The sequence below is a fragment of the Sandaracinus amylolyticus genome, assembly GCF_000737325.1.
In the GTDB taxonomy this organism is placed as follows: Bacteria; Myxococcota_A; Polyangia; order Polyangiales; family Sandaracinaceae; genus Sandaracinus; species Sandaracinus amylolyticus.
Genome location: NZ_CP011125.1, coordinates 3,505,210 through 3,620,552, shown reverse-complemented (window position 1 = coordinate 3,620,552; position 115,343 = coordinate 3,505,210). Strand labels below are relative to the sequence as shown.

The window sequence follows — 115,343 nt, the reverse complement described above, 5'->3', positions numbered from 1 at the left end:
CGGAGTCGACGTACATCTTCTCGACGAAGTACCCGCTCGCCGCGCGTCGCGCGCGCACGAAGCACGGCATCCACACGAGCTCGCGGTACGTGAGCGGCGAAGGTGCGACGTACTCCACGATCCCGAGCAGCCCGATCGCGCGCCCGCCCACGAGCCGCGGCACGAACCCCTCGGGAAGCCGCAGCGACTCCGCGCGCACCAGGAACGGCTGGAAGATCGCCCGTCCGTGGGTGTGCCACGGCGCCTCCGGATAGTGCGGCTCCATGCCCGTCATGTGTACCGATTGCGCGCGCGCCCGGGAACCTCCTGCCCGCGCCCGTTGTCGACGACGGCGTGAGCCGTCCTCGACCCACCCCACCCCGCGCGTTCGATCCCCACCGCATCCTCGGCGTCCGCGACGACGCGACCCCCGACGAGATCCGTCGTGCGTTCCGCGCGGCCGCGCTCCGCCACCACCCCGATCGCAACCCCGGCGATCCGAGCGCAGCGCGCCGCTTCCGCGACGCACGTGCCGCGTACGAGGCGCTGATGCGCACGCACGAGCGCGCGCCGCGCGAGCGCGTCCGCGTCGATCGTCCTCTGCGCGTCCGCTGCGTCCTCGTCGGCGTCGATCTCGTCGGCGTGATCCCCGAAGCGCTGCGCGAGCCCGGCCGCTGGATCGCGCTCGAGCTGCTCGCGGCGCGCACCTGCCCCGCGTGCCTCGGCGAAGGCGGCGAGCACGTCGCGCGCGGCTTCTTCCGCAGCGAGCACGTCGAGTGCGGCGCGTGCGACGGAGTCGGCCTCGTGCGCGTCGAGCGCAAGCTGCGCGTGCGCGTGCCGGTCGTCCCCGCGAAAGCGCTGCGCCTGCGCGGCCGCGGCGTCGCGATCGGCGCCCAGCGCGGCGATGCGATCCTCGAGATCGCCTGAGCCGACGCGTCCAGATCCCGGACGCAGAGCGTGCAGAAGAGCCCGATCACGCTCTCTCTGCACCGCGCAACACCATAGAACCATTGATCAATTCGCCGCCACACCGCGCCACGCGGGTGGCCGCCGGCTTGCTCGTCGCGGCGGCATGCGTCGTCTCGTCGTGCTCTCGCTCCTGCTCGCCGCCTGCGGTCGCGCCCCCGACGCACCGCCCGCGACCCCGGCCGCGCTCGACGAGACCGCCGACCCGCTCGTTCCCGGCCCGACCGTGCCCGATGCGCCGTCCGCGCTGCTCTCGCCGGAGTCGCGCGCCGCGCTCGATCAGGCGCCCTTCCCGATGCTGCTCCTGCCCGCCGAGTACGCGCGCGGCACGATCGTCACGAGCGGCGAGAGCTGGGTCGCGCTCTCGTACCGCGACGACGCGCTCACCATCTCGCTCCACGCCACGAACGTCGCGCACCCGGTCGTCTCCGACGACGAGGTCGTCACCGCGCCGCCGCCCGACGAGAGCGTGCGCGGCGAGCCCGCGCGCGTGACCGTCAACGAGCTGATCCGCAGCGTCGCGTGGACCGAGGGCGACGTCGCGTTCGCGCTCGAGGTCGAGTGCGCGCGTCCCGAGGACGACGCGCGCTGCACCGAGCGCGGCTTCGTGCTCTCGCTCGCCGATCGCCTCGTGCCCGCGGGAGGTGCGCGATGAGGATGCTCGCAGCGCTCGCGTTCGTGCTCGCGCTCGCTCCGTCGATCGCGCGCGCGCAGTTCACGTACCGCCCAGCGGGCGAGCTCGTGTCGGGCAGCGGCCGAGGCCGCGTCGACTCGCGCGTCTACGCGCCGGGGATCCGCTTCCCCGTGCGCGACGCGCCCGCGTACCTGAACTCGCAGGTGTGGGGCGTGGGCGGCAACGAGGGCCCGAGCGGCTCGCAGTGCGACGCGCGGAACTTCTCGTACCCGTGGCGCGACAACTACTGCGAGTCGCGCTCGTGGGACATGCCGCTCTGCCCCGCGGGACAGGGCCACCAGGGCCAGGACATCCGCGGATCGAGCTGCATGAACAACGTGCATCCCGTCGTCGCGGTCGTGGACGGAACGATCACGAACATCGGCTCGTACTCGGTCTACCTCACGGCCGCGGACGGCACGCGCTTCGACTATCTGCACATGGGCTCGGTGCGCGTGAGCGTCGGCCAGCGCGTCACGCGCGGCACCGTCGTCGGCAACGTGTCGAACGCGTTCGGCGGCACGCCGACCACGGTTCATCTGCACTTCAACATCCGCCAGAACGTGAGCGGTGTCGGCAGCGTCTACGTGCCGACGTACATGTCGCTCGTGCGCTCGTACGAGGCGCTGATCGGCCCGAGCACGCCGCGCTTCCGGGCCGAGTACGTGAGCCAGTCGTTCCCGCTCGCGCGCGATCCGTTCCAGCTCGCGCCGGGCGAGGAGCGCGCCGGGCACATCGAGCTGCGCAACACCGGCACCGAGACGTGGCGCCCCGGGCAGACGTTCCTCGGCACGACCGAGCCGCGTGATCGCGCGAGCCCGCTCGCAGGCCCCGACTGGGTCGCGCCGAACCGCGCGGCGACCGTCGATCGCGACGTCGCGCCGGGCGCGACCGGGCGCTTCGCGTTCACCGTGCGCGCGCCGGCGAGCGCCGGCGACTACCCGCAGTTCTTCAACCTCGTGCAGGAGAGCGTCGCGTGGTTCTCCGACTCGGGCGGGCCCGTCGACGGCCAGCTGCAGGTGCGCGTCACCGTGGTGCCGCCGGCCGACGCCGACGGCGACGGCTCGACCCGCGACGTCGACTGCGACGACGCGAACGCGGGCGTGCATCCGGGCGCCGAGGAGACGTGCGGCGACGCGATCGATCAGGACTGCGACGGATCCGATCTCGCGTGCGCGCCCGACCCCGACGGCGGCAGCCTGCCGATCGCCGACGGCGGCAGCATCCCGACCGGCGACGCGGGCACGACGATCCCGGGCGACCGCGACGCCGGGACGTCGCCGCCGACGGCGAGCCCGCGCATCTCGGGCGGATGCGGCTGCGTGGTCGGCGGGCGCGCGCCTTCGCACGCCGGTGCTCTGGTGATCGCCGCGCTCGCGTCGATGATGCTCGTACGTCGTCGGCGTCGCTGACGCGCCGGCTCGCGGCGCGCGCGCCGGTCTGGTACGAGGGCTTGCCGCGCGGCGCCTGCGTGCTCAGGACGCCCGACGCGCCCCTCGCATGGAGCTCTGGCAAGCACTCCTCCTCGGCATCGTCGAAGGCCTCACCGAGTACCTCCCGGTGAGCTCGACGGGGCATCTCCTCGTCACGCAACGCATCCTCGGGATCCCAGAGAGCGACGCGTCGAACGCGTACGCGATCGCGATCCAGGCGGGCGCGATCGTCGCGGTGCTCGCGCTCTATCGGAAGCGCGTCGGGCAGATGGCGCTCGGCGCGATCGGGCGCGATCCGATCGGCGCGAAGCTCGCGATGTGCGTGATCGTCGCGTTCCTGCCCGCCGCGATCGTCGGCTTCGCGCTCGACGATCTGATCGAGAGCGTGCTCTTCGGGCCGTGGCCGATCGTCGTCGCGTGGGTCGTCGGCGGCGTCGTGATCCTCTGGTTCGCGCGCACGAAGCGCAGCCAGGAGGGACGCTCGCTGGAGGAGCTCGGCTGGCGCGCCGCGCTCGCGATCGGCGCGGTGCAGTGCATCGCGATGTGGCCCGGCGTGAGCCGCAGCCTCGCGACGATCCTCGGCGGCGTCGCGGTCGGCCTCTCGCTGTCGGCGGCGGTGGAGTTCTCGTTCCTCCTCGGCCTCGTCACGCTCGGCGCAGCGACCGCGTACAAGTCGCTGCAGCACGGCGCGACGATGCTCGAGGCCTACGGGCCGCTCCCGGTCGCGATCGGCTTCGTCGCCGCGTGGATCGCGGCCGTGGTGTCGGTGCGCTTCATGGTCGGCTGGCTCAACGAGCGCGGCCTCGGGATCTTCGCGTGGTGGCGCTTCGGCGCGGCCGCGATCGTCGTCGCGATGATCGCGGCCGGGATGCTCTGATCACGACGATCGATCAGAGCGATCGCGCGCGAGGTGCTCGACCCGGACGAGCGCGCGCTCGAGGTCGTTGCCGCGCAGGAAGAGACCGAGCGCCTTGCGCAGCGACGGAATCGCGCGGGCGAGCTCGGGCCGCGTCAGCGCCACCGGATCGACGCCGCCGCGCACCAGCGCGCGCCGCACGACGTCCTCCGCGATCACGTGCGAGAGCCCGGTGGCCGCGACCACTTCGTCGACGAGGGCCACGGCTCACTTCCTCGCCGCGCGGAACGCGCTGTTCGCGATGTCGCGCACGTAGCCCGCGAAGAACGCCGCGAGCCAGTCGAGCTCCACGGTGTCGTCGGGATGCGGGAGCCCGCGCGTCGCGAGCACCATCACGCGCGCACACCACGCGACGGTGCCGTGCACGATCGACTCGGGCGACGAGCCCTGCGCGACCAGCCCCGGGATCACGGTGTCGATGTAGAACTCGTACGCGTCGTCGCTGCGCGCGTCGGCGCGCTCGCGGAGGACGTGCAAGAAGCCGTCGACCATCTGCGCGAGATCGTCGCGCGAGTACGATGGCGCGCCTTGCAGCGGCTCACGATCCACGGCGCGCGTCGCCGTCGCGACCAGCGCATCGCGTGATGCCTCGAGCATCTCGACCACTCGGTTCGTCACGTTCCGGCTCCCCCCCGCGCGGAGACGAACGTGATCGCACCGCGCGGGCGGTACGTGGGAGCCCGACGCGACGTCACAAGCTCCGCGATCGCGGCGTCCGCGCGCGTCGAGCCCGCGAACGAGGTGCGTCGTGTCGCTACGGCGACGCGGCGAGCTGCTCCGGCTGCTGCGCGAGGAACGCGCGGTTCGGCCGGGGCTCGAACTTGTGATCCGGGCAGATCTCGAAGAGGCGATCCGCGAGGATGATCCCCCGCACCGTTCCGCGGCTCGGCTGCCATCGGAACGGCTTGTCGCCGCGCACCTCTCGGATCTCCGCGTCGAAGAGCCCGTTGAGCTCGCGCCATCGCTCGGCGTCGGCGCGCGTCGCGAAGACGTACTCCTCGCAGGGCAGTGTGCGCTCTCGCCGCAGCACCACGAAGCCACGGAAGTCGAACGAGTCGACCAACCCGTCGCAGTGATCGCACGCGAACGAGAAGAAGAGCGCTCGCATCGCTCGCTGGCAGTTGGGACACCGCATCGCAGTCACACCTCGCGGCGTCGCCGAGCTCGACGTTCAGCGGAGCTCCACACGCCTGCGCCGCACCCACTCATCTGAGCGCAACGCACGCGAAACCAAGAGATCAGAACGCGGTCAATCAGGCCAGCGTCGCTCGTGCTGGAGCCGCGCGCAGAGGCGCTCGAGCGCGGGTGCATCGAGCGTCGCGATCGCTCGCTCGCGCGCCTCGTTCCACTCGATCCCGAACGCTTCGCAGAGCATCCGCACCGCAGCGCGCAGCCCTTCGGCGCGCCCCTGCGCGACGTAGTGACGCGCGAACTCGCTCCGGTACTCGTACCCTTCCAACTTCATGCTGGCCTCCAGCGCCGCCCGCGCGACATCCGCGAGCGCATCGAGCACGACGTCGAAGTAGAGCTTGCCACGGTCCTCGTCCCGCAGCCCCACCTCGCCCGCGGCGACGAGCGCCGCCACCCCGATCTCGACGGCGTGCCGTGCGTCCTTCCCGTGCGCCATCGCCGACAGCACCGCGAGCTCGGGCGCGGACTTCGCCGCGTCGACGTCGAGCACCCGCGGGATCTCCGGCGGGCCGATCACCAGCGGGGTGAGCGCCCCGCCCTGGAACGTCTCGATGGGTCGCTTCGCCCATGCGCTCACCGCTTCGTCGAGCGCGATCACCACGAGCCACGCCGCGCGCGCGTGCTTCGCGTGCGCGCTCGCGAGATAGAGCGGCCACCGCGCGCGCTTCAGATCGTTGCGCGCGCGCTGCACCTCGACGACGACCACGACCTCGTCGCCCACGACCACGAGATCCGCGACGTACGCCGCAGGCTCGAGCTCGTGGAACGCGGCGCTCGACTCGACGAGGTCATCGCCGAGCTCGACTCCGAACGCGTCGCGCACCAAGCGCGCGAGCACGCCCGGCGCGTCGCGCAACAAGAGCAGCGGCAGCTCGTGGTCCGTCGACGGCACGCGCGTGCTCCATCGCACCGCGCGTGCCGCGCTCGGGAACCGACGTAATAGTGGTGATTCGCGCGCGGCGATGACGGAACCGCCAGCCAGGTGCTGGCGGCCGCCACCCTCGAATCAGTCGCTGAACAGCTCGTCGATGTCGGCCTTCGTCAGGCCCTTGAGCGGCGTGCTCTCGGTCGTCAGCACGTTGCTCATCAGCTCGCGCTTCTTGTCGCTGAGCTGGAGGATCTTCTCCTCGACCGTGCCCTTCGCGATCAAGCGATACACGGTCACGACCTTCGTCTGACCGATGCGGTGCGCGCGGTCCGTCGCCTGATCTTCGACCGCGGGGTTCCACCACGGATCGAAGTGCACGACCGTGTCCGCGCCCGTCAGGTTCAGACCCGTGCCGCCCGCCTTCAGCGAGATGAGGAACGCGTCGACGTTCTCGTCCTTGTTGAAGTGATCGACGCGGTCCTGACGATCCTTCGTCGAGCCGTCGAGGTACTCGTAGCGGATGCCGTCCTGATCCGCCGCGCTCTTGATCAGCTGCAGCATCTCGACGAACTGCGAGAACACGAGCACGCGGTGCCCGCCCGCCTTCGCCTCCTGCAGGATCTCGCGGAGCGCCGAGAGCTTACCGCTCGTCTCGTCGTTCCACTCGCCTTCGCGCGCGTTCATCTTCGTGAGGCGCGGATCGCACGCCGCCTGACGAAGGCGCGTGAGCGCCGCGAGGATCTGGATCTGCGCCTTGCCGACGCCCTGCTTCTCGACCTCGCTCATCACGCTCGCGCGGACCTGCGAGAGCATCTGCTTGTAGAGCTTGGCCTGATCGTCGGCGAGCGGGACGATCATCTCCTGCTCGATCTTCGCCGGCAGCTCCGGCGCGACCTCGCCCTTCGTGCGGCGCAGCACGAACGGATGGATGATCGCGCGCAGCTTCGCGACGGTCTCCTGATCACCGCGCTCGACCGGACGCGCGTACTTCTCCTCGAACGTCTTCAGCGAGCCGAGCAGGCCCGGCGAGACGAAGTCGATGATCGACCAGATCTCGCTGAGGCGGTTCTCGATCGGCGTGCCGGTCAGCGCGAGGCGGCGCTCGCTCTTGAGCTTCTTCGCCGCGCGCGCCGTCGCGCTCAGCGGGTTCTTGATGTGCTGCGCCTCGTCGAGGATGACGTAGCGGAAGTCGATCTCGTTGAGCAGCTCCTCGTCGCGACGGAGGAGCGCGTACGACGTGATCATCACGTCGGTGTCCTCGATCTCGTCGCGCTGCTCGTGGCGGTCGGGGCCCTGCCAGATCAGCGTCGAGAGCGACGGCGCGAACTTCTCGATCTCGCGCGCCCAGTTGGGCACCACGCTCGTCGGCGCGACCACCAGCGTCGGCTTCTGCTGCTTGGTCTTGTTCTTGAGCCAGAGCAGCATCGTGATCGTCTGCAGGGTCTTACCGAGACCCATGTCGTCCGCGAGGATGCCGCCCGTGCCGAGGTTGTGATGGAACACGAGCCAGCTGAAGCCGCGCTTCTGGTAGTCGCGGAACTGCTGGACCTTGAGGTTCCTCGGCTTCGCGATCTGCTCGATCTCGCCGATCTCCTCGAGCTTCCCGAGGATCTCCTTCGCCTGCGGCGAGACGCTGCTGTTGCCGACGATGCGCAGCAGATCCTGGATGCGGCCCGCCTGCGAGAGCGGGACCTTCGCGCCTCCGCTCGTGCCCGCGACGATCTCCGCCATGCGGTCGAGCACCTCGCGCACTTCCTCGGCCTTCACCGGCGCGAACGTGCCGTCGCTCAGCTTGACGAGGCGACGCCCCTTCTCGAGCGCGTTGCGCAGCTCGTCCTCGTCGACCGCCACGCCGCCGGCGTTGAACGTCATGTCGAGCGAGAGCCAGTCGACGCCGCTCGCGACGCGCACCTGCGCCGTGACGCTCGCGTCGCGCACCTTCACCGCGCGCAGATCGTGCGGGATGAGCTTCTCCCAGCTCTCCGGCAGCGACGTGATGCCGTTCGTCCAGAACGACACCGCGCCGTCGCCCTTCGCGACGAGCCCTTCGCGCGTCTCGTCGACCGCGAAGCCGAGGTTCATCAGCTGCTGCACCGAGCTCATCTCGGCGCCGACGTCGCGACGCACCACGCGCGGCCGGCCACCGGCCTCGCGCGGCGGGAGGAACGCGAGCGGCGACGGGAACTCCGCGGGCGGGATCGGGAAGAGCTGCTCGCCGTAGTAGACGCTCAGCTTCGCGCGCGCCTCGATGATGTCGCCGTCCAGCTGCAGCTTGAAGCGCGGCGCGGCGTCGACGAGATCCGCGACCTGCGAGAGATCGGGCAGCTCCGCGCCGAGCGACGCGGCCACGCGCGGGATGCCCTCGCCGAGCAGGCGCGGCAGCTCGCCCATCGGATAGATGAGCGCGGGCGAGCGATAGAGACGCTGCAGCCACGCGGGCGTGACGCTCTCCGCGACCGGGCGCGCGATGCCTTCCGTCGTGTCGACGTGCCAGCCCGGCGTGCCCTCGAACCACGCGCCGCTCGAGAGCGGGAACCGGCGCAGGCCGCCCTTGCTCTCGAACACCACGCGCACGCGACACGTGCGGCCGTTCGCCTGATCGAGCTCGATGCGCGGCTTGAGCGTGTCGTCGGCGAAGCGCAGCTCCATCGACGCGGGCTCGAGCAGCACGCGGCGATCCTTGAGCATGCTCAGGACCTCCGCCGCGTCCTCGGCGCGCAGCTCCGCGGTGGCGGGCGTGTTGCGCGGCGTGTGGCGCGCGAGCGCGCGCATGATCTCGCGCGTCTGACCGGCGACCGCGTGGAACGCCGCGAGCGCGTCGGTGATCGGCACCGCGGTGCGCGTGCCCGCGATCACCGGCGTGATCGTGATCGACGCCGATCGCACCTGCATGCGGAACTCGAGGTCGAACGGCTTCGTCTGCTCGTCGGGCCCGGGGAGCCACGCGTCGAGCACGCCGCGCGCCTCGTTCGCCGCGGCGACCGAGAGCGGCGCCGATCCCGGGCGCTCCGTGTACGCGAGGTTCCCGGTCAGCACCGCGCCCGGAGGCGGCAGGACCGCGGGTCCGGGCTCGCGCGTCGTGAGCACCTCGAGGTGCGAGACGCCGTTGGTCTCCGCGCCGCGACGACGACGGCGCGAGCGACGACGCTTGCCGCCGACGCTCACGGTGTGGCTCGTGCCCGGCGGGATCTCGGTCGTCGTCTTCGGGTGCGCGGGCGGGCTCGACGCGGGGCGATCCTGCTGCGGCGCCTTCGGGCGCGGCGGGCGCTCGCGATCGCGGAGCGCGACGAGCAGCGCCGCGACGTGCTTGCAGTGCTGCGTCGGACCGCGGAACCCGGCGCACGTGCACGACGACGTGAACGCGTTGTCCTCGCCGAGGACCAGGCGCGGCTCGTAGGTGTCCTGCTTGACGTGGATGCGGGCGTGCGCCTCGCCGTCCTGCGTCTCGAGCTCCTTCACGTCACCGCGGCGCGCGTACTGTCTGCCTCGCAGGAACGCGTTGCCGCCGACGACTCGCTGGATCGCGCGATCGGAGAAGCGCGAGACGTGCTGCGCGACGCGGCTCGGATCGGGGACGCGCGCAGGCGCTTCGTCGTCGTCGTCCTCTCCGTCGTCGTCGTCGTCCCCGTCGTCGGCATCGCCGTCGCTGTCGGCATCGGCGTGCTGCCGAGCTCGGTGGGGACGATCGTCGGCGCCTTCGTCGAGCGCGCCTTCGGGACCATCGTCGTAGCCCTCGTCGCCGTCACCTTCGGAGGCGTCGAGAGCCAGATCGTCGAGCTCGGGATGCGTGTCCGTCATGGACCTCTGGAGACCGTGCAGCTGTTTGCAGGGGGCCCCGGCCCTGCATGTCGGCGCGCCCTCGAGCGGGCTCGAAGGCGCTGCCTCGGCGCGCCGTGCTCCGAGGCGAGTGGGCCCCGAGGCGTGAGCCTCGGGTCGGCGCGTTCCCTCCGCAGGACGAGAGCCCCGCAGCGGGAAGGGAAGAAGAGGCCCTCGGGGCGCGAGGGCTCGTGGAAGGTCCGGGCCGCGGCCGATCAGGTCGGCCGAGCACGGGAGCAGCACCCGCTACGAACGGCGTCGAGGGCGCGCCAGAGGCTCGATGACTTCTGCGAGAAACTCCAGCGCCCCGCCCGATTCCGCTGTCTCGTGTGCGCCGTCCTGCCTCGGAAGGCAGCCGCTTCACCCGCCACCACGGCTCCTTCTCACGACCACGTGCTGCGTGGGAGCAACCTCCCTGGAAGCACGCGCTCGGTCGACGAAGGCGAGGCCCCGGGCTCCGCGCGGAGCGAACGGAACGGATCGGTGGGGCTTATGGCATGGGCCCACCTCGGGCGCAAGAGGGCGCAGAGGGGCCGCCCACACCCGCCAGTCGACCGCCCTCGCTCCTCCGTTACAATCGGCGACTCGCCGAATCCGGAGGTTCCCAGAGGTCATGCCCGTTACTTTCCAGGACGTTCTGCGCGCGTGGCCCGTGGTGCACCGCTGGCTGCCGCGGACGCCGCTCTATCGCTACCCCCTGCTCTCCGCGCGATGGGGCGTCGACGCCTGGGTGAAGCACGAGAACCACATGCCGATCGGCGCGTTCAAGGTGCGCGGCGGCGTGAACCTCTTCGCGAACCTGAGCGACTCGCAGCGCGCCCGCGGCGTCATCACCGCGACGCGCGGCAACCACGGCCTGTCGCTGGCGTGGGCGGCGCGCGCGTTCGGATCGCGCGCCGTGATCTACGTGCCGAAGGGGAACAACCCGGAGAAGAACGCGATCATGAGCGCGCTCGGCGCGGAGGTCGTGGAGTTCGGGCGGGACTTCGACGAGGCGCGCATGGAGGCCGAGGCGCGCGCGCGAAACGAGCTTCTGCGCTACGTGCACCCGGCGAACGAGCCGCTGCTCATCGCGGGGATCGGCACGATGGCGATGGAGATCGCCGAGGAGCTGCCCGACGCCGACGCGGTGATCGTGCCGATCGGCGGCGGCAGCCTGCTCGCGGGGACGATCGTCGCGCTGCGGACGCTGCGCCCGGACATGCAGATCATCGGCGTGCAGGCGGAGCGCGCCGACGCGATGGCGCGCTCGCTCGAGGCCGGGAAGCTGACGAGCATCGAGAACGCCGACACGTTCGCCGACGGCCTGGCGACGCGGTTCGCGTTCGAGCTGCCGTTCGAGATCGCGAACGGCAAGGTCGATCGTGTGGTGCGCGTGAGCGAGGACGAGATGAAGGAAGCCGTCCGCACCGCGCTCGAGGGCACGCACAACGCGGCCGAGGGCGCGGCGGCGGCATCGTACGCGGCGGCGTTCAAGCTGCGCGGCGAGCTTGCGCGGAAGAAGGTCGTGATCCTCCACACCGGGCACAACATCGACCGCAACACCCTGCGGTGGGCGCTCGGTCTGTTCGACGCCTGAGGTCCGAGCCGGTGAATCTCGGAGATTCGGCGATCGATTTCAGAATCGACCGGTGAATCTCCGAGATTCGGCGATCGATTTCAGAACCGCCGGGTGAATCTCCGAGATTCGGCGATCGATTCCAGAATCGCCCGGTGAATCTCCGAGATTCGGCGATCGATTTCAGAACCGGCGGGCGAATCTCCGAGATTCGGCGATCGATTCCAGAATCGCCCGGTGAATCTCCGAGATTCGGCGATCGATTTCAGAATCGCCCGGTGAATCTCCGAGATTCGGCGACGGGCGTCAGTCCATCACGTCTTCGGTCGCGGCGACCGGATGCGCCTCCGGCGCCTCTCGGACCGCGACCTCGGGGATCTCGATCGCGTCGAGCTCTCTCCGCAGGCTCGCGAGCTGCGCGCGGAAGCGGCCCATCTGCGCCGCCGGGAGCATGCGCCCCGGGCCGTTCAGCTCGCGCCCCGGATCGACGAACCCGCCGTGCCTCTTCAGGCCGAAGTGCAGGTGCGGGCCGGTGCTGCGCCCCGTCGATCCGACGTAGCCGATCACCTGGCGCTGCGTGACCGTATCGCCCCGCGAGAGGCCCGGCGCGAAGCGCGAGAGGTGCGCGTAGAACGTCTCGTAGCCGCCTTCGTGGCGCAGCGCGACGAGGTTCCCGTTCGCGCCGCGCGCCCCGATGAACGTGATCACGCCGTCCGCCGCGGCCCACACCGGCGTGCCGGTGCCCGCCGCGTAGTCGATCCCGTTGTGCGGCATCACCCGGCGCAGCACCGGGTGCATGCGGCGCGGGTTGAACGGCGAGCTGATGTGATCGTAGCGGAGCGGCGTGCGCAGCCATCCGCCGTGCACCGCGCGGCCGGTCTCGTCGTGGAAGTCGCCCTCGGCCGGGCGTCCGCCCGCCGCCGCGCGCGTCTCGAACCAGAACGCGCGCAGCACGCCGCGGCGCTGGCTGCGGTACTCGATCGCCCACACCGTGCCGTAGCCGAGGAACTGTCCGTCGATGCGCTCCTCGTCGAGCAGGATGCGGAACGCGTCGCCGGCGCGCGTCTCGGTGTTGAAGTCGATGCGACCATCGAAGGTCTCGACGAACGTGCCGACCATCGCGCGGCCGAGCCCCGCGCCGTCGAGCGCGGCCCCGAGCGACGTCGCGACCGTGCCGCCGCGCGCGAGGCGCGTGCGCTGCACCGGCACGTCGACCTGACGGCCGAGCCAGCGGCTCCCGTCGCGCACCGCTTCGTAGATCTGCGTGATCGACGCGCGGTACTCGAAGCGCACCAGCGATCCGTCGGCGTCGCGCTCGACCACGATCTGGTGCTCGGGGCGACAGCGGCGGAAGTCCATCACGCCGGTGAGCGCAGTGGTCAGCGCGTCGGCGTCCGCGCCGCTGAGCCCGGCGTTGGTGAGCGCGGGGCGGAACCCGACCGCGCGACCGAACGCGTGCGTCGTGCGCGTCCCGCCGGGCACGCCGGTCGACTCGATCGCGAGGGGCTCGGGCGGCGGAGCGGGCGGACCGGCGTCGATCGCGAGCGGGCCCGCGTCGTGCGGCGGCGAGAACCCGACAGCGAGCGGCACCGCGGGACCTTCGGCCGCCGCGGGCACCTCTCCGCCCTCGCCTTCCGGCGGCGGGCCGGGCACCAGCGCGACGACCGCGGCCGCGATCCCCGCGATCGCGAGGAGCGCCACGACGACGAGCAGCTGCTTCTGCCGCGTCGAGCGGACGTCGTCACGGAGAAGAGGCATGCCCACCGACGGGAGCGGGCGGTGCGTCGGAATCCCGCTCGGGGTCTCGTCGGCCATCGGCGGCCGGAAGGGTTATCAGCCGAGCACCGGGAGATCAAACGCACTCCGCCCTTCCTCGCGCGCGACGTCTTGGCGTGGCTGGTGTCGTGCGGCTACGCTCCGCCGCCGACGAACAAGGCCGCTGCGATCGGCGCCGCCGCTTCGCCTTCGATCTCACCGCGCCTCAATCGACTTCGCCGCATGGAGCTTCCGATCCGTACGGCCCGCATCGCGGCGGGCGTGACCTTCGTCGTCGCCGCGGTGCTGGTGCTCGCGGGCATCTGGAGCTTCGGCATCTGGGATCCCTGGGAGCTCGCGAGCGCCGACGTCGCGCGCCGGCTCGCCGCCGGAGAGCCGCCGACCGATCGCGGGACGCTCGACGTGCCGCCCCTCGGGCCATGGCTCGTCGCGCAGGGCTTCTCGATCTTCGGGATCCACGAGTGGTCGGGGCGCGTGCCGATCGCGATCTCGGCGCTCGCGGCGGTCGCGATCGGCTACTGGCTCGTCGCGCGGTTCGCCGGACGCCGCGCCGGCATCTACGCCGCGCTGATCGCGTGCACGAGCCCGCTCTTCCTCTTCAACGCGCGGCAGATGATCGGCGCCGGGCCCGCGTTCGCGGCGCAGGCGGCGGTGTTCCTCTGCGCGGCGTCGCTGCTCTTCCAGCCGGAGCGCGCGGAGTCGGCGACGCTCCGCGCGCCGGTCGCGCGCGCGCTGTGGGGCGTCGGGCTGCTCGCGTCGATCGCGCTCTCGACGCTCGCGAGCGGCGTGCTGCTCGGCGTGCTGCCTGCGCTCGGCGCGATCGCGGCGACGGCGATCGCGCGCGGAGAGCTCGCGCCCGAGCGGCTTCGCGCATCGGGGGAGGCGCGCGTGCGCGCGGGGATCGCGTGGGCGGTCGTCGTGGGGAGCGCGCTCGTCGCGATCCACGTGGCGCGGCTCGTCGCGATCGACGCGGACGTCTACAGCGCGTGGATCGGTGGCATCCCGCGCGGCGGCAACCCGCCGACGTTCGAGCGCGTGCTCGAGCTCGTCTTCCACTCGTTCGCGCCGTGGAGCGCGCTCCTGCCGATCGCGATCGGTCGCGCGATGGCGGGACGCGCCGAGGGCGAGGCGCTCGTGCCCGCGACGTTCGCGGAGGAGCCCTCGCTGCGCATCGGGCTGGTGCTCTGGGCGGCGTTCGGGTTCTGCGCGCAGACGATCTACGTGTCGCGCTTCGGCAGCGCGACGTTCCTGCCGGTGATCGCGCTCGCGGGATCGGTCGCGCTGCTGCTGCGCGACGTGGAGCGCGCGGGGCGCGGATCGTGGGCGGCGGGGCTCGTGACGTTGCTGCTGTCGGCGCTCTTGCTGCGCGACTTCCGTGGATACCCGGTGAGCCCGGCCTCGGGCCTCGGCATCGACGGGCTCGCGCTGCCCGAGGACTTCCCGCGCTCGAGCGGATGGGTCGCGCTCCTCGCGCTCTTCGGCGTGACGGCGATGCTCGGGCTCGGGGTGGATCGAGAGGAGGCGGTGCGCTTCCGCGATCCGCGGCCCCTGTTCCGCACGCAGTGGCAGCGCGGCCCGGGCTTCCGCGCGTGGATGATCTTCTTCCTCCTGGTCCTCGCCGCGTGCACCGTGTTCGGGCTCGAGTGCTTCCTCGTCGGCGACGATCGGCCCTACGAGGCGCTCCTCACGGTCGCGGCCGTGACTGGCGGCCTCGGCGGCGCCGCGTGGCTCGGCGTGATCGGCGTCGCCGTCGCGTACGGGCTCGCGACGAGCGACGACAAGCGCGCGGGCCTCGGGCGCATCGTGCTGGGGCTCGCGATCGCCGCGGTGCTCCTCACGTCGATCGCGATCGCGAACGTGATCCTCGGTCAGCCGCAGGTCTCGAGCCTCGCGGTGCGCATCGGCCGCGTGCTCGCGTTCATCGCCCCGGCCATCGCGCTGCTCGTGGCGATCGTGCTCGGTGGGCGTGCCGCGTTCCACTTGATGGGCGAGTGGTCGCTCGCGCCGATGCTGCTCGTCGGCGTGGTGATCGGCGGGTACACGAGCTTCATCTTCCAGCCGAAGATGAGCTCGCACTTCTCGCCGCGAGAGGTCTACGACGCGTACAACGATCTCGCGTCGCAGGGCGAGCCGCTCGGCGAGTATCGCGTCGGTGGGCGCGCTGCCGCGTACTACGCGCACGGCGAGGTCGAGGAGCTGACCGAGCAGAACGCGGTGCTCGAATTCCTCGGGCGCCCGGAGCGCGTGTGGCTCGCGTTCCGCGCGGACGATCTCGCGCAGCTCGATCGCGCGTACCGCCAGCGCACGAACCGCCACCTCTTCGTCGCGGACGCGTCGAGCACGCGCGTGCTCCTCGCGACGAACCAGCCGCCGGAAGGGCTCGCGAGCGAGAACTATCTCGCCGACGCGATCCTCGACGAGGTGCCGCAGGTGCAGCATCGCGTCGGCGCGAACTTCGATCGGCGCGTCGAGCTCGTCGGCTACGACCTCGATCTGCCGGGCGGACACAGCGTGGGCCCGGGCCAGCAGTTCACGGTGACGTGGTACTGGCGCGTGATGGCGCCGGTGCCTGGCAGCTACCAGATCTTCCTCCACGTCGACGGCGCGGGGCAGCGCTTGAACGGCGATCACGAGCCGGTCGACGGGCACTACCCGGTGCGGCTCTGGGACGAGGGCGACATCGTGGTCGATCGCCAGACGCTGCGCGTGCCGGCGAATTTCCCGCCCGGTCAGTACACGTTCTTCATCGGCTTCTACGCGGGTGAGTCGCGGCTCGACGTGGTCGAGGGTCCGACCGACGAGGTCGACCGCGCGCGCGCGGGTACGCTCCTGGTGCGTTGATCTCGCGACACGACTCGGCTATGCAGCGCGCGTGAACGACGGGGGCAAGAAGACCGACGAGGTCGCGTCGCAGGAGCGCGACGTCTCGACGGCCTCGGCGCCCTCGGAGGACTCCGGCGAGACGAGCGGCAGCGAGCGTCGTTCGTACGAGCGCTTCGACACGCGCATCCACGTGGACGTGACGAGCGGCGAGACGTTCCTCTTCGCCTACATCACGAACATCAGCGAGATGGGCATCTTCGTGCGCTCGGAGTCGCCGCTGCCGATCGGCACGGAGCTGCGGATGCGCTTCGCGCACGACGAAGGTGGCGAGCTCGAGCTGAGCGGCATGGTCGTGTGGATCAACCCGCTGCGTGCGAATGGCGACAATCCGAACCCGGGCATGGGCGTGCGGTTCGAGTCGCTGACCGCGGAGCAGCGCGAGCAGGTGGTCGCACTGGTTCGGACCGTCGCTTATCTGCAGGACGATACGCAGGGGAACTGATCTCGATCTGATCTCGATCTCGAGATCTCGAGCGCAGGTGGTTCGGCCCGGGCGCGTGGCAGGGGCTCCTCGCTAGTCCTCGCGACCAGCCGATCAGAAGCGGCGCGAGGTTCGGGAGGCGGGGTGTTCGCGTCTCGCGATGCGAGACGCGAACCGTGCACGATGTGATTGCCGTCGTGTGGCCGTCGCTGCGGGATCGCTCGGAGCCCCTGCCACGCGCCCTGCTGCACGGCTTCGGCTCGCATGGCGGGAACGGACGCACGCCGGTGTTTTTGGAGGCGGGAGCGGCTCGCGCGAGTCCCGCGCGCTTCGCGCGGGATTCGCACGAGCCGCGTTCAGCAGCGCGCGCTTCGCGCGCGACTGGAGCCAATTGGCCGTCGGCTCGAATGCGAGCGAATGCTCGGATTCATGCGGTGGACGTTCCGGGCTCCGACGCGGACACGGACTCCGACGCGGACACGGACGCCGACGCGGACACGGACGCCGACGCGGACGCGAATTTCGACGCGGACGCGGACACGGACGCGGACTCCGACGCGGACACGGACGCCGACGCGGACACGGACGCCGACGCGGACACGGACGCCGACGCCGACGCGGACGCTGACGCCGCCGCCGACGCGGACGCCGACTCCGACGCTGACGCGGACGCCGACTCCGACGCGGACACGGACTCGGACGTGGCCTACGCCGCGACTTCGCGGATTCGGCGCGCGAGGTCGCGCATCGAGAACGGCTTCGCCAGCAGCGGGCGTCCGGTCTCGAGCAGGGCGCGCTGCAGTGTCTCGGACCGCAGTCCGCCCGACACGAACAGCGTGCGCGCCGCGAGCCTCGGGTCGATCTCGACGATCTCCTCGTAGAGACGCAGGCCGTCCATGCCCGGCATCACGATGTCGCTCAGCAGCGCGTCGAAGCGCTCCTCGCTGCGCACGAGCTGCAGCGCGATCGGGCCGCTCGGCGCCGGCGTGCACTCGAAGTCGTCGGCGAGCGAGCTCGTCATCGCGCGCAGCAGCAGCTCGTCGTCCTCGACGATCAACAAGCGCAGTCGGCTCGCCCGCGGCGGCGGCTGCGACACCGCGCGCGGCATCGCGTGCGTCCTTCGTCCGCGCGGCAGGATCACGCGGAAGCGCGCGCCGAAGCCGGGCTCGCTCTCGACGAAGATCTCGCCTCCACAGCGCCGCACCAGCTCGCGCGTGATCGAGAGGCCGAGCCCGGTGCCCGCGCCGATCTCCTTCGTCGTGAAGAACGGATCGAAGATGCGCTCCAGCGTCTCCGGCGCGATCCCCGGGCCGTTGTCGGCGACCTCGAGGCACACCGCCTCGTCGTCGTGGCTCGTCGTGACGCGAAGCCGGCGCGTCTCGAGCGCGATCGACTCGAGCGCCTGCAGCGCGTTCACGACCAGGTTCGTCACCACCTGCGTGAGCGCGTGCGGCGGCGCCATCACGTACGGGAGGTCCGCGGCGAGATCGAGATCGACCTTCGCTTGATAACGAACCTCGCGCCCGACGAGGCGCATCACCGTCTGCACGTCGTCGTTGATCGACGTGGGCTCGGGGCGCGAGTCGTCCTCGTTCTTCCGCGAGAACACGTGCAGCGCGCGCACGATCGACGTGATGCGGCGCGACGCCGCGAGCACGTCGCCGAGCGCCTCGAGCCAGTCGCTCGCGCGTTGGTGCAGCACCTCCGCCTGCTGGAAGCGCGGGCGCGAGAGCACGGCCTCGATCTCCTGCCGCACGCGCTCGGTGTTCGCGAGGATCGCGGTGCTCGGGTTGTTGATCTCGTGACCGACGCCCGCCGCGAGCAGGCCGATCGCGGTGAGCCGCTCGCTGTGCGCGAGCCCCGCCGTCAGCCGCGCGCGCTCTTCGCGCATCCCGATCACGCGCCGCGCGAGCGCGACGACGCGCATCATCCCGCGCTCGAGATCCGCGGTGTCGACCACGTCCGCCGCGCCGCCCTCGCGCAGCGCGCGCTCGATGTCGAGATCGACCGCGTCGTGCACCACCGGCACGACGAGCAGCTCCGGGAACGCGGCGCTCAAGCTGTTCGCGCGCGCGATCGAGGCGGCGCCGTGGTCACCGAGCTCCACCAGGAGCACGGTGCCGCCGCGTAGCTCTGGGAGCGGCTCGCCCGCGGCCCACGCGAGCGCGATCTCGAGCTCGTCGCGCGACGCCTCGACCAGATGGTCGGCGAGCTCGGGCCGCGACCATGCGAGGAACGCGACGACGGGACCGCTACTGCTCACGCCCTGCACCGGCGCACATCGTACCAGCGCACCACGACCGCGGTGCGCGTGAAGCCCGCCGCGGGCGAGTAGAGCAGCGCGACGCGACCGTGCTCGAGGCGCCCTTTCTGACGCGCTTCCTGCAGGTTGAACACGATCGCGGCATCACCGACGTTCGCGATGCGCGCGAACGTGTCGACGGTGCGCTCGCGCGGCAGACCGAGCGAACGACGACACGCATCGAGGAACCATCCCAGGCTCTGGTTGCCCGTGTAGAGGTCCACGTCGTCGAGCGTCAGGCCCGCATCACGCAGCGCGCCGCTGCACGCCTCGCGACAGAACTCGCCCGCGCGCAGCCCCGCGGTCTTGCCGGCGTCCGCGTCGAACGACGCGAGCTGCATGCGGCCCTGCCCGTCCCACCACGTGCGTCGAGGCGCGCCGTCCACCACCGGCGCGAGCACGATGCCGTCGCGCAGCGAGCCGTCGGTGCGCGCGTAGTGCCCGAGCACGCCGAAGCCGTCGGGCACACGCTCGATCACCGCGGCGGCTGCTCCGTCGCCGAAGCTCACCGACGCGACGCTCGTCGGGTCCACGGAGCGCGTTCCCGCATGCGACTGCACGATCAGCGCGCGTCGGAACGTGCCCGCGCGGATCAGCGCCGCGGCCGTGACGAGCTGCGCCTGGAAGCTCGCGCACCCCACGTCGAGGCTCCACGCGGCCGCGCGCGTGAGCCCGAGCCGGTGCTGCACCGCGGGTGCGTTCGACGGGATCAAACGATCGGGCATCAGCGAGTGCACGAGCACGAGATCGATCGACTCGGGATCGATCCCCGCATCGCGCAGCGCCGCGCGTCCTGCGGCGGCCTCGAGCTCCGAGACGTCGGCGCCGTCGTCGAGCACGTGGCGCAGCTTCGCGCCGCGGAAGAGATCGTCGCCCGTCGCTGCGATCGCGTCGGCGATCTCGCGCGGCATCTCGGTGCGCGCGCCCGACGACGTGCGCTCGACCGCGAGCACGTCGCCGCGCCGCTGCATCTCGTCGCGCGGCGCGAGCACACCGCTCCAGAACGAATTGTCGCGCACCTTCGGCGGCAGCGCGGTCCCGATCCCGACGATCCCGATCCCGCGCAGCCCGCGCGCGCCTTCGTCACCCATCGTGCTCCGAGCTCCCGAACTGCTTCAGCGCGGCGACGCGCTGGTTGCCCGCGAGGCGCACGTCGGCGTCGAAGCGCACGTCGAGCACCACCGGCCCGTCCGCTTCGTCCGAGAGCAGCCGCACGAGATCGAGCCGCGTGCGCACCACGTGGCCCTCGGCGCCCATGCTGCGCGCCATCATCGCGAAGTCGACGGGCGAGGTCGTGAAGTCCGGCGAGCGCCCGAAGAGGTCGTGCATGCCGTGGTGCACCATGTTCAGGCGGCTGTCGTTCATCACGACGAACGTGACGCGCAGCCCGTGCTGCACCGCGGTCGCGAGCTCGTTGCCGTACATGAGGAAGCCGCCGTCGCCGCAGATCGCGAACGTGCGTCGCTGCGGCGCGCCGAGCTGGTGCCCGATCGCGGTCGCGATCCCCGAGCCCATCGAGCCGAACCCGAGGCACGTGATGAAGTCGCCGTGCTCCGAGACGCGCAGGTAGTGCAGCGCCACCGAGAGGTGCTCGCCCATGTCCGCGGTGAACACCGCGTCGCGCGGGCACGCCTCGTTCATCGCGAGCACGACCTCCATCGTCGTCAGCGCGCCGCTCGGCGAGGGCACGAGCGGCTGCGTCTCGACGAGGCTCGGACCGCGGCCGAGCGGCTTCGACACGCGCTCGTCCGATCGATGCTCGAGCATGCGCCCGATCACCTGATCCGCAGGCCCGACGAGCCCGAGGTCGATCGGGTAGTTCTTGCCGAGCTGCGCCGAGTCGATGTCGATCTGCAGGAACGCGCGCGTCGCGCGGAGCAGCGGCGACCACGCGTTCGTCGTGAAGTCGTTGAGCCCGCTCCCGACCGCGAGCAGCACGTCGACGCCGCGCTCGAGGTACGAGATCACGGAGTCGTGCCCGCCGAACCCGAGCACGCCCAGGAAGAGCGGGTGGTCTTCCGGGAACACGCCCTTGCCCTTCGTGGTCACGCACACCGGCGCGCCCACGTGCTCGGCGAGACGACGCAGCGCGCGGCGCCCCGAGAGATCGCGCGTGCCCGCACCCGCGAGGATCAGCGGCCGCTGCGCGCGCTCCAGCATGTCGAGCGCGCGTCGCGTCGCGTCCGAGTCGATCTCGAACGTGGTGCGCACGCTTCCCGAGAGCGGCTGCGCGTCGACGCTCGCGCACGCGACGTCGAGCGGCAGCGACACGAACACCGGCCCGCGACGCCCGCTGTACGCGGTCGAGAGCGCCTTGCGCAGCACCGACGTCGCCGGGCCTGGGTGCGAGAGCATCACGCTCATCTTGGTCACGCGCCGCATGATCGCGACGGCGTCGAAGCCCGCCGGTGAGCCTTCCTGCAGCGCGCCGCGCCCGAACGCCGAGCGCGCGACCTCGCCCGCGATGTGCACGACCGGAACGCCCTCGTAGAACGCGCTCGCGACACCGGTCACCGCGTTCGTGATCCCGGGCCCCGCGGTCGTGAGCACCACGCCCGGACGTCCGGTCGCGATCGCGTAGCCGATCGCGAGGAACGCCGCGGTCGACTCGTGCTTCGTCGTGATGATCCGGACGTCGGGGCGCTCGAGCAGCGCAGCATAGAGCGCGCTGATCGCACCACCCGGGATCCCGAACACCACATCCACACCAAAATCGCGCAGCACGTCAACCAGCTGCAGCGCGACCGTGCCCTTCATGCGGTGTCCTCTTCCGAGCCGAGCCTCCGGATCCGCACGACACCGTCGAAGGGGCCATCGAGCTCGGCCCGGACCTCGACGCGCTCGCGGCAGGTGCGCGCCACGCCCTCGAGCGCACCGACCATCGCGGACTCGATGTACACGTGCTCCTGCTTGAAGCGCGTGATGATCGTGCGCGCGTCCGCCGACTCGACGGAGAAGCGCGCGTGCGACACCACCGTCTGGCTCGCGTACGCACGCTCGAGCACGCGCAGCACGCTCAGGAGATCGGGCGAGACCACCGCGAGCGCGGCGCGCCCGAGCAGCGTGCCCGCCCACGCATCGAACGCGCCCGACTGCAGCTCGCGCAGCCCCGCGTGGATCTGGTGCTCGCCGTAGTGGATCTGCGAGAGCAGCACGATGCGCGTGAGATAGTCGCGCAGCGAGTACATGCGAAACGCCGAGAGCCGGTGCACCGGGAAGAAGCGCCGGTACTCGCGCTGTGTCTCCTCGGAGAGCGTGGCGGCGCGGTCGTCGAGCATGTTGAAGAACGCGCCTCGACACGTCGCGCCGTGCGGGATCTGCTTGAGGCGCCACGCGAGATCGGTCGCGCGATAACACGCCTCGATGTCGGCGCTCTCGGGCGCGACGCGAGACGCGAGACCACCACGCGCTGCGGCGCTCACGCGCGCGCCTCACGAGATCGTCCGGCCATCTCACGGGACGACTTCACCCGGGCCTTCCTCCTCGCCATCGCCGGCGAGGGCGAAAGCGAGGCCGAGCATAGTCGGAAGGTCCGGTGTCGTCGCCCCGCGAGCGGGGTCCCGCGCGCGGCGCTCACGCGCGATCCGTATCGACGATTCAGCCGACCGGATGCACGGTCCAGAGCGTGATCAGCAGACCCAACGATACGCGGGCGCGCTGCCGGTGAGCACGGGCGCGAGCGTCTCGATCGCGATGTCGTCGTCGTCGATCGCGGCGAGCGCGTCGCTCACCTCGAAGACGTTCACGCGATCGCCGAGGTCCTCTTCCCACGTGACGAGCGCGTCGATCCACACGAGCTCCCGCCGCGCGCGGCGACGCGGGAGCGGCGGAGGCACGTGGCGCAGGCGCAGCGCGAGCGCGTCGCCGACGTCGCCGTCCAGCGCGACGAACTCGACGCCGATCGACGGCTTCTCGATCGCGACATGCGCGGTGTGCGCGACGCGCGCGAGGGTCTCGATGCGTGTCCCGAGCCGCTCGTCGGCGAACCCGAGGAGCACGTGCTCGCCGGGCGCGAGCGTCGCGTCGGTCATCACGCGCGCGCCGCGCGGCGAGAGGTCGACGAGCAGCTCGCGACGCGCGCCGTGTGCATCCGTCGTCAGCTCGCATCCGATGCGCACGTCGCGGCGCAGCGTCGCGCGGTGGGCAGGGAGCACCTCGACCGACTGCAGCATGGCGTCCGACCTCCGGGTGAGATCGTCCCGGATGCGGTGCGCGCGAGGCAAGAAAGCGAGCGGCCGTGAGGTCTCGGCGCGTGCTACGAACACCGTAGCGCTACGGATCTCGTAGCACGTTCTCGTGCTCGCCCGACGGTGGTTCGCGACGCCTCAGGAGATCGACACCGTCTCCGCGGTGTCGAGCCGGTATCCCTTCCCGTCGAACCAACCGGGCGTCGCCGAGCCGCCGTCGCCGTCGAGCTCGAGCATCCAGAAGCCCTCTTCGCCCTCGTGCGTCGCGCTGCCCGCGCCGAGGATCGTCGGGCGCACCCCGGGAAGACGCAGCCGGAAGCGCTCGTGGATGTGGCCGTGCAGCACGCAGCCGCGCGGCAGCTCGGCGAGCGCGGTGAGCATCGCCTCCGCATTCTCGAGACCGTGGTTGCGCCCGTCGGGACGCCCGTCGGGGCGGCGCAGCGCGTAGTGCGTCGCGACGATCACGAAGCGATCGCGCACCCGCGGATCGCGCACGATGCGCTGCATCGCCGCGAGCTCGCCGGGCTCGATCATCCCGCTCGAGCGCCAGACCTGCGGGTTCGGGCGCGCGCTGCGCACCGCGACGACCGCGAGATGATCCCCGAAGAGGCGCACCAGCGGCCATCCGTCGGCGCTCGCGAGATCCGGCAGATCGTTCCGCAGGAACTCACCGAAGTACTTATCGAAGCGCCGCTCGCGGATCGTGTCGTGGAGGTACACGTCGTGGTTGCCCGGCACCGTGACGTAGCCGAGCGGACGCTTCGTGATCGGCTCGACCGCCTCGCGCGCCGCGGCGAGCTCGACCTCGGTGCCGAGGATCGTGTAGTCGCCCGTGCAGATCGCGAGGTCGATCTCGTGCTCGTCGGCGAACGCGCCGAGCGCCGCGAGCTTCTCGCGTGTGCGCCGGAAGTGCTTCCCGCGCCGGAGGATGTGGTTCGCGCCGCCGACCAGGCGCTTGCCGATCCAATCGCGGAACGGCACGAGGTGCGGCGAGACGTCGACGTGGATGTCGCTGAAATGGAGGATGCGCACGGGCCTCCCGATCACTTACGGCCAAGCGGCCGGCATCGCGAGGCCCGTCCCCTCGGGCAGGCCGAAGCGCACGTTCATGCACTGCAGCGCCTGCCCGGACGCGCCCTTCACGAGGTTGTCGATCGCGCCCTGTGCGATCACGAAGCCGGTGCGCGCGTCGAGCGCGTACGAGACGTGCGCGCGGTTCGAGCCGCGCACCCAGAGCGTGTCGGGGCACGCGCCCGCGTCGTGCACGAACACGCTCGGCGAGCCCTCGAAGAACGCGCGCGCTTCCGCGGTGCAGCGCGCGGCGTCGACGCCCGGCTTCACGCGCAGGTACGACGTCGAGAGGATGCCGCGCGTCATCGGCACGAGGTGCGGCGTGAACACGATGCGCACGTCGCGCGCGCCCACGCGCGAGATCTCCTGCTCGATCTCGGGCGTGTGGCGGTGCGCGCCCGCGATCTTGTAGGCGCGGAAGCCCTCGGTGGTCTCGCTGAAGTGCGTGCGCTCCGAGGGCGCGCGGCCCGCGCCGGACACCCCGCTCTTCGCGTCGACGATCACCGGCCCTTCCTCGACGAGCCCCTTCGCGAAGAGCGGCGCGAGCGGGAGGATCGTCGCGGTCGGATAGCAGCCCGGCACCGCGACGAGATCGGCGGTGCGCAGCGCGTCGCGATGCAGCTCCGGCATCCCGTAGACCGCGCTCTTCGCGAGCTCGGGCGCGTGATCGTCGCCGTACCACTCGCGGTGCACCGCGCGATCGACGAGGCGGAAGTCGGCGCTGAGATCGAAGACGATCACGCCGCGCGCGCGCAGCTCCTTCACGATCGGCGCGCTCGCGCCGTGCGGAAGGCCGCAGAACGCGACGTCGGCGCGAGACGCGATGCGATCCGCGTCGAACGCCTCGACCTCGCCGCGCACGATCCCGGCGAGCGACGGCAGCACGCGCTCGACCGGCTGCCCCGCCTTGCTCGCGCCGACGAGCACCGTGAGCTCGACGTTCGGGTGACCGAGGAGCAGTCGCGCGAGCTCGGCGCCGGTGTAGCCCGTCGCGCCGACGATCGCGGCCCGGATGCGCTTCGTCATGGCGCGGACGTATACCCCCGCGCGCGCCGCGCAGCACGCAACCTTTGCGCGTGCGCGCCGCCGGAGATCTGCGGCGACCGCGAGATCATTCGAAGATCTCGGGGAACGCTCGTTGCTGCGCCCGCGGCGCATGCTCATCCACCCGCAGTACGAGGCCTTCTACGGCTCGATCGCGCGCGTCGGCAAAGGCTCGGTGCAGACGCTCTTCTATCAATTCCTCGGCTTCCCGCTGCTCCCGCAGGGGACGTACTGGGTCGAGGGCTCGGCGCTCACGTCGTGGAGCGATCTCCGCGTGACCGAGCTGCGTCGCGACTGGCGATCGATCGGCGTCGGCTATCTGCGCGGCTGGTCGACGAGCCTCGCGGTGTGGCTGCTCGGGATCGGGATCCTCTTCGCGTTCTTGCCGGGTCAGGCGATGTTCGCGGGCGATCCGATGCCGTTCGGGCGCAGCGTCGCGGTGCCGATCGCGATCGTGCTCGGCGTGCTCGCGCTCTTCGCCGCGATCGTGATCTGGATCGCGACCCGCTTCCCGGTGTCGGGCGACGAGCTCGCGCGGCGCGCGATCTACCAGCGCTTCCTCGGGACCGCGATCGATCCCGCGCTGCTCGACAACCCGTGGTCGCCGCGCGACGACCTCAAGCGCGCGATGGCGAACGTCGCCGAGCAGCTCGGGATCGGACGGAGCACCCAGACGTTCGATCGCTGGTCGGAGATCGCGCTGCGCCCCGATCTCGCGCTGCCGGACTTCCTGCGCATGGCGCTCACGACCGCGCGCCTCTGCGAGGCCTCGCCCGAAGAGGGCCGCGACGCGGCGTCGTATCGCATGGTGCAGGACGCGATCTGGTCGCGTCTGGTCGCGATCGATCCGAGCGCGCGCAGCGCGCGCCCCAGCTGAGCTCCGAACGCGACGAAGCCCGCGCGCTCTCTCGAGCACCGCGGGCTTCTTCGTCGGTTCGGAGTCCGGAGCTCAGCGCTTGCTGAACTGGAACTTCTTGCGCGCGCCCGGCTGACCGGGCTTCTTGCGCTCCTTCTCACGCGCGTCGCGGGTGAGGAGGCCGGCCTTCTTGAGCGGCGAGCGGAGCTCACCGTCGACGTGGAGCAGCGCGCGCGAGATGCCGTGGCGCACCGCTTCCGCCTGGGCCGCCACGCCGCCGCCGCAGACCGTCGCGGTGACGTCGTAGTCGCTCATCTTCTCGATGATCTCGAACGCCTGGCGAGCGATCATCTGCGAGGTCTCGCGCGGGAAGTACTCCGCGAGGGTGCGGCCATTGACCGTGATGTCGCCGCTGCCGGGCTTGAGGAACACGCGCGCGATGGCGCGCTTGCGCTTGCCGGTGCCGTAGTGCCGACCGTGGATGAGCGCCTGGGGCATGGTCTCTGTCTCGTCCTTCTCAGAGCTTCAGCAGCGGGATCAGAACTTGAGCACTTCGGGCTTCTGCGCCGCGTGCGGATGCGTCGGGCCTGCGTAGACCTTCAGCTTCGTGTGCATCTTGCGGCCGAGCGGCGTCTTCGGGAGCATGCCCTTGACGGCCTTCTCGAGCGCGAACTCCGGCTTGCGATCGAGCAGCTTGCGGTACGGCTCGGCGCGGAAGCCACCCGGGATGCCCGAGTGCTTGTAGTAGAACTTGTCGTCGAGCTTCGCGCCGGTGAGCTTCACCTTCTCGGCGTTGATCACCACGACGAAGTCGCCCGTGTCGACGTGGGGCGTGTACAGCGGCGTGTGCTTGCCGCGAAGGACCGCCGCGATGCGCGAGGCGACTCGGCCGAGGGGCTGTCCTTCGGCGTCGACGACGAACCAGCGGCGATTGACTTCCGCCGGATTGGCGCTGTGCGTCTGCTGGGCACGGAGAAGGCGCATGATCGAGAACCTGCGAAAAAAAGCGCCCCGGGTCGGGGCGCGAAGGGGCGCGTGATGTAGATGGAGCGGCTCGCCGTGTCAAGCGAAGCCGCCCGTGCTGCCCAGCCGCCAGGGCCGGAGCCGCCGTCCGGCCGTGCGCGCGGCGCGACCGAAGGCCTTCCTTCTAGCGCGCTTCCCGCCTCATGCGCCAGGTCGTCTGCGTCGCGCCGCCGAGATCGCTCACCGTCGCCCGCAAGATCTCGGGCCCTTCGAGCTGGTACGTGATGCGCTGCGGGAAGTCGTGCTGCGGATTCTCGAACACCGCGCGATCGGCCTCGAGCTCCACCGCCGCGAACGAGGTCTCTCCGTCCGCGCCGACCGGCAGTGCCACGTAGAAGATCGCGTCACCCCGCTGCTCGATCCGGAGGCTCTCCCAGCTGCGCGTCCGGCCGTCGGCGGCCTCGGTGTGGGACGAGCCCGGCATCACGCTCCCGCGCGGCACCGTCCACGTCTCCTCCGTGCGCGCACCGTCGTCGTGGTCCGCCACCCAGGTCCCCGCGAGGAACCCGTAGCCCGCGAGCGGGCCCGTTCCGCCGGCCGTCGCCGTCGTGGTCCGTGCCTCCGGGCACGATCCACCACACGCCCCGATCGCGAGCGCGATCGCCGCGACGAGGCCCTTCGTCTTCGTTGTCGTGGTCGCCATCACACCTCCGGGCGCGCGGGGCTTCCGACGGCGGACTGCGTGCTAACGTCGGACGCTGGACCATGAGCCAGCTGCCTCCGTCCGCCGCCGTCGGCCCGTCGAACGTGCCCCCGCGCGGTCCCGTCGAGGAGCCCGCCGGGAGCCCTCCGGCGCGCACCAGCGAGGATAGGTACCGACCCGTCGTCTACCAGCCGAGCAGCGCGTGGCGCTCGCTGTACGAGCGCTTCTTCGCGCACATCAAGCTCGACGAGCGCTGGGAGCCCACGGTGCGGCAGCAGGCCGAGCGCGGCCTGGTCGTGTACGTCGCGCGCTCGCTCTCGTTCCTCGACTTCCTCGCGCTCGACTTCCTCACGAAGAAGCACGGGCTGCCGCTCGTGCGCTTCACGAACGACGTCGGGATGTTCGTCGCCGAGCCCTTCGGTCGCGGGTCGCGGCGGATGCGCCTGCAGAAGCAGATCCCCGACGATCGGGCGCTGATCGACACGCTCCAGGGGGAGCACAGCGCGCTGCTCTTCCTGCGTCGCCCGCCGCGCCTCCAGGGAAACGGTCGCCTCTTCGCCCGCTCGACGAAGGGCGACGACATGGAGGTCGATCTGATCCGCACGCTCGTCGAGCTGCAGCGCAAGACGAGCAAGCCGATCGTGCTCGTGCCCCAGACGTTCGTGTGGACGAAGCGCCCCGCGAGCACGCAGCGTCGCTCCGCGATCGATCTGATCTTCGGGCCCGCGGAGTGGCCGGGGCGCATCCGCGTGTTCCTGCAGTTCCTCGCGAACTACAAGAACTCGCTGCTGCGCAGCGGCGAGCCCTTCGACGTCCGTGCGTTCCTGGACGAGCACCAGGACATGACCGACGCGCAGGCCGCGGACGCGATCCGCTACGCGCTGCTGCGTCGGATGGAGCGCGAGCGCTCGCTGGTGCTCGGGCCCGCGAAGAAGACGTCGACGCGCATCGTCGACGAGCTCATGCGCAGCCCGCGCGTGCGCAAGCACCTCGATCACGCGGCGAAGGAAGCGAAGCGCGAGGTCGTGGAGATCGAGCGCGAAGCGCGGCGCGATCTCGACAAGCTGTGCGCGGCGCCGGACACCAACGTCGTCCACTTCTTCCATCGGTTCCTCGACACCGTCGTGTGGAACCGGATCTACGACGGCATGGTCGTCGATCGCGAAGGGCTCGAGCGAGTGCGCGAGGCCGCGCGCAAGGGGCCGCTCGTGCTGCTGCCCTCGCACAAGAGCCACGTCGACTACCTCGTCGTGAGCGATCTGCTCTATCGCGAGGGGCTCGCGCCGCCGCTGATCGCCGCGGGCGACAACCTCTCGTTCTTCCCGCTCGGGCCCTTCCTGCGGCGCTCCGGAGCGTTCTTCATCAAGCGCAGCTTCAAGGGCAAGAAGCTCTATCCGCAGCTCGTCGACGCGTACGTCCGCAAGATCCTCGTCGAGGGCTGGAACGTCGAGCTCTTCGTCGAGGGCGGCCGATCGCGCACCGGCAAGCTGCTGCCGCCGAAGCTCGGGATCCTCTCGATGATCGTCGATGCCGCGCTGCAGCTGCGCGATCGCGAGATCACGTTCGTGCCGATCTCGATCGGCTACGAGCGGATCATCGAGGAGAAGTCGTACGTGCACGAGCAGTCGGGCGGCGAGAAGCAGCCCGAGAGCATCGGCGGGCTGCTCGCGACGGGACGCGTGCTGCGCAGCAAGTACGGGCGGCTCTACCTGCAGTTCGGCGAAACGATGTCGTTCCGCGGCCTGGTCGACGAAGCGGTCGCGCTCGCGGGCAAGAACGATCGCGCGCGCGGCGCGCCCTCGGTGCAGAACGGCGAGAGCGGGCTCTCGCCGCCGCAGCGACGCGCGCTGGTGCAGCGCATCGCGCACCGCGTGACCTACGAGATCAACCGCGCGACGGTGGTCACGCCCGCCGCGCTCTGCGCGACCGCGCTGATGGCGCATCGTCGTCGCGGCATCACCCACGATCAGCTGGTGCGTCAGGCGCGCACGATGGTCGCGACGCTCGAGCGGCTCGCCGCGCGCATCGCGAAGCCTGTCATCGACGACGAGGGTCGCTTCCGCCCCGAGACGCTGAGCGAGGCGCTGCGGCTCTTCGAGGACGCGAAGCTCGTCGTGACGGTCGACGACGGCAAGGGCGACCCGAAGCGCGGTGAGCCGCCCGACGAGCCGATCTACCAGATCCCCGAGGAGCGCCGGATCGCGCTCGAGTACCACAAGAACACGATCCTCCACTTCTTCGTGCCGAGCGCGCTCATCTCCAGCGCACTGCTCGCGATGAACGGAGAGGCCGAGCTCGAGACGCTGCGCGATCGCGTCCGCCGTGTCTCGCGCCTCTTCAAGCTCGAGTTCATGTACCGCGCGGACGCGGAGTTCGACGAGATCTTCGACGACGCGCTGGGCTCGATGCGCGCAGCGGGCGAGGTCGAGATCGTCGGCTCGATGGTGCGTCGCGGCGGCGGCGCGAGCGGCGCGCAGGTCGCGCGCTACGCGGAGATGCTGCGCTCGTACTTCGAGAGCTATCGCCTCGCGCTGCTCAGCGTGCGCGCGCTGCGCAACGGCGAGGTCGCGTCGCTCGGCAAGAAGGAGTGGCTGAAGAACGCGCTCGCGCTCGGGCAGCGTCGCTACCTCTCGGGGCAGATCACGCTGCGCGAGAGCGTCGCGCGTCCGAAGCTCGAGAACGCGCTCGCGGCGCTGCACGATCATCAGCTCGTGCGTGTCGAGGGCGATCACATCAAGCCCGGCGCGCTCATCGACGACGGGACCACGTACGTCGACCTCGATCGCGTGCTGATCGAGCACCTCGTCATCGACTGAGCCCTCGCCGGAGCGAATCCCGGACGGAAGCGCGCGGATGGGGGCGGGTGGTATCCCGGCGGCCGGATCGGCCGTCTCTCTCCCATGACGACGAAGAACGACGATCCGGTGCTCGATCTGTCCGATGCCGTGAAGGGCTCGTGGCATCGATTCCTCGATCTCTACGAGCCGCTCCGGCCCGAGCTCTATCGCTACTGTCGCCACCTCACGCGCTCGCCGTGGGACGCGGACGACCTCGTGCAGGACACGCTCGCGCGCGCGTTCGTGACGCTCGGGACGCTCGAAGGGAATGCGCCCGCGAGGCCGCGCGCGTGGCTCTTCCGCGTCGCGTCGAACCTCTGGATCGATCGCGTGCGAAGGCAGCGCGAGCTCGCGAGCGAGATCGACGCGGCGAGCACCACGAGCGACCCGCGGGCGCAGCGCGAGGCCGCGGGCACGCTGCTCTCGCAGCTCTCGCCGCAGGAGCGCGCGTCCGTGGTGCTGAAGGACGTGTTCGACCTCACGCTCGAGGAGATCGCGGAGACGCTCTCGACGACCATCGGCGCGGTGAAGGCAGCGCTGCACGGAGGGCGCAGCAAGCTCGTCGATCCCGCGATGCACGAGCGGGCGCGTCCCCTCCCCTCGCGCGAGGTGATCGATGCGTTCGTCGACGCGTTCAACGCGCACGATCTCGATCGCGTGGCGGCGCTGCTGATGGAGCGCAGCACGGTCGAGGTGGTGCGCGTGTGCACGCAGTACGGCCGCGAGGCCGCGCGGAGCGGCGCGCTCACCGGGATGATGTTCGGGAGCCGTCGGCTCGCCGCGGCGGACGTCGAGGGCGGGATCGATCCGCGCTTCATCCAGGGCGCGCGCCCCACGCCGCCGCGCATCGAGGTGCGTTCGCATCGCGGCGAGTGGCTCCTCGTGCACTGGTACGACCACGAGGACGGCGAGGCCGTGCGCGCGTTCACGCGCGTGGAGATCGACGGCGATCACATCGCGCGCGTGCGCAACTACTTCTACACGCCCGACGTGATCGAAGAGATCAGCCGCGAGCTCGACGTGCCGTTCAAGCTGAACGGCCACCGTTACTGGTGATCAGACCGTCCTGCGCCGGAACGGGCTCCGGCGCAGGACCGGACCGTGGCGATGCAGGTGCGCGCGGCGCGTCGCGATCACGTGCTCCGCGCTCGGCAGCGAGAGGCCGAGCACCAGGCCGAACACGAGGTGCACGATGAAGTATCGGCCCACGTGATAGCTCGAGAAGAACCACGGGCTGGCCCACGGCGCGACGCCGTACGTCATCACCATGAAGACGAACGCGGCGAACAGGATCCCGAGCATCGCGAGGTTGCTGCGGCCGTGCACGCGTCGGGTCAGCGCCGTGAACACGACGCCCCACGCCACACCGACCCCGAGGTGCAGCACCACGCCCGCGAGGCCGGCGAGCATCGGGAGCTCGCTCCAGCGATCGCGCAGCACGGTCGCGCCGATCAGCTGCATCGGCGTCCAGAACCCGCGCCCGAGCAGGGCCGCGCCGCTCATCAGGATCAGGCCCATCACGGTCGCCGCGAAGAGGCCCGCGAGCACACCGGGGCCCACGATCGCGCGCTCACGATCCGCTCTCGCTCTCTCGTCTCGCGTCGCCACGTCCGCCTCGCTCTCGTTGATTCCCTCCTTCGTGACGAGCATCGACCGTTCCACGAGCGAACGTGCAACGCTCGACTGCGCTACGCTCGAACGACGTGGCGGAGACCGTCATCCTCGCACCGCGCAGCCCGGTGCCGCCCAACTCGCATCTGCGAGGCACGGTGCTGGCGAACTCGATGCGTCAGGTCGAGGAGCGAGGGGTCGCCGACGCGTACTGGGCGACGCTCGCGGCCGAGCACGTGAAAGCGATGCGCGAGCTCGTCGCGACGTCGTGGGTGCCGGTCGAGGTCGCGCTCGCGCACTACCAGGCGATGAGCGTGCTGATCCCCGACGCGGCGGAGCAGGTCGCGATCGGGCGCGAGTCCGCGGCGCGCGTCCAGAACGCGTACATCGAGACGCTGCTGCGCGCGATGCGCGCGTCGGGCGCGGGCGTATCGATGGAGCTCGTGCTCGCGCAGGCGCAGAAGGTGTTCGACCGCGTGATGATCGGGGGCTCGGCCGCGGTCTACAAGACGGGCATGAAGGACGCGCGCATCGAGTGCCTCGGCACGCGCATGGTCCAGGCGCCGTACTTCCGGAACGGCTGGCAGGGCTGGTTCGAGAGCAGCCTCGGGCTCGTCACGCGGCGCGTGTTCCTGAAGCAGATCCCGGAGATGCTGAACGCCGAGCACATGGCCTTCGCGGTCTCGTGGGTCTGATGATCGTTGGAGCTCCAACCAACCTCGTTGGAGGTCCAACGATCACCGCGCGCGCTCACGGCATCTTCAGGATCATCAGCCGCACCTCGGTCATGTCGTCGATCGCGCTGCGGATGCCCTCGCGACCGAGCCCGCTCTCCTTCACCCCGCCGTACGGCATGTTGTCGACGCGGAAGCTCGGGACGTCGTTGATGATCACGCCGCCCACCTCGAGCTCGTCCCACGCGCGCTGCGCCTTGAACACGTCGCGCGTGAACACGCCCGCCTGCAGGCCGAACTTGCTGTCGTTCACCTCGGCGATCGCGTCCTCGAAGCGCTCGAAGCGCGAGAGCAGCGCGACGGGGCCGAACGCTTCCTCCGCGTAGAGCGCGCAGTCGCGCGGCGTGTCCTCGACGAGCGTCGCGTCGAGCATCGTGCCCTCGCGCTTGCCGCCGACGAGCACCTTCGCGCCCTTCTTCGCCGCGTCCTGGATCCAGCCGTCGAGGCGCTTCGCTTCGCTCTCCGAGATCATCGGGCCGATGAACGTGCTCTCGTCCTTCGGGTCGCCCGAGCGCAGCGCCCGCACCGCGGTCACGAGGCGCTCGCGCAGCGCGTCGTAGAGCGACGCGTGCACGAGGATGCGCTGCACGCTGATGCAGCTCTGGCCCGACTGGTAGTAGGCGCCGAACACGATGCGCTCGACCACGCGATCGAGCTGGTCGCGCTGATCCTCGTCGACGATGCACGCGGCGTTTCCGCCGAGCTCGAGCACGACCTTCTTCTTGCCCGCGCGCGCCTTGAGATCCCATCCGACCGCGGGCGAGCCGGTGAACGAGAGCAGCTTGAAGCGCTCGTCGGTCGTGAAGAGATCGGCGCCATCGCGGTGCACCGGGAGGATCGAGAACGCGCCCGGCGGCAGCTCGGTCTCCGCGAGCACCTCGCCGATGATCAGCGCGCCGAGCGGGGTGCGCGACGCGGGCTTGAGCACGAAGGGACAGCCCACCGCGATCGCCGGCGCGACCTTGTGCGCCGCGAGGTTGAGCGGGAAGTTGAACGGCGAGATGAACGAGCACGCGCCGATCGGCACGCGCTTCGTGAACCCGCGGTAGCCCTTCGCGCGCGCCGAGATCTCGAGGTTCAGCACCTCTCCGTCGATGCGCACCGACTCCTCGGCCGCGACGCGGAACGTGTCGATCAGGCGCGTCACCTCGCCGCGCGAGTCCTTGATCGGCTTGCCCGCTTCGACGCAGAGCGCGTGCGCGAGCTCCTCGAAGCGCTCGCGGAAGCGCTTCACGCAGTGCTCGAGCACCGCCTGTCGCGCGTAGGGCGGCATCTGCGCGAACGGCTTCTCGGCGGCGACCGCGGCGGCGATCGCGCGATCGATGTCGGGCGTGCGCGCGAGCGCGACGCGCGTGACGACCTCGCCGGAGAACTTGTCGGTGACCTCGAGCTCCTCGTTGGGCTGCTCGGGGCGGTTGGCGACGAAGAAGGGATAACGCTCGCGGAGCTTCGTCATGATGGTCCTCAGATCGCCGCGGAGAGCTCGCGGATCTCGCGGTTCAGGATCTCGTCGTTCTCGGAATAGTCGACCGGCACGTCGACGAGATGGACGCCCTTGCTCTCGAACGCGCGCTCGACCATGCGCGCGAGATCGGCGGCGCTCGAAGGACGATGACCACGCGCGCCGTACGACTCCGCGTACTTCACGAAGTCGGGGTTGCCGAGCGCCATGCCGTAGTCGGGCAGGCCCATGTGCGCCTGCTTCCAGCGGATCATGCCGTACGCGTCGTCGCGCAGGACGAGCACGACGAGATCGAGGCCGAGGCGCACCGCGGTCTCGAGCTCCTGCGAGTTCATCATGAACCCGCCGTCGCCGCAGACCGCGAGCACGCGCCGGCTCGGCTGCACGATCTTCGCGGCGATCGCCGAGGGCAGCCCCGCGCCCATCGTCGCCAGCGCGTTGTCGAGCAGCAGCGTGTTCGGCATGCGGCAGCGATATGCGCGCGCGAACCACAGCTTGTAGATGCCGTTGTCGAGGCAGACGACTCCGTCGTGGGGCATCACGCGGCGAACGTCCGCGACGACGCGCGCGGGGTGCATCGGGAAGCGCTCGTCGTCGGCGCGACGGAGCAGGTGCGCGTCGAGGTGCTCGCGCACCGTCTGGAAGAACGAGAAGTCCCAGTGCGGCTGCGGCTCGAGCGCTTCCTTGAGGCGCCAGATGGTGTTCGCGATGTCGCCGACGACCTCGAGCTGCGGGAAGTAGACCGAGTCGACCTGCGCCGCGCTGAAGTTCACGTGGATGACGGTGCGCGCGCCGCGCATGAAGAACGGCGGCTTCTCCACGACGTCGTGGCCGCAGTTGACGATGCAGTCGGCGCGCTCGATCGCGCGGTGCACGAAGTCGCCGTCGGAGAGCGCGGCGTTGCCGAGCCAGAGCGGGTGCGTCTCGTCGAGCACGCCCTTGCCCATCTGCGTCGTGAAGAACGGGATGCCGGTGTGATCGACGAACTGCCGGAGCATCTTGCTCGTGAGCTTCCGGTTCGCGCCCGCGCCGATCATCAGGAGCGGCCGCTTCGCGTCCTTCAGCGCGGCGAGCGCGCGGTGGATCGCCTTGTCGTCGGCGATCGGACGGCGGGTCGCCGCGGGCTCGAGCAGCGGGGCCCCGCCAGGATCGCGCGCGATGTCCTCGGGGAGCTCGAGGTGCACCGCGCCCGGGCGCTCTTCTTCGGCGCACCGGAACGCCTCGCGCACGCGCGCCGGGATCGTGTCGGCCGAGACGATCTGCCGCGTGTACTTGGTGAGCGGCCGCATCATGTCGACCACGTCGACGATCTGGAAGTGGCCCTGCTTCGAGGATTTGATCGGCTTCTGGCCGGTGATCATCAGCATCGGCATCGCGCCGAGCTGCGCGTACGCGGCGGCGGTCACGAAGTTCGTCGCGCCGGGGCCGAGCGTCGAGAGCGCGACACCCGCGCGCCCGGTGAGCCGCCCGTGGGTCGCGGCCATGAAGCCCGCGGCCTGCTCGTGTCGCGTGAGGATCAGACGGATGCGCGAGGTGCGCAGCGCTTCGAGGAGATCGAGGTTCTCCTCGCCTGGAATGCCGAAGACGTAGGTGACGCCCTCGGCCTCGAGCGCACGGACGAAGGTCTCGGATGCGTTCAACGTTCGGCCCTCCCGCTGGTCGTGCGCGACGCTACTCGATCGCGCGCGGCTTCGTCGCGAGCCTCGATCTCGGGCATCGCGGGCGGAACGACAACCCCGGGTTACTCGCTCTCGCGCACGAAGCGGTTGATCGACGCCTCCGCGCCGGCGATGAGCAGCGTGTCGCCCGCCGCGATCGTGTAGTCGGCGCCGGGCACCTCGAGCTTCTTCCCGCCCGCGCCCTGCGGGCGAACGCCGAGCACGTGGATCTCCCAGCGCTTGCGGAGCTCGGCCTGCGCGAGCGTCTTGCCCACCATCTTGCCCTCGGCGATCCAGGGCACGACCCGCACGCCGTGGGCGAAGTCGAGCAGATCGCTCGCGACGGGCATGACCAGATCGGCCGCCACGCGATGACCCATCTCGTGCTCGAGCTGCACGACGCGCGAGGCGCCGACCATGCGGAGCACCTCGGCCTGGCGCATCGTCGCGGCGCGCGCGACGACGTCCTTCACGCCCATCTTCCTGAGCGTGGTGACGCAGAGCACGGTCGCCTCGAAGTCCTCGCCGAACGTGACCACCGCGGTGTCGACGAGATCGGCGCCGATCGCGGAGAGCACACGCGGATCGGTCGCGTCGCCCACGAACGCCGCGCTCGTCTTGTCCTTCACCTGCTCGACCTGCTCGGGGTCCGCGTCGACCGCGATGATCTCGGCGCGCGCCTGCCAGAGCGTCTCGATCAGCGAGTCTCCGAAGCGGCCCACGCCGATCACGAGCACCTTCTTCGCCTTCATACCTTCGCCCTCTGGGATGAGCGGACGCTCATGGGTCGATCAGCCGATCATCACGCGCTCGGATGCGAGCTGGACCGGCGTGCGCTTCGTCTCGGTCGCCATCGCGAGCGCGAGCGTGAGCGGGCCCGTGCGGCCCGCGAACATCATCACGATGAGCACGAGCTTGCCGGCCGGGCTGAGCGACGACGTGATGCCGGTCGACAGACCGGCCGTGGAGAACGCGCTGCACACCTCGAAGAGAATGCGCAGCGGCTCGTGATCCTCGGTCATCAGCATCGCGAACGTGCCGAGCATCACGATCGCGAGCGAGAGGAACGTGACGCCCATCGCGCGGCGCACCACGCCGGGCTCGAGGCGCCGATCGAGCAGGCGCGCCGAGGCGTGGCCGCGCAGCTCGGCCCAGACCTCGGCGCAGATCGCCGCGAACGACGTGGTCTTGATGCCGCCGCCGGTCGAGCCGGGCGATGCGCCGATGACCATCACCACGCACGCGAGCGCGATGCTCACCGCGCGCATCGCGCCGAGGTCGATCGTGTTGAAGCCCGCCGTGCGCATGCTGACCGACTGGAAGAGCGACGCGAGCACGCGCGCGTGCCACGGAAGATGCGCGAGCGACTGGCTCCACTCGAGCACCAGCAGGATCGCGGCGACGCCCAGCGTGAGCATGGCGCTCGTCCCCAGCACGATGCGCGCGTGGAGCGAGAGGCGGTCCGGACGGCGGCGTCGAACGCGCTCCCACGCGTGCCTGCGCAGCTCGTCGATCACCGGGAATCCGATGCCACCGACGGTGATCAGGGCCGCGACGGTGAGGCAGATCGGCCAGCTCGCCGCGAAGCCCGCGAGGTTCGCGTGGCTGAGGCAGAAGCCGGCGTTGCAGAACGCGCTGACCGCGGTGAACACCGACCACCACGCGCGATCCCCCGCGCCCGCGATCGGATGGGGATCGTCGGGGCCGCGCATCACCTCGGGGTGGAACCCGGTGAACGCGTACAGCAGCAGCGCGCCGATCGCCTCGAAGAGCAGCGTGTAGCCGACGATCGCGATCAGCGTGCGGCGGAGCGCGGCGAGCGAGCCCGCGTCGATCATCTCGACGAGCACCGCGCTCTGCTTCACGCGGAGCTTGCGGCCGGCGAGCACCACGAACGACGCGGAGAGCACCATGATCCCGAGCCCGCCGATCTGCGCGAGGACGACGATCACGGCCTCGCCGAAGAACGTGTACGTCGCGCCGACGTCGTTCACCGCGAGGCCGGTCACGCACACCGCGCTGGTCGCGGTGAAGAGCCCGTCGAGGAACGACGCGTCCTCCACGCGGACGACGGCCTCGGGGAGCGTGAGGAGGAAGCCGCCGAGGAAGGCGGTGATGCCGAACGAGAGGACCATCAGGCGCGCCGGGTGATCGGCGGCGTCGGCGAGGAAGCGCTGCGCGCGATGGCCGCGGCCGAGGATCCCGAGCGTCGCCATCACGAGCGCGACGACGGAGAACGATCGGTAGCTCGAGACGAAGGGCGTGACGTCGCTCGCGTGCAGCGCGCCGACGAGCGCGATCCACTTCTCGACGAGCGCGAACGCGAGGAGCCCGATGTTGACGAAGTGCGCGAGCAGCATGCGCGCCTTCGGGAGCCATCCGCGCGGCCGCCGCTCGCCGGTCTCGGCGCGCAGCACGAGCTCCATCCACGGGAACGCGAGCGCGGTCTGCAGGACGGTGAGCGGGATGGAGGCCCACAGGTGGATCGCGAGACCGAAGTCGACGACGACGATCACGAGCGCGGCCACGAGCACCCCGGTGAGGCCGAGGCTCTGCGCGGCGGCGCGTCCCTTCGCGACGGGTGCGTGCGCGACGTCGAGCAGCGAGGCGCGCGACGCGCGCTCCTCGGGCGGCAGGCTGCCGCGCGGCGGCGGCGTGCTCGGTCGCGGCTCGCTCACACCGCGATGGCAATGGAAAGCGCGCGAGAGGTCAAGGAATTCCGATGTGCGCTCGCGCGCGATGTCGAGCGACGCAGCGGTCTCGTTCGACACGAGCGCGCCGCTCGCCGAGCGCGCGATGCCGAGGACGGAGCGCGAGCGCTGGGGCTGACGTTCAGCGACGCTTCCGCGCGTCGCGCTGCCAGTGGCGGCACGCTTCCTTCAGCACGCACGTCTCGCAGCGCGCGACGTCGCGCCGGCTCGGGCACTCGCGGCTGACGCCGAGATGGCAGATCGCGAAGTCGTATCGCACCGGATCGTTCGCATCGAAGGTGCGCAGCTTCGACGTGATCTCCGCGGCGGTGCGCAGCGAGGCGTCGTTGCGGCGCGTGAGGTCGAGGTTCTGCGCGATGCGGTGCACGTGCGTATCGACGGGAATCACCAAGCGCGAGGGCGAGACCGGCCAGAGACCGAGATCGACTCCGTCCGCCGGACGGATCATCCAGCGCAGCCACAGCAAGAGGCGCTTGCACGCGCTCCCCGCGCGCGGATCGGGGACGAGGTGGCGCAAGCCGCGCGAGGCGTCCTCGCCTCGGAGCGCGTCGGCGAGCCGCGCGAGCGCTTCGACGAACGCGTCGTCACGATCGTCGATCGTCTCGTCGCAGGCGCGCAGCCACGTCGCGAACGCCGCGCCGAGCGAGCCGTGCGCCCGCCGGATCGCGCCGGCGTGGGCGAGCATCGCGGCGACGTCGGGGCCGCGCCACACCCGGTGCACGAAGCCTCGCAGTCGCTCGTCGAGCTGCGCGCGCGGCTCGCGATCGATCGTCGCGGCGGGCGACGGGCCGAGCGCCTCGAGCACCCGCGCGACCTTCGCGCGGATCGCGACGACGTTGCCGAACGCGAGCGAGGCCGCGATCAATGCGACGACCTCGCGATCGTCGGCGCGCGCATACCGGTGCACGAACGAGACGGGATCGGCGTCGCGACGCGACGCTGCGTCGGTCGACTGCAGGAGGGCGTCGAGGCGCTCGCGGACGAGCTCGAGGCGGGGGGAAGATCGCACGGGCCTCGAACAGTCTAGAGCCGTGATAGAAGGCCTGTCAGTGCTGCGCTCGATCGTTCGTTCGTCGGCGTTCGTCCTCCTCGCTGCGTGCGGCGGCGCGAGCGCGTCGTCGTCGTCCGAGACGATCGGATCGAGCCACGCGCCGCGCGAGGCGCGCGCGATGGAGCTCTCGCTGCGCACCCACGACGGGCAGGCGATCGAGCTCTCGGATCAGCGCGGCAGCCCGGTGCTGCTGTTCCTGTTCGCGACGTACGACGGCGCGTCGCTCGCGACGTCGCGCGGCGTGTCGCGCTTCACCCGCGAGGCGCTCGACACCGTGGTGATCGCGGTCGCGGTGCAGCCCGATGCCGAGACGTTCACGGCCGCATACGTCGAGTCGCAGTCACCGCCCTACACGGTCGCGTACGAGCCCGCGGGCCGCATCCTGCTCGGGACGACCGATCTCGGCGCGATCGACTCGATCCCGACGCTCGTGATGATCGACGCGCACGGGCGCGAGGTCGCGCGGCACACGGGATACGTGAGCGAGCGCGTGATCGGGCAGTGGCACCAGGAGGCGATCGCGCGGGGCGGGATCGTCGCGCCGCCGGAGCGAACCGCGGACGAGGCCGCGCGTCGCCCTGCCCCGCTGCCGGTCCGGACCGAGACGCCGCCGGAGCCCGGGCGCGACGACGACGCGCCGCCGGACGACGCGCTGATCATCGAGCCGGACTGAGCTCGATCCCCTGCTCGTCCCAGACCTCGCCCAGCACCGGCGCGAGCGCCTCGACGACGAGGCGCTCGACCTCGCTCCCGGTGGCGCACGCGAGGCTCGCGCGCGCGACCTCTTCGCACGTGACGAGGTCGACGCGATCGAGGATCTCGCGCACGAGCGGGATCTCGGACGCGCTCATCGAGAGGCATCGATAGCCGAGCCCGAGCAGCACCGGGACGGCGATCGGGTGCGACGCGAGATCGCCGCAGATCGAGATCGGGATGCTCGCGTCGCGCGATGCGCGGAACGTGAGATCGAGCAAGCGCAGCACCGCGGGCTCGAGCGGACGCGCGATGTGCGAGAGCCGTGGGTTCTGACGGTCGACCGCCAGCGTGTACTGCGCGAGATCGTTCGTGCCGACGCTGAAGAAGTCGCACTCGCGCGCGAGCGCGTCCGCGAGCACGACCGCGGAGGGCACCTCGATCATCGCGCCGAGCGGCACGGCGCGGTACGGGATGCCGTCGCGCTCGAGCTCGGCACGCGCCTCCGCGACCATCGCGCGCGCGGCGCGCAGATCCTCGAGCGTGCAGACCATCGGGAACATCACGCGCAGCGGCGCGATCGCGGCGGCGCGCATCATCGCGCGGAGCTGCACGCGGAACAGGTCGGGGCACGCGAGCGAGAGACGCAGCCCGCGCAAGCCGAGCGCGGGGTTCGGTGAGCGTCCCGCGCCGAGCGCCGACGTGCCGAGCAGCGGCATCTTGTCCGCGCCGAGATCGAACGTGCGCAGCGTGACCGGGCGCGGCCCGAAGCGCGACGCGACGCGGGCGTAGAGCTCGGTCTGGATCTCTTCGCTCGGCAGCTCGTCCTCGAGATAGAGGAACTCGGTGCGATAGAGCCCGATGCCCTCCGCGCGCTGCGCGTGCGCCTCGTCGACCTCGACCTCGAGCTCGACGTTCGCGAGCACCTCGACGCGCACTCCGTCGCGCGTCTGCCCCGACGCGCCCTCGCGATCACGCAGCCGCCCGGTGAAGTGGCGATAGCGACGCGCGCGCTCTTCGGCGCGGTGCTGGGTGTCCTCGTCGGGCTCGACGACGATCTCGCCGCGCAGCGCGTCGACGACCACCACGCACCCCGGCGTGAGCGTGCGCGTGACGCCGTCGACGCCGACCACCGCGGGGATGCCCAGCGCGCGCGCGAGGATCGCGGTGTGGCTCGTCGCGGTGCCGAGATCGGTCACGAGCGCGAGCACACGATCGCGCGGCAGGCGCGCGGTCTCCGCGGGGCTCAGATCGGACGCGACGAGGATCGTCGGACGGTCGATCACGGGGAGCTGGAAGCCGACGCCGGTGAGCACGCGCAGGACGTGCTCGCCGACCTGCTCGACGTCGCGCGCACGGTCCGAGAGGTACGCCTCGCGCGCGGTCATGAGGCGCCGGACGATCGCCTCGATCGCGCGGCGCACCGCCCACTCCGCGTTGATCCCGCTGCGGATCCCCTCGACCGCCGCGCCGACGAAGAGCTCGTCGCGGTGCATCAGGAGGTGCGCCTCGAGCACGAGGCGATGCTCGGCGCCGGCGCTGGGATCGATCGCGTCGCGCGCCTCTTCGAGCTCGCGGCGCGAGGTCGCGAGCGCGCTCATCAGGCGCTGCACCTCTCCGTCGACCTCGACGGTGCCGATGGCGCGGCGCGGGATCGGCACGCTGCGCCGATCGAAGATCGTGACGTTGCCGACCGCGACACCGGGCGACGCGCAGATGCCGCGCAGCGTGGTGCGGCCTGGGGGCAGGCTGAGCCGCCGGTACGAGCTGCGCCGAACGCGCGCCGGACGAGGCGGCTCGTCGCTCACGAGGCCCCCCGGCTCAACGTTCCTCTCCGAAGCGCGCGGAGATCAGCGCGCCGATCGCGTCCACCGCGGCGCGCGCGTCGGGCCCGCGGCCGCGCACCGTGAGCCGCGCGCCCGGGCTCCCGCAGAGCAAGAGCACGCCCATGATGCTCTTGGCGTTCGCGAGCTGGCCGTCCTTCTCGAGCTCGATCTCGGCGCGGTAACGCGACGCGAGCTGCACGAGCTTCGTCGCCGCGCGCGCATGCAGGCCGAGCTCGTTCACGATCGTGAACGTCCCCTCGGCCCGCGCCAGCTCGCGCTCGCTCTCGTTCATCGCGACACGTCCCGGTGCGCGACCGTCACCTCGCGCGCTTCGCCTTCGGTCCCGGCGCGCAGCGTGCGCGCGAGCTCTTCGGCGATCGCGACCGAGCGATGGCGACCGCCGGTGCACCCGACCGCGATCGTGAGGTACGCCTTGCCCTCGGCCTCGTAGCGCGGGAGCCAGTCGGTCAGCACGCGCTTCAGATCGACGAGTAGCGACTGCGTCTCGGGCGCGCGCAGCACGTACTCCGCGACCGGCGGGTCGCGCCCGGTGAGCGGCTTCAGCTCGGGCACGTGGTGCGGGTTCGGCAGGAAGCGCAGATCGAAGACGAGATCCGCGTCGACCGGCAGGCCGTACTTGAAGCCGAACGAGACGATGCGGACCTGCATCGTCGGGCGCGCACCGCTGCGTCCGATCGCCTCGACGAGGGTGCGACGCAGCTCGTGCACGCTGAGCCGCGAGGTGTCGATCACCCGCCGCGCGCGGACCCGGAGGCTCGCGAGGCGCTCTCGCTCGCGCGCGATCGCCTCGATGACGTCGCCGCCTTGCGCGAGCGGATGCGGGCGTCGCGACTCGCTGTAGCGACGGACCAGCACGTCGTCCGCGCAGTCGAGGAAGAGCACCTCGACCTCGTGCCCGCCCGCCGAGAGCCGATCGAGCAGATCGCCCGCGCCCACCAGGAACCCGCGGGTGCGCACGTCGACGCCGAGGCCCACGCGCGTGAGCTGGCCCTCGGCGGCGAGGAGCTCGACGAGCCCCGGCGCGAGCTTCGGCGGGAGGTTGTCGACGCAGAAGAACCCGACGTCCTCGAGCACGTGGAGCGCGCTCGTGCGCCCTGCGCCCGACATGCCGGTGACCACCACGATGTGAAGCGGCGTGCCCACGGTCGGAGGGAGAGCATACGGCATCGCGGCCGCGCTTCGCAGCGTCTCCGTTCAGCGTGACGCGCCGCGGGCCGGAACCCCGAGCCCGCGTGCGAGCTGCTCCGCGAAGTCGCGCGCCGAGTGATGGCCCGCGCGCTTCAGCAATTGATTGCGCGTCGCGACCTCGAGCAGCACGCCCATGTCGCGGCCGGGATAGACCGGCACGCGCAGGATCGGCACCGGAACGCCGAGCACACTGCGCGTCGCGTCGTCGAGACCGAGGCGATCGAAGCCCTCGTCGCTGCGCTCGTCGTCGAGGTGGCAGAGCTCGATGATCACGTCGAGGTTCGCCTCGTCCTGCACCGCCGTCGCGCCGAAGAGATCGCGGATGTTGAGGATGCCGAGGCCGCGGATCTCGAGGTGATGGCGGAGGAGCGCGGGAGCGGCGCCGAGCACGCGATGGCCCATGCGCACGAGGTCCACGCGATCGTCCGCGACGAGGCGCGCGCCGCGCTCGATCATCACGAGCGCGCTCTCGCTCTTGCCGATCCCGCTCGGGCCGACGAGCAGCAGGCCGAGGCCGTGCACCTCGATCATCACGCCGTGCGTCGACTCGCGCGGCGCGAGCAGGCGATCGAGCGCGCCGTGCAGCGCGGCGATCGTGGTGCTCGAGCGCGGCGTCGCGACGAGCAGCGGCACGTCGGTCTCGCGCGCGACGGCCTCGAGCTCGGCCAGCGGCGACACACCGCGCGTGACGACGACGCACGCGAGGCCGAGCCCGAAGAAGCCGCGCAGTCGCGCGATGCGCAGGGCGGGCTCGAGCGTCTCGAGGTAGCTGATCTCGGTCTCTCCGAGGATCTGCACGCGCGACGCGACGACCCCGACGAGGTGCCCCGCGAGCGCGAGACCGGACTTCTGGATGCGCGGGTGATCGATGGTCCGATCGAGACCGCGCTCGCCGCTGACCACCTCGACGATCGCGGCGAGCTCGGGATCGGCGACCAGCACGCGCGTCGAGATCAGCGCCGCGGGAGGGACCGATTCGCGTTCCGGCATCGACGGAGAGCGTATCGCCGAAGCGAAGCGGAGTCGCCGCCCGCGTGGTGGACGCGAGCGGCGACGGTCGTTCGGTCAGAGCGTCTCGAGATAGGCGACGAGATCGCCGATCTGCGCGTCGTCGAGCCGCTGCGTCGCGCCGTGCGCGTCACCACCGCACGAGGGATCGAAGCGCTCGCGCATCGTGGTCGCACACCCGTCGTGCATCACCGGCAGTCGCTGCGATGCGCCGACGAGCGAGGGCACCTGGAACGCGCCACCGGTGCCCACGTCGACGGTCGTGTTGTTCGTGAGCATCGCGCCCGAGTGACAGGTGCCGCACTCCGCCGCGCCGAAGAACAGCTCGCGACCGCGCTGCACCGCGATGGCGTCGCGCGGCGTGACCACCGGCGCGGGCAGCTCGTCGAGCCACGCGCCGAGCGCGTTCACCTGCGTGCCCGACAGGCGCGGGCCGCTCATCCGACCGGTGAAGACGACCTCGCTCAGCGCGCGCAGATCCGGGAGATCGCCGTCCCAGTGGAACGGCGCGGTCTCCGTCACGTCGCCGTGCATCGCGGGGGTGCGGCGCGGGCCGAGGCCCGCGAAGAGCCAGGTGCGTCCGTCCTCGCCGCCCTCGGGGTGACACGACGCGCACGCGGTGCCGCGGCTCGCGTTCGCGTGGAAGATCGTGTGGCCGGTGTCGAAGCGCGACTCACCGCCGAGATCGACCTCGAAGCGCTGACCGGTGGTGCGCTCGATCATCACGAGGCGCGCCGGCTCGCGCTGCTGCACGACCAGCAGGCCGCCCTCGCCGTACGCGACCGCCACCGGGTTCTGCACGCCCGCGACCGTCTCGTTGGGGAACATGCAGCCCTGGTCCTCGACGCGCGTCTCGAGCGCGGCGAGCGGGTAGATGGCGACCGCGCTCTCGCCCGACTGGTTGCCTGCGTTGACCACCGCGATCTCGGTCTCGTCGGTCGAGACCGCGAGGTCGACGGGCAGCGACGACGTGCCGAGGTTCGGCGCGCGCGACGCGCCGTGATCCGTGAACACCGTGACCGCGCTCTGCACGATCGAGCCGTCGCAGAAGCCCGTCGCGTAGTACGCGCCGGGCGCGAGCTGGAGCTCGGTGTCGCTCGCGCGCTGGTGCACCATCGCGACGTCGCCGCTCGGCATCGAGATGGTCCGCCACGCGACCGACGGCTGGAACACCGCCTCGCGCCACACGCCCGTGCTGTCGATGAACCCGTTGAACGGATCGGTCACCACGCTCGGCGCCACGCGATCCATCACCGCGCCCTCGACGCTCACGCGCAGCAGCTCGGCGTTGCGGAAGCGCGTGACGAGCAGCGTGTCGCCGTCGACCACCACGTCGCGGAGATCGCCGCCCTCGACGCGCATCTCGCGCACCGACGGACCGCCCGCCGCCGGAAGGCTCACGACCTCACCGCCGCGGCACGCGACGTGGAGCAGATCGCGCGCGCCGTCGTGCGCGATGCCGCGGGGCATCGGGCACACCGCGCGGCGTTCGCCGTCGCGTGGACGCTCGGGATCGAACGAGTAGATCTCGCCGATGCCGCGCAGCACGACGTGCGCGCGACCCGCGCCGTCGGTCACCACGCGCCCCGGCTCCGCGCCCGGCGGCAGCGCGACCTCGGCGTGGACCGCGCGCGCGCGCCGGTAATCGACGACCACGATGCGATCACGATCGGCGTCCGCCGCGATCGCCCAGCCGTCGTGCAGCTGGAGCGTGCCCCCGCTGATCGGCGGAGGCGCGACCTCCTGCGTGACGTTCCCCTCGTAGAAGCGCGGATCGATGAACGGCGAGCGCGCCTCGGGCCCAGGGGTGAATGGGTCCGGCGTCGGTGTCGCGTCCGGTGGGCGGAAGCAGCCCGTCAGCATCGCGCTCGCGAGCGCGATCGAGCACCAGTCGTTGCGCGTCATCCCTCTCTCGCTCCTCGCGAGGCCCCCGCCCCGCAGCTCCGGCGCGCGTAGCAGGTCGTGCGCCAGCGCGAAAACGCCCTGTTTTTTCCGCTCGAAACCGCGCGGTGGGCCGGGTTTTCACACGGGCGGTCATGGGCGTGGCACGCCCGGGCATGTGCAGCGCGCTGCACGCCGTACAGCGCTCCACACGCGCTCGTTGCCATGCGGGGCCCGCGTCCACAGAGTCCGTGCTCGCCGATGACGCACGACCTCGAAGCCCTGTGCACGCTGCTCGCCGGACGGCGCGTCGTCGCGCTCACCGGTGCCGGGTGCAGCACCGAGTCCGGCATCCCCGACTACCGCGGCGAGGGCACGCGCAAGCGCGCGCGGAACCCGATGCAGTACCGCGCGTTCCTCCACGACGCGCGCGCTCGCGCGCGCTACTGGGCGCGCAGCCTCCACGGGTGGCCGCGCATCGCGGGCGCGCGCCCGAACGACGCGCACCGCGCGCTCGCGTCGATGGAGCGCGAGGGCGCGCTGGTCGGGCTGATCACGCAGAACGTCGATCGCCTGCACCACGCGGCGGGGAGCGCCCGCGTGATCGAGCTGCACGGCGCGCTCGCGGAGGTGCGCTGCCTCGCGTGCGGGACGACCGCGCCGCGCGCGGACGTGCAGGCGCGCCTGCTCGACGCGAACCCCGGGTTCGTCGAGCGCCCGGTGGAGCTCAACCCCGACGGCGACGCGGAGCTCGAGGACGACGCGCTCGACGGCTTCCGCGTGGTCGCGTGCGAGGCGTGCGGCGGCGTGCTCAAGCCCGACGTCGTCTTCTTCGGCGACAGCGTGCCGAGGCCGCGCGTCGACGCGGCGCACGCGATGGTGCGCGACGCCGACGCGATGCTGGTCGTGGGCTCGTCGCTCGCGGTGTACTCGGGCCTGCGCTTCGTGCGCGCCGCGGCCGAGCGCGCGATCCCGATCGCGATTCTCAACGTCGGCGAGACGCGCGGCGACGCGCTCGCGACGCTGCGGGTCGACGCGCGCGCGGGCGCGATGCTCCCGCTCCTCGCGCAGCGCCTCTCGTCGTGATCACACCACCGGCTGCGCGGGCGGTGCGCCGAGCGGCGGCTCGGGCCAGATGCGGCGCAGCTCTTCGCCGACCTGGTGGCGCAGCTTGCGGATCTCGCCCGCGTCGATGCGGTCGTTGAGCACCGAGAGCGCGGCGCGCAGCACGTCGCGCGGAGCCGCGTGGGGCCCGCCCTCGAGCACCGTCGCGATCTCGTCGTAGACGTCGTCGACGCTGTCGAGCGCTGCCGGGACGTGCGAGGGTCGCCAGCCCTCGTAGTACACGCCGCGCAGCAGCAGCGGGAGCTGCGCCGCGAGCGCGGCCGACTCGTTCGCGGGGAGCCGATCGCGGATCGCGTGCAGCGCCGCGCGGAGACATCGATACGCGAGCTGCGCGGTGCAGGAGCCGAGCTCCTCGGCGTACTCGCGCAGCCACTCGTAGCTGAGCTGCATCGTGTGCTCGAAGGCATCGACGTGTTCGTCGCGGGTCATCGAAGGTGCGTGTCCTCCTGGCATCTCCGCTCAGCAATCCTCGTGCGCGGGAAGCGCCGAGGAGCACACGTGTGGCGCACCGCCGCGCACGGACCGCGAGCGGGCTCGCTTGGTCTGGGATTGCGCGCACGTGGGGCGCTTCGCTTGCCCGTGCTCGGGTGGTGCACATCTCGCTCGCCATGAGCCGGCCCACGTCGATCCATCCGGGCGAGCGCCGGGCCCCCGAGATCGTCGCCGAGCGGCGCGAGATCTCCGTCCCGGTGAAGGGCGCGCGCGTCGAGGGTGATCTCGTGGTGCCGAGCGGCGCCCGCGGGCTCGTCGTGTTCGCGCACGGGAGCGGGAGCAGCCGTCACAGCCCGCGCAACCGCTACGTCGCGGAGGTCCTGCAGCGCGGCAAGCTCGCGACGCTGCTGCTCGATCTGCTGACGCGCGAAGAAGAGGCGATCGACGCGCGCACGGCGCACCTGCGCTTCGACATCGAGCTGCTCGCGGAGCGCCTCGTGTCGGCGATCGAGTGGGCGCGGCGCGATCCGAGCACGCGCGAGCTGCGCCTCGGGTTCTTCGGCGCGAGCACGGGCGGCGGGGCAGCGCTGGTCGCTGCGGCGCTGCGCCCCGACGCCGTGGCGGCCGTGGTGTCACGCGGCGGTCGCCCCGACCTCGCGGGCAACGCGCTCCCGGTGGTGCGCGCGCCGACGTTGCTGATCGTCGGCGGCGACGACGTGCCGGTGCTCGAGCTCCATCGCGAGGCGATCGCGCGGATGCGGAACGAGGTGCACCTCGAGGTGATCGTGGGCGCGACCCACCTCTTCGAGGAGCCGGGCGCGCTCGAAGAGGTCGGCCGGCTCGCGCGCGAGTTCCTCACCGCGAAGCTCGGCGGGATCGCGTCTCCGTCGTGATGAGCGCGCGCTCATGGTCGCGACGCGACCCATGAGCGCCCGATCATGCGCGTGCGCGCGCGCGACCAAGCCTCGCGCGCGGCGCCGGGACGCGACGGATAGAGCGGATGGAGCGCGCGGATCGCCTCCATCCGCGCGACGACGCGAGCCAGCCGCGAGACCAGCGCGCGCTCTCGCAGCGCGCGCGGCGCCTTCTCGAGCAACGCGCGCGCGTCGAGCGCGGGCGGCAGCTGCGTCATCGCAGGGCGCATCATCGCGGCGTCGAGCAGCCCCGTGGTGACGAGGCGCTCGAGCTCGGCGAGCGTGATGCGCTGGCTGTAGCGGCGGAAGACGTCGTACGCCGCGAGCAGACCGCCGCGCTCGCGCGTCCAGCGCGTCTCGTACTCGGCGAGACCGCCGCCGCGCGTGATCGCGTCGACCAGCACGCGGGCGGCGACGAGCCCCGCGCCGATGCCCGAGCCGTGCGCGGAGAACACCTGGAGCGCGGCGTCCCCGATGCGCGCGACGCGGCCTCGCGCGAGCGGGAGCGCGGGAGGTCCGAGCGGGATCGCGCGCGCGCCGGCGCGGATCGGCGGACCGATCCAAGGATGCTCGGCGGCGAAGCGCTCGATCATCGCGCGGCCAGAGGGATGGCCCTCGGCGGGGATCGAGCCCGTGAGCATCGAGACGTGATCGCCCTCGAGCCGCAGGTTGAGCACCGAGTAGCCGCCCGCGCTGCCGACGAACGAGAGCACTTCACCGAGCGGCACGCGATGACGCGCGAAGAGCGCCTCGGCGGCGCCGCGATCGCGCACCGCGCGGATCTCCTGCGCCGCGGAGCAGAGATCGTGGCGCGCGATCCCCGGCGGCTCGCCGAGCAGCCGCGCGCCCGCGAGGCCCGAGGCATCGACGATCACGTCGGCGAGGACGACGCCGCGGTCCGTGCGCAGCGCGCCGCGCTCCACGCCGCCCTCGAGCCCGAGCGCGCGCACCTCTCCTCGAGCGTCGCGCCGGCATCGCGTGCGTCCTGCTGCAGGCGCGCGACGAGGAGGTGCATGTCGAGCTCGAGCACCCCGTGGTCGCGCACCACGACGTGCCCCTCGCCCGCGACGAAGTGATAGGGCACCTCGTCGCCGACGAGCTCCGCGCCGCGCGGCTGCGCGATGCGCGCGTCGTCGAAGCACCAGCGCGGCACGGCGTTGATCCACTGCGCGCCCGCGCGGTCGAGCGGCGCGCGATCGATCAGCAGCGTGCGCAGCCCGGCGCGCGCTCCGAGGGACGCGACGGCGGCCCCCGCGGTGCCCGCGCCGACGACGAGGAGATCGACCCGTTCGGGCAGCGACATCGCGGCGAGGATACTCGGGCACGACGAGCGTAGAGTGTTCGCGTGTCCGATCCGTCCGACGACCGCGCGCGCACGATCGACGTCGCGTCGCTCCCGCCCGCGCTGAGCCGCGAGCTGGCCGCCGTGCTCGCGCCGCGCGGGCCGGCGCTCCTGGCTGCGCACGATCGTTTCGCCTGGCGGGAGCGCGCGGCGATCGCGCTGGCTCCGATCGGCGCGTTCGTGATCGTCGCGCTCGCGGCGCGCGCGTTCGCCGCGGCCTGCGAGCCGCGGCACGAGCCCACGTGGGCGCTGGTGTACGCCCTTCCCGCGGTGCCCATCGCGTTGCTCGTCGTGCGCGCGCTGCTCGCGCCGCTGCGCGCGCGCAGGATGCCGTTCGCGCCCGGGCTGTACGTGCTCGATCGCGACGTGGTGATCGCGCACGGGCCCGAGGTGCGCGTCGTGCCACTCCGCGCGGTCGCGGGCGTGAGCGCGCCGCGACGGCTGCCGCTGGGCGGGCTCGCGGAGATCACGCTGTGGCTCGAGGGCGAGCCCGCGGAGACGTGCCTCGTGCCGGCGAGCGAGGCCGAGGCGATCGCCGAGCGCGTCGAGCAGGCACGCGAAGCCGCGCTCGCGCCCGAGGATCACGCGACGCGGCGTCGGCGGCACGACGCGCTCGGCGAGCTGCGGCGCTCGACGTCGTGGGAGCGGGCGAGCGACGCGCGTCCGCGGAGCGACTGGGCGCGCACGGTGGCGATCGCGGTGCCGCTCGCGCTCGTGATCGGCGCGGTGACGCTGATCGCGCGCAACGCGGCGAGCGATGCGATGGCCATCGCGAGCGCGAGCGCCGCGAGCGACGTCGAGGCGCTGCGCTGCTACGCCGACGCAGGCGGCTCCGACGCGGCGCGGGTGCGCGCGGATCTGCTGCCGCGCGCCGCATATGCGCAGGCGATCGCGGCGGGCGATGCGGCATCGCTCGGTCGCTACGTCGAGGCGTATCCCGAGGGGCCCGACACCGTGGCAGCGCGCGCGCGCTGGATCGCGATGGAGTACGAGAACGCGCGCTCGAGCGCGTGGGGGCTCCGCGCGTTCGTGACGCGGTTCCCCGATGCGCCGCAGGTCGCGGAGGCGCGCGCCGTCATGCCGCGCCTCGCGCTCGAGGAGGCGCGACGCGCCGACGACGCGGGCGCGTACGCGTACGTCGCGCGCGAGCACGCTGGCACCCCCGAGGGCGAAGAGGCGCGACGCCTCCACCACGCGCGCTACGAGCGCGCGCTCGAGTCGCTGCTCGCGCGCGGCGCGCGGCCCGAGGTCGCGGCGTTCCTGCGCGCGCTCTTCGCGTACCTCGAGGCGCACGACGACGCGAGCGTGCTCGTCCGCTTCCGCACTCCGTCGAGCGAGGCGCTCCGCGTGTTCGATGCGATGGTGGACGCGTCGCAGAACGTGCCGATCGAGCCGATCGCGCCCTCGTTCTCGCGGCGTCTGTCGGTGCAGCGCGAAGCGCTCGTGTTCGACCGGCTGAACACCGCGTTCGAGCCGCTCGTGTCGCGCGACGTGATGCGCATCGTGCGCGGGCCGAACCTGCGCGACGTACCGACCGCGGACGAGATCCTCGCGCGGCTCGAGAGCGTGCCCGAGGAAGAGCGCGACGCACGGCGCGCTGCGATCCTCGCCGAGGCCGACGACGAGGGCCCCGACCCCGAGATCCGCATCGAGTACACGATCGTGCCCACCGGCGACGTGTACGTGAGCAGCCCGGTGACGCGCCCGTTCTTCCCGAGCCGTCTCGACGAGCTCGAGCCCGAGGAGGACGAGCGCCGCTTCGCGGCGTTCCTCGTGCGCTTCGCGATCGAGATGCGCATCCCCGGCGCGAGCGAGCGACACGCGTTCGAGCTCGTGGTGCAACCCGACGAGCACGTGCGCGTCGACGGTGGCGCCGACGCGCCGAGCGACGGAACGATCTACGAAGTGCTGGCGACGAGCGCGTTCGATCGCCTCGGCGACGGGCTCACGAGCGCGTTCCTCGGCAGCCCGTCCGAAGACGTCCGCTGACGAGGAGGGCTCGGTGTGCGAGCATCCGGGCGCTCCGTCATGTCGCTCGAAGACGCCCCGTCGCCGCAGGACGCCGGCAGCTTGCGCACGATCGCCGATCGCATCGCCGGGATCAGCTCGCTCGCGAAGACGATCGAGCGCGCGCCCGGCGCGACGATCCGCCCCGATGCGCCCGATCCGTCGCTGCTCGAGACGCTCGCGCCCGCGATCGAAGCGCGCGAGGGAGAGCGCGCGATCCGGCTCGGTCGCACGCTCGGCGAGGGCGGCATGGGCGTGGTCCGCGAGGGCGTGCAGGTGAGCCTCGCGCGTCGTGTCGCGGTGAAGACGCTGCGCGAGCGCGACCGCGACGCGGGCACGCAGCGCGCGACCGAGAAGCTGCTGTACGAGGCGCGCGTCACCGGTGCGCTCGAGCACCCGAACGTCGTGCCGGTGCACGACATCGCGGCGGACCCGCAGGGCACGCCGCTGATCGTGCTGAAGCACATCGACGGCGTGGTGTGGAGCGAGCTGCTGCGCGACCCCGCGCGCCTCGAGCGCGATCACGGCGCGACCGATCCGCTCGAGTGGCACCTGCGCGTCCTGCTGCAGGTCTGCAACGCCGTGCACTTCGCGCACACGCGCGGCGTGCTCCATCGCGATCTGAAGCCCGACAACGTGATGATCGGCGGCTTCGGCGAGGTCTACGTGCTCGACTGGGGCCTCGCGGTGCGCACCGCGGATCAGGCCTCGGCCATGCCGAAGATGGATCCCGCCGAGGGCCTCGTGCTCGCGGGGACGCCTTGGTACATGGCGCCCGAGATGCTCGGTGGCGCGGCGGCGCGGCTCTCGCCCGCGACCGACGTCTACCTGCTCGGCGGCGTGCTGCACGAGATCGTCACCGGGCGCGCGCCGCACCAGGAGGGCAACCTCCACGCGATCCTCGCGAGCGTCGTGCAGTCGCGACCGCACCTCGACGCGAGCGTGCCCGAGGAGCTCGCGGCGATCGTGCGCCGCGCGCTCGATCCCGATCCCGCGCGTCGCTACGGCAGCGCCGACGCGCTGCGCAGCGCGGTCGAGGGCTTCCTCCGACATCGCGGCGCGGTGCAGCTCGCCGTCGAGGCGGAGCGCTCGCTCGCCGCGCTCGAGGAGGAGCTCGCGCGGAAGGACGCGACGCCGGCGCGCGAGGTGATCGATCGCCACTTCGCCGAGTGTCGCTTCGGGTTCCGCGCCGCGCTGCGCGCGTGGCCCGAGAACACACGCGCGAAGGACGGCCTCGAGCGCGCGGTCTCGCGCATGGTCGCGCACGAGCTCGACGCGGCGCGCCCTCACGCCGCCGCCGCGCTGCTCGGCGAGCTCGACGCGCCGCCGCGCGCGCTCGCGTCGCGCGTGAGCGACGCCGTGCGCGCGTGGGACGCGCGACAGGAAGCGCTGCTGCGTCTCGATCGCGAGCACGATCCGTCGCTCGGCCGCGGCCTGCGCCTCTCGATCACGGTGTTCGTCGGGCTCTTCTGGACGCTCGGTCCGGTGCTCGCGCCGTACGTCGATCCCACCTACGGCAGCTCGCACGCGAGCATGACCGTGCTGCCGGTGACCCTCACCGCGCTGGTCGCGATCGTCGCGTTCTCGCTGCGCGATCACGTGCTGCAGACGTCGTTCAACCGTCGCCTCGCGGCCGCGTTCTTCCTCAGCCAGCTCGGCGAGATCTTCATCTACATCGGCGGCAGCGCGGCGCAGATGACGATCGCGCAGTGCCACGCGGTCGTGATGCTCGTCGCGAGCGGCACCGTCGGCATGCTCGCGGCCGCGGTGTCGCGCGCGTTCTGGATCGCGTCGGTCGCGTTCGTCGCGGCGTTCGCGGTGGGCTCGGTGTGGCCGCAGTGGATCGGGATCGCGGAGGCGGTCGCGAACGCGATCATCACGATCACGGCGATCGTCCTGTGGAGCCAGCGCGTGACGCTGCCGAAGCGCGCGTCGAAGCGCTGATCACGCGTCCTTGCGTGCCTCGAGCTCTTCCCAGCGCGCCATCATCGTCGCGACCTCGGCCTTCGCCGCCTCGAGCGCGGCGAGCATCGCGGGCACCTCGGCGCCGCGCGTCGCGTACACGCTCGCGTCGGCGAGCTCGGCCTCCATGCGCGCGACCTCGGCCTCGCGCGCCTCGATCTTCTCGAAGATGCCCTCGAGCTCGCGCTTCTCCGCGCCGCTGAGGCCCTTCTTCTTCGCCGCCGGTGCCGCAGCGCGCGCGGGCGCCGCCGTCTTCTTGGCCGCGGCCTCCGCGTCGGCGCGCTCCTCGGCGAGTCGCGCGTCTTCCTGCGCGCGCAGCGCGCGCCACGTCGAGTAGCTGCCCGCCCAGCGCCGCACCCGTCCGTCGCCTTCGAACGCGAGGATCGCGGTCGCGACGCGCTCGAGGAACCAACGGTCGTGGGTCACGACGAGCGCGGTGCCGTCGAACTCCGAGAGCATCTCCTCGAGCGCAGCGAGCGTCGGCGCGTCGAGATCGTTCGTCGGCTCGTCGAGGATGAGCAGGTTCGCGGACTCGAGCAGCATGCGCGCGAGCAGCACGCGTGCGCGCTCGCCACCCGACAGCGCGCCGACCGGCTGACGCTGCTGATCCGCGTCGAAGAGCATGCGCTCGAGGTAGCTCACGAGCTCGACGCGCCGCCCGCCCCAGTCGACCTGTCGCGAGTGCGGGGAGACGTTGTCGGCGACCGACTTCTCGAGATCCAGCCCGCTGCGGTGCTGATCGAGGTACGAGATCTTCGTGTTCGCGCCGCGCACGACGCGCCCCGCGATCGGCTCGAGCTCACCGAGGATCGCGCGCAGCAGCGTCGACTTGCCCGCGCCGTTCGGCCCGACGATGCCGATGCGCTCGCCCTTCGTGAGCGAGAGATCGAGCTTCTCGACCAGCGTGCGCCCGCCGATCGCGAGCGAGACGTCGTGCAGCTCGAGCACGGTACGACCGGTGCGCGTCGCGTCCATCGAGAGCTCGACCTGGCGCTCGCGCGGCGGCGGCGCGTTCGCGATCGTGCTCTCCGCGCGGTTGATGCGCGCCTTCTGCTTGCCGGTGCGCGCCGCGGGCGTGCGACGCAGCCACTCGAGCTCGCGTCGCAGCAGGTTCTGCCGGTTCGCCTCGGCGCGACGCTCGAGCGCGCCGCGCTCCGCCTTCGCCTCGAGGTACTCCTCCCAGCCGCCTTCGTACGAGTGCAGCTTGCCGCGCTCGAGCTCGAGCGTGCGCGCCACCACCTGGTTGAGGAACCAGCGATCGTGCGTGACGAGCAGCACCGCGCCGCGGAACGACGACGCGAGGTGCCTCTCGAGCCACTCGATCGTCTCGACGTCGAGGTGGTTCGTCGGCTCGTCGAGGATCGCGAGCTCCGGGCTCGCGACCAAGAGCCGCGCGAGCGCGACGCGACGGCGCTCGCCGCCCGACATCGTCGCGACCTTCGCGTCGAGCCGCGTCACCCCGAGGTGCGAGAGATACGAGCGCGCCTCGTGATCGCGATCCCACCCGCCGAGGCGCTCGATGTCGTGCGCCGCGCTCTCCATCTCGGCGAGCCAGCGATCGTGGTCCTCGCCGCGCGCCAGCGCCTCGCTCGCGCGGTCGTGCTTCGCGCGCGCCGCCTGCCAGTCGCCGAGACCCGAGAGCACCGCGTCGAGCGCCGTCGGATCGCCCTCGAACGTCGGCTCCTGCGCGAGGTAGAGCACACGCGCGCCGCGCTGCCGCGCGAGCTCGCCGCCATCGGCGGGATCGATCCCCGCGAGGATGCGCGCGAGCGTCGACTTGCCGCAGCCGTTCGGGCCGACGAGACCGACGCGCTCGCCTTCTTCGAGCGTGAGCGACACGCCATCGAGCAGCGTGCGCGCTCCGAGGCTCTTGCGGAGTTCGCGGGCGTCGAGAACGGGCATTCGGAAGGGGCCGAGCGTAGGGCTCGCGAGGTGCAGGCGCCAGTCACGCCGAGCGGCGGAACTCGGTCGGGCTCTGGCCGTGCGCGCGACGGAACGCCCGCACGAACGCGCCGACCGACGCGTACCCCACCCGATCGGCGATCGACGCGAGGCCGTCCTCCGTCGAGCGCAGCAGGACGCCTGCTTTGTAGAGCCGCCATCGCGTCAGGTACGCGAGCGGTGCCTCGCCCACGTGCTCACGAAAGCGCAGCGCGAACGCCGAGCGCGACATGCCCGCGAGCTCCGCGAGCGACTCGACGGTCCACGGCTGGTCGAGATCGGCGTGCATCGCGCGGAGCGCCGGACCGAGGCGCGCATCGCCGAGCGCGCCGAGCCAGCGCAGCTCGCCGTCGCGTCCCGCCGCGTGATGCGCGCGGATCATCTGCACGAGCACGAGATCCGCGAGGCGGCTCACGACGATCGGGGACCCGACGCCCGGCGCGCTCGTCTCCGCCGCGAGCAGGTCGAGCGTCGCGCGCAGCGCCGTCGCCTCCGCGCCATCGGTCGCGACGCACAGCACACGCGGGAGCAGATCGACGAGCGGCTTGCTCCCCCACGCGTCGAGCTCGAACCAGCCGCACACGACCGACGTCGCGGGACCGCCGCCGCCGTGCTCGACGACGTTGCCGACCTTGCGCGGGACGAGCTCGGAGCACGGGATCGCCCGGGTGTTGCGCGCGTCGCGCAGCGCGAACGGCGCGTCCCACGCGACGAGGAAGCAGTCGCCGGCGCGCAGCGCGAGCGGCCGCTCCTCGCCCGCGACGGTGAGCCAACAGCTGCCGCGCACCACCATCCCGAACTTCGCGTGCGCGGGCCCGCGGAAGTCGACGCCCCACGGCGCCGTCGCGTCGAGGCGGAAGTAGATCGCGCTGCGCACCCGCATCGCGCTCAGCACCTCGGTCACCGGGTCCGACACGGCGAGACGAACGGATCGATCTTCAGGCGTTCCAGTCACTGTACGTCCCGATCCATCGTTCTAGGTTGGCTCTCGAGCGCGCGCCAGTGCGCGCCGAAAGGAGCCTCGGATGATCCTCGTGACCGGTGCGAACGGCACCATCGGAAGTGCCCTCGTCGCTCGACTGCTGCAGCGCGGAGAGCGCGTTCGCGCCCTGGTGCGCGACGCGGCGAAGGCCGCGAAGCTCGGGCCCGCGGTCGAGATCGTCGTCGCCGATCTCGCGCGTCCGGAGACGCTCGAGCGCGCGTTCGCGGGCGTCGACCGCGTGTTCCTCGCGACCACGGGGAGCGACCTCCCGGAGCAGGAAGCGAACGCGATCGCCGCGGCGGAGCGCGCCGGCGTCACGCACGTCGTGAAGCTCTCGGTGATGATGCCCGAGGGCGCACCGAAGGTCGGATCCGCGGCGTGGCACGAGGCCAGCGAGCGCACGCTGCGCGCATCGCGGCTCGCGTGGACGATGCTCCGCGGCGGCAGCTTCGCGAGCAATTCGCTCGCGTTCGCCGATCCCTCGAGCCCGCTCGCGTCGGTGCTCGCGCTGGCCGGGGACGGGGCGCTCGCGCACGTCGATCCGCGCGACGTCGCGGACGTCGCGGTCGTCGCGCTCACCTCGGGCACGGCACACCAGGGGCGCACCTACGATCTCACGGGCCCGACGGCGCTCAGCCATCGCGAGGTCGCGCGCGTGCTCGGTGCGATCACCGGCAAGCCGATCGCGCTCCGCGAGCGACCGCCGGCGGAGGTCCGCGACGAGCTGCTCGCGCGCGGCTTCCCCGCGGAGCTCGCGGACGCGTTCGTCGGCGCGATGTCGGCGGTGCGCGAGGGCATCTGGAACCAGGTCTCGCCCGACGTCGAGCGCGTGCTCGGTCGACCGCCGCGCTCGTTCGAGCAGTGGGCGCGCGATCACGCGCACTTCTTCGCTTGATCCGTTCTCGCTTGCGCGAATGACCGGCCGGTCATATGACTGGACGGTCACATGCCGACGCCCACGTTCTTCCGGCTGCCCGACGAGAAGCGCGAGCGCTTCGTCGACGAGGCGATCAACGAGTTCGCGGATCGCAGCTACGCCGAGGCGTCGCTCTCGCAGATCGTGAAGCGCGTCGGCATCGCGAAGGGCAGCGTCTACCAGTACTTCGCGGACAAGCTCGACCTCTATCGCTGGCTCCTCATCGAGGAAGTGCCGCGCCGCCGGCGCGAGTTCGTCGGCGTGATCGACGACGCCGACACCGACTTCTGGGCCGCGCTCGAGACGCAGATCGAGCGCGGCATGGCGTTCCTCGTCGAGCACCCGAAGCTCGCGCGGATCACCGCTGCGGCGGCCGATCCCACGGCGCACGAAGAGGTGCGCGGGCTGCATCGCGCGGTGTGCCAGGCGGGCGAAGCGGAGCTCGAGCGCTCGCTCGAGCGCGGCATCCGTCGCGGCGCGATCTCGAAGGACGTCGACCCGAAGATCGCGGTGCACTTCGTCACCGCGATCACCGGGCCCGGCCTGACCAACGTCGTGCTGCAGGAGCTCGGCGCGGACCTCCACGAGATCCTCGCGTCCGACGAGCTGCGGCGAAAGCTCGATCCGCGACGTCGGCGACGGCTCGCGAAGCAAGCGCTGCTGCTGATCCAGCGCGGCCTCGGCGCGTAGTCGCGCGTCGCCGATCACGACCTTTCGGACCGCCGGACGGGCGGCAATGGCGCCGTCCGTCCGTCGTGTCCGCGAGAACCGAAAGGAAGCCACGAACATGCTGAGCTACGACTTCTCCGGCCGCGTCGCGCTCGTCACCGGCGGCACGTCCGGCATCGGTCGCGCGACCGCCCTCGCCTTCGCGCGCGCCGGCGCCGATGTGGTGATCGCGGCGCGCGACGAGGCGCGCAGCGCCGACGTGCTGCGCGAGATCGCGGCGCGCGGCGTGCGCCCGCTCTTCACGCGCATGGACGTGCGCGACGAGGCTTCGATCGCGCGCGCGATCGAGGCGATCGCGGCGCGCTTCGGGCGCCTAGACGTCGCGGTCAACAACGCGGGCGCGGGCGGCGACATGCAGCCGCTCGAGACCGCCGACCAGGCGATCTTCGACGACACGATGGCGATCAACGCGCGCGGTACGTGGCTCGCGATGCGCCACGAGATCCCGCTGATGCTGAAGAGCGGCGGCGGCGCGATCGTGAACGCGAGCTCGATCTACGGCGTCGCCGGGAAGGCCGCGCACCACGCGTACGTCGCGTCGAAGCACGCGGTGCTCGGGCTCACGAAGTCGGTCGCGCTCGAGTACGCGTCGCGCGGCATCCGCGTGAACGCGCTGTGCGCCGGCGTCACGCGCACGCCTGGGATGCGCGCGGCCGAGAGCGTGGTGCCCGAGATCGTGCAGGCGCTCGTCGCGCAGCACCCGATGGGCCGCATGGCGAGCGAGGACGAGGTCGCGGCCGCGGCGGTGTGGCTCTGCTCGGAGGGCGCGGGCTTCGTGACCGGCGCGCCGCTCCACGTCGACGGCGGCTTCCTCGCGGCGTGATCAGAGCGCGTCGAGATAGGGATCGCTGCCCGCGAGGAACTGCGCCTCGTCGTAGGCGACGGCGCGATGCGGGACGTGCCCGCGTCGGGCCTCGCACCCCGCGACCTCGACGTGCGTGAGCTCGAGGATCGACGTCAGCACCACGGCGCCCAGCGCGCGCGTCGTGTAGAGCACCGGCATCTCGCCGACGTGGCGCCCGCACTCGCCGCCGGTCTCTTCGCCGATCAGCTCGGCGTCCGGGCGGAACGCGCGCAGCGCGGTGATCATCTCGACCGCCGCGGAATTCGTGTGCCCGTCGACGAACGCGACGACGCGCCCGCGATGTCCCGCGCCGTGCGGCGTCATCATCGACGCGAGGGGATCTCCCTCGCGGACGAAGCGCCCTTCCTCGTTCGGCGCGCCGGGGAAGAGGCTCGCGAGCGCGTCTTCGGGCACGTACGGGAACGACACCTGCGCGCGGTGGGCGTCGGGGATGCGCGTGACGCGCGTCTCCAGACGCGCCCACTGCGCGTAGGCGCGTCCGAGCACGTGGTTGAGCACCGCGATGCCGTGCGTGCGGAACCCGCCTTCGTTGCCGCGCACGTCGAGCACCAGCGTCGCGTCGGGATCGATCGCCGCGAAGATCGCGTCGACACGGCGGCGGTACTCGTCGTGCTCCGCGATGCCGAACGACGGCATGCGCAGCAACACCGTCGTCTCGTCGATCTCGACCACGAACGGCCATGGCTGCGCCTCGCTCGAGCGCGGTCCCCACACCGCCGCGGAGCGACGCGCGCCGTCGAGCGTCGCGAGCACGTCACGATCGACGCCGTCGAGCTCGACGTCGCGCTCGGTGCCGTCGGGCTCGCGCACCCGCACCAGGTACGTCTCGCGCGTCGCGCGCGCGACGTGGAAGTGACGCGCGAAGCCGCGCTCGAGGGCGGCGCGACGCGCGCTCTCGTGCGTCCCGTCGGCGAGCACCATCCCCTCGAGCTCGCTCCAGAGCGCGTCGATCGGCTCTCCGTCGATCGCGATCAGCGCCGTGCCGTGCGGCAGCTCGGGCGACGACGCGTCCACGAAGAACGTGTCCCCCGCGCGCTTCGGCAAGAGCGGCAACAGCGACAGCGGGCCGGTCTGGAACGCGGGCAGCGCGATCGCGACGTGCCCGTCGTGGAGCTGCGCGAGCACGCGATGCATCGCTCGACCGAGCTCGACGTCGGTCGCGTCCTCCATCTCGTCGAGGTGCGCCGCTTCGTCCTCGACCAGCGCGTCGAACGTGTCGCGATCGACGTACGCGTGCGGACGCGGGTGCACGTCGAGCACGAAACGCGCGAGCGCACGAAGATCGCTCGCCGCGCTCGGAGGTGGCGCGCTCGCGCCGCACGACGCGAGCGCCATCGCGAGCACGACGAGCGCGACACGCCGCATCGCTCAGGTCTCTTCGGGCTCGCTCTTTCCGCGCCCGAACACCTTCGAGCCCGGCGGCACGCTCTTCGTGAGCCACACGTTGCCGCCGATCACCGAGCCGCGGCCGATCACCGTGTCGCCGCCGAGGATCGTCGCGCCCGAGTAGATCGTGACCTCGTCCTCGATCGTCGGGTGGCGCTTCTTGCCCGGCGCGTCCTCGCGGTTCGGCACGCTCAGCGCGCCGAGCGTGACGTTCTGGTAGAGCTTCACGTCGTCGCCGATCACCGCGGTCTCGCCGATGACGACGCCCGTGCCGTGATCGATGAAGAAGCGCTCACCGATGCGCGCGCCCGGGCTGATGTCGATCCCGGTCCGCGCGTGCGCATGCTCGGTGAGGATGCGCGGCAGCATCGGCACGCCCGCGCCGCTCAGCCGATGCGCGATGCGGTACGCGGTGACCGCCTCGATCGACGGGTACGAGAAGACGATCTCCTCGATGTTCTTCGCCGCGGGATCACCGTCGTACGCGGCGCGCACGTCGCCGTTGAGCGTGCGCCGCAGCGCGGGCAGATCGCGGAAGAGCCCGAGCACGACCGCCTCGCCGGAGCCCGCGGGCAGCACGCGATCGGTGCGGCCCATCCAGTGATCGTAGGTGAGCGCGCGCTCGATCTGCTCGACGAGCAGCTGATGCGCGGCGTGCAGGTGGGTCGCGATCGCGTGGCGCAGCGAGTCGCGGTGGAGCCCGCGCGTCGCGTAGAACCCCATGAAGAGCACGGGCTTCAGGTGATCGAGGGCCTCGATGACGGCGCGCTTGCTGGGGAGCGCCGCGCTCTCGAGGTTGTCGATCTCGAGCTCACCGGTGTAGCTCGCGACCACTCCGTCGATCGCATCCTCGAGCTCGCGGTAACGCTTGGGGTCGGCTCGCATACGTCGGAATCGAGCTAACGTAGCTGGCGACGAGGAGCGCGGCGAGCGGCGAAATGGACGTGAAGTCGATCCTGGATCGAGTCGGGAGCACACCCCTGGTGACGCTGCAGACGGGCGTCGATCGCGCGGGCATCCGCCTGCTCGGCAAGCTCGAGGGCAACAACCCGGGCGGCAGCGTGAAGGATCGCCCTGCGCGATCGATGATCCTGCGCGCCGAGGCGCGCGGCGATCTCCGCCCGGGCATGAAGCTCATCGAGCCGACGAGCGGGAACACCGGCATCGCGCTCGCGATGATCGCGGCCGCGCGCGGCTACGCGATCGAGCTGGTGATGCCCGCCAACGCGACCGCGGAGCGCGTGAAGCAGATGCGCGCGCTCGGCGCGACCGTGATCCTCACGCCGGCCGACGCGGCCATGGAGGGCGCGATCGATCACGCGCGCGAGAAGGTCGCAGCCGGCGGCTACCTGATGCTCGACCAGTTCGGCAACGCCGACAATTGGCGCGCGCACTACGAGTCGACGGGCCCGGAGATCTGGCGCGACACCGACGGGACCATCACGCACTTCGTGAGCTCGATGGGCACCACGGGCACGATCATGGGCACGTCGCGCTTCCTCAAGGAGCAGCGCGAGAGCGTGCAGATCGTCGGATGCCAGCCCACCGAGGGCTCGAGCATCCCGGGCATCCGTCGCTGGCCGATCGAGTACCTGCCGAAGATCTACGAGCCCGAGCGGGTCGATCGCGTGATCGACGTCGATCAGCGCGACGCGGAGCGCACGTCGCGCGACCTCGCGCGGCGCGAGGGCGTGTTCGTCGGCGCGAGCTCGGGCGGCGCGGCGTGGGCCGCGCGCCAGGTGTGCGCGGACCTCGCGCGCGAAGGACGCGACGGAGTCGTCGTGTGCATCCTCTGCGATCGCGGCGATCGGTACCTGTCGTCTCCGCTCTTCGAGACCCAGGACTGAGCGCGATGGCGAAGACGATGCGGGTACGGCTCGATCGGATCGGCACCGCGGCGTTCCGCGCGGTGGCCGAAGGATCGGGCGGCGAGGTCGTGGTCGACGGATCGCCGGAGATCGGCGGCGAGGGCCGCGGGATGCGACCGATGGAGGTGATGCTCACCGCGATCGCGAGCTGCGGCGCGATGGACGTCGTGCACATCCTCCGCAAGCAGCGCGAGCCGCTCGAGTCGCTGCGCGTCGAGATCGAGGGCGATCGTGCCGACGCGACGCCGGCTCCGTTCACCGCGATCCGCATCGTGTTCGTCGCCAACGCGGCGGTGGACGGGCACAAGCTCGAGCGCGCGGTGTCGCTCGCGGTCGAGAAGTACTGCTCCGCGACCGCGAGCCTCGATCCCGCGATCACCGTGCGGTTCGAGAGCCGGCGCGAGTGACGCGAGCGCTACGGATTCCGTAGCGCTCGCCCACCATCAACGACGAGCCGCGCGACGCTCCGGGCGCTCGCTCCGCCCGACCGCGTCGAGCGCGTGGCGGAGGTTGCGCTGCGTCTCGAGCCCGCCGAAGTCGCCGCCGAGCTCGACGAGCATCTGAGCCACCGCGGGCTGCAGACCGCTCAGGATGCAGCGCGAGCCGAGGAGCTCCACCGCGCGCGCGAGCTTCGCGAACCGGTCCGCGGTGCCGGTGTCCATCAGCTCCACGCCGGTCAGATCGACGATCACGTGCTTCGCGCGCGTCCGCACGATCTCGTCGAGCAGGCGCTCCGACATCTGCGCGCTGCGCTGGGTGTCCACGATGCCGATCACCGGCAGCACCAGCACGTCCTCGCGCACCTCGAGCACCGGCGTCGAGAGCTCGTCGAGCGCGACGCGCAGGCGCTCGATCAGCTCGCGGTTCTCGAGCTCGCGCGTCGCGAGCGCCTCGTTGCGCGCCGCGAGATCCGCCTCGAGCTCCATCCGCTCGGTCACGTCGCGGAAGATGACGATCGCGCCGCCGCCCGCGAGCGGTCGCGCCTGGCCCGCGAGCATGAAGCCCCTGCCGCGCGCGTCGACGAACCAGAGCAGCTCGCTGTCGACGTACTCGCCCTTCATCGCGCGCATGCCGCCGGTCTCCTCGATCGGCATCGGCGTCACGCGATCGGGCCGGAAGAACTGCGACTCCTGCTTCCAGTCCGCGACCTTCGAGCGGTCGTCCTCGAGCATCGCGCGCGCGGCGGGGTTCTGCTGGCGCGTGCCCTGTCCGTCGAAGACGAGGATGCCGTCGGGGCTGTGCTCGATCAGCGCCGAGAGCAGGTCTCTCGCGCGCGCGAGCTCCGCTTCGAGCTCGGCGATGCGTTGCTGGTCCGGATTGGTCGCTGCGTTCATCGGTGCCCGTTCTCCCTCACGCGCGCGAGCTCGCGCTCGGGCGTGCTCTGTCGGTCCGCGGGCGACGGCTCGGGCCGCGGCGACGCGTCGCGCGGGGTCTCCTCGGCCGTGCGCTCCGAGGCGGGCTCGGTCGCGGGGGGGAGCTGGGGGCGGAGGCGTCGCGTCGGACGTCGGCTTCGGTCGTCGCTCACGCGCGGGCCCGTGAGCATTCCGAGTGCCACCGGTACAAGGGCACAATTCCCTAAATGTTTCGCGATCGCGGCGCGCGCGGACTTCCGTGTTCGAAATGGCGGAGTTTCGCTTTCGGAATCCGATTCCGCTATCGCGAGATTTTCAGGACCCGAGCACGACGCGCTTGGCGCCGCGCTGCTCGAGCCACTGCTTGATGCGCGGGCCGTGCTCGCCCTGCACGACGATCTCGCCGTCCTCGATCGTCGCGCCGGTGCCGAGCGCGTGCTTGAGCTCTTTCGTGATCGCCTCGAGCGCGTGCTCGGCGATGCCGGCGATCGTCGTCACGGTCTTGCCGCCGCGTCCCTTGCGGCTCTTCGCGACGACGATCTTCGCGGCGAACGGATCCTTCGCGGCGGGCGCGCTCGGCGCCGGCGCGGGCGCGCGCTCGGGGCCTGCGGGGAGCGCGTCGCGCAGCGACGCGAGCGAGGAGAACGGCGAGCTCGGCTTCTTGGGATCGGCCACGGCCGCCAACCTTAGCCTGCGTTGCGCACGCCCGCGGCGATGCCGTGGACCGAGAGCAGCAGCGCGCGCTCGAGCTGCGGATCGAGCTCGCCCTCGCCGCCGGCGCGCACGCGGCGGAGCAGCTCGACCTGGAGCCGATGGATCGGCTCCACGTACGGGTTGCGCAGCTCGATCGAGCGCGCGATGCGCGGCTCGTCCTTCAGCAGCGGCCCCTCGATCACCTCGCACACGCGCGCGATCGTCTCCTCGCGCGCCTCGAGGACGCGACGCGCGAGCTCGTCCTCGCCGGGCGCGAGCGCGAGGTACGCGCGGAAGATCGCGTCGTCGCTCATGGCGAGGCTCATCTGCGCGTTGTCGAGCATCGTGCGGAAGAACGGCCACGTCCGGTACATCTCGCGCGCGCGCTCGACGCCGATCTCGCGCAGCGCGACGTGCACGCCGTACCAGCCCGGCACGTTCGCGCGGTTCTGGGTCCACGACATGACCCACGGGATCGCGCGCAGGTTCGCGAGCGTCGGCGGGCCGGGGCGACGCACCGGACGCGACGCGATGCGCAGGTGCGCGATCTCGTTGATCGGCGTGACCGCCTCGAAGAACGCGAGGAAGCGCGGGTGCTCGACGAGCTCGCGATACGTGCGCGCGCTCGCGTCGGTCGCGCGCGCCATCGCGTCGGTCCACTCGGTGGGCAGCACCTCGCGCGGTGCCGCTGCCGCGACGAGCAGCGCGTAGAGGCCCTGCTCGAGGTTGCGCCGCGCGCGCTCGGGGTGGCTGTACTTGTCGGCGAGCGCCTCGCCCTGCTCGGTGATGCGCAGCCCCGCGCCGATCGTGCCCGCGGGCTGACCGAGGATGCCGCGCACCATGGGCCCGCCGCCGCGCCCGATGCTGGTGCCGCGGCCGTGGAAGAAGCGGAAGCGCACGCCCGCGGCCTCGCACACTTCCGCGATGCGCCGCTGCGCGTCGTAGAGCGACCAGTACGCGGCGAAGAAGCCCGCGTCCTTGTTGCTGTCGCTGTAGCCGATCATCACCTCCTGCACGTCGGTGCCGAGGTGCGCGCGGTACGCGGGGATCGCGAGCACGTCGCGCAGCACGGCGGGCGCGCGCTCGAGATCGGCCTTGGTCTCGAAGAGCGGGACCGGGAGCACGCGCACGCCGACCTCGCGCGCGAGGATCAGCACCTCGAGCAGATCCGAGACGTCCTCGCTCATCGAGGTGATGTAGCGACCGAAGGCGCGCAGCCCGGCGCGATCGATCGCGTCGCGCGTCGCGCGCAGCGGGCCGAGCACGAGCTCGAGCTCCGGAGGCGGCACCTCGCCGACGCCGAGCAGCGGGCGCTTGGTCTTCAGCTCCTCGACGATCACCGCGCGCTTGCCGTGCTCGTCGAGCGACGCGTAGCCGGGGCGCCCTCCGCGCTCGAGCAGCTGCGCGACCGCGGCGCCCGTCTTGTGCGAGTGCTCGCGGACGTCGAGCGAGACGAGGTGCGTGCCGAAGACGCGCGCGCGCACTCGCAGCGGCATCGCGAACGCGTCGGCGCTGCGGCGCTGTCCCGCGGCGCGCAGCGTCTCTTCGATCTCGGTCAGCGCGCGCACCGGCTCGATCGGGCTCGTCGCGGCGTCGTCGTCGAGCGCGTCGTACAGCGCGCGCAGCGCGGCGCGCCACGGCTCTTCGTCGTCGCCGAGCTCCGCCGGGACCGAGTGCACGCGCGACGCGTGCTGGCTCAGGCTCGTGAACGCGTCGTCGATGCACTCGCGCAGCATCGCGCGCGCGCGCTCGGTGTGGAGCTCGAACGTCTCGCGCGTGACCTCGGGCGTGACGTTGGGGTTGCCGTCGCGATCACCGCCCATCCACGAGCAGAGCGCGAGCGGGAGCGGGAGCGACGCCGGCGCGCCGTACACCGCGTGGAACGCGCGCGAGAGCTCGCGCGCGAGCTGCGGGAGCACCGACGCGATCACCGGCACGTACGCGAGGCCGCCCTGCACCTCGTCGCGCACGGTGGGCTGCACGCGGCGCAGCTCGAGCGTGCCCCAGAGCGCCTCGACGTGCGCGGTCACGCGCTCCAGCGCATCGGGATCCGAGAGGCGCGGGATCTCGGCAGCGATCGCGGCGAGGTGCTCGCGCAGCGTGCGCCGCCGCATCTCGGTCGGGTGCGCGGTGAACGTGAGCCCGAGCTCGACGCGCTCGACCAGCGCGCGCGCCGCGTCCGCATCGAGGCCTCGCGCCGCGAGCGCGCGGAACGCCTCCTCGAGGCCCTCCTTGCGCGGCCCGGGACGCTCGGCGACGCGCCGCACGCGCTCGTTCTCCTCCGCCATGTTCACGAGCTGGAAGTACATCGAGAACGCGCGCACCAGCCCTTCGGCGTCGCCGGGAGAGACCGACGCGAGCCGCGTCTGCAGCGCGGTCGTGTCGGCACCGCGCGCGTCCGCGCTCGCGGCGCGCAGCGCCTTGGTGCGGGTGCGGACCTCCTCGACGAGCTCGAAGAACGGCACGCCTTCCTGCTCGCGCAGCACCGTCCCGAGCACGCGCCCGAGCACGTTCACGTCTTCGTTGAGGGTGCTCATGCGGACGGAGAGGAGCGCGCTCGGCGCGCACGGTCAACCACGCACGACGACCAATCGTGCTCCTCGCCTGTGACCGGTGTCGCTCACGCGCGATCGCGCGAGCGGCCACGACGCCGCGACGACGACGCGGGCGCGCTCGGGCGCTCGCGCGGGCCACGACGCGGCTCGGGCTCGCGCTTCGCCGGAGGCGCGCTCTCGGCCGCGACGTCCTTCTCGCGCATGGCGATCCGCTCGCGGCTCGCGCGCTCCAGCTCGCGCGCGTCGATCGGCGTCTCGTCGGCCTCGATGGGCTCCGACGAGGGCGCATCGGGCGCGCCGCTCGCCGTCTCACCGTGCGACGCGCGCTTCGCGGCCTCTTCGAGCGCGATCACGCGCGCACCGAAGCGCGCTGCTGCGCGTCGTGAGACATCCGTCCGCGGCGACGCGACGCGCCACTCGACGAACGCCGCCATCGTCTCCTCCGCGGCGCGACGCAGATCGCTGCCGGGCGCCAACCGCTTGGTCGTCTCGCGCAGCATGTCCACCGCTGCGTCCATCGACTGCGCGATCGCGAGGGCCTGTTTGAGGTCGAGCTCTCCGCCGAGCATCGCGCGGCGCATGCGGTCGTACGCGTCGCGGAGACCGCGCGCGCAGAGCCGCGCGCGCCACGCCTCGAGCACCACGGGCTCGCGCTCCGATTCCTGCTCCGTTGCCACGACGCTCGGTTCTGCATGTCGCGTACCGCGGAGCGAGCCGCGTTTCCCGAGCGCGCTCGCGAGGTTGCGCGCGGTGCGCGGAGCGGCGCGCCGCGCGACCTCGCCCCGGCGTAGCGTCACGCCTCGCCGCGCGCGCGGGCCCCGAGCCTGGCGATGCGGCGCGCGCGACCGCATCGTGTGCGCATGTCGACGCTCTTCGGCACGCCGCTGCCCCTCGTCCTCGCGCCGATGGCCGGGCCCGGCACGCCCGCCTTGGTGAGCGCGGTGTGCGGAGCCGGCGGGCTCGGCTCGCTCGCCGGCGGATACTCGGCGCCGGACGCCATCCGCGCGGAAATCCGCGAGGTGCGCGCGCGGACCGATCGGCCGTTCGCGGTGAACCTGTTCGTGCCGAGCGAGGCCGCGATCGCCGGCGACGCGCGGCTGCGCGACGCGCGCGACGCGCTCGCGCCCTACCGCGAGGCGCTCGGGCTCGACGCTGGCGCGCTCGACGTCTCGTCGCCGTCGTTCGACGCGCAGCTCGCGGTCGTGCTCGAAGCGCGCGTTCCGTTCTTCTCGTTCACGTTCGGCATCCCGCGGCCCGATGCGCTCGACGCGTGCCGTCGCGCGGGCATCACGACGATGGGCACCGCGACGAACGTCGCGGAGGCGCGCGCGCTCGAGGCGGCAGGCGTCGACGTGATCTGCGCACAGGGCTCGGAAGCGGGCGGTCATCGCGGAGGATTCCTCGGCGGCGACGCGGGCTCGCTCGTCGGCACGATGGCGCTCGTGCCCGCGATCGTCGACGCCGTGAAGCGTCCGGTGATCGCCGCCGGCGGGATCATGGACGGGCGTGGCGTCGCGGCTGCGCTCGCGCTCGGCGCGTCGGCGGTGCAGCTAGGGACCGCGTTCCTGCGCTGCCCGGAGGCGGGCACCAGCGCGCCGTATCGCGAGGCCCTCGCGCGCGCCGACGAGACGTCGACGACGATCACGCGCGCGTTCACCGGCAAGCCCGCGCGCGGCATCGCGAGCCGCTTCACGCGCGAGATGGAGCGCGCGCCGGTCGCGCCCTACCCGCTCCAGCACGCGCTCACGCGCGAGCTGCGCGCCGCCGCCGCGCGCGCGGGTGACGCGGAGCTGCTCTCGCTCTGGGCGGGCCAAGGCGTCGCGCGAGCGCGTGCGCTGCCCGCCGCGGAGATCGTCGCGTCGATCGCGCGCGAGGCGGGGCTCACGCGCTGATGCGCGCGAGGAATCCGTCGACGCCGGGGTCGTTCGCCTCGAGCTCGGCGCCGTCGATCACGACGTGCGCGAGCGCCGCGTACCGACGCTCGCGCCACGCGAGCAGCGACGCGTAACATCGCGGCAGCGCCTCGCGCGGCGCCTCGCCGGTCGCGCATGCGAACGCGTCGCCCCACACGACCGGCTTCGGCTCCTCGAGGTAGCGCCGCAGCATCGCCTCGCGCCGCGCCTCGGGCGTCCGGAGGTACACCACGCGGCCCACGCTGCGCAGCCGATCGAGCAGCGCGTCGGGCAGGTAGATCACGCTGCCCGTGGTGTCGATGACGTGGCGCCGACCATCGCGGCACGCGTCGAGCGCCTCGCGCGTCACCGTCTCTTCGAGCGCGAGATAGCGCGCCTCGCGCGCCGCGTAGCCCTCGCTCCACGGCATGCCCATCCAACGCCCGAGCGCGTGCACCGGCTCTTCGCCCGGCGACGGCGTGACGATCGACGAGAGGCGCGCGCCGATCTCTCCGTCGCAGTCGTGGCGCACGTAGCCGCGCTGCTCCGCGAGCCGGCGCGCCCAGAAGCTCTTGCCCACGCCGGACATGCCCACGAGGACCAGCGGCTCGACGCTCATGCGCGCGAGCCTGCGCCGCTCGCGCGCGGCGCGCTACCGAACGCGCTCGATCATCGTGCCGAGCGTGCGCGCGTCGAGCGCATCGAGCGAGGGCAGCACGAGATCGGCGAGCGCGAAGCGCGCATCGGTGCGCTCGGGCACCGCGATGCACGCCATGCGCGCCGCCTTCGCCGCGACGAGCCCGTTCAGCGAGTCCTCGAAGACGAGGCACGACGTCGGTGCGATCCCGAGCTGCTCCGCGGTGCGCAGGAACACCGCGGGATGCGGCTTGCCGTAGGGCTCGCGCTCGGCGCTCACGACGAGCTCGAAGCGCTCGCGCAGCCCGAGCCGCGCGAGCGCCGCCTCGATGAGGCGCAGCGGTGAGGACGACGCGACCGCGAGCCGGAGCCCCGCGCGCGCGCAGAGGTCCACCGCATGCGCGCCGCCCGGCTTCGCCGGCGCTTCCTCGCGGAGCAGCGACACCATGCGATCGACGATGCGCGACGTGATCTCCGCGACGCTCGGCGCGCCCCACGGATGCTGGCGATGCCGGAACGCGACGACCTCGTCGATGCGCAGCCCCGTCGTCTCCTCGCACTCCGCGTCGGTCAGGTGCAGGCCCACCGTCGCGAAGTGCTCGATCTCCGCGCGCCGCCAGAGCGGCTCGCTGTCCACGAGGAGCCCGTCGAGATCGAAGATCGCAGCGCGCAGCACGGGCGCGAGCATGGCCTCGTTCGCACCGTGGGTCACGCGGGAGCACCGCGCCCCGGCGCGTTCGACTCACTCGACGCCGGTCACCGCGGTCAGCGTCCACGCCCGGTCGAACGGCGAGTCCACCTCGTACGCCGTGTAGAGCGCCCCCGAGCTCCCGAGGACCACCCACGACTGCCGCGTTCGCGGCGCCCAGTCGAACGTGCGGACGCCGGCCGTCACCGTCGCGGTGATCGACTCGGGCGCCGTGATCACCGTCGTCGACGCGGTGCCGAGGCTCGGGATGTCGGTGACCATCGCGATGTCCGCGGCGGTCGAGAGCCCGTTGTGGATCACGATCGTCTCGGATCGCGACGGCGCCGCCGGTCCCGAGCAGCACCCACGGCACCGGATCGGGCGCGGGCGCTGCGACGACGACGGGCTCGGCAGGTTCCGCGGGCTCGGCCGTCTCCGCGGTCGCGGGCTCGACGTCGGGCGTCGCATCCGGGCCCGCCTCGCTCACCTCGGCTCGCGCGATCGACGCGCGCAGGATCGCGAGCCGCGCCGTGATCTCCTCGCGCTGCGCCGCGTCCGGCACTGCGGCGATGTACTGCTCGAAGGCCGCCACCGCGTCGGCGCCGTGTCGGAGACGATCGTGCGCCTGCCCGATGTTGTAGAGCAGCTCGGGGCGGCCGCTCAGCTCGTACGAGCGCCGAAAGTACCCGAGGGCGTCCTCGTACCGCCCGTCCGCGACCGCCGCCGCGCCCGCCTCGAACAGCGAGCGCGCCTCCGTGTCGACGCGCGCCGCGGATGACGACGCCTGCGCCTCCGCCGTGGTCGACGCGAGCACGACTGGGACCCCTGTCAGCAACGAGCACGAGCACCGCGAGCGAGCGACGGTTCATCGCGGCCGAGAGTGCGCGAGATCCCGTCAGGACGATCTCGATCGTCCCGCTCCGGCCTGACATCCATCGGGGACGATTTCACTCGCCCGTCGCTGGATTCGAAGCGCATCTCGGCAACTTCACTCGCCGTTCTCCGGACTCGAATTTCGGCGCGACGACTTCGATCGTCGCTTCGCGCCGTGAGATCGTCGATGCGCGAGCACGGTCGTCGTGGTGCGCGCTCGGCGCGTTCCACGACGACCGACCCGTCTCCGACGCGCGCGCTCAGCTCGGAGGCAGCGCGTCGATCGGCGTCTCGTGCGTGTCGTTCGTGCCGTCGCCGATCTGTCCCGCCTCGTTCGCGCCCCAGCAGCGCGCCGTGCCGATGCGGTGCACCGCGCAGCCGTGACGCGCGCCGATCGTGACCACGCTCGCCTCGTCGAGGATCGGCACCAGCGCCTTGTCCACGCCGTAGCCCTCGCCCCAGCACGCGACGTCGCCGAACGCGACGCGACCACACGTGCGATCGCCGCCGAGCGTGAGCACCGAGCGATGCTGCACCGAGGGCGCGAGCCGATCCTCGCGCGTGCCGTCGCCGAGCTGGCCCGCGGAGTTGTCGCCCCAGCACACCGCCTGCGTCGTCGCGTCGATCGCGCAGGTGTGCGCGCGCCCGGTGCGGACCGCGATCATCCCGTGCAGGCCGAGCGGCGTCGCCTCGGTGCGCGCGATGCGCGTTCCGTCGCCGAGCTGACCGTCCGCGTTGTCGCCCCAGCACGCGACCTCGCCGTCGGCGCGCACCGCGCACGCGTGCGCATCGCCGACGTCGAGCTCGATCGTGCGCGTCGCGCCCACGATGCGTCGCGGCATCGGATCTCCGGCGCCCCAGCAGAGAACGTCCCCCTCGCGCGTCGCCGCGCAGGTGCGATCACCGCCCGCCGCGATGTCGACGAGCACCTCGCGCGCTCGCACCATCACCGGCGCGCCGCGCGCCTCGGTCGTGCCGTCGCCCAGCTGTCCGCGATCGTTCGCGCCCCAGCACCACGCCGCGCCCTCGACGTCGATCACGCACGTGTGGTGCGCGCCGGCGTCGATCCCGATCGCGCCGCGGATGCCTCCGACCAGCGCAGCGCGCGCGCGCGCGGTCGTGCTCTCGTCACCGAGCTCGTGGTGATCGTTGGAGCCCCAACAATCGACGCTGCCGCTCTCACGCAGCGCGCACGAGTGGGCGTCGCCGACGACCACCCACTCCGGCACGTCGCAGCCCTCCGCGTCGCAGCCCCAGCGACACGGCGCGTCGCACATCGCGCCCTCGACCGCTCGCTCCGTCAGCGTCGGCGCGGGCGCGCCGTCCTCGCTGCCCTCGCCCTGTGCCGCCGCGATCCCACACCCCGAGAGCGCGAGCGCCCCCACGAACCACCAACCCCGTCCCTGCATGGCGGCCCCTCATCGCAAGCTGGGCGCCAACTCGGAATCGCTGTGAATTCCCGGAATTCGGGGAGGGAATCAGAGCGGCCGCTGGTGCATCGCGCGCACCTCCCGGTGCGGCGATGGGGCACGGCGCGACGAACCTCGTCGCACCTCGCCGCACCGTCCACGACGCGCTCTCACCGAGCACGTCGTCCCCGCGGCCTGCCCATCAAGCCAGGCCGACGAACACGGCTTCGACGTCGTCGTCGTCGTCGATCGCCGCGAGGAAGGCCTCGACCTCGGCGCGCTTCGTCTCGTCGTCGAGCGTCACCGGGTTCTTCGCCTTCCAGATCAGCTTCGCCGACGACACGGTCCAGCCGCGCTCGCCGAGCGCCTTGCTCACCGCGTCGAGATCGGTCGGCTCCGTGTAGAAGATCGTCCCGCCCTCGTCGGCCTCGAGATCCTGCGCGCCGGCCTCGATGGCCGCCTCTTCGGGATCCGCGCCGCTCGCCGGCGGGCTCGCCTCGATCGCGCCGAGCCGCGAGAAGTCCCACGACACCGAGCCGCTCGCGCCGAGCTGTCCCTTGCGGAACAGCACGCGCACGTTGCTCGACGTGCGGTTCTTGTTGTCGGTGAGGCACTCGACGATCACCGGCACCTGGTGCGGCGCGAAGCCCTCGTAGACGACGGTCTCGTACTGCGCCGCGCCCTCGAGCAGGCCCGCGCCCTTCTTGATCGCACGCTCCATCGTGTCGCGCGTCATCGACGCCTTGCGCGCGGCCTCGACCGCCATGCGCAAGCGCGCGTTCGTCGCGGGATCGGCGCCGCCACGCGCTGCGATCTGGAGCTCCTTGGCGAGCTTGGAGAAGACCTTCCCCTTCGCGTTCGCCGCCGCCTCACGACCCTTCTGCTTCCATTGCGCGCCCATGATCGGCCGGCGTTAGCACCGCGCGAGCGCACGCGCGAGCGAGGCCGCGCACGAGTGTCGCTCGGCGCCACGTCGCGGGCTCCGCCGCCGGGCCTACGGTGATCCTCATGCAGTGGGTGGGCGCGCTCGCCGGTCGCATCGAGGACGCGTTCGGCCACGCGTGGTCGCTCGGCGAGCTCGGCCTCGCGCTCACGCGCGTCGACGAGATCCTCCGCGATCCGCACCACCGCACGCTGCACGAGGACGTCGCGACGAACGGCTTCCACGCGCCGTTCGACGACGGGGCGCTCGACCTCGCGATCGCGCGCGACGGCGCGATCCACGGCACGAACCCGTACCAGCGCGTCTGCGGCAGCCGCGGCGATCGCGTGATGGGCTTGCTCGAGCGCGCGCCGCGCAACCCCGGACGGCGTCTGCTCGTGGTCTGTCATTGCTATGGCGTGCCCTCGCCGCCGGTGATGCGGCGTCTCTTCGAGCTGCGCGGGCTCGACGTCGACGTCGTGACGAACGTGATGGGCCACCACCAGCCCGGCACGTACCCGGCGTGGCCGGGCAGCGGGCTCGTGAGCGCGCGGCTCTCGCGCTTCGTCGAGAACCTGCGGTGCGCGGTGACGGGGGCGCGCGCGCTGGTGCGCTGGCTGCGGATCCACGAGGGCTACGAGCGCGTCGCGGTGGTCGGGTTCTCGATCGGCGGGCAGCTCGCGCTGCACCTCGCGCACACCGGAGACGTCGACGACGCGGTGCTCTACTGCCCGGTGACGAGCCTCGCGACGACGGCGCGCGAGCTCGGTCTGATGCGGCACGTCTCGCCGGTGATCACACCGCTGCTGGAGCGGGTGCACGGCTCGAGGTTCGAGGAGCTGCTCGCGCTCGCCGATCCGCTCGCGATGCGGCTCGCGATCGACGAGGAGCGCATGCACGTGATCGCGCAGCGCCACGACGCGCTCGCGCGGCTCGCGCAGATCGAGGCGATCCGGCGGAAATACCCGCGCGTTCGGTGGACGCTGCTGCCCGGAACGCACTTGCTTCCGCTCGGTCTGCGCGAGGTGCGGCGCGCGGTGCGCGACGCGCTCGTGGGGTGACGAAAAGAATTTCGCGCACGCCGTTGACAGCCCGATCGGCCATGCTACTAACCGCCTCCCGACGGCGACGGCCCGAGGGAAAAAGAGTCCCGATTGGGGTGGTAGTTAAGTCGGTTATAACGCCGGCCTGTCACGCCGGAGGCCGCGGGTTCGAGTCCCGTCCACCCCGCTTCGAAGCCCTCGCAGAAATGCGAGGGCTTTGTCGTTTCTAAAGCCCGTCGTTCCGAGAGCTCGCGTCTCTCGTCAGAACGGCACGTACTCGACCCGGTCGTCGATCGAAGGCAGCAGCTCCAGCTCCTCGGCGACCTGCACGTCGTCGCCGCAGCGCTCGCCGTAGCGATAGCGCGCAGAGGTCGTGCTGCTGCGCTCGGGGCGCTCGGCGTCGCGCGCATGCTCGACGACATCAGCGGCGACGATGCGGCCTCGGTCGTCCAGCGTGCGCGTCAGCGCGCGCGACCACGCACCGCGCTCGGTCGTGTCCTCGTCGGGATCGTGGAAGACGTACGTCGAGGACTCTCGGAGGACGCGCCCGCGTGGGTCGCGCTCGATCAGGGTCTCGGACGTCGAGTACCGAGAGCGGTAGGTCACGCGCGACACGCGACCTTCGGCGTCGCGCGTAATCGACACGACCGTCTCCACGCCGTCGTCGGTCCTGCGGTACTCGATCGCGCGCCCATGCGCGTCTCGCTCGGTCACACCGCTCGACGGAAATCGCTCACCCACGCGCGCGCGGCGGGGCGGGGCCGCCGCGCGGTGCCAGGTGACGGCCGCCAGCTCTCCCGCGTCGTCGTACTCGAGCTCGTGCTCTTCCACGTCGCTGCGACCGTCGGGCCCCGACGCCTCGCGCCGGACGTGCACCACGCGAGCGTGCGCGTCGATCCGCTCGGTGGTGGAGGTCCTCCAGCGCTCTCCCTCGCGCGCATGCACGTCCTCGGTGCGGCGCGTGCGACCGGTCTCGTCGATCGACGCCGTCGACTCCTCGCTCGCGCCGCCGTGCCGCCCGATCGCGCGCTGCTCGACACCGTCCCCGCGCTCCTCGCGCTCGAGCCGTGTCTCGCGCGCCGACCCGCCCCTCTCGATCAGCAGGTACGCGGTCTCGGCGGATCGCTCGTACGTGCGTGAGATCAGCGCGCCCTCGGGCACGGTGCGGAAGCTGGGATGCGCGAGCGCGCGGAGCGCGGCAGCCACGTCGAGCGCGGCATCTCCGGGTGGGCCCTCGAGCGTCGCGTGGAGCGCTTCGGGGCCACGGACCAACGCGGCGCGCGCAGACACACTCCCATCCGAGCGCACCGTCACGACGGCGCGCGCGTCCGCGCCGATCCAGTGCGCGACGTCGCGAGCACGGCCGTTCTCTTCGACGTGCCCCTCGACCACGCAGACGTCGTCGCAGCCGCCGGCGCATGCGCTCCATCTCTCGAGCACGTCGTCGAGCGCGGTCGCGGTCCAGCCGTCGGCGACCGCCAGCGGTCGCGATGGCTCCCGCTGCGCGCCGCCGCAGCCGATCAGCGCGACGAGCGCGACGGTCGTCAGCGACGTGCGAGCCATCGGCGGCGAGCCTGGAGGAGCAGGTGCGGGAGTGGCTCGCTCGCGGACAGCGAGAACGAGCAGAAGTGTTGTGTGAGCCGCGCGCGGCGCCGAGCGAGGAACGCGACGTACCGATCGCCGACCGACGAAGGACCGTGCGGCATGCTGTTGCACGTGTGGTGGTCGAACACGATCTCGTCGCCGTCGGCGATCGCGGTCTCGGTCGAGAACACGCGCACCACGCGCGCGCGGATGGGCTGTGAGGTCGGGTCCGCGTCGGGATCGCGCGGCGGTCCGACCTCGATCACCTGGATCTCGGCGACGAGCGCAGCCGCTTCGAGCGCGCCCTCGACGGTGCCGCGAGCGCACGAGCACGCGCTCGCACGCTCGGTGCAGAGCAGCGCGCCCGTGACGACGAACGCGATGACGAGCGCGCGTGAAGAACCCATCGCGGCGATGATCGCCTGCGGGCGCTCGATGCGTCGTGGTGGTTCGCTCAGCGCGCGCGAGCGGCCTTCGCGCGCACGCCGACGAACTCCGCGAGGTGCTCGCCCGTCAGCGTCGAGCGCGCCGCCACCAGGTCCGCCGGCGTGCCCTCGAACACGATGCGCCCGCCGTCGTGCCCCGCGCCCGGACCGAGATCGATGATCCAGTCCGCGTGCGCCATCACGGCCTGGTGGTGCTCGATCACGATCACCGACTTGCCGGAGTCCACCAGTCGATCGAGCAGACCGAGCAGCTGCTGCAGGTCGGCCAGGTGCAGACCCGTCGTCGGCTCGTCGAGCACGTACACGCCGCCGTCCTCGCCCATGTGCGTCGCGAGCTTGAGCCGCTGCCGCTCTCCGCCCGAGAGCGTGGGGAGCGGCTGCCCGAGCCGCAGATAGCCGAGCCCCACGTCGGACATGCGCGCGAGGATCGCGTGCGCAGCCGGCGTGTGCGCCTTGCCCGCGCCGAAGTACGCGAGCGCTTCCTCGACCGACATGTCGAGCACCTCGGCGATGTTCTTCCCGCCGAGCTTGTACTCGAGCACCGACGCCTGGAACCGCTTGCCCTCGCAGTCCTCGCACACCGTGCTCACGCCCGCCATCATCCCGAGGTCCGTGTAGATCACGCCCGCGCCGTTGCAGGTCGGGCACGCGCCCTCGGAGTTGGCGCTGAAGAGCGCGGGCTTCACGCCGTTCGCCTTCGCGAACGCCTTGCGGATCGGCTCGAGGAGATCGGTGTACGTCGCGGGGTTGCTCCGACGCGATCCGTGGATCGCGCTCTGATCGATCGACACGACTCCGTCGCGACCCGAGACCGAGCCGTGGATCAGCGAGCTCTTGCCCGAGCCCGCCACGCCGGTGACGACGACGAGCACGCCGAGCGGGATGTCGACGTCGACCTTCTTCAGGTTGTGCGTGCTCGCGCCGCGCACCTTCAGCACGCCGGACGGCTTCCGCACCGACGGCTTGAGCGACGCGCGATCGCTGAGGTGACGCCCGGTGAGCGTGCCGCTCTTGCGCAGACCGTCGACCGTCCCCTCGAACACCACCTCGCCGCCCGCGGTGCCGGCGCCGGGGCCGAGGTCGACGACGTGATCGGCGATCACGATCGTCTCGGGCTTGTGCTCGACGACGAGCACGGTGTTGCCCTTGTCGCGCAGCCGCCGCAGCAGATCGTTCATCCGCTGGATGTCGTGCGGGTGCAGCCCGATCGTCGGCTCGTCGAACACGTACGTCACGTCGGTGAGCGACGAGCCGAGGTGGCGGATCATCTTCGTGCGCTGCGCCTCACCGCCCGAGAGCGTGCCCGACGGACGATCGAGGCTGAGGTAGCCGAGCCCGATCTCGACGAACGAGTCGAGCGTGTGCCGCAGCGCCGCGACGAGCGGCGCGACCGACGGATGGTCTACGCCGCGCACCCACTCGGCGAGATCGCTGATCTGCATCGCGCAGACGTCGGCGATGTTCTTCCCCTTGATCTTCGAGGATCGCGCGGCTTCGCTGAGCCGCGTGCCCTCGCACTCGGGGCACGTGGTGAACGTGACCGCGCGCTCGACGAACGCGCGGATGTGCGGCTGCAGCGAGTCGACGTCCTTCGAGAGGTAGGACTTCTGGATCTGCGGGATCAGCCCCGCGTACGTCAGGTTGATCCCGTCGACCTTGATCTTCGTCGGCTCCTTGTGGAGCAGGTCGTGGAGCTCCTTCTTGTTGAACTTCCGGATCGGCTTGTCGGGATCGAAGAAGCCGCAGCCGCGGAAGATGCGGCCGTACCAGCCGTCCATGCTGTAGCCCGGGATCTTCAGCGCGCCGTCGTTGAGCGACTTCGTGTCGTCGTAGAGCTGCGTGAGATCGATGTCGCTCACCGCGCCGCGTCCCTCGCAGCGCGGGCACATGCCGCCGGTGCGCGTGAACGTCTCTCGCTCGGTCTTGCGATTGCCCTTCTCGACGGTGATGACACCGGTGGCGCGCACCGAGGGCACGTTGAACGCATACGCGCTCGGCCCGCCGATGTGCGGCTTCGCGAGCCGGCTGAAGAGGATGCGCAGCATCGCGTTCGCGTCGGTCGCGGTGCCGACGGTCGAGCGCGGGTCCGCGCCCATGCGCTCCTGGTCGACGATGATCGCGGTCGTCAGCCCGTCGAGCACGTCGACCTCGGGCCGCGCGAGCGTCGGCATGAAGCCCTGCACGAACGCGCTGTACGTCTCGTTGATCAGCCGCTGGGACTCCGCCGCGATCGTGCTGAACACGAGCGAGCTCTTGCCCGACCCCGAGACGCCGGTGAACACCGTCAGCCGGCGCTTCGGGATCTCGACGCTGACGTCCTTGAGGTTGTTCTCGCGCGCGCCCTGCACGCGGATGAGATCGTGGCTGTCTGCGTGGTGCTTGGAAGTCGGCATGGGTGCTCGATGATGGCTCGCGGAAGGTGGTCCGACCGCGGGTGAAGGTCCGAGGGACGGGCCCGCAGGTCGGTCGAACGTCGGAGCGCGGTCAGGCCTTCGGCAGGCGCCGCCAGAAGAAGTACGAGAGCGCCCAGAGCACGCCGGTCCCGACGGCCCAGCCCCACGCGTCGGGGCCATCGCCGACCGAGACGTGCGCGACGATCGCCGACACGAGCGTGATGGCGAACCCGGCGTACGCCCACTCCTTCAGCCGCGCCGGGACGGGCGCGAGGAGCAGCCCCACGCCGAGCAGCTTCGCCCACGAGAGCTGCACTCGGAAGTAGTCGGGGAACCCGAGGTGCGCGAACGCGTCCGCGACCTGCGGCAGGCGCAGCTGCGCGTACGCGGTGAAGCCCATCTGCAAGCAGAAGAGCGCGGTGACGACCCAGTACGCGATGGTCTCGGCGCGACGCGCGGTCGGCGCGACGACGAGGCTCGGCTTCGGCAGCGTGGCTTCCATGTGCATCGCTCCTTCAGCGCGCCTGGACCAGCTTCCAGCCGTTGCCCGAGGGATCGCGGAAGCTCGCGTCGACGCTCCCGAAGCGCGCGACCGGCTCCTGCGTGAACTCGACGCCGCGCGCCTTCATGCGATCGAACACCGCGCGCACGTCGTCGACGACCATCACGAGCGGAGGCATCGCGCCCTTCGCGACGGCCTCGCGCAGCGTCTGCGCAGTCGCTTCGTCGACCGTGGGCGGACCGGGAACGAAGAGACCCAGCTGGAACGACGGCTGATCGGGGTGCTGCACCGTCAGCCAGCGATAGTTGCCGTTGCGCGCGTCGGTGTGGACTCGGAATCCGACCTTCTCAGTGTAGAAGGCGAGCGCCTCGTCCTGATCGTGCACGTAGAGACCGATGACCTGAACGCCCTGGCTCATGTGACCTCCGTGTTGTCGAGGTCTTTCGTACCGCCGGCCTCGTTCCGTCGCTTCTCCGAAACTGCGATCGTGAGATCCGGGCGGTGCGCGGCGTGGAGGAAGCACGCGGGCACGCTCTCGAGATCGTGCGGTGTGGCCTTCGCGCGGGCGCGGAAATCACCGGGGCTCTCGTCGGCGACGTCGCGGAACGTGCGGCCGAAGGTGCCGAGGCTCTTCCAGCCCGTCCGGAACGCGATCTCGGTGATCGGCAGGTCGGTGTCGCGGAGGAGCGCCTTCGCGCGCTCGATGCGAAGCGTGAGCAGGTAGCGATGCGGCGGGACGCCGAACGCCTCCTTGAACGACCGCGCGAAGTGGGCCTCGGAGACGCCGCTCACGCGCGCGAGGCGCGAGACCGGCCAGTCCTCGTGCGAGGCGGCGTCCATCCGATCCTTCGCGCGGAGCAGCCTCCGCAGCAGCTCCGGGTCCTGCATCGGTCGAGTCCGACGCGTACTGTACCAGAACGTGATCCGGGCCCACGGACCCGGGGTGATCGTGCGTTGACGTCGTCGTGCGCGCGGCGGTAGAAGCGCGCGGATGCCGGAGCTCCAGCAAGGGACGATCACGCCCGAGACGATCGCGACGTGGCAGCGCAGCGGTGGCAAGGGCGGTGGGCGGATCGCCGGAGGTCGCTCGCTCTCGAAGCGATACGCGGAGTGGCACAACGCGCGCTTCGTGCCCGCGGTGAGCGAAGCGGAGATCGAGAGCACGGACGCGTGGCAGTCCGCGTATCCCGCCTCGAGCAAGCGCGGCGCGAAGAAGCCGGTGAGCGTTCGCCCGAAGCGCGCGCCGATGCGCGAGTACTTCCACGTGTCGGATCACGAGCGCGAGATGCTCGTCGCGTTCCGGCTCCTCGCGCCCGAGCGGCAGGAGCAGATCGCGACGGAGATCGAGGCCGAGTCGCGGGAAGCAGCAAAGGCGCGCGAGGTCGACGACGCGCTCGAGGCGCTCGCGAAGCTCGACCCCGAGCTCGCGGAGGCGGCCCGCCGTCACGCCGCGAAGCGCACGAAGAACGCGAAGACGGCCTGAGCCTCACACGACCGAGCGCGCGAGGCGCTCGGGCCCGCGAGCGCGTCGAGCAGCGACTCCGCTGCTTCGACGACGAGCTCGTGGTGACGAACGAGCCAGGGAGGAGCGCCCCGCGAAGCAAGCCACCCGAGCGCCTCGCGTGGCGTCGTCGGCGGCGCCCCTCGGCCCGGGATCAGTGGCTGCCCATCTTCTGCCCGAGCACGCAGGCGACGAAGGTCAGAGCAGGGACGCCGAGCGAGAGGAGCACGTACACGAGCGTGAAGTTCATGGCGGGCCGTAGTAGGCCGTCCGCCGGGCCGGAGCGCAAGCAGAACGCTGACGAATCTCGCCTCTCAGCCAGGCGGCGGCGTGAGCTCGACGAACGCGCGCTCGGTCTCGCCGGCGCCGACGCGGATCGTCTGCGAGACGAGCGGGCGCTCGAACCCGGCCTCGATGCGATGCGAGCCCGGCGCGACCGCGACGTCCACGGGCGCTCGGCCCATGTAGCGTCCATCGATCCACACGACGCCCCACGGCGCGACGCTGACGCGGAGCATGCCGTCGGGCTCGGCCACCGCGGCGGGAAGCTCGGGCGCGGTCGCGGCGGGAGGCGCGCGATCGGGCTCGCGATGGCGCGATGCGCGACGTGGGCGCGGGGCGGGCTCGGGCGTCTCGGTGGGTGGGGCCACGGGCTCCGGGGGCGCCGCGGCGGGCTCGGGCTGGTGCACCGCCGGCGTGATCGGCGCGTCGACACGCGGCGGCGTCGAGACTGCGCTGCGAGCGGGCATGACGCTGGGCGTCCTCGGGAGCGCGACGGCGATCGCGATCGATGCTGCGACGATCGTGATCATCGCCGCGATCCCGAGCGCGACGCGGCGCATCGTCGAGCGCGTGGTCGCGACGGGCGGGAGCGCGACATGTGGTCCCGGCGCATCGATCGCGGTCGTCGCGCCGGCGAGCGGCTCGAGCGGCGTCGCGAGCGCCTCGACCTCCGCGATGCGCACGAGATCGGCGAGCTGGCGGCGCGCGGTCGGTGGCGGCGCGACCTCCGCGAGCGCATCGATGAGCGCAGCGGCGCTCGCGAACCGCGCGTCGGGCTCGGGTCGCAGGAGGCGCTCGATCGCGGCGACGAGCGCTGCCGGCGCATCGGGACGGAGCGTCGCGAGCGACGGATGACGTCCCGTGATGATGCGATGACACGTGTCGAGATCCGTCACGCCGGCGAAAGGACGCTCTCCCGCGAGGCACTCGAAGAGCAGCACACCGAGCGCGAAGAGATCACTGCGCGCGTCGAATCGCCCGGTGAGCTGATATTCGGCGGGCAGATAGGGCACCTTGCCCTTGATGACGCCGGTGCGCGTCTTCAATCCATCCGCGACCGGACCGACCGCCTTCGCGATGCCGAAGTCCGACAGCTTCAGCTCGCCCGCACGACTGACGAGCACGTTCGACGGCGACACGTCGCGATGGTGGACGGCGCCCGACGCATGCGTGTGCGCGTGATCGAGCGCGAGCGCGACGTTCTGCCCGATGAACGCGACGAGCGCGGGAGACAGTCGCTCGCCTCGCTGCTGCAGCGTCTCGATCAGTCGCTCGAGGTCCATGCCCTCGACGAGCTCGAGCACCAGGAAGTGCGAGCCGTCGTCGACGCCGAAGTCGAGCACCTGCACGATGTGCGTGTGCCGCAGCTGCGCGGACACGCGCGCTTCCTGGAGGAACTGCGCGACGAAGAGCGCGTCGTTCTCGTGCTCCGGGAGGATGCGCTTGATGCAGACGCGCTGCTCGAACCCTCCCGGCCCGCGACGGACGCCCACGAACGTCTCGGCCATCCCGCCGGCCCCGAGCCGTCGTGAGAGCTCGTAGGATCCGAGCCGGGCGGGCGCGCTCACCGGCGCGAATGTACCAGCGGCGCGCGCGTCGTCACTCGGGCGCCGCGACCGGCGCGCCCGGCGCGCGTCGAGGCTCCCCGGACGTTCCGTCGCCGACCTGGCCGTGCTCGTTCCCGCCCCAGCAGACGACCGCTCCGGTCTCGAGGATCGCGCACGTGTTGCGGCTCGACGCAGCGATCGAGGCGACGTGCTCCATCGCCGGCACGGCGGGCGGGACACCGACGCGAGCGAGCGTCGTCATCCCGAGCTCGCCGGTCTCGTTGTGACCCCAGCAGCGCAAGCTCGCATCGACCAGCGCGCACGTGTGGTCGTTGCCGGTCACGAGCTCGTCCACGCCGTCGAGCTCGACGTCGACGACGGGCTCGAGCTGCTCGGTCGCGATCCCGATCCCGAGCTGGCCCCAGAAACCGCTTCCCCAGCAGACCACGCCGCCGGTCACCCGGATCGCGCAGGTGTGGGCCGCGCCGGCGCGGATCGCGGTCGCGACGAGCCCTTTCACGTCCGTCGACGGGACCCGCGGGACGAGGTTCTCGGCCGTCCCGTCGCCGAGCTGCCCCGACATGTTGTTGCCCCAACACACGACGCTCCCGGACGCGCGTCGCGCGCACGTGTGGAACCCACCCGCCGCGATCTCCACGGCGTCTTCGATCCCGACGTCGTACGGCGTCGACGCGTCGAGCCCCACGCGGCCGTCGCCGATCTGCCCGTGCACGTTGTCGCCCCAGCACACGACGCGACCGCCGGCGCGGCGCGCACAGGTATGAAAGCCGCCGGCCGCGATCTCGACGACCTCGAGCTCGCTCGCGAGGACCTCGACCGGCACGGTGCTGTACGAGAGCGTCGCGCCACCACCGAGCTGCTCGTGCGCGTTCTCGCCCCAGCACCACACCGCGCCGGAGGAGAGGCGCGCGCACGCGTGGTTCTGCCCCGCCGAGATCTCGACGACGTCGCCCACACCGATGACCGTCACCGGCGTCGCTCGCGGCACCACGGTGCCGTCGCCGAGGTTGCCGAAGTTGTTGCTGCCCCAGCAGACCACCGAGCCCGAGGCACGCAGCGCGCACATGAAGTCGAAGCCTCCGGCGAGCTCGACCGCGTCGTCGCACGTCGAGGCGCGGCACGCCCATCCGCACGCGTGCCCGCACTCGCCGCAGTGCTCCGCGGTCACGCGCGGATCGGTCTCGCACCCGGGCTCGCTCGAGCAATCGAGCGCCTGCGCGTCGCACTCGTCGACCTCGCATCCCGACGCCCCGCAGCGCGCGAGCGCGAACGGCATCGCGCGGCTCGGATCGTTGCACCACGCATCGGCGTGGGGGTCGTCGACGTCGTCGAGCTGATCGCCGTCGAGGTCGACCCCGTCGCACGCCTCGTCGTCCGCGAAGCAGCGATCGCGACGGCGCGTGTAGCCCTCCGGGCATCCGGGCGACGTGCAACTCGCGACGTGCAGCGCGACCAGGAGCGACGAGATGGCGACCCTCTTGGACATCGATGCTCCCCCCGAGCTAGAACGCGCCTCGCGCTCCGACGACGACGCGATCGCGGCTCGCCTCGACGACGACCTGCGTCGCTCCGCCGGTGGCGTCGCGCACCGCGTACACGATCGGCACCGCGATCAGCGGCGCGCTCGTCGCGATCACGATCGCTCCGCGATCGACGGCGGCCGCCGCGTCGACGCAGCGCTGATCGTGATCGGCGTCGTCGGCGCACGTGCCCGCGGTCGCGATCTCGACGATGCCGATCGCGCTGGTCGCGAGCCCGACGCCCGCGACGATCCACGACCACCAGGGCGCTCCGTCGGCTTCGATCATCAGCCACGGCAGCGCCGCGATGCCGAGCGCCGCGCCGCTCGCTGCGAAGCTCCACACCGCGTAGCGGCGGTTGAGCCACGTGTCGCGCATCGGGATGAAGTCGCGGTCGGTCGGCTGGGTCGCGTCGAGCTCGGGGCCGAGATCGACGCGCGATCCGTACGTCGCCCACGCGGCCACGAACGCCGCGACGCCGGCTCCGCCGAGCACCGATCCGATCACGTGCTCGATCGTGCGATCCGCCGGTGGAGGCGGCGTCGGATGCGGATCCCACGGCGTCATCTCGGACGCCGTCGCGCCCCGGTGGTCGCGAGATCGGCCCGCGCGCACGTCGGCGATCGCCGCAGCGACGCGCTCTGTCGTGGCACGCGCCGACGCGATCACGCGCTGCGCGACGACGTCGACGCGATCGACGTGCAACGTCGAGCCGCGCGCCTCGACGAGCCAGACCTCGCGGGCGTCGAAGGACGTCGCGAGCCGGATCGCATCGTCGAACCGGTGCGCGTCGGCGTCGGCGCGATCTCGGTACGCGAGCGCGAGCACGCCGTCGCTCCGCACCGCGCGCTCGAACCGCGCATCGACGTGGAGCGGCGACGCGCCCTCCCCCGCGATCACACGGTGGACGCGGCCTCGCTCGTCGCCGCACTCGACCTGCACGCGGAGCTCGCCCGGCGCGAGGCGCTCGCTCGCCCACGGCGTCCGTCCGACCTCGATGCCGTGCACGCGCACGATGCACCCGGCGGGCTCGCTCTCGACGCGCAGCGCGCCGCGCGGTGCGCGCTCGAGCTCGGCGTCGAGACGCGCGAGCAGCTCGACGACCTCGGGCGGATGTCGATACGGGCTCGGCGCTCCCCGCGGGATCAGCGCGCGGCACGCGCGCGCACGCGATTCCGCGCTGTCGTCGTGCGTCTCGAGCCTCGCACGCACGTCGTCGAGGCACGTGTCGAGCACCTGCCGCACGCGCTCGGGATCACGGCCGAGCTCGACCACGTGCTGCTCCGCGATCGCCATCCCCTCGGCGAGCGCCTCACGCGCGGCGGCGTGCTCCGCGAGGGCGAGCATGCGCACGGCATCGCGCGACCGGGACAGCCATCGATCGAGCTCCTCGGTCGTCGGCGCGGGCGGCGGCGTCGACGCGCGCGCTTCGTATCTCGCCCACGCCTCGTCGAGCGGGAGCGCGCCGATCTCCCGCGCGATCACCGCCGCCGCGGCGCTCGGTGGATCCGCGCCGATCGTCACCGGCACCACGAGGCTCGCGCGCGCCTGGCCGGAGCCCTTCGTAGGCCAGAGCGCGATCGCGATCACCACCACCAGGCCGAGAGCGCGCGTCACGGAAGGTGCGGGCGTGTAGCACGTGTCATCTTGCCTCAGCAATCACTGTCGCCGCGCACCTCCGGCTCCGGGAGCGTGGGCAGCGCGATCACCATCAGCGGTCCGATGCCGAGCCCGAGCACCGCGCAGAAGATCCCGAGCCACCGCGGATAGCCCTTCGCGCGCGCGACGCTCACGCACGCGACCACGGCGAGCGCCCACGACGCCGGCACGACGAGGAACGCGAGCGCGCTCTCGCGCGCGCTGAGCGCGGCCGCGCCGATCTGCACCGCGAGCGCGAGCCAAGCGAGAGACGACACGGACACGCCGGCGAGCGTAGCGCGTCGATCGCCATCCTCGACTGGCACCTTCGACGCTCGCGACCGCCTCGCTCCGGACCGCGCGTGGAGCGTCCACCCGGCGCGTCTACATCGATGCGACGATGCAGTCGCGCGCACTCCTCCTCACCGTCGCGCTGATCGGCGCGCCGTCGGTGCTCGTCGCCGGGCTCGCGTCCGCGCAGGACGCGCCGCCTCCACCGGTCGAGACGCCGCCTCCACCGGTCGAGACGCCGCCTCCACCGGTCGAGACGCCACCTCCGCCGACGCCGCCCGAGACCGTCGCGATGCCCGCGACGACGTGCGCCGCGCAGGCCCACACGCGCGCTCGCGACTCGGTCGTGCACGTCGAGAGCGGCGGTCGCTCGGGCGCGGGCGTGCTCGTCGTCGACTCGCGGCACGTCGTCAGCGTGCTGCGCATCGTCGAGCAGGGGCACGACATCACCGTCACCGACGGACAGGGCAACCGTCGTCGCGCGCGCATCGTGCTCACGGCGGGCTCCGACGAGCTCGTGATGCTCGAGCTCGACGCGCCGCTGCCCGGCACGGCGCTTCCGATCGCGCCGTGGGACGTCGTGGCCGTGGGCATGCCGGTCGTGCTCGTGGGCGCGCCCCCGAGCGAAGGGCCGCGCTTCCTGCCCGAGACGTTCCGCGGGACGCTGCCTTGGGCGGTCAGCGAAGGGGTCGTCGCGTCACGCGGCGAGCGCGCGATCCAGACCGACGCGCGCATCTCGACCATGCGCGGCAGCCCGATCGTCACCTGCGCGGGCGAGGTCGTCGCGATCCTCGGCCCCGCGCACGAACGTCCGATGGGCCCGACGGTGCACTCGATGCCCGCCGTGCCCGCGCTCGTCGATCTCACGTCGCGCCTCGACAGCCCGGAGGGCTACGGCGGACGGTGGAACCTCACGGGCGGCCTCGCGCTCGGCGCGGTCTACGAAGATCCCGACTGGCTCTGGGGCGGCACACTGATGATCGGCCTCGTCGGGCTCGACGCGTTCGTGCTCGTCGGCCGCGCGTCGTACTTCTTCTCCGACTTCGAGCCGACCGGCAGCGACGTCGCGTCGGTGAACAAGGATCGCATCCGCGGCGACGCGTACGTGGGCTGGCGGCAGATCCTCGTCTTCGGCCGCATGGCGATGCACTTCGAGCTCGCGCTCGGCGCGTCGGTCACGCGCTGGAGCCGCGAGGCGCGCATCGCGGAGATCGTCGACGAGGGCACGGGCCCGGTCGTGCGTTGGCGAGAAGAGGAGACCGAGGACTGGTCGGTGCGCCCGATGGCCGTGATCAACCTGATGCACGGCCCGATGCTGCTCTCGTACACGCTCGAGTACGACGTCGACAGAGAGCACTTCATGCATCTCTTCAACGTCGGCGCGCGCTTCTGATCACTCGCTGAAGCCGCAGTCGTCCGGGGGCATCGCCGCGATCCAGCGGCGGATCAGCTCCACGCCTTCCGTGTGCGCGAGCACCGTGGGGAGCTCGGGCATCTTCACGCCCGCCTCCGTGCTCTCCATGCGGCACACCATCATCGATGCGTCGGGACTGCCCGGCTGGATCACCGCGCGGCCGAAGTCGCAGCCGCCCGAGACCGTGATCTTGCAGACGCCGAGGTGCCCTCGGTCCATCGCCTCGATCTCGAGGAACAGCCCGCTCTGGTCCGCCGGCCCGCCGTCGCGATGGCAGTGCGAGCAGTTCGAGTGGAGGTACGAGCGCGCGGCGGAGTCGAGCTCCTCGAACGTCGCGTCGGGATCGTTCCGCACCGCGTCGTAGTCGATGATCACGTCGTCGGCCGCGGGGCGCTGCTCGAGCCATCCCGCCTCGACGAGATGATCGATCTGGTTCTCCTCGCCACCGGCGTACCCGTGGGCGCGATCCATCTGCGCGGTGCGCGGGCCGAGCGGGCGCAGCCGCAGACCGTCGCTCGAGCGATGACAGTTGCTGCACTGCGTGTGGCTCGGCACGCGGTAGTCGAGCTCGACGGTCTCGCCCTCGGCGTCGACGAACGAGACGGGCACGATGCGCCCGGCGGGCGTGAGGTACGCCTCGCTCGTGTCGTCGTTCCAGATGTAGACCTCGGGCCGCCAGCGATCCTCTTCGCGGATCAGCAGGCGCGTCTCGATGATGCGCTCGCCGAGCGACGGATCGCGCGCGTCGATGGGGAACCCGAACGTCTTCACGAGGATCGTGCCGACCGGGAACTCCCAGTAGCCGTCGTCGCGCACCGTGATGCGCTCGCCCTCGGGCACCTGGATGAAGCGATGCTTGCTCGCGTAGTCGGAGAAGAGCGGCGCGACGATCTCGTACGGCTCGACGCCCTCGCTCGGCGTCTGCGTGCGCGCGTCGGCGAAGAGGCCGCGCGTCGAGATCGGAGCACCACTCTCACCGCCCGAGCCGTCACAGCTCGCGAGCAGCGCCATCACCACCAGGATCGAGAACGAGCGCTTCACGACGTCACCACCTCGCGCGGGATCAGAACTCGGGATCGATCGTCATCCCGGTGCACGTGACCGGAGCGCGATCGGTCGACTGCACGGCGAACGGCGGGTCCGACGTGCTCGTCGGATCGCTGTCGATCACCGCCATGCGATAGCTGCCGCCGTCGTCGATGCAGAGCACGTCGCCGGCCTCCATGCCCTCGCGCATCATGCCGTCCCAGACGATGTCCTCGACGGTCGAGCCCGGCGGATCCTGCGACCCGGGGATCAGGAGGATCGCGGACGCCGGCATCTGGCCGTTGTTCGAGTACGTGTTGTCGTGGAGATAGATGCTCTCCGGGAAGAAGTCGTACTCCGCGTCGTCCGGGACCGGCGCGCCGAGCGCGATCGGCACCACGTACGAGACGACCGCCACGCCCGTGCTGACGTTGCCGGTGATCGTGTTGTCGTGCGCCTCGACCTCGTTCGCCGCGAGGATCATCAGGCCGATGCCGGGCGGCACGAGCGCGATGATGCCGACGTCCGACGGCGCGAAGTTCTCTTCGCTGTTGTCGACGATCTCGTTGTGGTGCACGAGCGTGCGGCTGCCCTGACGCTCGAGGCCCGGCAGCTCGAACACGAGGATGCCCGCGCTGTTGTTGCGCGCGACGTTGTTGTGGACCTCGCAGTTCGTCGAGTTCTCGATCTCGATGCCCGCGACGTTCCCGTGCGCGACGTTGTTGCGCACGATGCAGCGATCGGTCTGACCGACGTAGATGCCGGCGTCGACGCTGCCGAACGCTTCGCTGTCCTCGACGATGACGTGCGACGACTGGACGGGATAGAGCGCGTACCGGCCGTGCTCGGCGGGCGCGCGGAGATCGGTCCAGCCCGCGCTCACGTTGCGGATCGTGACGAAGTCCGAGTCGGTGATGAAGACGTCGTTCGCCGCGGCGTCGACCACGCGCATGTTCGCGATGGTGAAGTTCGTCATCGAGCTCGCGTTGATGCCGCTGTTGCCGGTGCCCATCCCCGCGAAGTTCAGCAGCACGTCCTCGCGCTCCGCGCCGGTGCCGCGGATCGTGATGTCGGCCTTGTCGGAGATGGTCACGCCGTCGTCGAACTCGTACGTGCCCGGGGTGAAGCAGAGCACGTCGCCGTCGACGGCTTCCTCGAACATCGTCTGCACGTTCGCGCGCGCGTCGCCGCCGGGATCGACCCAACGATCGCATCCCTCGGGCGGCCCATCGTCGCCACCGCACGCCGCGAGCCCGAGCGTGAGCCCGAGCACCACACGTGTGACCACCTTCGTTCCAGTCATCGCCATCCCAGTCCCTCCGAAGTGGCGGCGACGATCGCACGAAACGCGCCCGTAGAGAACGAACGGCGAACGAGACGGCGTGCAATCGCGTGCACGTCATCTCGATCGTGGGTGTGCAGCGGACTGCACGCCCCCGGCGCGGATCAGCCCTTCGCGGCCTCGATCGCGGCGAGCGCGGCGCGCGCTTTGTTGACCGTCTCGTCGTACTCGAGCTCCGGAACGCTCGCCTCGACGAGGCCCGCGCCGGCCTGGACGCGCAGCTCGCCGCCCTGCTCGACGACCGTCCGGATCGCGATCGCGACGTCCATGTTGCCGCTCCACGAGAGGTACCCGACCGCGCCGCCGTAGATGCCGCGCGGCTCGGGCTCGAGCGCGTCGATGATCTGCATCGCGCGTACCTTCGGCGCGCCGCTGAGCGTGCCCGCCGGGAACGTCGCGCCGAGCAGATCGAGCGCGTCGCGGCCGGGCTCGAGCTCGCCGACGACGTTCGACGTCGTGTGCATCACGTGGCTGTATCGCTCGATCACCATCTTCTCGGTGAGCCGTACGGTGCCCGGCCGGCAGACGCGACCCAGATCGTTGCGGCCGAGATCGACGAGCATCACGTGCTCGGCGCGCTCCTTCGGATCCGCGAGCAGCTCCTCGGCGGCGCGCGCGTCGTCCTCCTCCGTCGCGCCGCGACGGCGCGTGCCGGCGATCGGCCGTACCTCGGCGCGGCCGTGCTCGAGGCGCACCAGCGTCTCCGGGCTCGCGCCCGCGATGCGGCACTCCTGGAAGCGCAGGAAGAACATGTACGGCGACGGATTGATCGCGCGCATCGCGCGGTAGACGTCGAAGGGATCGACACCGTCGCTCGGCACGCGGAACCGCTGCGAGACGACCACCTGGAAGATGTCGCCCGCGCGGATGTGCTCCTTCGCCTGCTCGACCGCGGCGCAGAAGCGATCGTGATCGAACGAGCTCGCGGGCAGCGGGCGATCGTGACGCGGCGGGCCAGGCGGGCTCATCGGGCGCAGCGACACGTTGCGCTGCATGCGCGCGATCACGCCGTCGATGCGCGCGAGCGCGTCGTCGTACGCGGCGCGCGCGTCGGGGACGTCGGAGCGCACGGGAAGCACGACGCGGGCGGTCTGCTTGAGCGAGTCGAAGATCACGATCGGACCGCCGATCGCGTACGAGAAGTCCCACTCCTCCGCGGGTCGGCGGTCGTCCTTGCGCAGCGCGCTCGGCTCGAACGCGCGCACCGCGTCGTACGCGACGTAGCCCACCGCGCCGCCCCAGAAGCGCGGCAGCCACGGCACTTCGGGCGCGCGGTACTGCGCGAGCGTCGCGCGCAGCTCCTTCCACGGATCGACGCCGGTCCTGGTCTCGACGCGGCCCCCGCTGAGCGAGCCGCTACGGATTTCGTAGCGGTCGCCGCGACCGCGCACGCGCAGATCGGGATCGAACCCGACGAACGAGTAGCGCGCCCATTTCTCGCCGCCGACGACGCTCTCGAGCAAGTAGCTGCCTTCGCCGCCGCCGAGCGCCGCGTACGCGGCGACCGGAGTGAGCGTGTCGGCGAGCACTTCGCGCGTGACGGGAACGATCGATGACTCGCGCCGGAGCGCGACGAACTCCTCGAACGACGGGCGTGCGGGTCCCATGACGAGGTGCGTCATAACACGACGCGCTGTCCGCGACTCCCCGTCGTGAGCCTGGGTGATGGGCCTACGTCGACCTCCATGGGCCTCATCTCGGACGTGGAGATCGGCGCCGTTTCGCTCGACCGCTTCGTCCCGGTGCTCGGGCCGGAGCGCGTGGCGACGACGCTCGGGATCGCCGCCTCGGTGCGCGAGAAGCTGCACGGCGGCGCGGTGTGGAACGTGAACTCGACCGCGGTGGGCGGCGGCGTCGCGGAGATGCTGCCGCCGCTGCTCGCGTACGCGCGCGGCATGCAGATCGATGCGCGGTGGGTCGTGATCCACGGCGAGCACGACTTCTTCGTGCTCACGAAGCGCGTCCACCACGCGCTGCACGGGAGCGTGGGCGAAGGCGGGCCGCCGCACGAGGTCGACCGCGCGCTCTACGAGGCGACGTGCACCGCGAACGCGTCGGAGCTCGCGCTGCGGCTCGGTCCGGGCGACGTCGTGATCCTCCACGACCCGCAGACCGCGGGCATGGCGCCGCACCTCATCGATCGCGGCGCGCGCGTGATCTGGCGCTGTCACATCGGCGCCGACGTGCGCACGCCCGAGGTCGACCAGGGCTGGGCGTTCCTGCGCCCGTACCTCGAGCGCGTGCCGGTGCTGGTCTTCTCGCGTCGCGAGTACGTGCCGCGCGATCTCGACGGGCCGCGGGTGCGCATCATCCAGCCCTCGATCGATGCGTTCTCGCCGAAGAACGAGGACATGGACGTCGACGTCGTGCGGGCGATCCTCGCGCACGTCGGCGTGCTCTCGGGGCCGTGCCCGGATCGCGCGTCGCCGGTGTACACGCGGCGCGACGGATCGCCGGCGCGCGTCGAGCGCGTGGCCGACATCGTGCGCGCCGGGCCGGCGCCCGACGTCGACGTGCCGCTCGTGGTGCAGGTCTCGCGGTGGGACCCGCTGAAGGACATGCACGGCGTCATGTGCGGGTTCGCGAAGCTGATCGCGAGCGGTCGCGCGGGCGACTCGGCGCTCGTTCTCGCCGGTCCGAACGTGCACGCGGTCGCCGACGATCCCGAGGGGCCGCGCGTCTATCACGACGTGCTCGACGGCTGGTACAAGCTGCCGCCCTCGGCGCGGGCGCGCATCACGCTCGCGATGCTGCCGACCGCCGACGTCGACGAGAACGCGGCGATCGTGAACGCGCTGCAGCGCCACGGTGAGATCGTCGTGCAGAAGAGCCTGCACGAGGGCTTCGGGCTCACGGTGACCGAGGCGATGTGGAAGTCGCGCACCGTGATCGCGACGCGCACGGGCGGCATCCAGGATCAGATCGTCCAGGGCGAGAGCGGCATCATGATCGACGACGCGCTCGACCTCGACGCGTTCGCGAACGCGCTCGCGGGGCTGGTCTCCGATCCCGATCGCCGCCGGCGCATGGGCGCGGCGGCGAGGGCGCGCGCGACGGAGCACTTCCTCGGCATCCGCCATCTGCTCGACTACGCGGCGGTGATCGACGAGATGCTGAGCGCCACCGCGGCGCCCGCGCGCACCGTGGATCAGAGCGCGGGCGCCATCGCCTGACGCGCGCGCACGGGCTCGCGCGTCGACTCCGGTGCACTACACTCGCGCCCCCGTGCTCTCCCCCCGTGCCCGTCGTGCTCTCGGCCTCGCGTTCGTGGGGCTCGTGTGCGGGCTCGGGTTCTGGTCCCCAGCGTTCCTCGCGTGGGATCGATCCGGCTGGGGCGACTGGCAGCAGTTCCACCACTGGTGGGAGATCGGCGTCGTCTCGATCCGACGCTGGGGCGAGTGGCCGTTCTGGGATCCGCATCACTGCGGCGGCGTCTCGCAGTGGGGCCAACCGCAGGCGCAGAACTGGTCGCCGCTCTACCTGTTGCTCGCGGTGCCGTTCGGCACGGTGGTCGGTCACAAGCTGTTCATCCTCGTGCACCACGTGATCGGCTTCACCGGCCTCTACGTGCTCGCGCGGCAGGAGGAGAAGCTGCGGAGGCCGGGCGCGCTGCTCGCCGCGATCGTGTGGACGTCGAGCGGCTTCGCGGCGTGGCACTTCGCAGGTGGCCACTCGACGTTCCTCGCTTTCCTCTACTACCCGTGGCTGATCTACTGTTGGCGGCGCGCGGACCGCGACGTCCGCTGGGCCGCCGCGGTCGCGGCGATCATGGCGGAGCTGCTGCTCGAGGGCGGCCACTACCCGTTCCCGTACGCCGTCGTCGTGCTCGGGTTCGACAGCCTGATGCGGCTGCGGCGTCGCAACGCGTGGCCGCTCGTGCGCACGATGATCGTCGCCGGCGTGCTGACCGGGCTGCTCGGTGCGATGCGCTGGGTGCCGATTCTCATCGCGATGTCGCGTCACCCGCGGCCCATCGAGGACACGGATCGCATCCGCTTCGACGAGGTCGTCGAGATGTGGACCGCGCGCGAGCACGCGTGGCGGTGGGACGGGCACGAGTGGGTCTGGGCCGAGTACGGCACGTACGTCGGCTGGTCCGTGCTCGCGCTGTGCGTGATCGGGATCGCGCTGGCGCTGCGTCGCCGGCACCTCTACCCCGTCGCGGGCGCGCTCTTCTTCCTCGCGTTCAGCATGGGCTATCACGGGCCGCTCTGGCCCTCGTCGCTCCTGCACGCGCTGCCGTTCTTCTCGAACCTGCACCTGCCCTCGCGATGGCAGGTCGTGTGCACGATGTTCATGGCGCTGCTCGCGGGGCGCGTCGTCAGCTCGCTCGACGCGACGCTCTCCGCGTGGCGCTTCCATCGCGACTTCGATTGGATCCGGCCGCTCGCGCCCTGGGCGCTCACGCTCGCGATCGCGCTCGATCTCTACGTCGTCGGCCTCACGATCACGGATCGTTGGGACGGCGAGCCGCTCGGGACGCGCGCCGTCGAGACGCCGCACCTCGTGCGCACGCATCGTTATCTCGACGAGTTCGCCGACTATCCGAGCCGCAACGTCGGCACGATGGAGTGCTACGACGCGGTGCCGTGGCATCGCTCGCGCTCGCTGTGGACCGGCGAGGTCCCGCAGGTGCGCATCGTCGATGCCGAGAGCGGCGAGACGCGCGACGGCGACGTCCTGCACGGCTACGGCCGCACCAACCATCGCGCGTGGGCGGACGTGACGCTCGGCGCGCCGGGACGCGTGATCTTCAATCAGAACTACGAGCAGCAGTGGGTCAGCTCGATCGGCACGGTGGTCGACGACGATCTGCGGCTCGCGGTCGATCTCCCCGCGGGGCGTCATCGCGTCGAGGTGCGCTTCGCACCGGACGACCTGCCGTGGTCCGTCGTCGCGAGCGCGCTCGGTGCGTTCGGCTGTCTGATCGTCGTCGCGCGCCCCTGGCGACGGGCTCGCGCGCCGCGCGCGACACCGTGAGATGAGAGCACCGCGCGCAACCGCGGCGAGCGCGCGCCTGGCGGCGATCATCATCGTCCTCTCGACGTTGCTCGGAGGCGCCGCGCGGCTCGTCACCGTGACGTGGGGGTCGCCGTTCCTGTTCCATCCGGACGAGCGCGGATTCGTGATGTGGGAGGCCGCGGGCATCGAGTGGCGCGGCCTGGTGCACGACGACTGGCGCCCACGCACGACGACCTACGGTCCGCTGATGTACGAGCTCGCGATCGGGCTCAAGTGGACCTTCCTCGGCGGGATCGACGAGGCGCGACGCGAGGCCGCGCAGTACGGCGACGAGTGGGCCTACGTCACCGCCGCGAACGAGCGCTGGCGCGAGGGCGAGCCGTTCTCGTTCCTGCGCTGGACGCACCTCGTGCGCGCCGCGGGCGCGATCGGATCGGCGCTCGCGATTCTGCTGATGGGGCTCGCGGCGTGGCGCCTCTCGGGCCCGCGCGCGGGCGCGATCACCGCCGTGCTCACCGCGTCGTCGGCAGGGCTCGTCCAGGCATCGCACTACGCGACGACGGACAGCCTCCTGATCGTGCAGATCGCGATGCTGCTGCACGCGTCGGCGCTGCTGGCGCGCGCTCGATCGACGTGGCCCGCGATCTACGCAGGGCTCGCGCTCGGCGCGATGGCGGCCACGAAGATGACCGGCCTGCTCCTGCTCGCCGTCGTGCCGATCGCGATCGCATCGAGCGGCGCGGGCGAAGGCGCGCTGCGCAGTGATCGCGCGATCGCGTGGCGCGTCGTGCCGCGCCTCGCCGCGGCGATGACGACGCGACGCTTCGTGATCGTCGTCGTCGTGATGCTCGCGGTGTACGCGGTGCTCTGCCCGTGGGCGATCGTCGATCGCGACGCGTACTTCGACGTGCCGGAGCACCTCAGCGGGCGCGGCGTGCTCCTCCAGCAGTATCGAGACAGCGAGTACGGCTTCTACGACTGGCGTTATCCGTTCAACGGCACGCCGCGCTACCTCTATCAGCTCACGCACGTGCTGCCGTACGCGCTCGGCGTCCCGGTGATGCTCGCGGGCATCGCGGGGCTGCTGCGCGGGCTCCGGCGCGACGCGACCGTCGACGCGCGCATCGCGCTCGCCGCGGCGCTCCCGACGTTCCTGCTCGTCGGCTCGTGGGGCGTGAAGACGATCCGCTACGCGCTACCCATCGTGCCCGGGCTGGTGCTCGCGGCCGGTGTCCTCCTCGCTCGCGCGCTCGATCGCGGCGCAGTCGTGCGCGCGATCGCCGCGCTCGTGCTCGCCGCGGGGATCGCGCGCGGCGTCGCGTTCACGGGGATGTTCCTGCACGACGATCCGCGCGTCCTCGCGGGCCGCTGGTTGCTCGAGCGGCTCGAGCCCGGCGACACGATCGTCGTGGATCCCGAAGGCTCGTACACCGCTCCGCTCGGCGCGAACGAAGACGGCGTCGGCGTCGATCGCACGGCGATCCCGGGCGTCCGTGTGCGCCGGCTGTGGCAGTCGCGCCCGACCGACGTGCCATCCCACGTGGACTCGATGCTGCGCGACGCGCGCTTCGTGGTCGTCGGCGAGCTCTATCGCCGTCGCGGCATGCATCCCGAGAGCCCGTGGCGCGCGCCCGCGCACGCGCGCTTCTATCGCGCGCTGTTCGACGGCGAGACCGGGTTCGAGCTCGTCGCGACGTTCCCGCGGGCGCCCTCGTTCGGTCCGTTCCGCTGGGACGAGTCGGACGCCGAGGCGTTCGCCGTCGCGTTCGATCACATGCCGGTGTACGTGTTCGAGCGTCGCGGCGAGTACCGGAGCCCCTTCGCGCCTTCACGGTGACTCGGCGGTCGGCTCCGCGTGACGCGCGGCGCGCCACGCACGACGACGCTCCGCGACCTCGCGCAGATGCGGCGCTTCACGCTCCTGCGGCGTCGGGTGCACGTCGAGGAACTCGAGCGTCCCGAAGCCGACCCAGCCACCCACCACGCGCATCCGGATCTCGACGATGCCCTGGTGCTCGCCCCGAACGGGCACGCGCAGCTCGCGCTCATCGGGATCGATGCGGAACGATCCGAGGTCCTCGTCGTCGATCGCGAGCCACACGTGCACCGGCCCGGTCGCGTCGTCGGGCCGCGCGACCGTGAATCGCATCGCGCCGATCTCGGGCCAGCTGATCGGCACGATCATGCGCGCGTACTGCGCGCGGACGCCGCGGACGCGCCGGCCGCGCACGGTGCGCACGTCCTCCTCGAACCCGACGAGCAGCTCCTGGTGCCGCTCGACGAAGTCGAACGTCGCGTCCTCGGGCCTGCGACGAAGCGTCAGCCAGTCGTGGAGGAAGAGCTCCTGCGCGCCCGCGAAGTCCCACACGCGCGGCGACACGCCGTAGCGAAGCGCGAACGGGATCGATCCGGGCCACGCGAGCGGATTGCCGACGTGCTCCCAGAGCGGTCGCGTCACGCGCCCCCAGACGTCGTGCCACATGCGATCCGAGCGATGCGCGAGATCGAGGCGCGTCGCGGTCGCGACCGCGACCTGCGTCCCGGTCGACCACGCGCCGAGCGCGACGATCACGACCGTGGCGAGCGCCACGAGGCCCACGCCCGGCCGCTGGCGTTGGGCTCGCACGACGCGCTCCGCGACCGCCGCGATCCCGATCGCGAACGGCACGAGCACAGAGTCGAAGCGCCGGCCCGGGAACCCGATCGCGCCCCACCAGTCGAACACGCTCGCGTTGACGTACGTCATCGCGGCGACGAGGAGCAGCAGCGGCAGACCGAGCGAGCGCGTCCTCCGCTGCCACGCGAGCATCACGAGCCCGATCAGCGCGAGGTACAGGATCGGGTTCCACACGAGGAGCCCGTTCGTCGTGGAGAAGAGGATCTGCACGATGCGCGGCGCGCCCCAGCGCAGGTACTGGCGCCCCTGCGGCAGGAAGAAGAGCTCTCCCTGGCTGTCCCACCACTGCAGCATCTGCGGCGCGAACACCAGCAGCGTCGCGGCGACGTACACGACGCCCATGCCGACGAGACGCGCGAGCGCACGACGATCCCCTGCGCGCAACGTGACGTACGCGCGCTCGAGCCAGAGACAGAGCGGCAGGATCGCGAGCACGCCGTTCTGTGGGCGCGTCAGCATCGCGAGCCCGGTCGCGGCGCCCATCCACACCCAGCCCCAGCGCGATGGTGTCCGCCGCTCGCGATCCCACACCCAGACCGCGAGCCCGCCGGTGCACGCCGACGCGGCGTGCCCGTACGACAGGAGCATCGTCGTGTAGTACGAGAGCGGGCTCATCACGCCGATCGCGACGGCGGCGAAGAGCGCGGCGCTCTCTCCGAACGCGCGTCGCGCGACGAGGTACGCGAGCACCACCGTCAGGAAGCCGGCGAGGAGCGAGCCGTGCACCGCGCGCTCGGCGAGCGGACCGATGCAGCCGTTCGCGTAGCGCGGATCGCGGTGATGGAGCGCCGGGTGATCCGTCGCGACGTCGAAGAGCAGGATCGGGATCCAGAACAGCGACGGCCCCGGGTTCCACTGGTTGATGACGTCGCCCTGGTCCGTGTGCGCGAGGCCCCAGGGATCGTCGCACAGGCGGTAATCGGCCTCGAAGTCGACGTCCCGATCGAAGACGATCGAGCGCGCCCAGAGCCACGTGTAGTACCCGTCGCCGTGCACGCCGGCGTTCATCGGTTCGACGATCGCGAGCACGACGAGCCACACGAACGTGCCGGCGAGGACCCACCGCGCTCCACGCGAGGGCAGACGAACCGGGGACCGCACGGCCCCTTTGGACCACGCGCTCGTGGCGAGCGCAAGACCAGGCGCCTCGGATCGGCGTCAGCCGCGGCGCGCGATCACCACGGCTGCCACGCGCGCGTGATCGGCACGAGCGCGAGCTGCGCCAGGACGGCGAGCGCGAGCAGCGACGACCCGCCGCGCACGCGAGCGAGCCCGAGCCCGGCGATCGCCGCGACGATCGGCACCTGGAAGAGCCAGAGGCGCGCCGACTCGTTCGATCCCGCGACGAGCATCACGACGACGTGCACCGCGACGAACGCCGCGCCGAGCGCCGCGACCACGCGCGACGATCGCGACCGCAGATCGCGCGCGGATGTGGCGATCGCGACGAGCATCAGCGCGAGCAACGGGAAGCCGACCCACATCCAGAGCTCGAGCCCGCCGGTCAGGCCCCACACGCCACCGACGTACTCCATCTTCCAGAGCGTGTGGTACCGCATCGCGGTGCGATACCCCTCGAGCGGCTGCGGGAAGACGCCGCCCTCGACGAGCGCCGCGATGCCGGTCGCGAGACCGAGCACGAACGCGATCGCCTGCCGCGCGACGGCGCGGATCAGCGCGAGCCGTGCGCCGCTGCGCGTCACCGCGAGCACCGCCGCGCCTTGCGCGCCCAGCGCGAGCGCGAGCACCGGTAAGAGCCCGTAACTGCTCCAGATTCCGAGCGCGAGAACGAGCCCGCCGCAGCCCGAGATCCACGCGCGCCGCGTCCGCCCGCCGAGCGCGGCGAGCGCGCACGCCGTCGTCGCGAGCAGCGCGTACCACGAGCCGTCCGCGTGGTGCGTCACGACGAGCACGGCCGGGCACGTCGCCCACAGCACGGCCGCCGCGTAGCCGGGCGCGCTGCGGCCCGAGAGCGCCCAGCCGAGCAACACGATCGGGATCACGACGAGCGACGTGATCACCGGGAACGCGACGATCGCGGCGGCGACGGCCTCGGGGTGCGTGCGCAGCCGCGGCCTCCGATCGGCGAGCCGCCGCAGCGGCGCGAGGAGCGTCCGCGCCGGTCCGGTCCGACCCTCGCGCTCGATCCACGCGTAGAGCGCGAACGTCCCGGGTGGCTTGCTCTTGCCGAAGTTGCTGAAGGTCCCGGCCTCGGCCTCTTCCGGATACGCAGCGAGCAGGTCGCGCAGACGCCGCTCGCGCGCGGCGTGCGCGGCGCGCAAGAAGTCGCCGTGCCCGCCCTCGAAGCGCTCGAGCGCGGTCTCGAGCTCGGGCCCGACGAGCAACAGCGACGCGGTCTGCGCCGCGAGGCTCGTCCCGACGAGCAAGGCGAGCGCGACCACGTGCCGCCGCGCGCGCGCTGCGCGCCAGACGATCACGAGCAGCAGCGGCACGAGCGCGCCGAGCACGAACGCGAGCGGGCTCGCATCGAGCTCGCGCCAGCGCACCGGGTAGAACCAATTCCGCAGGTCGAGCGCGGCAGGAAGGCCGTAGACCCACGCCGCGATCGACGCGCCGGTGGCGACGACGACGAGGAGCGCACGGAGGGCCCAGGCAGCTCGAGCGCGACGTTCTGGGCGGGTCTCGTGCGTTGGTACCGCGTTCACGAGGCGCGCACCATAGACGACGTTCGACCCCGGGCCAACGCCCGGCGCCCTTGCTTCTCCGGCGGCACCTCGGTACATCCGGAGCCACTTCCCACGACTCGGGTGATCTCTCAGTGACGTCCGCGACGAACCCTGGCACGCCGACGCGCTCGAGCGCGGGTCGCACGAGCCCTCTCACCTCGCTCATCGAGTACTTCACGCTTCGGCGTGACGGCGAGCTGGTCGCGCGCGTCGACGAGCGCGCGCGACGTGCGATCGCCGATGCGCTCGCGCTCGGTCGCCAGCGGAGCGACGCGGCCGACACGCTGTGGGCCAACGGGCACACCGCGGAAGGGCTGCGCCTCGCAGGGTCCGCGCTCGACGCGACGCTCACGGCCGCGCCGACGCTCGCGCGAAGCCTCCAGCTCGACGCCGCGGTCGCGCCGGCACCGCCGGTGACCGAAGCGGCAGCGGAGGATCCGACGAGCGCCGCCGACGCGGAGCTCGAGGTCGACGCGGAGGCCGAGGTCGACGCCGCGGCCGAGGTCGACGCGGAAGCCGCCCCGGCGGCGCCGGTCGCGCGCGTGGAAGCGCCCGTCGTCGACGAGCGCGCGCTCCGCGCGACGGTGCTTCGCGCACGCGGTGCGAGCGACAAGGAGATCGAGACGATCGAAGCCGCGCGCGCCGCGTTCCACGCGGCGTCGCTCCCGCTGCTCGACGCCGAGATCAGCCCCGCCCACGGCGACCTCTACCAGCAGGTCACGCACGCGCGACACACGGCGGATCGCCGGCTCGCGTCGGCCGCGCTCGATCGCCGCGCGCTGGTCTTCACGCGCGTCGCCCGCACCGCCAGCGCGGTGCTCCTCGCGGTCGGCGCGCTGACCGCGACGTACTTCCTCACGCGCAAGCCCGAGTACACGGTGCACGCGTCGGCGGTGTGGGCCGACGCGCCCGCATACGATCAGGACAAGGCCGTCGACGGTCGCACCGACACGTGGTGGCTCGTTCCCGACGGCCAGCCGGGCTGGCTCGAGGTGCGCTTCTCGAGCCCGCACCACATCGAGCGTGTCCGCATGCTCAACACGTCGAACGCGCCGCACCACGATCGCGGCACGAACCAGTACCGCCTCGAGCTCTACGGCGAAGACGGCCAGGTGCTCCGCTCGATCGACGGCGACATCCCGTTCCGCCCCGACCCGCAGTGGGTCGAGCAGCAGGTCGACCTCGACGGCGTCATGCGGATCCGGTTCGTGGTGGTGAGCCATCACCGCACGAGCGCCGGATTGAGCGAGCTCGAGTGGCAATGAGCACGCGACGCGGGTGACGGACATGGAGAACGGGAGCGCGAGAATCGCGCTCCCGTTTCTCGTTTCTCTGCGATCAGCTCCCCGTCGACCACGGCTGCGACGCGGCGTCCGTACGACGCGCGCGCACGCGCCCGAGCCAACCGAACCGGCCGTCGGCCGTGGTCCGCAAGAGCGCCCCACCGGCGCTCGGTCGTCCACCGTAGCTGCGGAGCCCAGCGGTACGCCCGCTGGGGTACTCGCAGAGCACGTCACTCAGACCATCGCCGCTGTGGTCGGCGGTCGAGAGTCGGCTCCCGGCGCCCACGCACAGGCGCTCCCGACACGCGCCCGACTCGCACTGCTGCCCCTCGCTGCAGGTGCCCTGTCCGGTGCCCGTGCAAGCGATTCCGGTGCTCCGACCGCTCGCCAGCTCGGCATCCGTCGTCGCGTCGTAGTAGGGGGCGACGGCGTTCGCGAGCTGGAGGTGCAGGTGGCCCGTCGTCGTGGTGTGGCAGAGCAGGTCGCTCCGATGGTCTCCGTTGAAGTCGCCGACGTAGAGGCGCGCTCCGGAATGCGTGCACCACGAGGTCGAGTAGCCGAGGTCGGTCGCGGCCGCGAACTGTCCGGTCGCGGCCGTGCTCGCGAGGTCGATCCACATCTGGCCGGTCACACGGTCGCGGCAGAGCAGATCCGAGCGCCGATCGCCGTTGACGTCCGCCACCTGCAGCGTCGCCGTGGAGTGCGTGCACCACGCAGAGCTGACGATGGAGGTCGTGCTCGAGCGGTAGCGTGTCGCCGAAGACGACGATGCGTAGTCGATCTCGATGACTCCGCCGGAGGTGCGGCAGAGCAGGTCGGTCCGGCCATCACCATTGAAGTCGCCGGTGAGCAGCGTCCTTCCCGTGCCCGCGCAGAACGCGGACGCCGAGCTGAACTGCTGACGAATCACGCGATTCCGGTTCTCGGCGACCTGAAGTGCCCCCGAGCTCACGTCGTGACAGATCGCGTCGGGGGTGCCGTTCGCGTCGACGTCGCCCCAGTGCACGCGCCCGGTGGACTGCGTGCACCAGCCGTTGCGGCTGATGTCTTGCGCGCCGTGCGCCTCCCACTCGTTCACGATCGCCATGATCTCTGCACGTCGGGGGATCGGCTCCGCGACGACGTCATCGTTGCTCGTCAGCGCATACACCGCGCCACCGCTGGTGCGGACTCCGAGCGTGCGCGGGCCCCCGACATCCGGCGTCCCTGCCCCCGAGGGAGTGCCATACACGTGCTCGCGCCACTGCATCGGGCGCGGCGAGGGCACGCCGCCGCCACCGTCGGGCGGCCCGGGGAGCCAGCTGCTGCTCCCCCAGGCCGTCACTGTCGAGAACTCGTTGGGATATCCAGTCGCGATCGAAGTGGGCACCGCCTCGGATGCGCGCACCGGGTTCGCCAGTCGCACCAGCACGAGATCGTTCGCGCCCCGAACGGTCTCGCCGTGGAGCGTGATCGTGCGCTCGACCTCACAGGGCCCGCCATCACACGCGTCCCACGAGAACGCCACGCCGTCGTGCGTGATGCTCAGCTCGAAGCCATCGACGGAAGGCGTGTCGATGACGTCGCTCCAGGCCCCACCGAGGGCGTAGAGCGGGCCCGATCCCCACGGGCAGCTCGCCGTGCTCAGCACCCAGCGCGGGTGGATGAGCGTGCCATGACACTCGTTGTCGAATCGTCCGATCTCGGGTCGCTGGTCCGCGCCGGTCACGGTACCGCCGGTCAGCGCGTCATCGACACGAGCCGCTCCTGGGTCGTCGCACGCGCTCGCGGCTGCACCGACGAGCGCCAACAACGCAATCGTTCCTGGGGATCTCCGATCGACCATCTCTACCTCCTGAGCGCTCGGGATAGAGCGCGCGGGAGATCTACATGGCGCCGCTCAGCGCGGCGAAGTCGAGAGCTCCGCGCGCGGGACGACGTCGAGATCCATCAGCGGGACCGTCGTGAGGGACTCGCCGTCGACGTCGGCCGAGAGGATGCGATCTCCGTCTCTCACACGCAGAGACAAGTGCAGTCGCACCGGCGCGGTGAGCTCTTCGGGGATCACGATCGGAGTCGGGTCGCGCACGATCTCCCCGGGCACCCAGCGCGAGGTCGGATATCGCGAGTGCAGCGGGAAGTGCCACGCGTGGAAGTGCGCGGGGATGCGCACGCCCGGCGGACCGGCGATGTCGACGTAGAAGAACAGATCGGAGTCGATCTGACCGTCGACTCGATAATAGAACGTCAGCGGGATCGCCTCGCCGTGCGTGAATCGATCACGCGGCATGTCGATCCCGACGACGGTGAACATCCCCGGATAGCGGATCTCGACCGGGTGTGTGACCGTCGGCATCGCGCGCAGTCGGTTCCGGTCGACGAACGTGTCGGTGCGATTCTCTGCGCGCGCCGATCCCGCGATCCACGCACGCAGCGCCGACATCATCTCGAGCGCGTCGGCGCGCCGCTCGTCCGAGAGGTCGTGCTCCTCCGCGGGATCGGCCTGCAGATCGAAGTACTGGAACGTCCCGTCGCGCACCCACCACATCAGCTTCCGCGCGCCGCGCCGCATCACCTTGACGTCGTACGGGTGGAGCCCGTCCGGCAACAGCTCCGCGAAGATCGGGCGATCCGCGTCGGGCTCGCGCTCGCCCGTCATGAACGGCACGAGGCTGACGCCCGAGATCTCCTGGTTCGGCTCGACGCGCGCGAGGTTCAGGATCGTCGGCGCGACGTCGAGCAAGCCGACGGGCTGGTCCACTCGACGCGCCGCGACGCCCGGCACGCGCACCGCGAGCAGCGATCGCAGCTCCTCTTCGTAGAGCGTCGTCGAGTGCCCGAACGTGCCGTGCTCACCGAAGCCCTCGCCGTGATCCGACGCGAGCACGACGACGGTGCGATCGCGCAGCCCGAGCTCGTCGAGCGCATCGAGCAGCCGCTGGAACTGCCGGTCCGCGAGCGTGATCTCGGTGTCGTAGAGGTCGACCTGCTCGCTGCCGAACTGCGACTCCACTCCGTCTTGCAGATAGGGAACGTGGCAGTTGTAGAGATGGACCCAGAGGAGCCACGGCTGGCCGGAGGCAGCCAGTCGGCGCATCTCGGGCAGCGCCTCGTTCACCGCGCGCTCACGCGGCGGATCCGGCATCTCGAACTGGGTGACCTGCTCGAACCCCTGGAAGAAGTCGGTCATCCGCTCGAAGTAGTCGGTGGCCATGATCACCGACGTCTCGTATCCGGCGCGATCGCGCAGCAGCTCCGGCGCCGTGACGTTCTCCTGGAGCAACGAGGGCCAGAGGTACTCCGGCCCGTAGGCGACCTCGGACGCGTAGTTGCCCGTCCACATCGCCGGGATCGAGCGCAGCGAGCGAGACGACTGCGGCACGACCTCGCGGAAGTCGACGGCGTCGCCGAGGAACGCGTCGATGTTCGGCGACGTCGGTCGCGAGTAACCGTACGCCCCGAGGTGATCACGCCGCAGCGCGTCGATCGTGACCACGAGGAAGTTGGGCTGCGCGAGCCCCTCGACCGGCGCGCCGAACCGACCCAGCCCGCGCTCGACGACGTTCGGCGATCCATCGCCGCCGAAGCAGTCCTGGTCGACGTCGTCGCCCGGCTCGTCGAGCGCGCCGGGATGGATCGACGCGTTCGTGTCGTCGCAGTCGCCGCCGCCGAACGCCCACGAGTAGCGATCGCCATCGCGATCGGTGATCGGCGAGAGCAGCCGGATCACACGCCGTCCGATCACGCTGCGCTGCTCGACGACGCTGCGAACGCGGTTCGACTCGCCGAACGTCGTCGCGCTCGTGAGCAGCGCGACCGTCGCGAGCACGACGAGCACTGCGGCGAGCGCGCGGACGCGAGCACGACGTGCACGCCGCATCCGCGCCACCGAGAGCGCTGCGCAGGCGATCCACGCCACCCCGATCGCGGGGATCCACGCCAGCGCCACCGGGTCGTACGCGAGGAGGATCTCCGGGTGGAGCGCGAGGAAGATCGCCGTGACCGCCACGACGAGCACGAGCGCGAGGATCGCGATCGACGCGCGCGTCCCGGCGCGGCCCAGCCCCGCGATCACCGGGCGCAACGCGACGGCGATCGCGGCGCGCAGCGCGGACAGCACCCACGCCGCCGCGACGACGACCGCGCCGACGAGGTACCCCGCGAGATCGGCGCGGTGGAAGCGCGACACCGCGACGACGTGCAGGCCCGCCGCGGTCGCGAACAGCCCGATCGCGGCGATCGCCGTGGCGATCACGCGCGCGACGCCGGGCGGGTCCGGTCTCAGCCAGTGCGCGCCCGTCCCGAGACGCTCGAGCGTGGCGCCGGCGGCGCGACCACGACCGACGATCGCCACCGCGAGACCGAGCGCGACGCCGACGGCCGCGCCGCACGCGACGTACAGCGCGCCGATGTGCAGCGCCGCCACGACGAAGTCGGAGGGGCCGACGCGCGGCGCCGTCGTGCGGATCGGCGACTGCGCGATGTCGGCGATCGCGAGCACGACCGACGCGAGCATCGTGACGACGACGCTCACCGCGATCGGCCTGCCTCCGCGCGCCGGGGCAGCAGCGGGCTGCGGCGAGGAAGACGAGGGCGCGCGCGGGACGTCGGATGCAGCGGGAATCGGCACTTCGATCAGCCGACGTCCTCTCACCTTGCCGTGGCCGCCGGGGCCGACGGGTATAGCACGGGCTGGGCGCGCATTGCCCCCGTGCTATCGTCCGCCGCCTTTCTTCTCGGCTGCATCCGACATGGCCATTCCGCGCACCTTGATCGTCACGCCGACCTACAACGAGCGCGACAACCTCGAGCGCTTCGTCGAAGGTGTGCTCCGCTGGGTGCCCGAGGCCCACGTGCTCGTCGTCGACGACGCATCGCCCGACGGCACCGGCGACGTCGCCGACCGCCTCGCGGCGAGCGACCCGCGCGTGAAGGTGATGCACCGCCCGGGCAAGCTCGGCATCGGCACCGCGTACGTGCAGGCGTTCCAGCGCGGCCTCGCGGAGGGCTACGAGCTCTTCTTCGAGATGGACGCGGATCTCTCGCACGATCCGATGCACCTGCCGCAGTTCCTCAAGGCGTTCGAGCGCGGCGCCGACGTCGTGATCGGATCGCGCAACGTGCCGGGCGGCGGCGTGACCGGCTGGGGCGTCGGCCGTCACTTCCTCAGCAAGGGCGGCTCGCTCTACAGCCGCACGATCCTCGGCCTGCCGATCCGCGATCTCACCAGCGGGTACAAGGCGTTCCGCGCGGACGTGCTGCGCGCGATCGATCTCGGCGCGGTGCGCAGCGAGGGCTACTCGTTCCAGATCGAGCTGACCTACCGCGCGATCCAGCGCGGGTTCGCCGTGGTCGAGGTCCCGATCCACTTCGTCGATCGCAAGAACGGCCAGTCGAAGATGTCGAGCCGCATCTTCATGGAAGCGATCACGATGGTGTGGAAGCTGCGCCTCGAGCGCCCCGAGCACCAGCGGTAGCGCGATGCGGGCGCCGTCCGCCGCGCGCCTCCTGGCGCTGCTCGCGCCGCTCACGCTGATCGGCGTCGCGATCGCGCAGCTCTGGCCCGGCCTCTCGGCGGATCTCTCCCCGCCGATCTCCTGGGATCACGGCTCGCACTTCGGAAAGGCCGCGCTCGTCTGGGACGAGCTGCTCCCGTGGCTGCGCGGCTGGACCGATCGCGTCGAGGCAGGCGTCCCGCAGCACACGCTGTACACGCCGACCGGGACGATCTGGATCCTCCTCTTCCGGCTCTTCACGCCGCACCTCGAGTGGCACCAGACGTACGCGCTCGCGTTCGTCGGCTTCCGCGCGCTCGTGTCGCTCTCGGTGTACCGGCTCGCGCGCGTCGCGGGCGCGGGCCGCATCGGCGCGCTCGCCGCGGGCCTGCTGATGCTCGCCGACTGGGGCGACCACAGCGAGGGCGGCTGGTTCTACGACGTGCTCTTCGGCGTCTGGCCGATGGCGCTCGCGATGAGCGTCTTCTTCCTCGGCCTCGCCGATCTGCTCGCGTTCCTCGACGGCGGAAGACGCGCCCAGGGCGCGCGCGCGATGGCGCTGCTCGGCATCGCGCTCTTCTCGCACCAGGCGAGCCTCCTCGCGCTCGGCGCGATCGGCCCCGCGCTCCTCGTGATGCGCGCGGTCGAGCAGCCGCACCTTCGCCGCGACGTCGCGCGGCTGACGTCGGTGTTCGTCGTCGCCGGCCTGGTCGCGTGCTGGTGGATGCTGCCGATGTTCGCGCACACCGCGTGGATGGACGATCACGGGCAGCTCTATCGAAGCGCGCCCGACATCGGCGCGCGCTTCCTCGACGGCACCGGCATTCTCAACGGCGGGCCATGGGTCGGTCCGCTCGTCGGCCTCGGCCTCCTGACGGGCGTGCTCTCGCGCGGCCATCGCCGCGTGCTCGCCGTCGGCGCGCTGATCGCGATGCTGATCTCCACGCCGGGCTGGCTGCTGCAGCTCGACATGGTGCGGTGGCTGCCGCCGCTCGGGCGCATCGTCTTCCCGCGCATGATGATGATCGCGAAGCCGCTGCTCTTCGCGCTCGCCGGGTGCGTGGTGCACGACCTCGTCGCGCGCGTCGCGCCGATGCTCGCGCGCACCTGGTCCACGTGGCGCGGGCGCGTGAGCCTCGCGCTCACGCTCGCGCTCTGTGCGCCCTTCCTCGCCGATGCGCCGGAGACGCTCGCGCGCGTGTTGATCACGCGCGAGGCGACGTACACGAGCACGCTCGCCGACTGGGAGGATCGTCGCGCGGCGTGGGCATGGTTGCGTGCGCAACCCTCGACGCCCTTCTTCCGCGTGCTGCACTTCGATCAGAGCACGCACCTGCCGCAGGCCGCGCCCGCGTTCTCGGGGCACCCCGGGATCATCCACGGCGTGCTCGTGGGCGAAGCGTTCCGCAACACGCCCGACACCCTCGACCCCGACGCGCTGCGCGCGATCAACGTGCGCTACGTCGTCGCGACGTCGCTCCCGGGCGAGCTGCGGCGCGCCGCGCACGAGGTGCAGCGCTTCGGTGGCCAGCGCGTGTTCGAGCTCGACGGCTGGACCGGCGCGGTCGTCGTCGATGCGAGCACCGGCGCGCGCGCCGACGTGACGAACCTCGAGCGCGAGCGCGTGGTGTTCGATCCGCGCGGCGCCCGCGAGGTCGTGGTGCGGCGCGCTTTCGCGCCCGGTTGGCGCGCGTACGCGAACGGTCGCGCGCTCGAGATCACGCCCGAGCCCGTGCCCGGCAGCGCGCGCCTGCGGCTGATGCGCGTCGCGGTGCCCGAGGGCGCATCGCGCGTCGAGCTGCGCTACGGCGCGCTCTTCTTTCCGACCGCGATGGGCATGCTGCTCACGCTGATCGGCGCGCTCGTGATCGTGCTCTACGCGGCCTGGCCGCGCGTGCCCGAGCGACACCGCGCGCGCGTGATCGCGCTGCGTGATCGCGTCTGGGCTCGCGTGCCGTCGCGCCTCCGTGCGAACGCGCATCTCGTCGTGATCGCGCTGCCCTTCCTCGCGATCCTGCTCGCGATGCTGCGCGCCGCGTCGGGCCACCACTTCGCGTACGACCTCGAGCGCGCGCGCGTCTCGATCCGTCACGACGACGGACGCAGCGAGCTCTGCACCGACACCCCGCAGGACGACGAAGGCTGGCAGTGCGCGTCGGCGCCCCACGTCTCGATCCGGCGCACGTCGCAGATCGTCGACGGATGGTTCCGCGGCTGCATCACCGCGCACCCGCCGCCGAGTGGCACGCTCGTGATCGAGTGGCCCGAGGCGCCGCTGCGCGGCGCGCTGCGCGTGGGCGCCGGGATCAGCGACGAGACCCACGCAGGCGGCGTCGGTGCGCCCCTCGCGCTGCGCGTGATCGTCGACGACACCGAGCGCGCGCAGCTGGTGATCCCGAACGGGCGCGAGTGGGTGCAGCGCGACGTCGAGACCGACGGCGGGACCCACGCGCTGCGCTTCGAGATCGACGCCGAGGACCCGAACCGCCGCTGGCTCTGCTTCGACGCGGTTTCGCGCTGAAGCGGACGTGCACAGTGTAGGCGGAAGACGTCCTTTCGCGCGCGGAGCGTTCCGTCGACCATCGGGCGCGATGCGGTCTCGACTGATCTCGCTCCTGTTCGTCCTCGTGATCGCGCCGGTCGCGACGGCTCGTGCGCAGAGCGCGGCCTCGCAGCTCATCGGCATCCGCGAGTCGCTGCGCACGTACGACGAAGGCGGCGCGCGATCGCTCGACGCGCTGCGCACGCTCGCGATCCTCGTCCGCACCGGGAGCGAGCGCGATCCCGCGATCGCCGAAGCGCGCTTCCTGCGCGCCGCGCTCGCGACCGATCTCCTGCTCGTCGCCGCGCTCGACCCGACGCGCTCGCCCGCGCCCGCGCAGATCGCCGAGGCCACCGGCATGCCCGAGGACGCGCTCGTCGCGCACCTGCGCAGCGAGCTCGTCGCGATGCGGCGCGGACCGTTTCGTCGTCCCGCCGACGAGTCGATCGCCGCGCTCGACGCGCTCGGCGACGGGTCGGCGACGACGTCGCTCGCGAGCGCCTCGAGCGGCCCTCGCCGGGACGTGCTGCGCGTGCTCGCCGCCGCGCGCGCAGTGTCGTCGAGCTCCGATGCGCTCGCGGCGTTGGCGGCGCTCGCCGACGATCCGTGTCGCGGCGCGTGCGACGCGAGCTACGCGTGGATGGACGAGCCGGGCCGGCGCGCAGTGCACGCGCTCACGCTCGCCGACGCCGCGATCACGCGCCTCGAGGCGAGCGCCGAGGACGATGCGTTCGTCGGCGCGGTGCGCCCCGCGATCACCCAGGCGGCCGCGACGCTCCGCGCGCTCGTGCTCGCGCCGACGCCGCGCATCGCGCCCGAGCTCGCGCAGCGGGGCGACGGTGGCGCACCGATCCGTCCCGACGTGATCGTCTCCGTCGGCGCCGACGCCGTGCACGTCGCGTGGGTGCCGCGGGTGCGCGTCGAGGGTCACGCGCTCCGCGTCGAGGCGCCCGGGCCGACGCTCGCCGCGCCGGAGCGCACCGCGCTGCCGCGCGAGTTCCGTCCCGTGATCGTCGCGATCGACGAGGTCGCCGCGCTCGCCCAGCGCATCGCAGCCGGCGCGAACGCACCCGTGGTCGCGGTCACGGTCACCGACGCGCCCGCGCACGTGCTCGTTCGGACGCTGCTCTCGCTCGCGCGCGGCGGTGCACCCGCGTCGTTCCTCGCGCGTCGCGACGACGCGGGGCTCCTGCACGGCGTGCCGGTGCGCTTGCTCGAGCCCGACGACCTCGATGCGCTGCGCGGCAACCTGCACGTGCGCGTGCGCGCCGGTGGTCTCGCGGTGCAGCGTGGCGCGGCGCGCGAGATCTCGATCGACCGCGTGCGCGAGGGCGGCGCGCTGCGCCACGATCTCGATCAGCTCGCGCGCGTGGCGAGCGCCCAGCGGCAAGAGAGCGTGTCGCTCGAGGCGATGAGCACGGTGCCCGCGCGCGACGCCATCGACGTCGCGTTCCGCATCGCGGGCACCGGCGGGATCGCCGTCGTTCGACGGTGATCAGAAGAGGATCGGATCGGTCGAGACCTCACCCGGATCTTCGACGAGCCACGTGAACGAGTCGATGAGCGTGAGCGAGTCGAGATCGGGATCGCCCGCATCCCAGATGGCGAAGCGCAGCGTGATGATCGATCCGGCCTCGACCGGCACCTGCGTGCGCAGCCAGCCCGTCGACGCGCCGACCGGCCCGCCACCGCCGGGGATCGGGAACGGGATCGGGAACGGCGACTCGGGCGACTGCCCGCACTCCGCGGTGTCGTCGTAGCTCGTGCTCGCGAGCGGGCCCGTGCCCAGATCGCACGCGAAGTTGCGCCCACCGAACGTTCCCGGCGAGCACGCGCGGAGCAGCGAGTTGTTGACGCTGACCTTGTTGCCCGCGGTGTCGAACACGATGTTGCCGTCGGTCGAGCCCTCGGGGCGCGGCTCCATCAGCACGACGAAGAAGTCGTTGTACTCGGAGCAGATGAAGTCCGGGTACTCGTACGTGAAGAAGTTGGACTCGAACTGCAGGCCCGCCGCGTTCGACGGAACGCGCACCCGCACCTCGAGCGCGATCGGATCGTAGACGTCGCCCGCGACCACGCCGGGGCACGCGGGCGATCGGCGATCGAGCCCGGCGGGCCACGAGCCCTGCGGCTCGTCGGTGTAGACGTCGCAGCCCGACGTGAAGCCCGCCTGACCCGGCGCGCGCGCCGCGCCGGACGAGAGGCCGAGCATCGTCCCGCCGCCGCGCGCCGAGAGCGCACCGAACTGCGGCATCATCGCGTGCTGCCGCGGATCGGCGGGCCCGCCGCTGCCATCGGCGCGCGTCCAGCGCGCGGAGAGCACGCCCCACTCGCGCGACGTCTCGGTCGTGAAGCGGCAGAGACCCACCGCGCGCGCCCCGTCGCTGGGATCCTCCGACGCGAGCGCGAGCCCGACGTCGCACGCCTCGGCCGCGGTGGCGACGCCGTCGCGGCAGTCCTCGTCGACCGCGTTGCCGGGATCGTCGAACGCGCCCGGGTTGACCTGCGGCGAGCAGTCGTAGCAATCGCCCATCGCCTCGGTCCAGCCGTCGCCGTCGACGTCGTCGTCGCGCGTGCCCTCGTAGCAGCCCGCGTCGACGCGCGGGCGCGGATCGCCGCCGTCGACGCCCGGCGGGAGCACGACGCCGCCGTCGCCATCACCGCGTGGCGGGCGCGCGCCCGGCTCGCGATCGGTGCAACCCGTCACGGTCGCGAGGATCGCAACCGCCAGAACCCCACCCCGAGACACCCGGTCGACCGTGCGCATGTGAAGCCTCCGCGCAGAACGAGCACCACCGCCCGCACGAGACTCTACTCGCACGCGCAAGACCCCCGGAGCACGGTCGTGTGAGCTATCGATCGAAGTAGCGGTCGCGATCGAAGTCGCGATAGGTCAGCGCGTTCGTCTCGTAGCGGACCACGAAGAGCCCGCCGAGCACGACGACGACCGCGAGCCCGAGCGCCACCGCGCTGCGCGCCCAGCTGCGCACGAGCGGCCCGACCGCGCTGTTGCCGAACGCCTGGACGAGCCCGAACGGCGCGAGCGAGAGCGCGAGCGCGACCGTGATGACACGACGGATGTCGGTCCAGTTCGCCGCGTCCTTCGCGACCTCGGGATCGAGCACGAAGTTGAGCGAGTAGAACACGAGCACGAAGACGAAGAGCGCGCCGCGCCAGAGATCGGGCGCGCGCCACAGGTCCGCGAGGAAGCGCCCCGCGGCGACGCACAGGAACGGCAGCAGCGGCGTGACGTACCAGCCGAACGTCCACGTGCCGCTGCCGAGCGCGATCGCGGCGAGATAACAGATCAGCGGCACCGCGATGACCGCGACGTCGCGACGGCCACGCTTCGCGAGCCCGGCCATCGTCGCGAGCCAGAGGAAGAGCAACCAGCCGCGCCCGATCACGCTGTGGTTGATCAGCGGGCTGTCGAAGAAGCGCAGGAAGATGTTCCAGTGGACCGGGCGTCCGCTCTGCAAGCGCTGCGTGAAGAGGAACGAGTCCCAGTCGACGACCGCGCCGAAGACGAAGAGCAGGCTCAGCGTGAGCAGCGACGCGAGCAGCGCGACGCCGAAGTCGCGCGGCCGCCCCTCGCTCGCGACGAGGATCATCAGCGCGAGCACGAACGCGACACCGGTGACCTTCGCGAGCGGCGCGAGCCCCGCCAGCACCGCGGCGAGCACGAGCCACTTCGTCCGACGTCGCTCGCGCCAGATCACGAACGCGAGCGCCATCCCGATGCCCAGCGGCGCGACCAGCGCCTCTTCCTTCACGACGCGCGTCTGCATCGCGATCCACGGCAGCGCGGCCCAGAGCAGCGCGCCGAGCCACGGCGCGGGCCCGCGCGGATCGAGGCGACGGCCGAGCGCGACGATCAGCAGGATCGTGATCGCGCAGAGCAGGATCGGGACGAGCCGCGCGTGCGCGAGCGGGACCTCGAGGTGATCGCGCGCGCCGCCGAGATGCCCCGCGACGCCGACGAGCGCGTGGAGCAGCGGCGGGTGCTCGAAGTACGGTGTGACGACGTGGTAGTTGCGGTCGAAGTACTGCGGGCGCTCGATCTCGCCCTGCCCCGCGGCGAGATAGTCCTGCCACCACAGCGTGAGCCCGCGCGTCGTCCCGTCTTCGAGCAGCGAGTAGCCGTTCCAGATCGCGAAACGCTCGTCGTCGTTCTCGCGGAAGTCCGGCATCACGTCGTAGTCGAAGAGCCGGAAACCGACACCCAGTGCCAGAATTGCCGCGGTCGCGAGCACGCCGATCCGTTGCGCGCGCACCGTTCCGAGCGACGTCGCGATGCGCGCGCACTGCCACCCGACGACCAGCGCGGCGATCGACGAGAGGAGCCAGAGCCACACCCGCAGCGGCGGCCACGACCCCTCGAGCGGCACCAGCGCGTCGCGCGGCACGGCCTCGAGCGTCGCGGGCGAAGGGCCCCACTGCAGCTCGAGCGCGTTCTGCGGTCGCACCCGCGCCTGCCACTCGACGTCGACGCGATGCCAGCCCGCGGGCACCGTCGTGCGCTCATCGTAGGCGCGACCGTCGACCTCGATGCGCGTCGTGTCGGGCGATCGCACGCCGAGCACGCGACCGCCCTCCGGCACGTGGAGCCGCGCGCGCAGCGTCGCGTCGATCTCCGGCAGCGACGAGGGCATGCCGAAGCGCGCGTAGTCCCAGCGCTGGATGTAGCGCGCGAGCGCCCGCTGCTCGTTCGGGAAGACGACGCGATGCTCGGTCGAGCGCGCCATCTCGAGGCGCTCGCCGTCGCGCTCGACGTACCACGACGCCGTCCACCCGTGCCGCGCGAACACGTCCGCGAGCGACGCCCCGAAGAGCACCAGCGCAGCGCCCGCGAAGGCAGCGAGGAGCGCGCGCGTGCGCTCGTGAGGCGCGGAAGACATCGAGCGGCCCGTGATTACCACCCGCCGGAGCAGGCGTCACGGCTCGAGATAGCCGAGCACGCAACCGTCCCACGTGGTGCCGTCGACGTAGCTCTCGTACTCGAAGCGCAGCTCGCGCTCGAAGGGCACGCCGTCGACGAGGTGCCAGCGGAACATGTGCGTGTCCGAGCCGTCGTCGGCGTCGCCCTCGGGTCGCCGCCAGCCCGACGCGCCCGTCGTCGGCGACGAGAACGGACCGAGCGCGAAGTAGAACGCGCCGCCGAAGTAGTCCTCGGTGCCGGTGCCGAGCAGCGCGGGCTCGCCATCGACGCGGATCTCGTGGTCGCACTCGAGCGCCCACCACCACGCCTCCATCGGGACGGTGCGCATCACGAACGTCTGCCCCGCGTACTGACCGCGCCCCTCGAGCGCGCCGCCGACGACGACGCTCTCGTACTCGAGCGGCGAGGCCTGCTCACAGATGCTCGTGGGCACGTCGATCGTGACGCTGCTGC

96 protein-coding genes and 1 tRNA gene (2 of these 97 only partly in view) are annotated in these 115,343 nt (G+C 71.9%); 33 read left to right on the top strand and 64 right to left on the bottom strand.

Annotation, left to right across the window (positions count from 1 at the left end; translation table 11 throughout):
• A protein-coding gene (locus DB32_RS15285; protein WP_053233197.1) for an acetoacetate decarboxylase family protein crosses the window boundary here: on the bottom strand, positions 1-265 show its beginning. 368 nt of this gene lie to the left of the window's left edge; 265 of the gene's 633 nt are visible here — the first part of the coding sequence; it begins with the start codon at positions 263-265; its stop codon lies off the left edge, out of view.
• 68 nt (positions 266-333) lie between these two features.
• Here DB32_RS15285 and DB32_RS15280 point away from each other — a divergent pair, with 68 nt between their 5' ends.
• The 4 genes from DB32_RS15280 to DB32_RS15265 all read left to right on the top strand — a co-directional run bounded on the left by DB32_RS15280 (position 334) and on the right by DB32_RS15265 (position 3,928).
• Positions 334-906: a DnaJ domain-containing protein gene (locus DB32_RS15280; RefSeq protein ID WP_053233196.1), complete on the top strand. Its 573-nt coding sequence runs from the start codon at positions 334-336 to the stop codon at positions 904-906.
• Between the two features lie 145 nt (positions 907-1,051).
• On the top strand, positions 1,052-1,600 hold the full coding sequence (locus DB32_RS15275; RefSeq protein ID WP_053233195.1) for a hypothetical protein: 549 nt from the start codon (positions 1,052-1,054) through the stop codon (positions 1,598-1,600).
• A complete protein-coding gene (locus tag DB32_RS49070; protein WP_083457400.1) occupies positions 1,597-3,030 on the top strand; it encodes a peptidoglycan DD-metalloendopeptidase family protein in 1,434 nt (477 codons plus the stop codon). The genes DB32_RS15275 and DB32_RS49070 overlap by 4 nt, the downstream gene beginning before the upstream one ends.
• Before the next feature lie 88 nt (positions 3,031-3,118).
• Complete coding sequence (locus DB32_RS15265) at positions 3,119-3,928, top strand: undecaprenyl-diphosphate phosphatase (protein ID WP_053233193.1); 810 nt, start codon at positions 3,119-3,121, stop codon at positions 3,926-3,928.
• Here the strand turns inward: DB32_RS15265 and DB32_RS15260 are convergent, their stop codons facing one another.
• From DB32_RS15260 to DB32_RS15240, 5 genes are all read right to left on the bottom strand, one after another.
• Entirely contained in the window at positions 3,929-4,171 is a 243-nt protein-coding gene (locus DB32_RS15260; protein ID WP_053233192.1) for a hypothetical protein, read from the bottom strand.
• A gap of 3 nt (positions 4,172-4,174) precedes the next feature.
• The gene (locus DB32_RS15255) at positions 4,175-4,585 is read right to left on the bottom strand and encodes a hypothetical protein (protein WP_157069063.1); all 411 of its coding nucleotides are present in this window, start codon (positions 4,583-4,585) and stop codon (positions 4,175-4,177) included.
• 136 nt (positions 4,586-4,721) lie between these two features.
• Positions 4,722-5,075 (bottom strand): hypothetical protein, encoded by a 354-nt coding sequence (locus DB32_RS15250; protein ID WP_053233190.1) that lies wholly within the window; start codon positions 5,073-5,075, stop codon positions 4,722-4,724.
• Between the two features lie 141 nt (positions 5,076-5,216).
• Complete coding sequence (locus DB32_RS15245) at positions 5,217-6,050, bottom strand: hypothetical protein (RefSeq protein WP_157069062.1); 834 nt, start codon at positions 6,048-6,050, stop codon at positions 5,217-5,219.
• 114 nt (positions 6,051-6,164) lie between these two features.
• On the bottom strand, positions 6,165-9,824 hold the full coding sequence (locus tag DB32_RS15240; RefSeq protein ID WP_053233188.1) for a DEAD/DEAH box helicase: 3,660 nt from the start codon (positions 9,822-9,824) through the stop codon (positions 6,165-6,167).
• 631 nt (positions 9,825-10,455) lie between these two features.
• Between DB32_RS15240 and DB32_RS15235 the strand changes: the two genes are divergently transcribed.
• Positions 10,456-11,421: a threonine dehydratase gene (locus tag DB32_RS15235; RefSeq protein ID WP_053233187.1), complete on the top strand. Its 966-nt coding sequence runs from the start codon at positions 10,456-10,458 to the stop codon at positions 11,419-11,421.
• A 285-nt stretch (positions 11,422-11,706) separates the two neighbouring features.
• On the opposite strand, the gene DB32_RS15230 is transcribed toward DB32_RS15235, so the two are convergent.
• Entirely contained in the window at positions 11,707-13,215 is a 1,509-nt protein-coding gene (locus DB32_RS15230) for a M23 family metallopeptidase (protein WP_083457399.1), read from the bottom strand.
• Positions 13,216-13,398: 183 nt separating this feature from the next.
• Between DB32_RS15230 and DB32_RS15225 the strand changes: the two genes are divergently transcribed.
• Complete coding sequence (locus DB32_RS15225; RefSeq protein ID WP_053233185.1) at positions 13,399-16,017, top strand: ArnT family glycosyltransferase; 2,619 nt, start codon at positions 13,399-13,401, stop codon at positions 16,015-16,017.
• Between the two features lie 31 nt (positions 16,018-16,048).
• Entirely contained in the window at positions 16,049-16,501 is a 453-nt protein-coding gene (locus DB32_RS48230) for a TIGR02266 family protein (RefSeq protein WP_053233184.1), read from the top strand.
• A 685-nt stretch (positions 16,502-17,186) separates the two neighbouring features.
• Here the strand turns inward: DB32_RS48230 and DB32_RS15210 are convergent.
• From DB32_RS15210 to argC, 7 genes are all read right to left on the bottom strand, one after another.
• The gene (locus tag DB32_RS15210; protein ID WP_053233182.1) at positions 17,187-18,752 is read right to left on the bottom strand and encodes a hybrid sensor histidine kinase/response regulator; all 1,566 of its coding nucleotides are present in this window, start codon (positions 18,750-18,752) and stop codon (positions 17,187-17,189) included.
• On the bottom strand, positions 18,740-19,873 hold the full coding sequence (locus DB32_RS15205) for a 3-oxoacyl-ACP synthase III family protein (protein ID WP_053233181.1): 1,134 nt from the start codon (positions 19,871-19,873) through the stop codon (positions 18,740-18,742). Before DB32_RS15205 ends, DB32_RS15210 begins: the two co-directional genes overlap by 13 nt.
• Positions 19,866-21,539 carry a thiamine pyrophosphate-binding protein gene (locus DB32_RS15200; protein ID WP_075097524.1) on the bottom strand — a complete coding sequence of 558 codons (1,674 nt, stop codon included), beginning with the start codon at positions 21,537-21,539 and terminating at the stop codon, positions 19,866-19,868. The genes DB32_RS15205 and DB32_RS15200 overlap by 8 nt, the downstream gene beginning before the upstream one ends.
• Complete coding sequence (locus DB32_RS15195; protein ID WP_053233179.1) at positions 21,536-22,204, bottom strand: DUF2378 family protein; 669 nt, start codon at positions 22,202-22,204, stop codon at positions 21,536-21,538. The genes DB32_RS15200 and DB32_RS15195 overlap by 4 nt, the downstream gene beginning before the upstream one ends.
• 207 nt (positions 22,205-22,411) lie before the next feature.
• Positions 22,412-22,954, bottom strand: coding sequence for a PilZ domain-containing protein (locus DB32_RS15190; protein WP_053233178.1), 543 nt, complete (start codon positions 22,952-22,954; stop codon positions 22,412-22,414).
• Between the two features lie 153 nt (positions 22,955-23,107).
• Positions 23,108-24,001 carry a metallophosphoesterase family protein gene (locus tag DB32_RS15185; RefSeq protein ID WP_169791455.1) on the bottom strand — a complete coding sequence of 298 codons (894 nt, stop codon included), beginning with the start codon at positions 23,999-24,001 and terminating at the stop codon, positions 23,108-23,110.
• 15 nt (positions 24,002-24,016) lie between these two features.
• Complete coding sequence (gene argC / locus DB32_RS15180) at positions 24,017-25,066, bottom strand: N-acetyl-gamma-glutamyl-phosphate reductase (RefSeq protein WP_053233176.1); 1,050 nt, start codon at positions 25,064-25,066, stop codon at positions 24,017-24,019.
• Between the two features lie 112 nt (positions 25,067-25,178).
• Here argC and DB32_RS15175 point away from each other — a divergent pair, with 112 nt between their 5' ends.
• Positions 25,179-25,961 carry a hypothetical protein gene (locus tag DB32_RS15175; RefSeq protein WP_169791454.1) on the top strand — a complete coding sequence of 261 codons (783 nt, stop codon included), beginning with the start codon at positions 25,179-25,181 and terminating at the stop codon, positions 25,959-25,961.
• Positions 25,962-26,033: 72 nt separating this feature from the next.
• On the opposite strand, the gene rpsI is transcribed toward DB32_RS15175, so the two are convergent.
• From rpsI to DB32_RS15160, 3 genes are all read right to left on the bottom strand, one after another.
• Positions 26,034-26,438, bottom strand: a complete 405-nt coding sequence (rpsI, locus tag DB32_RS15170; protein ID WP_053233174.1) for a 30S ribosomal protein S9 — start codon at positions 26,436-26,438, stop codon at positions 26,034-26,036.
• A gap of 39 nt (positions 26,439-26,477) precedes the next feature.
• A complete protein-coding gene (gene rplM / locus DB32_RS15165; RefSeq protein ID WP_053233173.1) occupies positions 26,478-26,924 on the bottom strand; it encodes a 50S ribosomal protein L13 in 447 nt (148 codons plus the stop codon).
• A gap of 163 nt (positions 26,925-27,087) precedes the next feature.
• Positions 27,088-27,606, bottom strand: coding sequence for a DUF6265 family protein (locus tag DB32_RS15160; RefSeq protein ID WP_053233172.1), 519 nt, complete (start codon positions 27,604-27,606; stop codon positions 27,088-27,090).
• Positions 27,607-27,668: 62 nt separating this feature from the next.
• Between DB32_RS15160 and DB32_RS15155 the strand changes: the two genes are divergently transcribed.
• Positions 27,669-30,422, top strand: coding sequence for a 1-acyl-sn-glycerol-3-phosphate acyltransferase (locus tag DB32_RS15155; protein ID WP_053233171.1), 2,754 nt, complete (start codon positions 27,669-27,671; stop codon positions 30,420-30,422).
• An 84-nt stretch (positions 30,423-30,506) separates the two neighbouring features.
• On the top strand, positions 30,507-31,499 hold the full coding sequence (locus DB32_RS15150; protein WP_053233170.1) for an RNA polymerase sigma factor: 993 nt from the start codon (positions 30,507-30,509) through the stop codon (positions 31,497-31,499).
• On the opposite strand, the gene DB32_RS15145 is transcribed toward DB32_RS15150, so the two are convergent.
• Entirely contained in the window at positions 31,500-32,093 is a 594-nt protein-coding gene (locus DB32_RS15145) for a hypothetical protein (RefSeq protein ID WP_053233169.1), read from the bottom strand.
• Positions 32,094-32,146: 53 nt separating this feature from the next.
• Here DB32_RS15145 and DB32_RS15140 point away from each other — a divergent pair, with 53 nt between their 5' ends.
• Entirely contained in the window at positions 32,147-32,749 is a 603-nt protein-coding gene (locus DB32_RS15140) for a hypothetical protein (RefSeq protein ID WP_053233168.1), read from the top strand.
• 55 nt (positions 32,750-32,804) lie between these two features.
• On the opposite strand, the gene DB32_RS15135 is transcribed toward DB32_RS15140, so the two are convergent.
• The 5 genes from DB32_RS15135 to DB32_RS15115 form a co-directional block, all read right to left on the bottom strand.
• The gene (locus DB32_RS15135; RefSeq protein ID WP_053233167.1) at positions 32,805-34,244 is read right to left on the bottom strand and encodes an aldehyde dehydrogenase family protein; all 1,440 of its coding nucleotides are present in this window, start codon (positions 34,242-34,244) and stop codon (positions 32,805-32,807) included.
• 8 nt (positions 34,245-34,252) lie between these two features.
• Positions 34,253-35,890, bottom strand: a complete 1,638-nt coding sequence (locus tag DB32_RS15130) for an acetolactate synthase large subunit (RefSeq protein WP_053233166.1) — start codon at positions 35,888-35,890, stop codon at positions 34,253-34,255.
• Between the two features lie 101 nt (positions 35,891-35,991).
• Positions 35,992-36,660, bottom strand: a complete 669-nt coding sequence (locus DB32_RS15125; protein ID WP_053233165.1) for a potassium channel family protein — start codon at positions 36,658-36,660, stop codon at positions 35,992-35,994.
• Between the two features lie 39 nt (positions 36,661-36,699).
• Positions 36,700-38,586 (bottom strand): TrkH family potassium uptake protein, encoded by a 1,887-nt coding sequence (locus DB32_RS15120; RefSeq protein WP_053233164.1) that lies wholly within the window; start codon positions 38,584-38,586, stop codon positions 36,700-36,702.
• Between the two features lie 154 nt (positions 38,587-38,740).
• Positions 38,741-39,808, bottom strand: a complete 1,068-nt coding sequence (locus DB32_RS15115; protein ID WP_240481204.1) for a TIGR02757 family protein — start codon at positions 39,806-39,808, stop codon at positions 38,741-38,743.
• Between DB32_RS15115 and DB32_RS15110 the strand changes: the two genes are divergently transcribed.
• Positions 39,789-40,343 carry a TlpA family protein disulfide reductase gene (locus tag DB32_RS15110; RefSeq protein ID WP_157069060.1) on the top strand — a complete coding sequence of 185 codons (555 nt, stop codon included), beginning with the start codon at positions 39,789-39,791 and terminating at the stop codon, positions 40,341-40,343. The two genes, DB32_RS15115 and DB32_RS15110, sit on opposite strands and share 20 nt — an antisense overlap.
• Here the strand turns inward: DB32_RS15110 and ptsP are convergent.
• The 5 genes from ptsP to DB32_RS15085 form a co-directional block, all read right to left on the bottom strand.
• Positions 40,327-42,171: a phosphoenolpyruvate--protein phosphotransferase gene (gene ptsP / locus DB32_RS15105; RefSeq protein WP_053233162.1), complete on the bottom strand. Its 1,845-nt coding sequence runs from the start codon at positions 42,169-42,171 to the stop codon at positions 40,327-40,329. The genes DB32_RS15110 and ptsP overlap by 17 nt on opposite strands.
• Before the next feature lie 13 nt (positions 42,172-42,184).
• Complete coding sequence (locus DB32_RS15100; protein WP_053233161.1) at positions 42,185-42,481, bottom strand: HPr family phosphocarrier protein; 297 nt, start codon at positions 42,479-42,481, stop codon at positions 42,185-42,187.
• Complete coding sequence (gene rapZ / locus DB32_RS15095) at positions 42,478-43,377, bottom strand: RNase adapter RapZ (protein WP_053233160.1); 900 nt, start codon at positions 43,375-43,377, stop codon at positions 42,478-42,480. Before rapZ ends, DB32_RS15100 begins: the two co-directional genes overlap by 4 nt.
• 27 nt (positions 43,378-43,404) lie before the next feature.
• Positions 43,405-44,388 carry an HPr(Ser) kinase/phosphatase gene (hprK, locus tag DB32_RS15090; RefSeq protein WP_075097523.1) on the bottom strand — a complete coding sequence of 328 codons (984 nt, stop codon included), beginning with the start codon at positions 44,386-44,388 and terminating at the stop codon, positions 43,405-43,407.
• Between the two features lie 75 nt (positions 44,389-44,463).
• Positions 44,464-46,311, bottom strand: coding sequence for a c-type cytochrome (locus tag DB32_RS15085; protein ID WP_053233159.1), 1,848 nt, complete (start codon positions 46,309-46,311; stop codon positions 44,464-44,466).
• A 201-nt stretch (positions 46,312-46,512) separates the two neighbouring features.
• Between DB32_RS15085 and DB32_RS15080 the strand changes: the two genes are divergently transcribed.
• The gene (locus tag DB32_RS15080; protein ID WP_053233158.1) at positions 46,513-47,373 is read left to right on the top strand and encodes an NAD-dependent protein deacetylase; all 861 of its coding nucleotides are present in this window, start codon (positions 46,513-46,515) and stop codon (positions 47,371-47,373) included.
• On the opposite strand, the gene DB32_RS15075 is transcribed toward DB32_RS15080, so the two are convergent.
• Positions 47,374-47,841 (bottom strand): DUF2267 domain-containing protein, encoded by a 468-nt coding sequence (locus DB32_RS15075; protein WP_053233157.1) that lies wholly within the window; start codon positions 47,839-47,841, stop codon positions 47,374-47,376. It lies immediately after the preceding gene.
• Positions 47,842-48,020: 179 nt separating this feature from the next.
• Between DB32_RS15075 and DB32_RS15070 the strand changes: the two genes are divergently transcribed.
• Positions 48,021-48,737, top strand: a complete 717-nt coding sequence (locus DB32_RS15070; protein WP_053238823.1) for a dienelactone hydrolase family protein — start codon at positions 48,021-48,023, stop codon at positions 48,735-48,737.
• A gap of 11 nt (positions 48,738-48,748) precedes the next feature.
• Here DB32_RS15070 and DB32_RS15065 read toward each other — a convergent pair whose 3' ends face one another.
• Together DB32_RS15065 and DB32_RS15060 are read right to left on the bottom strand one after the other, a co-directional pair.
• Complete coding sequence (locus DB32_RS15065; protein WP_053233156.1) at positions 48,749-49,708, bottom strand: NAD(P)/FAD-dependent oxidoreductase; 960 nt, start codon at positions 49,706-49,708, stop codon at positions 48,749-48,751.
• Positions 49,630-50,061, bottom strand: a complete 432-nt coding sequence (locus tag DB32_RS15060; RefSeq protein ID WP_053233155.1) for a hypothetical protein — start codon at positions 50,059-50,061, stop codon at positions 49,630-49,632. The genes DB32_RS15065 and DB32_RS15060 overlap by 79 nt, the downstream gene beginning before the upstream one ends.
• 42 nt (positions 50,062-50,103) lie before the next feature.
• Between DB32_RS15060 and DB32_RS15055 the strand changes: the two genes are divergently transcribed.
• The gene (locus DB32_RS15055) at positions 50,104-52,089 is read left to right on the top strand and encodes a hypothetical protein (protein ID WP_053233154.1); all 1,986 of its coding nucleotides are present in this window, start codon (positions 50,104-50,106) and stop codon (positions 52,087-52,089) included.
• Between the two features lie 39 nt (positions 52,090-52,128).
• The gene (locus DB32_RS15050) at positions 52,129-54,051 is read left to right on the top strand and encodes a serine/threonine-protein kinase (protein WP_053233153.1); all 1,923 of its coding nucleotides are present in this window, start codon (positions 52,129-52,131) and stop codon (positions 54,049-54,051) included.
• On the opposite strand, the gene DB32_RS15045 is transcribed toward DB32_RS15050, so the two are convergent.
• The gene (locus DB32_RS15045; protein ID WP_053233152.1) at positions 54,052-55,971 is read right to left on the bottom strand and encodes an ABC-F family ATP-binding cassette domain-containing protein; all 1,920 of its coding nucleotides are present in this window, start codon (positions 55,969-55,971) and stop codon (positions 54,052-54,054) included.
• A 43-nt stretch (positions 55,972-56,014) separates the two neighbouring features.
• A complete protein-coding gene (locus DB32_RS15040; protein WP_205627056.1) occupies positions 56,015-56,926 on the bottom strand; it encodes an AraC family transcriptional regulator in 912 nt (303 codons plus the stop codon).
• Positions 56,927-57,035: 109 nt separating this feature from the next.
• Here DB32_RS15040 and DB32_RS15035 point away from each other — a divergent pair, with 109 nt between their 5' ends.
• From DB32_RS15035 to DB32_RS15025, 3 genes are all read left to right on the top strand, one after another.
• Complete coding sequence (locus tag DB32_RS15035) at positions 57,036-57,887, top strand: NAD(P)H-binding protein (RefSeq protein ID WP_053233151.1); 852 nt, start codon at positions 57,036-57,038, stop codon at positions 57,885-57,887.
• 51 nt (positions 57,888-57,938) lie between these two features.
• A complete protein-coding gene (locus tag DB32_RS15030) occupies positions 57,939-58,598 on the top strand; it encodes a TetR/AcrR family transcriptional regulator (protein WP_053233150.1) in 660 nt (219 codons plus the stop codon).
• Positions 58,599-58,695: 97 nt separating this feature from the next.
• A complete protein-coding gene (locus DB32_RS15025; protein WP_053233149.1) occupies positions 58,696-59,460 on the top strand; it encodes a glucose 1-dehydrogenase in 765 nt (254 codons plus the stop codon).
• Here the strand turns inward: DB32_RS15025 and DB32_RS15020 are convergent, their stop codons facing one another.
• Positions 59,461-60,867 (bottom strand): S41 family peptidase, encoded by a 1,407-nt coding sequence (locus DB32_RS15020; RefSeq protein ID WP_053233148.1) that lies wholly within the window; start codon positions 60,865-60,867, stop codon positions 59,461-59,463.
• 3 nt (positions 60,868-60,870) lie between these two features.
• Positions 60,871-61,773: a serine O-acetyltransferase EpsC gene (epsC, locus tag DB32_RS15015; RefSeq protein ID WP_053233147.1), complete on the bottom strand. Its 903-nt coding sequence runs from the start codon at positions 61,771-61,773 to the stop codon at positions 60,871-60,873.
• 59 nt (positions 61,774-61,832) lie between these two features.
• Here epsC and cysM point away from each other — a divergent pair, with 59 nt between their 5' ends.
• Positions 61,833-62,735, top strand: a complete 903-nt coding sequence (gene cysM / locus DB32_RS15010; protein WP_053238821.1) for a cysteine synthase CysM — start codon at positions 61,833-61,835, stop codon at positions 62,733-62,735.
• A 5-nt stretch (positions 62,736-62,740) separates the two neighbouring features.
• Positions 62,741-63,163 carry an OsmC family protein gene (locus DB32_RS15005; protein WP_053233146.1) on the top strand — a complete coding sequence of 141 codons (423 nt, stop codon included), beginning with the start codon at positions 62,741-62,743 and terminating at the stop codon, positions 63,161-63,163.
• Positions 63,164-63,199: 36 nt separating this feature from the next.
• Here DB32_RS15005 and DB32_RS15000 read toward each other — a convergent pair whose 3' ends face one another.
• The 4 genes from DB32_RS15000 to DB32_RS14980 form a co-directional block, all read right to left on the bottom strand.
• Positions 63,200-64,090 carry an STAS domain-containing protein gene (locus tag DB32_RS15000; protein ID WP_053233145.1) on the bottom strand — a complete coding sequence of 297 codons (891 nt, stop codon included), beginning with the start codon at positions 64,088-64,090 and terminating at the stop codon, positions 63,200-63,202.
• A 333-nt stretch (positions 64,091-64,423) separates the two neighbouring features.
• Positions 64,424-64,783 carry a translation initiation factor gene (locus DB32_RS14990; RefSeq protein ID WP_053233143.1) on the bottom strand — a complete coding sequence of 120 codons (360 nt, stop codon included), beginning with the start codon at positions 64,781-64,783 and terminating at the stop codon, positions 64,424-64,426.
• A gap of 11 nt (positions 64,784-64,794) precedes the next feature.
• On the bottom strand, positions 64,795-67,338 hold the full coding sequence (locus tag DB32_RS14985) for a phosphoenolpyruvate carboxylase (RefSeq protein ID WP_053233142.1): 2,544 nt from the start codon (positions 67,336-67,338) through the stop codon (positions 64,795-64,797).
• Between the two features lie 83 nt (positions 67,339-67,421).
• Positions 67,422-68,033 carry a prolipoprotein diacylglyceryl transferase gene (locus tag DB32_RS14980; protein WP_157069059.1) on the bottom strand — a complete coding sequence of 204 codons (612 nt, stop codon included), beginning with the start codon at positions 68,031-68,033 and terminating at the stop codon, positions 67,422-67,424.
• A gap of 183 nt (positions 68,034-68,216) precedes the next feature.
• On the opposite strand from DB32_RS14980, the gene DB32_RS14975 reads away from it, so the two are divergent.
• Positions 68,217-69,248, top strand: a complete 1,032-nt coding sequence (locus DB32_RS14975) for an NAD(P)H-dependent flavin oxidoreductase (RefSeq protein WP_053238820.1) — start codon at positions 68,217-68,219, stop codon at positions 69,246-69,248.
• On the opposite strand, the gene DB32_RS14970 is transcribed toward DB32_RS14975, so the two are convergent.
• The 5 genes from DB32_RS14970 to DB32_RS14950 all read right to left on the bottom strand — a co-directional run bounded on the left by DB32_RS14970 (position 69,238) and on the right by DB32_RS14950 (position 73,755).
• Positions 69,238-69,867 carry a shikimate kinase gene (locus tag DB32_RS14970; protein WP_053233140.1) on the bottom strand — a complete coding sequence of 210 codons (630 nt, stop codon included), beginning with the start codon at positions 69,865-69,867 and terminating at the stop codon, positions 69,238-69,240. The two genes, DB32_RS14975 and DB32_RS14970, sit on opposite strands and share 11 nt — an antisense overlap.
• 33 nt (positions 69,868-69,900) lie before the next feature.
• A complete protein-coding gene (gene hxpB / locus DB32_RS14965) occupies positions 69,901-70,596 on the bottom strand; it encodes a hexitol phosphatase HxpB (RefSeq protein ID WP_205627054.1) in 696 nt (231 codons plus the stop codon).
• Between the two features lie 30 nt (positions 70,597-70,626).
• The gene (locus DB32_RS46735; protein WP_157069058.1) at positions 70,627-70,893 is read right to left on the bottom strand and encodes a hypothetical protein; all 267 of its coding nucleotides are present in this window, start codon (positions 70,891-70,893) and stop codon (positions 70,627-70,629) included.
• Between the two features lie 812 nt (positions 70,894-71,705).
• The gene (locus DB32_RS14955; protein ID WP_083457394.1) at positions 71,706-72,854 is read right to left on the bottom strand and encodes an RCC1 domain-containing protein; all 1,149 of its coding nucleotides are present in this window, start codon (positions 72,852-72,854) and stop codon (positions 71,706-71,708) included.
• Between the two features lie 202 nt (positions 72,855-73,056).
• Positions 73,057-73,755, bottom strand: coding sequence for a YebC/PmpR family DNA-binding transcriptional regulator (locus tag DB32_RS14950; protein ID WP_053233137.1), 699 nt, complete (start codon positions 73,753-73,755; stop codon positions 73,057-73,059).
• Between the two features lie 107 nt (positions 73,756-73,862).
• On the opposite strand from DB32_RS14950, the gene DB32_RS14945 reads away from it, so the two are divergent.
• Both DB32_RS14945 and DB32_RS14940 read left to right on the top strand, forming a co-directional pair.
• Positions 73,863-74,837, top strand: coding sequence for an alpha/beta fold hydrolase (locus tag DB32_RS14945; protein ID WP_157069057.1), 975 nt, complete (start codon positions 73,863-73,865; stop codon positions 74,835-74,837).
• Between the two features lie 95 nt (positions 74,838-74,932).
• Positions 74,933-75,006, top strand: a tRNA-Asp gene (locus tag DB32_RS14940).
• 74 nt (positions 75,007-75,080) lie between these two features.
• Here DB32_RS14940 and DB32_RS14935 read toward each other — a convergent pair.
• The 6 genes from DB32_RS14935 to DB32_RS14910 all read right to left on the bottom strand — a co-directional run bounded on the left by DB32_RS14935 (position 75,081) and on the right by DB32_RS14910 (position 80,632).
• Complete coding sequence (locus DB32_RS14935) at positions 75,081-76,382, bottom strand: hypothetical protein (protein WP_053233135.1); 1,302 nt, start codon at positions 76,380-76,382, stop codon at positions 75,081-75,083.
• Entirely contained in the window at positions 76,364-76,810 is a 447-nt protein-coding gene (locus DB32_RS14930; RefSeq protein WP_053233134.1) for a hypothetical protein, read from the bottom strand. The genes DB32_RS14935 and DB32_RS14930 overlap by 19 nt, the downstream gene beginning before the upstream one ends.
• Positions 76,811-76,857: 47 nt before the next feature.
• Positions 76,858-79,242: an ATP-binding cassette domain-containing protein gene (locus DB32_RS14925; RefSeq protein ID WP_053233133.1), complete on the bottom strand. Its 2,385-nt coding sequence runs from the start codon at positions 79,240-79,242 to the stop codon at positions 76,858-76,860.
• Between the two features lie 91 nt (positions 79,243-79,333).
• Positions 79,334-79,744: a DoxX family protein gene (locus tag DB32_RS14920; RefSeq protein ID WP_053233132.1), complete on the bottom strand. Its 411-nt coding sequence runs from the start codon at positions 79,742-79,744 to the stop codon at positions 79,334-79,336.
• A 13-nt stretch (positions 79,745-79,757) separates the two neighbouring features.
• The gene (locus DB32_RS14915) at positions 79,758-80,162 is read right to left on the bottom strand and encodes a VOC family protein (RefSeq protein WP_053233131.1); all 405 of its coding nucleotides are present in this window, start codon (positions 80,160-80,162) and stop codon (positions 79,758-79,760) included.
• Positions 80,159-80,632, bottom strand: coding sequence for a helix-turn-helix domain-containing protein (locus DB32_RS14910; RefSeq protein WP_053233130.1), 474 nt, complete (start codon positions 80,630-80,632; stop codon positions 80,159-80,161). Before DB32_RS14910 ends, DB32_RS14915 begins: the two co-directional genes overlap by 4 nt.
• Before the next feature lie 103 nt (positions 80,633-80,735).
• Here DB32_RS14910 and DB32_RS14905 point away from each other — a divergent pair, with 103 nt between their 5' ends.
• Positions 80,736-81,227: a hypothetical protein gene (locus DB32_RS14905; RefSeq protein WP_053233129.1), complete on the top strand. Its 492-nt coding sequence runs from the start codon at positions 80,736-80,738 to the stop codon at positions 81,225-81,227.
• Positions 81,228-81,559: 332 nt separating this feature from the next.
• Here DB32_RS14905 and DB32_RS14900 read toward each other — a convergent pair whose 3' ends face one another.
• From DB32_RS14900 to DB32_RS14885, 4 genes are read right to left on the bottom strand one after another with little or no spacing between them, the layout of a single operon-like run.
• The gene (locus DB32_RS14900) at positions 81,560-83,095 is read right to left on the bottom strand and encodes a protein kinase domain-containing protein (RefSeq protein WP_075097522.1); all 1,536 of its coding nucleotides are present in this window, start codon (positions 83,093-83,095) and stop codon (positions 81,560-81,562) included.
• A gap of 31 nt (positions 83,096-83,126) precedes the next feature.
• Positions 83,127-84,581, bottom strand: a complete 1,455-nt coding sequence (locus tag DB32_RS14895; protein ID WP_053233127.1) for an RCC1 domain-containing protein — start codon at positions 84,579-84,581, stop codon at positions 83,127-83,129.
• A gap of 16 nt (positions 84,582-84,597) precedes the next feature.
• On the bottom strand, positions 84,598-86,232 hold the full coding sequence (locus tag DB32_RS14890) for a PEGA domain-containing protein (RefSeq protein WP_157069056.1): 1,635 nt from the start codon (positions 86,230-86,232) through the stop codon (positions 84,598-84,600).
• Positions 86,233-86,267: 35 nt separating this feature from the next.
• Positions 86,268-86,537 (bottom strand): hypothetical protein, encoded by a 270-nt coding sequence (locus DB32_RS14885; protein WP_053233125.1) that lies wholly within the window; start codon positions 86,535-86,537, stop codon positions 86,268-86,270.
• Positions 86,538-86,653: 116 nt separating this feature from the next.
• Here DB32_RS14885 and DB32_RS45285 point away from each other — a divergent pair, with 116 nt between their 5' ends.
• Complete coding sequence (locus DB32_RS45285) at positions 86,654-87,937, top strand: S1C family serine protease (RefSeq protein ID WP_053233124.1); 1,284 nt, start codon at positions 86,654-86,656, stop codon at positions 87,935-87,937.
• On the opposite strand, the gene DB32_RS14875 is transcribed toward DB32_RS45285, so the two are convergent.
• The 3 genes from DB32_RS14875 to DB32_RS14865 form a co-directional block, all read right to left on the bottom strand.
• Positions 87,938-88,999, bottom strand: a complete 1,062-nt coding sequence (locus tag DB32_RS14875; protein WP_053233123.1) for an SO2930 family diheme c-type cytochrome — start codon at positions 88,997-88,999, stop codon at positions 87,938-87,940. It lies immediately after the preceding gene.
• 22 nt (positions 89,000-89,021) lie between these two features.
• Complete coding sequence (locus tag DB32_RS14870; protein WP_169791452.1) at positions 89,022-90,287, bottom strand: parallel beta-helix domain-containing protein; 1,266 nt, start codon at positions 90,285-90,287, stop codon at positions 89,022-89,024.
• Positions 90,288-90,430: 143 nt separating this feature from the next.
• Positions 90,431-91,933, bottom strand: a complete 1,503-nt coding sequence (locus DB32_RS14865) for an anthranilate synthase component I family protein (protein WP_053238818.1) — start codon at positions 91,931-91,933, stop codon at positions 90,431-90,433.
• A 78-nt stretch (positions 91,934-92,011) separates the two neighbouring features.
• On the opposite strand from DB32_RS14865, the gene DB32_RS14860 reads away from it, so the two are divergent.
• The 3 genes from DB32_RS14860 to DB32_RS14850 are packed head-to-tail and all read left to right on the top strand — an operon-like array spanning position 92,012 to position 97,125.
• Positions 92,012-93,499 (top strand): glycosyltransferase, encoded by a 1,488-nt coding sequence (locus DB32_RS14860; protein ID WP_053233121.1) that lies wholly within the window; start codon positions 92,012-92,014, stop codon positions 93,497-93,499.
• A 52-nt stretch (positions 93,500-93,551) separates the two neighbouring features.
• Positions 93,552-95,306: a hypothetical protein gene (locus DB32_RS14855; RefSeq protein WP_157069055.1), complete on the top strand. Its 1,755-nt coding sequence runs from the start codon at positions 93,552-93,554 to the stop codon at positions 95,304-95,306.
• 1 nt (position 95,307) lies between these two features.
• On the top strand, positions 95,308-97,125 hold the full coding sequence (locus DB32_RS14850) for a glycosyltransferase family 39 protein (protein ID WP_053233119.1): 1,818 nt from the start codon (positions 95,308-95,310) through the stop codon (positions 97,123-97,125).
• Here DB32_RS14850 and DB32_RS14845 read toward each other — a convergent pair.
• Positions 97,117-99,066: an ArnT family glycosyltransferase gene (locus tag DB32_RS14845; RefSeq protein ID WP_157069054.1), complete on the bottom strand. Its 1,950-nt coding sequence runs from the start codon at positions 99,064-99,066 to the stop codon at positions 97,117-97,119. The two genes, DB32_RS14850 and DB32_RS14845, sit on opposite strands and share 9 nt — an antisense overlap.
• A 74-nt stretch (positions 99,067-99,140) precedes the next feature.
• The gene (locus tag DB32_RS14840) at positions 99,141-100,631 is read right to left on the bottom strand and encodes a hypothetical protein (protein ID WP_157069053.1); all 1,491 of its coding nucleotides are present in this window, start codon (positions 100,629-100,631) and stop codon (positions 99,141-99,143) included.
• Between the two features lie 113 nt (positions 100,632-100,744).
• On the opposite strand from DB32_RS14840, the gene DB32_RS14835 reads away from it, so the two are divergent.
• Positions 100,745-101,917, top strand: coding sequence for a discoidin/SUN/FTP domain-containing protein (locus tag DB32_RS14835; protein WP_053233116.1), 1,173 nt, complete (start codon positions 100,745-100,747; stop codon positions 101,915-101,917).
• 73 nt (positions 101,918-101,990) lie between these two features.
• On the opposite strand, the gene DB32_RS14830 is transcribed toward DB32_RS14835, so the two are convergent.
• Positions 101,991-103,643 (bottom strand): FG-GAP repeat domain-containing protein, encoded by a 1,653-nt coding sequence (locus tag DB32_RS14830; RefSeq protein ID WP_169791451.1) that lies wholly within the window; start codon positions 103,641-103,643, stop codon positions 101,991-101,993.
• 171 nt (positions 103,644-103,814) lie between these two features.
• Positions 103,815-106,448, bottom strand: a complete 2,634-nt coding sequence (locus DB32_RS14825) for a sulfatase-like hydrolase/transferase (protein WP_053233114.1) — start codon at positions 106,446-106,448, stop codon at positions 103,815-103,817.
• Positions 106,449-106,665: 217 nt separating this feature from the next.
• Between DB32_RS14825 and DB32_RS14820 the strand changes: the two genes are divergently transcribed.
• From DB32_RS14820 to DB32_RS46725, 3 genes are all read left to right on the top strand, one after another.
• Positions 106,666-107,391 carry a polyprenol monophosphomannose synthase gene (locus DB32_RS14820; protein ID WP_053233113.1) on the top strand — a complete coding sequence of 242 codons (726 nt, stop codon included), beginning with the start codon at positions 106,666-106,668 and terminating at the stop codon, positions 107,389-107,391.
• Between the two features lie 4 nt (positions 107,392-107,395).
• The gene (locus DB32_RS46730) at positions 107,396-109,930 is read left to right on the top strand and encodes a 6-pyruvoyl-tetrahydropterin synthase-related protein (protein WP_053233112.1); all 2,535 of its coding nucleotides are present in this window, start codon (positions 107,396-107,398) and stop codon (positions 109,928-109,930) included.
• Positions 109,931-110,000: 70 nt separating this feature from the next.
• A complete protein-coding gene (locus DB32_RS46725; RefSeq protein WP_053233111.1) occupies positions 110,001-111,446 on the top strand; it encodes a hypothetical protein in 1,446 nt (481 codons plus the stop codon).
• On the opposite strand, the gene DB32_RS14805 is transcribed toward DB32_RS46725, so the two are convergent.
• The 3 genes from DB32_RS14805 to DB32_RS14795 all read right to left on the bottom strand — a co-directional run.
• A complete protein-coding gene (locus DB32_RS14805) occupies positions 111,447-112,658 on the bottom strand; it encodes a hypothetical protein (protein ID WP_053233110.1) in 1,212 nt (403 codons plus the stop codon).
• Between the two features lie 145 nt (positions 112,659-112,803).
• Complete coding sequence (locus tag DB32_RS14800) at positions 112,804-114,849, bottom strand: ArnT family glycosyltransferase (protein ID WP_157069051.1); 2,046 nt, start codon at positions 114,847-114,849, stop codon at positions 112,804-112,806.
• A 36-nt stretch (positions 114,850-114,885) separates the two neighbouring features.
• Positions 114,886-115,343, bottom strand: partial view of a DUF2961 domain-containing protein gene (locus tag DB32_RS14795; RefSeq protein ID WP_053233108.1) — the end only. It continues 1,135 nt past the right edge of the window; the window shows 458 of its 1,593 coding nt (coding positions 1,136-1,593); the start codon falls outside the window, past its right edge; its stop codon occupies positions 114,886-114,888.

Coding starts and splice junctions, on each gene's coding strand:
- DB32_RS15275 (WP_053233195.1), top strand. CDS start 1,052: ATGCGTCGTCTCGTCGTGCTCTCGCTCCTGCTCGCCGCCTGCGGTCGC.
- DB32_RS49070 (WP_083457400.1), top strand. CDS start 1,597: ATGAGGATGCTCGCAGCGCTCGCGTTCGTGCTCGCGCTCGCTCCGTCG.
- DB32_RS15265 (WP_053233193.1), top strand. CDS start 3,119: ATGGAGCTCTGGCAAGCACTCCTCCTCGGCATCGTCGAAGGCCTCACC.
- DB32_RS15250 (WP_053233190.1), bottom strand. CDS start 5,075: ATGCGAGCGCTCTTCTTCTCGTTCGCGTGCGATCACTGCGACGGGTTG.
- DB32_RS15240 (WP_053233188.1), bottom strand. CDS start 9,824: ATGACGGACACGCATCCCGAGCTCGACGATCTGGCTCTCGACGCCTCC.
- DB32_RS15235 (WP_053233187.1), top strand. CDS start 10,456: ATGCCCGTTACTTTCCAGGACGTTCTGCGCGCGTGGCCCGTGGTGCAC.
- DB32_RS15230 (WP_083457399.1), bottom strand. CDS start 13,215: ATGGCCGACGAGACCCCGAGCGGGATTCCGACGCACCGCCCGCTCCCG.
- DB32_RS15225 (WP_053233185.1), top strand. CDS start 13,399: ATGGAGCTTCCGATCCGTACGGCCCGCATCGCGGCGGGCGTGACCTTC.
- DB32_RS15205 (WP_053233181.1), bottom strand. CDS start 19,873: ATGGGTGACGAAGGCGCGCGCGGGCTGCGCGGGATCGGGATCGTCGGG.
- DB32_RS15200 (WP_075097524.1), bottom strand. CDS start 21,539: ATGAAGGGCACGGTCGCGCTGCAGCTGGTTGACGTGCTGCGCGATTTT.
- DB32_RS15190 (WP_053233178.1), bottom strand. CDS start 22,954: ATGCTGCAGTCGGTCGAGGTGCTCCCTGCCCACCGCGCGACGCTGCGC.
- argC (WP_053233176.1), bottom strand. CDS start 25,066: ATGACGAAGCGCATCCGGGCCGCGATCGTCGGCGCGACGGGCTACACC.
- rpsI (WP_053233174.1), bottom strand. CDS start 26,438: ATGCCCCAGGCGCTCATCCACGGTCGGCACTACGGCACCGGCAAGCGC.
- rplM (WP_053233173.1), bottom strand. CDS start 26,924: ATGCGCCTTCTCCGTGCCCAGCAGACGCACAGCGCCAATCCGGCGGAA.
- DB32_RS15160 (WP_053233172.1), bottom strand. CDS start 27,606: ATGGCGACCACGACAACGAAGACGAAGGGCCTCGTCGCGGCGATCGCG.
- DB32_RS15155 (WP_053233171.1), top strand. CDS start 27,669: ATGAGCCAGCTGCCTCCGTCCGCCGCCGTCGGCCCGTCGAACGTGCCC.
- DB32_RS15150 (WP_053233170.1), top strand. CDS start 30,507: ATGACGACGAAGAACGACGATCCGGTGCTCGATCTGTCCGATGCCGTG.
- DB32_RS15145 (WP_053233169.1), bottom strand. CDS start 32,093: ATGCTCGTCACGAAGGAGGGAATCAACGAGAGCGAGGCGGACGTGGCG.
- DB32_RS15135 (WP_053233167.1), bottom strand. CDS start 34,244: ATGACGAAGCTCCGCGAGCGTTATCCCTTCTTCGTCGCCAACCGCCCC.
- DB32_RS15125 (WP_053233165.1), bottom strand. CDS start 36,660: ATGAAGGCGAAGAAGGTGCTCGTGATCGGCGTGGGCCGCTTCGGAGAC.
- DB32_RS15110 (WP_157069060.1), top strand. CDS start 39,789: ATGGAGCTCTCGCTGCGCACCCACGACGGGCAGGCGATCGAGCTCTCG.
- DB32_RS15100 (WP_053233161.1), bottom strand. CDS start 42,481: ATGAACGAGAGCGAGCGCGAGCTGGCGCGGGCCGAGGGGACGTTCACG.
- rapZ (WP_053233160.1), bottom strand. CDS start 43,377: ATGCCGTATGCTCTCCCTCCGACCGTGGGCACGCCGCTTCACATCGTG.
- hprK (WP_075097523.1), bottom strand. CDS start 44,388: ATGCCGGAACGCGAATCGGTCCCTCCCGCGGCGCTGATCTCGACGCGC.
- DB32_RS15085 (WP_053233159.1), bottom strand. CDS start 46,311: ATGACGCGCAACGACTGGTGCTCGATCGCGCTCGCGAGCGCGATGCTG.
- DB32_RS15080 (WP_053233158.1), top strand. CDS start 46,513: ATGCGGGGCCCGCGTCCACAGAGTCCGTGCTCGCCGATGACGCACGAC.
- DB32_RS15075 (WP_053233157.1), bottom strand. CDS start 47,841: ATGACCCGCGACGAACACGTCGATGCCTTCGAGCACACGATGCAGCTC.
- DB32_RS15070 (WP_053238823.1), top strand. CDS start 48,021: ATGAGCCGGCCCACGTCGATCCATCCGGGCGAGCGCCGGGCCCCCGAG.
- DB32_RS15060 (WP_053233155.1), bottom strand. CDS start 50,061: ATGTCGCTGCCCGAACGGGTCGATCTCCTCGTCGTCGGCGCGGGCACC.
- DB32_RS15050 (WP_053233153.1), top strand. CDS start 52,129: ATGTCGCTCGAAGACGCCCCGTCGCCGCAGGACGCCGGCAGCTTGCGC.
- DB32_RS15045 (WP_053233152.1), bottom strand. CDS start 55,971: ATGCCCGTTCTCGACGCCCGCGAACTCCGCAAGAGCCTCGGAGCGCGC.
- DB32_RS15035 (WP_053233151.1), top strand. CDS start 57,036: ATGATCCTCGTGACCGGTGCGAACGGCACCATCGGAAGTGCCCTCGTC.
- DB32_RS15030 (WP_053233150.1), top strand. CDS start 57,939: ATGCCGACGCCCACGTTCTTCCGGCTGCCCGACGAGAAGCGCGAGCGC.
- DB32_RS15025 (WP_053233149.1), top strand. CDS start 58,696: ATGCTGAGCTACGACTTCTCCGGCCGCGTCGCGCTCGTCACCGGCGGC.
- DB32_RS15020 (WP_053233148.1), bottom strand. CDS start 60,867: ATGCGGCGTGTCGCGCTCGTCGTGCTCGCGATGGCGCTCGCGTCGTGC.
- epsC (WP_053233147.1), bottom strand. CDS start 61,773: ATGCGAGCCGACCCCAAGCGTTACCGCGAGCTCGAGGATGCGATCGAC.
- DB32_RS15005 (WP_053233146.1), top strand. CDS start 62,741: ATGGCGAAGACGATGCGGGTACGGCTCGATCGGATCGGCACCGCGGCG.
- DB32_RS15000 (WP_053233145.1), bottom strand. CDS start 64,090: ATGAACGCAGCGACCAATCCGGACCAGCAACGCATCGCCGAGCTCGAA.
- DB32_RS14985 (WP_053233142.1), bottom strand. CDS start 67,338: ATGAGCACCCTCAACGAAGACGTGAACGTGCTCGGGCGCGTGCTCGGG.
- DB32_RS14975 (WP_053238820.1), top strand. CDS start 68,217: ATGTCGACGCTCTTCGGCACGCCGCTGCCCCTCGTCCTCGCGCCGATG.
- DB32_RS14970 (WP_053233140.1), bottom strand. CDS start 69,867: ATGAGCGTCGAGCCGCTGGTCCTCGTGGGCATGTCCGGCGTGGGCAAG.
- DB32_RS14955 (WP_083457394.1), bottom strand. CDS start 72,854: ATGCAGGGACGGGGTTGGTGGTTCGTGGGGGCGCTCGCGCTCTCGGGG.
- DB32_RS14950 (WP_053233137.1), bottom strand. CDS start 73,755: ATGGGCGCGCAATGGAAGCAGAAGGGTCGTGAGGCGGCGGCGAACGCG.
- DB32_RS14945 (WP_157069057.1), top strand. CDS start 73,863: ATGCAGTGGGTGGGCGCGCTCGCCGGTCGCATCGAGGACGCGTTCGGC.
- DB32_RS14935 (WP_053233135.1), bottom strand. CDS start 76,382: ATGGCTCGCACGTCGCTGACGACCGTCGCGCTCGTCGCGCTGATCGGC.
- DB32_RS14930 (WP_053233134.1), bottom strand. CDS start 76,810: ATGGGTTCTTCACGCGCGCTCGTCATCGCGTTCGTCGTCACGGGCGCG.
- DB32_RS14925 (WP_053233133.1), bottom strand. CDS start 79,242: ATGCCGACTTCCAAGCACCACGCAGACAGCCACGATCTCATCCGCGTG.
- DB32_RS14920 (WP_053233132.1), bottom strand. CDS start 79,744: ATGGAAGCCACGCTGCCGAAGCCGAGCCTCGTCGTCGCGCCGACCGCG.
- DB32_RS14915 (WP_053233131.1), bottom strand. CDS start 80,162: ATGAGCCAGGGCGTTCAGGTCATCGGTCTCTACGTGCACGATCAGGAC.
- DB32_RS14910 (WP_053233130.1), bottom strand. CDS start 80,632: ATGCAGGACCCGGAGCTGCTGCGGAGGCTGCTCCGCGCGAAGGATCGG.
- DB32_RS14905 (WP_053233129.1), top strand. CDS start 80,736: ATGCCGGAGCTCCAGCAAGGGACGATCACGCCCGAGACGATCGCGACG.
- DB32_RS14895 (WP_053233127.1), bottom strand. CDS start 84,581: ATGTCCAAGAGGGTCGCCATCTCGTCGCTCCTGGTCGCGCTGCACGTC.
- DB32_RS45285 (WP_053233124.1), top strand. CDS start 86,654: ATGCAGTCGCGCGCACTCCTCCTCACCGTCGCGCTGATCGGCGCGCCG.
- DB32_RS14870 (WP_169791452.1), bottom strand. CDS start 90,287: ATGACTGGAACGAAGGTGGTCACACGTGTGGTGCTCGGGCTCACGCTC.
- DB32_RS14865 (WP_053238818.1), bottom strand. CDS start 91,933: ATGGGACCCGCACGCCCGTCGTTCGAGGAGTTCGTCGCGCTCCGGCGC.
- DB32_RS14860 (WP_053233121.1), top strand. CDS start 92,012: ATGGGCCTCATCTCGGACGTGGAGATCGGCGCCGTTTCGCTCGACCGC.
- DB32_RS14850 (WP_053233119.1), top strand. CDS start 95,308: ATGAGAGCACCGCGCGCAACCGCGGCGAGCGCGCGCCTGGCGGCGATC.
- DB32_RS14820 (WP_053233113.1), top strand. CDS start 106,666: ATGGCCATTCCGCGCACCTTGATCGTCACGCCGACCTACAACGAGCGC.
- DB32_RS46730 (WP_053233112.1), top strand. CDS start 107,396: ATGCGGGCGCCGTCCGCCGCGCGCCTCCTGGCGCTGCTCGCGCCGCTC.
- DB32_RS46725 (WP_053233111.1), top strand. CDS start 110,001: ATGCGGTCTCGACTGATCTCGCTCCTGTTCGTCCTCGTGATCGCGCCG.
- DB32_RS14800 (WP_157069051.1), bottom strand. CDS start 114,849: ATGTCTTCCGCGCCTCACGAGCGCACGCGCGCGCTCCTCGCTGCCTTC.